Source organism: Mesorhizobium sp. M8A.F.Ca.ET.161.01.1.1 (assembly GCF_004792105.1).
In the GTDB taxonomy this organism is placed as follows: Bacteria; Pseudomonadota; Alphaproteobacteria; order Rhizobiales; family Rhizobiaceae; genus Mesorhizobium.
The window spans coordinates 238850-352064 of record NZ_SRTD01000003.1; the positions used below are offsets into that span (position 1 = coordinate 238850).

Sequence of the window (113215 nt, forward strand, 5' to 3'; positions counted from 1 at the left end):
CTTGGCGACAGGTGTTCCGGTGGAAATGGCAAGCCCCGCCGCAACCAGCGCGTTGGCGATCTGGAAATCGCCGGCGAGCGGCAGGTCGATTTCGTGGATCACACCGTCGGCTTCGACCTCGGCACGCTGGCGATGACGCTCATGCTCGACCCGCTTCAGCCTGAGGAAATCGCCATGACGGCCGACCGTCAGCACGTCGAGCCCGGCGGCCCGAGCTGCCTTTATCGTGGGTTCCGACCAAGGATCGTCGGCGAAGACGATAGCCGGTGCGCCCTTCGGCAGCAGCGTGTCGAACAGGCGCAATTTGGCACGGTGATAATCCTCGACCGTCGGATGGTAATCCATGTGGTCGCGGCCGAGATTGGTGAAGCCGCCAGCCGAGAGCCTCACCCCATCGAGGCGGCGCTGGTCGAGCCCGTGGCTGGAGGCCTCCATCGAGGCGTGGGTAACGCCGGCATCCGTCAATTCCCGCAGCAACTGATGCAGGGCGACCGGATCGGGTGTCGTCAGCGAACCATATTCGTTGCGGCCGGGTGCCACCACGCCGGTGGTGCCGATCGAGGCGGCGGCGTATCCCGCCTGCTCCCAGATCTGCCGGGTGAAGGCGGCGACCGACGTCTTGCCACTGGTACCGGTCACGGCGACCATGGTTTGCGGCTGTCTGCCGAAATAGCGGGCGGCGCTCAACGCCAGTGCCAGGCGCGGATCATCGACCGCCAGCACCGGAACCGGCAAATCGGCCAGGCCGCTGCCTTTGCCCGTGACGATCGCTGCAGCGCCACGTCGGGCCGCGTCGGCGGCGTAGCTCGCGCCATCGGCCTTGGTTCCGGCAAGCGCGAAAAAGACGACGCCGGGTTTCACCTGGCGGGAATCGGACGAGATGCCTGTAACCTCCAGATCGACGGAAGCTGTTCCTTCGACTGGCAGGATACCGGCTAGATCTTTGAGCTTCATCGAGTCCCGTTCACCGCAACAAAATAGCGCGCAGTTGCCGGCGCGCCCCAAGAATCACTGATAGGAAACCAGCGTTGCACCATTTTCATGGCTGAAATCTGGCTTCACGCCAAGCATGGCCGCTGCACGCCTGATGATATTGCCGGCCATGACCCCCGCATTGTTGGCCGCGACGTCGGTCATCCCAGGCTTTTCCGGATGCGGGGCGTCGGCGATCGTGAACACCAAATATTGCGGATCGTCCATCGGGAAGGCGGCGACAAAGGTGTTGAAATTCAATTCCTTCGAGTAACGGCCGTTGATGACCTTCTCGGCCGTTCCGGTCTTGCCGCCGACGCGGTAGCCGGGAACCCGGGCATTTCTGGCCGAACCCTTCTCGGCGTTGAGCGAATAGAGGTAGCGCATGCCCTCGACGGTCTTTTCGGTAACCACTTTCTTGGCCGCCGCCATCGCATCCTCCTGGCTGCGGACCAGAAATGTAGGCTGCATCAGAAAGCCGCCATTGACCAGCGCCGCGCAGCCGACAGCCGCTTGCAGCGGCGTCGTCGACACGCCATGGCCGAAGGCGATGGTGAACGAATTGACCTGCTTCCACACCTTCGGCTCGGTCGGGCGGGCGACTTCGGGCAGTTCGGTCTGCATCTTCTCCAGAATGCCGAGGCGATGCAGGAATTCGCGGTGCGCCTCGATGCCGACCAGCTCGGCCTCCCTGGCCGACCCGATGTTGGACGAATAGAGGAAGACCTCCGGCAGCGACAGCACACGGTTCTTGCCGTGGAAATCGTGAATGGCCTGGTGGCCGACCCGGATTGGATGCGAAGCGTCGAAGCGGCTCGACATCGTCGCCTTGCCGGAATCGAGCGCCATGGCCGAGGTGAAGCTCTTGAAGGTCGAGCCCATCTCATAGAGCCCCGCCGACATCCGATTAAGCCGGTCCTTGTCCTGCGCGTTGTAGGGATTGTTCGGATCGAAATCCGGCACCGAGGCCATGGCCACCACTTCGCCGGTCTTGACGTTGAGCACGACGGCGCCAGCGCCCATGGCGCGATAGCGCTCCAGGCCGGCCGCGATCTCGTCGCGCACCACATGCTGGACGCGCAGATCGATCGAAAGCTTCACCGGCCTGAGATCCTTCGCCACCGCCAGGCCCGACGCCTGCAGGTCGCTCAGGCCCTGCTCATCGATATATTTCTCCATGCCGGAGATGCCCTGGTTGTCGATGTTGGTCAGGCCGACGATGTAGGAGGAGGTCTCGCCGCTCGGATAAAAACGGCGCTTTTCGGTGCGGAAGCCAAAGCCGGGAATGCCGAGCTGCATGATGTCGGCCTGCTGCTTGGGCGTCAGTTGCCGCTGCAGCCAGACGAAGCCGGCGCCGCTCTTCAGCTTGTGATAGGTCTGCTCGTAGTCGATTTCGGGCAGCACCGTCGACAGCTTCTCGATAGCCTCATCGGCATCGACGATGCGGCGCGGCTCGGCGAACAGCGACGCCGTCTTGATGTCGGTGGCCAGAACTTCACCGTTGCGATCGACAATGTCGGGACGTGACGCCGTCACCCGGCTTTGCGGACCGCCCGACAGGTCGGGTGTCTGGAAACCGAGATAGACCAGCCGCCCCGATATGGTCGAGAAGATGCCGAAGAACACCGCCATCGTCATCACGATGCGGGCCTTGCCCTTGCCGCCGGTCGCCTTGCGGGCGCCTTCGACCACGATCGACCCGTCCTCGCTTGTCCTGGCGCGGCCTACCGTGGCGAAGCGCTTCAGCAGTTTGCCGATCATTGGGCGATGTCTCCGGTGACGACGGGATCCTTGTCGCCCGAGGGCGCCTTGTCGGAATTGTCGGCCACGGCGCCCTGGCGCCCGTTCAGGATGTCCTGGATGTCGAGCGCCTTGGCCGGCAGGTCGCCCAGGCCCACGATCTGCCGGCCACTGACCGGCTCCAATGCGAGCTGCGCCTTATAGAGTTCGGCCAGCTTCTGCAGCCGCGACGGCTGGGTGAGCAGGCTCCAGTCGGCCTTGAGCAGGTCGATCGTGTCCTCCTCAAAGCGTATCTCGGCATGGATCTTCTGCACGGCCGCCAACTGGTCCTCGGCCTCGCGCTTGGCCTTGTAGGTCAGGGCCGCTGCCGAAACCATGACGGCGATCAGGACAATGTCGCTGGTACGAAACACGTGCTTACCTCTCCCCCGGCCGATCGATGCCGGGAAGCTTTGGAAGGCCGAAAATCGAAAAATCGTCGCCGCGCGCCGGCGCCTCGGTGCGGACCGCCGCGCGCAGCCTGGCCGAGCGGGCGCGTGGGTTGGCCGCAACCTCGGCGTCGCCTGCCGTCACGCCGCCACCAGCCTTGCGGAAAGTCGCGGTGCGCGCCTGCGCCTCCGGCATGTGGCGCGAGCCGGTCATGGCGTCGGCGCGATCGGCGATGAAGCGCTTGACGATGCGGTCTTCAAGCGAATGGAACGTCACCACGACAAGTCGGCCGCCTGGCTTCAGCGCGCGTTCGGCCGCGAACAGCGCCTTGGCCAATTCACCGAGCTCGTCATTGACGAAGATGCGCAGCGCTTGAAAAACGCGGGTCGCCGGATGGATCTTGTCCTTCGGCGCGCGGCCGATATGCGTCTCGATGGCGTCGGCGAGTTCCAGCGTGCGCTCGAATGGCCGTTTTTCCCGGCGCGCCTCGATCATGCGGGCGATACGGCCGGCGTGACGCTCCTCTCCGAGGAAGCCGAAGATGCGGGCAAGGTCGCCCGGCTTGAAACTGTTGACGACATCGGCGGCGCTCAGGCCCGCCTGCGCCATGCGCATGTCGAGCGGGCCGTCGAAGCGGAAGGAAAAGCCGCGCTCGGCCTGGTCGATCTGCATCGAGGAGACGCCGATGTCGAGGACGACGCCATCGGCGCTGTCGATGTGTTCGTCGAGCGTCGAGAACGGCGCCTGCACCAGCCTCAGCCGACCGCCGGACTGCGCCTCGAGGTCGCGGCCGGCCGCGATGGCATCCGGATCGCGGTCGATCGCAACCACGGACGCGCCAGCCGCCAGGATGGCCTTCGTATAGCCACCGGCGCCGAACGTACCGTCGATGATGATGTCGCCCTCCGCCGGCGCCAGCGCTTCCAGCACTTCGCCAAGGAGGACCGGAATGTGGCGGACCGATCCGCCAACGGCGTTGTTATCATCGCCGTGGCCCACCATCATTCCGGTCGCTCCCCAGCCTTGGCCTCGTGAGCCTTCGTCCCCTGCCGAAGCTGCAAAAGCCTGGCCCGCGCCTGCGCCCCGTAGGTCGCGAGCCGTCCCGGCTCCCAGATCTGAAAGAAATTGCCGCGCCCGACAAAGGCCACTTCCGCCGAGATGCCGGTATGTTCGCGAATGAAATCGGTCATGGTTATGCGGCCGTCCTGGTCGAGTTTCAGGAACGCTCCGTCGCCATGGCAGAAGAACGACATGTCGTCCGCCGTCTGCAGGAAGGGGTCTTCCCGGGCGATGCGCTGCTCGTAGCGGTCGAGCAGGTCGAGCCCGCCGACATCCATCGCCGTCAGGTCCAGGCAACGCAGCGCGTAGAGTTCCGAATAGCCGCGCTTCTGCACCACGGCACGAAAATGCGCGGGAACGGACACCCGCCCCTTCGCATCGATCCTGCTCACCGTGTTCGACAGAAACCGGTCCATCACACGTTACAGCCGCTTGCGCCGCCGCACCCCTCTTCATCGTGTCGCACGCGCCACCGCCGCGCGTTGCCTGCCCCGCACCCACCTCGTCCACAGGGGCGAAAACCGGCAAACGCACAGCCGCCGCGGCTGCCCGATTGGCGAACGCTTTACCCTGACGCGGAACGAAGGCTTTGATGTCGAAATGGGATATCATGGGGCACTATGGGCGTCAACGGGAATAGGCTTCTCAGACACGCGCGCCACGCCGACGAGAAAGGCTTTGACAGCGCGCCTCGTCTTTATGATCCATTAAGCCTAACGAAGCGTTTAGAGCCTGCCTGGCCCAACTGGAGGCGCCTTGCCGTAAACCGCGGCCGGGCATAGCGTCTCGTCCATCTCACCGACCACCAAGGGATTTGAAATCGATGCCTGAAACTGCGAAGTCGCGCGCTGCGGCCCTTCCCCATTTGCGTCGCAGCGGGTTCGCCATGGGCGATTCCATTCCCCTGCCGCTGACCATGGCCGCCATCTTCCATGCACCGGGCGACGCCACCGGCTTCAACCAGTACGGCCGCTTCAGCAACCCGACCTGGGATGCCGTCGAACACATGTTGTCCCATCTGGAAGACGCGCCTTGCGTCGGCTTTCCCTCGGGGATGGCGGCGATCTCGGCGGCATTCTTTGCCGTGCTCAAGGCCGGCGACCATATCCTGCTGCCTTCGGACGGCTATCACACCACCAGGGCGCTGGCCGATCGCTTCCTGAAGCCGCTCGGCGTCACCTACGATGTCAGGCCGACATCGACCTTCCTCGACGGCGGCTTCGCGGGTTACCGCCTGGCCTTCGTCGAAACGCCCGCAAATCCGGGACTGGACATCTGCGATATCGCCGCTGTCGCCGAAGCCGTTCACAAGGCGGGCGCGCTGCTGGTGGTCGACAACACGACGATGACGCCCTTCGGCCAGCGCCCTCTCGATCATGGTGCCGATATCGTTGTCGCCGCCGACACCAAGGCGCCCAATGGCCATTCCGACGTGCTGTTCGGTCATGTCGCCAGCCGCAATGCGGACATCATCGCCGCCGTGACCGGCTGGCGCGAGGTCTCGGGCAGCATCCCCGGCCCGTTCGAAGCCTGGCTGGTGCATCGCGGCCTGGAAACATTGGACGTGCGCTTCGACCGCATGTGTTCATCGGCGGAAGTGATCGCGCGGCGGCTGCAGGGCCATCGGGCGATCAGCGGCCTGCGTTATCCCGGCCTGGAAGGCGATCCCTCGCACAATCTTGCCCGCGCCCAGATGGAGCGCTTCGGCTTCCTCATCTCCTTCGAACTCGCTTCCGAGCAGAAAGCCGAGGATTTCATCAACGGCTGCGAATTGATGCAGGCCGCGACCTCCTTCGGCGGCGTCCACACCTCGGCCGAGCGGCGTTTGAAGCGAGGCGACGCGGTGCCGGCTGGCTTCGTACGCCTGTCGGTCGGCTGCGAGCCGGTGGAAGAACTCTGGAAGGCGATCGAGGCCTCGCTGGACAGGGTCAGCGGCTGAGCGAACCGTCAGGGATTGAGATCATCGACCTCGATCTTTCGCCGACCATGCGGCACACGGACGATTTCGACGGCATCGGCACCGACTCGGTACAAGGTGAGGTAGTCGCCGACGACCAGGTGACGAATACCGGTGCTATGTCGTCGCGTGGCGCACCTGAAAAGGGGTAAGCTGCGAGCTGTAGCCATCTCGCCTCGAAACGATCAAGCAACCGATCGGCTGCAACCTCGTTGTCGCGCGCAATATGAAGCCAGATCGCAACCAAATCTTCTTCCGCACGCGCGCTTCGCTGGATGGTCAGCAAATTCATGCCGCATCGTGGGATCGCAAACGCCTGCGGGCCTCGGCCTTGATTTCATCCATTGACGCGAAGCGGCCCGGCCCGCTGTCGATCCCCTCCTGCACCAGCTTGCGCAGTTCTTCGACCGTGTAGCCCATCAGGTCGCGGCGGTCCTTCCATTGCCGCAACGCATCGCGGATCACCTCGCTCGCCGAGGCGTATTCTCCAGCCGCGACCACATCGTCGACCGCCCGCGCCAGTTCCGGCGAAAGCGTGATGCTGCGTTTGTCCACCTGACCCATGATAGGCTCCCGATGATGAGCCGAGATGGTACGATTTAATCGCACCAGTTTCAAGGAAGTCGGCGGAGATCTCTGGGCGTGGCGACGCAAAGTAGCGCCGCGCCCTTGAATCAGAAGCTGCGCCCAAGGGCGCAACCTTCTGATATCGAAAGACTTAATCCATATATGATGGAGAAAAATTGCCAGCCGGCCTGTAAGCCGGGTTTTGTATGGCCCTCGCCCCTTGCGAGGCGAGAACGTGGCGGCCATTCATCTTGGGCGCATGTTGCCATGCGCCTCACGCAACCTACCCGGACGGTGAGCCGGAAACAGCCCTCGAGGGTTTCCCCTCGCACCGCCCCTATTCGGTCTTGCTCCCGGTGGGGTTTACCGTGCCGCTCCTGTTGCCAGTCGCGCGGTGGGCTCTTACCCCACCCTTTCACCCTTACCCCGACAAAGTCGTGGCGGTTTGCTTTCTGTGGCACTTTCCCTGGGGTCGCCCCCGCCGGCCATTAACCGGCACCGTGTCTCCATGGAGCCCGGACTTTCCTCACCCGCGGCCTTTCGGCGTTTGCGGGTGCGGCCGCCCGGCCAGCTGGCAGGGCGTATAAAGGGGTTCACACCACAAAACGCAACCGAAAAAGCCGATTGTGACCGGTTCTCGTCAAGCCGGCGCGCCGACAGCCGCCAGCTGAACCTTGACCTTGCTGCAGTAAGCCGCGGAAACCGGGTTCATGCGAGTGGCGCCATGGCCGGCATTGTATTTGAGGATCGTGCCGCAGGTCGTGCCGCCACCCAGGTCGCGCGCCATGGCGAGGTATTTCATGCCGTATTTGATGTTGGTGTCTGGATCGAACAGGCCCTTGGCCGACCCATTGTAACCCATCATCCGCGCGGTTGCCGGCTTGATCTGCATCAGGCCGATCTCACCGGCGCCGCCGACCATGTTCGGCCGATAGTTGCTCTCGATCTTGATCACGGCGTGGGCCAGCGACACCGGAACCCCGTAGCTCGCCGCGTAGCGGGCGACAATCGCGGAATATTGGCCGCTGCTCGCCACTGCCGCGGTCGCCGCGGCGACGTTGCTGAGACCGATCGATGCCGTCGTCGTCATGTCAACGGTCTTGCGGCCGCGTTTCGTCTGCCTTTTGGCGGGGGTTTTCCTTGCCTTGGTCCAGCTTGCCTTTTCCACTTTCGCGGAAGCCTGCTTCGTCGTCGCCTTCGCACTCTTGGTGCTTTTGGCCGAAATGGCCTTGCCTTTGGCGGATGTCGCGACCAGACCCTGGTCGGCCCGCTGGCTTAACGGTGCGGCGTCGGCCGCGCTGAAGGCAAAACTCATTACCCCGGCAGCAAGAGCTGCCGTTAAAACGGTCAATTTCTGCATGTGATCCTGTTCTGTTGGGACCACGCGAAGACTTTCGCGCGGCATCGCTTGATCAATATCGGATCACCCGGGGGCTGGACGTCCGACAAACTGTACGAAAGGCCCTTTGAAGCCCGATTTGGCGCCAATGAAGGCGGGGCAAGTCACTTTAAGTGACAGGTTGTAACTTTACGGCTGAGGAGGATTACTTGGACCGGCTCTTGACGTGAGGTCAACTCGTGACGGAGGCAAGCAGCCTCTGGAGCGTGCGCATCGTCGAGCCGTCGGCAACTCCGTCGACCCGGCGCGGTCGGAAATGCCGTTGGAAGGCCTCGACGACGATCCGTGTCCGATCGTCGAAAACGCCCGTTATCTCGACACCATAGCCATAGAGCGACAGCATCGACTGCAGCGCCTCGACATCGGCACCGTAGTCGCCTGGCTTCAGCGCGGCTCCGCGCCTGACGGGCGCCGCTGGCACGAGATGACCGACACCGGCCTTAAACAGCACGGCCCATGGAAACTTCTCGCCAGGATCGATCTTGCGACCAGGCGCCACGTCGGAATGCGCCAGCACCCGCTCGGCGGCGATCGCATGCCGTGCTGCAATCCCCTTGCACAGCCTGATCACCGCATTGATCTGGCGTCGCGGAAAGCCGGGATAGCCCAGCGAATGGCCCGGATTGACGATTTCGATGCCGACCGAGCAGGAATTGATGTCGGTGTGTCCGAACCAGGAACTCTGGCCGGCATGCCAGGCTCGGTCGCTTTCCCGGACCATCTGCACGATGTGGCCATTCTCATGGACGAGATAGTGCGACGAGACTTCACTCGCCGGATCGCACAGCCAGGCTTCGGCCCCGATACCGGTCGCCATGCCCGTATAGTGCAGCACGATCATGTCGGGCTTCTGCCTGTCGCGCCTTGGCCCGAAATTCGGCGATACCCTGACCTCGGCACTCGGCTCGTCGGGCAGGAAGCCGCTCATGCGTGCCGCAGGCCCCGCTCGATCATCTCGTAGGCGGCGTTGATCGCCGCGACCCTGGTCGTCGCGATCTTGATGAATTCCTGCGGCAGTCCGCGCGCGATCAGCCGGTCCGGGTGGTTGTCGGACACCAGCTTGCGGTAACGCTTCCTGACCTCCTCGAACGGCTTGCCGCGCTCGATACCGAGCACGACATAGGGGTCGCCGGCGCCAAGATTGACATGCCGCGCCATGATCGATTCGTAGTGCGCCTCGTCGATGCGGAAGATCTCGGCGATACGATGCAGGAAAATGCCTTCGCGCTCATGCACCAGCCCGTCGGCCTTGGCGATGTGGAACAGGCCGTCGAGTATGTCTTCCAGCATCACGCAATTGGAGTGCCCGGAGCCGCACATCTGCGCCATGCGCTCGGCATAGGTTTCGAAACCGGCCACATCCCGCTGGGCGAGATCGAACAGCCGCGCAACATTGCGCGTCTCTTTCGCCGGCACTTCGAAGATTTCCTGGAAGGCGCGCACCTCATCCTGGGTGACGATGCCGTCGGCCTTGGCCATCTTGGCCGAAAGCGCGATCATCGCTACCGAGAATGCGACGCGGCGGCGCAGGTCGGCGTCGCCGGAGAAAACCGTGCGCACAGCCTCGACCACGTCGGCGACGCCAGACGTGGTTGAAGACGAAACCCGGGTGATGAAGTCGCCGAGGCGGTCCCAAATCGACATGGTCAGCTTCATAGAGCCAACCGGTCCCCGCTATCAAGCCAATAACGGCCAACTCGTGGGGCCTGCGAACGAAGGGCGCTTTGCTGGTTCCAACAGTCACCCCTACGAGAAAAAGGCCGACATCAAGCCGGCCTTCCTCCCAAGACACTTACTGCTTACAAACTACTGCGCGGGCGCAGGAGCAGGCGTTGCCGGAGCCGGCTCGGCAGGCTTGGTCGAATTGTCAGCCGGGGCCGCAGGCTTCATCGGCTGCTCGGCGGCCGGCGGATTGGTGCTCTGGGTCGTGGTCTTGTCGGTACCGCTGTCGCTGCATGCCGCGACGCCAAGCAGAACAAGCGCCGAAACCGACGCAAGAATGAGCTTTTTCATGACATCTCTCCTTCAACACACGCTCACGTTGCAGTGAACGGTCGAAGGGAAAATGCATGACCGGGCCAAGGGTTTCGTAACGTTGCGTTTCCACCTGTAACATCAATGGCATGCAGGCGACATTGCTGCCGCCGCTTCGGCGCTTTAACAACGATACCGGACAACGGAATACCGGAGACAACCGCATGACCGCCAAATGGGATTTCTGGATCGATCGCGGCGGCACCTTTACCGATATTATCGGCCGTGACCCGCAAGGCGGGCTGCATCCGCGCAAGCTGCTGTCGGAGAATCCCGAAGCCTATGCCGATGCCGCCATTCAGGGCATCCGCGACCTGCTCGGCCTTGGACCGGCCGCCGCGATCCCGTCCGGCCTGATCGGCGACATCAAGATGGGAACCACGGTGGCCACCAACGCCCTTCTGGAGCGCAAGGGCGACCGTGTGTTATTGCTCATCACCAAGGGGTTTCGCGATGCGTTAGGGATAGCCTACCAGGCGCGACCCGACATTTTCGCCAAGGAAATCATTCTTCCCGAGCAACTCTACGAGCGCGTCATCGAGGTCAACGAGCGCGTGCTCGCCGACGGCCGCGTCGAACGGCTGCTCGATATCGCGGCTTGCCGGCCGGCCATAGAACAAGCGAAAGCCGATGGCATCGATGCAGTTGCCATCGTCTTCATGCATGCCTGGAAATATCCCGATCACGAGAAGGCGGTGGCCAGGGTCTGCCGCAAGCTTGGTTTCGGCCAGGTCTCGGTCAGCCACGAGGTCTCGCCGCTGATCAAGCTGGTCGGCCGCGGCGACACCGCGGTGGTGGATGCTTATCTGTCGCCCATCCTGTCGCGCTATGTGCAAAGGGTGGCGGGAGAACTGGGCGCGGCGCCAATCCCCCCCCTCGTGGGGGAGATGTCGGCGAAGCCGACAGAGGGGGGCGCTGCCCCGCCAACGTCTCGTTCTGTCGCGCCTGCCCTGCCGGGCATCTCCCCCACAAGGGGGGAGATCAGCCAATCCCCGCCTCGTCTGATGTTCATGATGTCTTCCGGCGGTCTCACCGCCGCCGACATGTTCCAGGGCAAGGACGCGCTGCTGTCGGGTCCGGCCGGCGGCGTCGTCGGCATGGTCGAGACGGCCAAGCTCGCCGGCTTCGAAAAAGTCATCGGCTTCGACATGGGCGGCACCTCCACCGACGTTGCCCACTACGATGGCGAGTACGAGCGCGCCTTCGACACCGAGGTCGCCGGTGTGCGCGTCCGCGCGCCGATGATGCGCATCCACACCGTCGCCGCCGGCGGCGGCTCGATCCTGCATTACGAGGCCGGCCGTTTCCGCGTCGGACCGGATTCCGCTGGCGCCAATCCCGGCCCGGCCGCCTACCGGCGCGGCGGCCCGCTGGCCGTCACCGATGCCAACGTCATGCTCGGCAAGCTGCAGCCCGATTTCTTCCCCTCGATCTTCGGCCCCGGCCAGGACGCGCCGCTCGACGCGCAAGCCGTGCGCGCGAAATTCGCGGCTCTTGCCGCCGGGATCGGCGACGGCCGCCCGCCGGAAGCGGTTGCCGAAGGCTTCGTCACGATCGCTGTCGAGAACATGGCCAACGCGATCAAGAAGATTTCCGTGCAGCGGGGCTACGACGTCACCGAATATCTGCTGAACTGCTTTGGCGGCGCCGGCGGCCAGCACGCCTGCCTGGTCGCGGATGCACTCGGCATGGAGGCAGTGCTGATCCATCCGTTCTCCGGCCTGCTTTCGGCCTATGGCATCGGGCTGGCCTCGGTTTTTGCCTCACGCCAGCAGGCGCTGCTCAAGCCGCTCGCCGAGGAATCCAGAGCGGAGATCGGCAGCCTCATCGCCACCTTGAAAAAGGCCGTGGTCGCGGAGCTGGCGGCGCAAGGCATCGCCGAGAACTCGGTCGCCACCAGGCCGGTCCTGCACATCCGCTATGACGGCACAGACACGGCACTGCCGGTAAACTTCGAGGCAGACTCGATCTTCCAGGCCAGGCGCGATTTCGAAATCGCCCACAAGGCGCAATTCGGCTTCGTTTATGACGACAAGCCGATGATCGTCGAGACCGTCGGCGTCGAAGGCACCGAAACCGGCCAGACGACCGCCGAAGCCTATGCGCCGGGCGGACCTGCAAGGGTCTACTCAGCCGCTTCCGAGACCCGCCGCATCTACACGGAAGGCCAGTGGCATGAAGCTGGCGTCTACCGTCGCGAGAACCTCAGGCCGTCCAGTCTGGTCGCAGGCCCCGCCTTGATCATCGAGCCGAACCAGACGATCGTCGTCGAGCCGGGTTGGCAAGCCGAAATCACCAACCTCAATCACGTCGTCATCCGCCGCGCGGAAAGGAAAGCGCGCGCCGCCGCCCTTGGCACGCAAGCCGATCCGGTGATGCTCGAAGTCTTCAACAATCTGTTCATGTCGATCGCCGAGCAGATGGGCGTGACGCTGCAGAACACCGCCTATTCCGTCAACATCAAGGAAAGGCTGGATTTCTCCTGCGCCGTCTTCGACCACACCGGGGCGCTGGTCGCCAATGCGCCGCACATGCCGGTGCATCTCGGCTCGATGGACCGTTCGGTCGAGACCATCATCCGGCTAAACTCCGGCGACATCCATGCCGGCGACGTCTTTGCCTTGAACGCCCCCTATAATGGCGGCACGCATCTGCCCGACATCACCGTGGTAACGCCGGTCTTCGATGACGCCCAGAAGAATATCCTCTTCTGGACGGCCTCGCGCGGCCATCATGCCGACATTGGCGGCACCGCCCCCGGCTCGATGACGCCGCTCGCCACCACGGTCGACGAGGAAGGCGTGCTGTTCGACAATTTCCGCGTCGTCGACCGCGGAAAATTCCGCGAGACGGAGCTGCATACGCTGCTCACCGAGCATCGCTATCCGGCCCGCAATCCGCACCAGAACATCGCTGACCTGAAAGCGCAGATCGCAGCCAACGAGAAGGGCGTGGCGGAGCTGCGCAAGATGGTCGCGCATTTCGGTCTCGACGTCGTCGAGGCCTATATGGGCCATGTCCAGGACAATGCCGCCGAAAGCGTGCGCCGCGTGCTGGAACGGCTGCCGGACACGTCGGATTATGAATATCCGACCGATACCGGTCAGGTCATCAAGGTGAAGATCACGGTCGACCGGCAAAAGCGTGAGGCGACTGTCGACTTCACCGGCACGTCGCCTGTCATGAAGAACAATTTCAACGCGCCCGAGCCGGTCGCCCGTGCCGCCGTGCTCTATGCCTTCCGTGTCATGGTCGAGGACATGATCCCGATGAATGCCGGGTGCCTCAGGCCGATCAACATCGTCATTCCCGACGGCTGCATGCTCAAGCCCACCTACCCCGCCGCCGTCGTCGCCGGCAATGTCGAGACTTCGCAGCACGTGACCAACGCTCTGTTCGGCGCCATGGGCGCGATGGCCAATGCGCAGGGCACGATGAACAACCTGACTTTCGGCAACAAGCAGTACCAGTATTACGAGACGATCTGCTCCGGCTCGCCGGCCGGCCAGATGAACTCCGGTCGCGGCTTTGCCGGCACCTCCGGCGTCCACACCCACATGACCAATTCGCGCCTCACCGACCCGGAGGTGCTGGAGTTGCGTTTCCCCGTGGTGCTGGAGGATTTTCACATTCGCCAGGGTTCCGGCGGCAAGGGCAAATGGAATGCCGGCGACGGCACCAAACGCACCATCCGCTTCCTCGAGAAGATGGAATGCGCGATCCTGTCCTCGCACCGCAACCGCCCGCCGGAAGGACTGGACGGCGGCGGCGACGGCGAGACCGGCTCGACCAAGGTGCGCCGCAACGACGGCACTGTTGAGACGCTGAAGGCTTGCGACCAGACCGTGCTCGACGCTGGCGAAGCCGTCATTGTGACGACGCCGACGCCCGGCGGGTTCGGTAAGTTGTAAGAAAGGCGTCAACAGGCTGTCACCGGCCTGTCATGACCCTGCGTTACCCGCTTGCGCCAAAGCAAATGGGGAATCACTTTGCCATGACGGACGTCTCCTCGGATCTGGTTTTTCGCCGCGGCAAGGAAGTTGGAAAAGCCGTCTACCAGAACCGCGCGCTTTCGAAAGCCGGCATCTCGGAGCGACTGTTCGCCTTCCTGTTTTCCGGTCTCGTCTATCCGCAGATCTGGGAAGACCCCGATGTCGACATGGACGCGATGCAGCTCGGCCAGGGCCACCGCCTCGTCACCATCGCCTCGGGCGGCTGCAACATCCTGGCCTATCTCACCCGCTCGCCGGCACGGATCGACGCCGTCGACCTCAACGCCGCCCACATCGCGCTGAACCGCATGAAGCTGGAGGCGGTTCGCCATCTGCCATCGCAAGGCGATCTGTTCCGTTTCTTCGGTGCGGCGGACACAAGTCACAATTCCGAAGCCTACGACCGCTTCATCGCCCCGCATCTCGATCCGGTCAGCCGCCATTACTGGGAGCGCCGCAACTGGCGCGGCAACAGGCGCATCGGCGTTTTCGATCGTAATTTCTACCAGACCGGCTTGCTTGGCCTGTTCATCGCCATGGGCCACCGCACGGCGAAATTCTTCGGCGTCAACCCGGCCCGCATGATGGAAGCCAGGAACATCGGCGAACAGCGCCGCTTCTTCAACGAGGAACTGGCGCCGGTCTTCGACAAGAAGCTTCTGAAATGGGCGACCTCGCGAAAAGCCTCGCTGTTCGGTCTCGGCATCCCACCGGCGCAGTATGATTCGCTGATCACCTCCGGCGACGGCACCATGGCCAGCGTGCTGAAGGCCCGGCTGGAAAAGCTCGCCTGCGATTTCCCCCTGGAAAACAATTACTTCGCCTGGCAGGCTTTCGCCCGCCGCTACCCGGAACCAGGCGAGGCCGCCCTGCCCGCCTATCTCGAAAAGCAGAACTACCAGACCATCCGCGGCAATATAGACCGCGTCTCCATCCACCATGCCAACCTGATCGAATTCCTCGCCGGCAAGGATGCAGGCGCCGTCGACCGCTTCATCCTGCTCGATGCGCAGGACTGGATGACCGACGACCAGCTCAATGCGTTGTGGTCGGAAATCACCCGGACCGCCTCGGCCGGCGCCCGCGTCATCTTCCGTACCGCCGCCGAGCCCAGTCTGTTGCCGGGGCGCGTCTCGACTTCGCTGCTCGATCAGTGGGACTATCAGGACCAAGCATCGCGCGAATTCTCGGCTCGCGACCGCTCCGCCATCTATGGCGGCTTCCACCTCTATGTGAAGCGCCCGGCATGAGCACGACGGAACTGCCGGCCAGCCCCGAATTCAAGGCTAACCATGCCGAACTGATGGACGGCGTCTACCGCTGGCAACGCCACATCTACGACCTGACCCGCAAATATTACCTGCTTGGCCGCGACAAGCTGATATCGGGGCTGGATGTACCGGTCGGCGGCACCGTGCTGGAACTCGGCTGCGGAACCGGGCGCAACATCATCCTCGCTGCCCGCGCCTATCCCGATGCCCGCTTCTTCGGCCTGGATATTTCGGCCGAAATGCTGGAAACGGCAGGCAAGGCGATCGACCGCGAAGGCCTGTCGGACCGGGTCATGCTGGCAAGGGGCGACGCCACCGATTTCGACGCCAAGGCGCTATTCGGCAAGGGCAGCTTCGACCGGGTCTTCGTCTCCTATTCGCTGTCGATGATCCCGGGCTGGGAGAAGACGGTCTCTGCAGCACTTGCCGCGCTGGCCCCGACGGGCTCGCTGCACATAGTCGATTTCGGCCATCAGGAAGGTCTGCCGGGGTGGTTCCGCGCGTTGCTGCGCGGCTGGCTGAAGAAATTCCACGTCACGCCACGCGAATCCCTGCGTGATGTTCTGGAATCGCAGGCCGAGCGAACCGGCGCAACCTTCCGTTTTCGCACGCTTTATCGTGGCTATGCCTGGCTGGCGGTGATTGGGCCACACAGCTAGCTAGTGCAGCGCCTTCACCAGCGCCCCCACCATCGCCCGCGGGCGATAGTTGAGTTTGGCCGGCGTTAGCCCGAGCCTCACCACGACCAATTGCTCGGACGGGATGATGGCGACCGTCTGCCCGTCATGGCCTTCCATCCAGTAAGTGTCCCTGGGCAGGCCGGCGGCGACGCCGGCACCGGGGTTCTCTTCATCGCCCGGCGCTTCGATCCACAACTGGCCCTTGCCGTAGACTTTCGAGGCGGATGCCGGCTCGCGCATCCAGTCGACGAAGCCGGCCGGCAGGACCTGGTTGCCGTTCCAAACCCCGCCTTGCAGCAGGAACTGGCCGAAGCGCGCCCAGTCATGTGCCGTGGCGTAGAGATAGGACGAGCCGACGAAAGTGCCCTGCTCGTCGGTCTCCAACACCGCGCTGTGCATGCCGAGCGGCTCGAACAGCGCCGTGCGCGGCCACGTCAATGCCTTGGCCTTGTCGCCGATGGCGTCCTGCCAGAGGCGCGACAGCATCACCGCCGTGCCGCTCGAATAGGAGAACACCTTGCCGACCTCGCCCGCCAGCGGCTTTGATTGGGCAAAACCCGCCATGTCGGGTTCGAGATAGAGCATGCGCGTCACATCGGCGACGTCGCCATAGTCCTCGTTGAATTCCAGCCCGCTCGACATCGCCATCATGTCGGCAAGGCTGATCGCGGCGCGACCGTCCGCCTTCCAAGGCGTAAACAGGCCCTTGTTGTCGACCGCCATCTTGCCGTCCTTGATCAGCGTGCCGACGATGGCGGCGTTGACCGTCTTGGTCATCGACCAGCCGAGCAGAGGCGTCTTGGCCGAAAAGCCGTCGCCATAGCGCTCCGCGACCACCCGTCCGTTCTTGACCACGACGATCGCGCGCATGCCGGCGCCGGCCATGGCATCGTCGCCGACGACCTTCGAGACCTCTGGATTCTGCGATGCATCGACCCGTTCGCCCTCCGGCCACGGCGCATCCTGGTTTGTCGCCGCGGGTTCGGCATGGACCGTCGTGCGCCGCGCCTTGCCGACATCGCCGTCCGGAACCGAGGCGCAGCCCAGCCCGTCGCGGGCGACCGCCTCGCTCTTGCCGAGGAAGCCGAGCAGGCCGGCCGAAACCGTCCCCCGGTTCTTGTCGACGGAGACCCGCATCAGCCGTAGCAGCGGATGGCCGGGCGCCTGCACATCGACGGCCAGCACCTCATTGGCGTCGCGGCCGGCGATGAAGACGTTGGAGCAGACGATCTTGGCCGAATAGCCCGAGCCGACGCGGATGAGTTCCGGCGGCGCGATATAGAGCCAGGCAAACAGCGCGGCGACCGCCAGCACGATCAGGCCAAGCAGCCATTTGACGATCTTGACGACGAACCGCATCCATTGCCTCCCAGGCGCTCGCCTGACCTTATGTCATCGATTTGCCGCCATTGCTTCCGCAAAATCGGTGCTCTTGTCGAGCGCCATCAACGGATTATCAACCATGATCGGCGATCACAGGGATGCATGTCGCCCAGAAGTGCGCAGCGGTTTTGGGACGACGACATGCACGAAAAACGACTATGCTGGGCGATGCGTGGGGCGACCGCCTGGAGGGGGCCAGACCAACTTCGGCCATCGGTGCACAGACCCATCAGCGACCGGCTGATTCCGGCTTGGAAGTTGCGATGCGCCGTCTTGCGGTCCTTTTCATGCTGACGCTGCTCGGCGCCTGCTCGACCGCGGACGATCTCTCGCCGCTGTCGCCGTCCGCATCGAGCAGTCCGACGGTGGCCGTGCGCGCGCCGCGCTTTGCCGATTCCAAGCCGCATGAGTGGGACAGCGGCGCGCCGTGGAACTATGCCATCCACGGCACCGACGTCTCCAAATACCAGACCTCGGTCGACTGGCCGACGGCCAGGGCCAGCGGCATTTCCTTCGCCTTCATCAAGGCGACCGAGGGCGGCGACCGCTTCGATGAATATTTCAGCGAGCACTGGGCGCGCACCAGAGCCGCCGGCGTTCCGCGCGCTGCCTATCATTTCTTCTATTTCTGCACTCCGGCGGCCCAGCAGGCGCGCTGGTTCATCCAGAACGTGCCTGTCGACCGCTCCGCCATGCCGCCGGTTCTCGACATGGAATGGAACCCGAAATCGCCGACCTGCCGCCTGCGCCCCGACCCGGCCACGGTGCGCGCTGAGATGACCACCTTCCTCGAAATCGTCGAGCGGCATTACGGCAAGAAGCCGATCATCTACACCTCGGTCGATTTCTTTGATGACAACGAACTGTCGACCTTCCGTGGCTATCCCTACTGGCTGCGTTCCGTCGCCGGCCACCCGCGCGAGAAATATGGCAGCCACCCCTTCACCTTCTGGCAATACACCGGAACCGGCATCGTTCCCGGCATGACCGGCAAGTCCGACATCAACGTCTTCAACGGCTCGGAAGCCGCCTGGAACAAATGGCTGCGGCAGAACACACGCTGACCCCGTAGCAAAGGCTGCGAAGACACCAGGAATAGGGCCGCCGCAGAAGACCCGTTGACACCGTGGCAACGGTAGCGGGGCCGGCTGGAATGGTGACTGCCGCAGAAGACCCGTTGACACCGTGGCAACGGCAGCGAAGCCGTCTGGAAGAAGGGCCACCGCAGAAGACCCGTTGACACCATGGCAACGGTAGCGAGGCCGGCTGGATTGGTGGCTGCGGCAGAAGACCCGTTGACACCGGGCCTGCCGCCTGCTTTTCGACACTACCAGCGGTAAAGAGTGCAACCGCTGGTAATTCAGGGCGTTGGCCTCCAGGCACGACAAAGCCCTCTTCGTTTCGAAAGGAAGCTGATGCGACTGCGTTCTCAAGCCCTCGCGGCGCTGTTCTTGTGCGCCACGGCCTTGCCGGCGATGGCGCAGGAATGCGGCGGCGATTTCGAAACCTGGAAACAGGGTGTGGCGGCGGAAGCCAAGGCTGCCGGTGTCGGCGCCGTCGGCCTCGATGCGCTGGAGGACGCCAGGATCGACGAGAGGGCTCTGGCGCGCGACCGCGCGCAGGGCGTCTTCACGCAAACCTTCATCCAATTTTCCAACCGCATGATCTCGGCCTACCGGCTGAAGCAAGGTGCGGCGAACATGAAGAAATACGCCGATATCTTCGCCCGCGCCGACCAGCAGTTCGGCGTCCAGGCGCCTGTCATCACCGCCTTCTGGGCGCTTGAAACGGATTTCGGCGCCGTCCAGGGTGATTTCCATACGCTGAGCGCACTGGTGACGCTGTCGCATGACTGCCGTCGCCCGCAATTGTTCCGGCAGCAACTGGTGCCGCTCTTGGAACTGATCGATCGCGGCGTGCTGCCGGCCGACGTCACGGGCGCCTGGGCCGGCGAGATCGGCCAGACGCAGATCCTGCCGTCCGACTATCTTGCGCGCGGCGTCGACGGCGATGGAGACGGCAAGATCGACCTGCGAAACAGCGTGCCGGACGTGATCATGACCACCGGCAACAAGGTGCTGTCGCGCGGCTGGAAACGCGACGAGCCCTGGATCCAGGAAGTGCGCGTGCCCGACGAGATGCCATGGGACCAGACCGGCCGCACCAACAAATTGCCGCTGACACAGTGGGCGCAGTGGGGTGTTACCAACCCCGACGGCTCGCCGCTGGTCGACAAGGGCCTGAACGCCGGCCTGGCGCTGCCCATGGGCCGCAAGGGTCCGGCCTTCCTTACCTATGAGAATTTCGACGTCTATCTCGAATGGAACCAGTCCTTCACCTACGCGCTGACCGCGGCCAATCTTGCCGCGCGGCTGGCGGGCGCGCCGCCGCTCGATCCGCGCAATCCCGAGCCGGGTCTCAACAACGACCAGATGAAGGCGCTGCAGACCAAGCTCGAGGCCAGCGGTTACGATGTCGGCACGGTCGACGGCATTCTGGGCACCAACACCCGCGAAGCCATCCGCAAGGAGCAGATGCGGCTAGGCGTGCCGGTTGATGGCTGGCCGACGCCGGAGTTGCTGGGAAAGCTGTAGCTCCCTCTTCTTTCTCCCTTGGGAGGAGGAAGAAAGCTTAATCCGCCATCGTCTCCAGGCTTGCAAACCCCTGCGGCGCGTCGCCCTCGTCGAAGGGCGTCGTCACCTCGACGAACGTGTCGGGATAGAAGCCGTTGAAGCGTGTCCTGAGCGACAGCGAGTAGGCGCCGATATGGCCGATCTCGATCCAGTCGCCGGTATCGACGGTTTCCGGCAGCCAGAACGGCCGCGACAGGATATCGACGGAATCGCAGGTCGCGCCGCACACTTTGAACGGCACGATGTTGTTCTCGTCGCCATTGCGGGCCCTGATCGCCGGATCGGGGATGAAGCGCGCCGGCAGTGTGATCTTGCCGGTCCATGAATCCGACAGCGACGCCCAGATGCCGTCATTGATGTAGAGCCGCTTGCCCTTGCGCAGGAGCACGCGCACGATCAGCGACAGGCAGCGCGCCACGATCACCCGGCCCGGCTCCGCCACCAGCGGTATCTGGTCGAATTGATATTCCTTCAGGTCGCCGGAGAGCCGCGACATGATCTGGCCGAGCGACGGCATCTCGATCTGCTTGCGGTTGGGATCATGTCCGTATTCGGCCGGAAAACCGCCGCCGACATCGAGCCCGGCAATGTCGAAGGTCAGCCGGTTGCGCACCCAGTCGGCCGAGGCCAATGCCCGCTCATAGGTGTCGGGGTCCTCGATCTGGCTGCCGACGTGGAAGCACAGGCCGACCTTGTAGCCGGTGCGGTTCAGCCGCTCGGCGAGTTCGACCGCATAGGCCGGCCCGGCGCCGAATTTCTTCGACAGCTCGTAGGCGGCATGCCCCTTGGTCTGCACGCGCACGAAGACGGTGACCGCGCCCGGATCGATATCGAGCGCCCGCACCACCCGGGTCAGCTTAGTGATCTCGTCCTCATGGTCGAGCGAGATGACGCGGATGCCGTATTTTTCCAGCGCCAGCTTGATGTCGGACTGTGCCTTGACCGGGTGCATGTAGAGCATCTCGGCATCGGGCGAGACAGCGCGCACGGCGGCGAACTCGCCTGGGGAAGCGACGTCGAAGGCAGTGACGCCGGCCTCGACCAGCGTCTTCAGCACGATCTGCTCGCCATTGGTCTTGACCGCATAGGCGGTCTTGCCGGGGAACATGCCCATGAACTGCCTGGCATCGGCCTTCAGCACCTGCGGGCGGAAGCAATAGACCGGATCGTCCGGGCGAAGCGCCAGTGCCGCCTCGCGGGCATTCTCGAATCGCTGCATGGACGAATCCTCGACTTCGACTGCGCACAATTAATCCAAGCTAGCGGCTAGCGCATGACCCCGAAAGTCAATTTCGACTTTCATCTTGCAGCGTCCTTTGCGCGTCTCTGGAGACGCGCGGCGCTGCAATGAAAACAATTCTCTGTCTCGCGCCCCCTGACGGTGCCGCATTGGCTTGTCAGAAGGCCATCGGTCCGGTTTCGGGTGGCCCTTGCCGGCGAACCGGATATGGCTTCTGCCTTGTGGCTGGCATTCCGGCCGTGTGGGGAGGATTCATATGGCAGTGACCGCTACATCTGCGTCACGTGGACCGATGGCGCTCAAGGACTGGGGCCAGTTGCTGCTGCTCGGCGCGATCTGGGGCGGCTCGTTCTTCTTCGCCCGCATCGCGGTGGCGGAACTTCACCCGCTGGTGCTGGTGCTGTTTCGCGTCGCCATCGCCGCGATCGCGCTGCAGCTCTATCTCGGCTTGCGCGGCCCGTCTTTTCGCCTCGCTCTGCCGCATGCCGGCCTGTTCTTCCTGCTGGCCTTCACCAACAACGTCGTCCCCTTCTCGCTGATCTTTGCCGGCCAGACCCAGCTCGGTGCCGGCGTCGCCTCCGTCCTCAACGCGACGACACCGTTCTGGACGCTGATCCTCGCCAATGCCCTGACCTCGGACGAAAAGCTGTCCTGGAACAAGCTCGCCGGCATCGGGCTCGGTGTCGCCGGCACCGCCGTGATGATCGGTCCCGGCCTGCTCGCCGGGCTCGGCGGCCCGGTCTGGGCCAAATTCGCGCTGATCGGCGCATCGCTCTCCTATGGCGTTGCGCTGATGGTCGCCCGCCGCTTCAAGGGCGTGCCCTCGCCGGTCGTCGCCACCGGACAATTGACGGCCTCGACCATCATCATGATCCCGATCGTGCTCTTCGCCCATGGCCCCGCCGGCCTGTTCTCCGCCTCGCCGCCGGTGCTGGCGCTGGCGCTTCTATCGACGGCCTTCGCCTATATCCTCTACTTCAACCTCGTCGCCTCGGCTGGGGCCACCAACGCCTCGCTGGTCACGCTGATCGTGCCGGCCAGCGCCATGCTGCTCGGCTTCCTGTTCCTCGGCGAACGGCTCGAACTGTTCGAGATCGGCGGCGTGGTGCTGATCGGTCTCGGCCTTGTCACCATCGACGGGCGCCTGTTCGGAAGACGTTAGTGCGCGGCATGCCGGCATCGCGGCAGCGCTGTCATGACACGCCAACGACACCATCCCGCCATAATTTATTCACAGGCCTGAAGCCGGTTTTTGCCGAAGAGTTTCAACGGCTAACGGCAAAACCGAGGTCGCGAATTCCACATTTACGTCGCAATGCAGCACATTTTCCGCTTGCCTGTGGCACAAATGAACCTAGACTCCAGGGCATAGCTCTTTAAGAGGAGGCTATGTCATGGGACTTACGAGGCCAATCAACGCATTGATGATTTGTGCTGCGTTTGCCTTCATCGGCGCCCTCATTATGGGCGTCCTTCCCTGAACCCGCCAAGACGGGGAAGACCAGCACCTAATAGTCCAACCAATTCGAAAGGCCGGGTTTTTACCCGGCCTTTTGCTTTTCCAGCCGACCGTTACGCAGCAGCGGAACCCGCGACCTCCGCTTCGTGCGAGCGGATGCCGATCATGTGGCAAACGGCGAACACCAGATCGGCCCGGTTCATCGTGTAGAAGTGAAAATCACCAACGCCGCGCTCGACCAGGTCAAGCACCTGCTCGGCGGCCACCGCGGATGCCACGAGCGCATGCGTCTGTGGGTCGTTCTGCAGGCCGTCGAAGCGCTCGGCCAGCCAAGCCGGCACTAACGCGCCGCAGCGCGCCGAGAAATTGGCGACCTGGGTGAAATTGTGCACCGGCAGGATGCCGGGCACGATCGGGATGTAGATGCCGGCACGGCGCGCGCGCTCGACGTAACGCTCGTAGAGATCGTTGTCGAAGAAGAACTGGGTGATGGCCCGCGTCGCGCCATTGTCAACCTTGCGCTTCAGCATGTCGATGTCGGTGGCGAAATCAGGACTTTCCGGATGCTTTTCCGGATAGGCCGAAACCGAGATGTCGAAATCGCCGGCGCCCTTCAGCGCCCCGACCAGCTCGGCGCCATTGGCGTAGCCGTCCGGATGCGGCCGGTAGGCAGCGCCGACGCCTTCCGCCGGATCGCCGCGCAAGGCGACGAAGCGCTTCACGCCCATGTCGGTGAATTCCTGGATCACGGCGTCGACTTCGTGGCGGGCGGCATCGACGCAGGTCATGTGCGCAGCCGGCGTCAGGCTGGTCTCCTTCAGGATGCGGCCGATGGTGCGCGCCGTGCGCTCACGTGTCGAGCCGCCGGCGCCATAGGTCACCGAGACGAATTTCGGCTGCAGCGGCTCCAGCCTTGTGACCGTATCCCACAGCCTTGCCTCCATCTCGTCGTTCTTCGGCGGGAAGAACTCGAACGAAACCCTGACCTTGTCGCCAATATCGGGACGGCGGGAAAAACGAAACTGGTTCATCAGGCGATTTCCCCTATCGAGCTCACTCTGGTCTGCTGGCTGGCGTTGGCAGGATCGGCGATCAGCAGGCGCCGGTCGCGGCCAAGCCAAAGCTTGACGGTGAGCCTGGCCTCGTTGCCGCCGCGCGGTTCGAATTCCTGGGCATCCTCGAGATCGAGGCCGGCTTCCGAGAACCACTCCCCGATCTGCCGGTCGGAAAAGCCCAGCCGCATATGCGCATGCTCGTCGCGCAGGAACTCAAGCGCGTGCGGCGCGAAATCGACGATGACCAGACGGCCCGCCGGGCGCAAAAGCCGCGCTGCCTCGTGGATGGCGCGGGCCGGATCGTCGAGATAGTGCAGCACCTGGTGGATGGTGACGAGATCGAAGGCATCGCGCTCGACCGGCGGCGAGAAGATATCGCCCTGCCGCACCTGCGCATTCGAAACGCCGGCCTTGTCGAGATTGGCGCGCGCCACGGTCAGCATCTCGCGCGACATGTCGATGCCGATGCCGCGCCGGTAGAGCGGCGAGAAGATTTCGAGCAGCCGCCCGGTGCCGGTGCCAAGGTCGAGCATCGACTGGAACGGCCGCTTGCCGACCAGCTTCAGCATCGCGGCCTCTACGGCGCGGTCGGGCACATGCAGCGAGCGGATATGATCCCAGCTTGCGGCGTTCTGCGAAAAATACTCGGTGGCGCGGTCCTGGCGCTTGCGCTTGACCGAGGTCAGCCGCTCCAGGTCACGCTCGACCTGCGGGTCGGCGCCCCGAATGCCGGAAACCAGCCCCATCACGAAGTCTCGCGCGGAATCGGCGTCCGACAGGCGGAAGAAGGCCCACGACCCTTCCTGGTAGCGGCCGATCAGCCCGGCCTCGAGCAGCAGTTTCAGGTGCCGCGAGACACGCGGCTGCGACTGGCCGAGAATTTCGGTAAGGTCGGAAACGGTGAGGTCGCCGCGCGACAACAGTGCCAATATGCGCAGGCGGCTGGATTCGGCCGCCGCCTTCAGCGTATCCACCATGGTGTCGAGCGAGACATGCATCAGCGTATTCTCTTTGAAAAAGATATAAACATATGTTTATGTCGATTTTCGAAAGCACGCAAGCGCTATGTCGCTTCCGGACAAGAAAATGCCGCATGCGTGATTTTTCGGTGCATGTCGTCCAAAAACGTGTAGCGGTTTTGGAACAATGACATGCATCAGCAGGAAGATCGGCCGATGAGCGAACCGCGTGAGATGTTCGAGGCACGCGAAGGCGAGCGGAGACTGGACCAGGATCCGGCGACGATGCCGCCGGATGGCGGCATCGTCTTCATCGGCCGTATCGCCTCGCCTTGGACCACCCGGGAAAGCTGCCCGAAGAACATGCGCGCCGCACGCGAAACGGGACAGCCGGCGGTGCTGACCATCGACGCGCCCTACCGCAGCGGCCTGCAAGGCCTGGAGCGCGCCAGCCACGTCGTCATCCTGTCCTGGCTGCACCACGCACCGCGGAATCTGATCGTGCAAAAGCCCCGCCATGCGGCTGATGCCAAAGGCGTATTCGGGTTGCGCTCCCCTGCCCGGCCGAACCCGGTCGGCCTGCACGTGGCCAAGCTCGTTGCGCTCGACGTTTCCACTGGGCGCATCGACCTTGACGCCATCGACGTGCTCGACGGCACGCCGGTCATCGACATCAAGCCCTATTTCGCCTCGACCGATGCCATATCAGAGGCGACCGTTGGGGGGCGCGAGGAGCGATGACCGCTCCGACCGGCCGCCGCCGCGCCATCGCCAAGGCGCTGACAGCACTTCTGCCGCTGGCCCCCTATGCCGACATGGAGAAGATTCGCACCGACGCCGGCTCGGTGCATATGAAGACCTTGCCGCCCACGATCGCGGTCTGGCTGGCGACGATTGCCCATATCCGTCACATGCACACCGACTACGAAAAGCTGCTGGCCGAGGGCTATGATCGCGACTCGGCGCGTTTCTTCGTCATCGAGCAGACCAACATCGTGCTCACACGCTGGCGCGCCACCCGCCTGCTCGACGCCGATGACGAGGAGGAATGAGGCTGTGCCGGGCCGCATGGCGCTCACCGCGTCATGCTGGCCGGGTCTTCATCTCGAGGATGACTGAAGTCGGACCACTGGCTCTATGCGCTCGGGCTGCCGGCAATAGCTTGTGACGCCATGGCTAGGAGCTGCCGATGAGCCGAATCGCACAAGATATACCGTCCCTGCCCCAGGTCGGCGATCGCCATGTCGACCCGCATTCCTATCCCGACGGCATCGCTTTCCTCGACGGCCAGTACCTGCCGATGTCGCAAGCCAAGGTCTCGGTGCTGGATTGGGGTTTTCTGCACTCGGACGCCACTTACGATACGGTGCATGTCTGGAACGGCCGCTTCTTTCGCCTCGATCTGCATCTCGACCGTTTCTTCGGCGGGCTCGACAGGCTGCGCATGACGATCCCGTTCGATCGCGATGGCGTCGCCGAGATCCTGCACAATTGCACAGCACTTTCGGGTCATCGCGCCGCCTATGTCGAGATGCTGTGCACGCGCGGTGCTTCGCCGACCTTCAGCCGCGACCCGCGCCAGGCGATCAACCGCTTCATGGCGTTCGCCGTGCCGTTCGGCTCGGTCGCCAATGCCGAGCAGGTGCAGCGCGGCCTGCGTGTCGCAATCAGCGACAAGGTGCGCATTCCGCCGGCCTCGATCGATCCGGCGATCAAGAACTACCACTGGCTCGACCTCGTGCGCGGCCTCTACGATGCCTATGATAGCGGCGCCGAGACGGCCCTCATTCTCGACTTCAACGGCAATGTCGCCGAAGGCCCCGGCTTCAACGTCTTCCGCGTCAAGGACGGCAGACTGTCGACGCCGGCCATCGGCGTGCTGCCGGGCATCACCCGCCGCACTGTCTTCGATCTCTGCGCGGAGGCCGGACTCTCGGCAACGGCCATGGATGTCAGCGTGGCCATGTTGCGCGGCGCCGACGAAGTCTTCATCACCTCGACCGCCGGCGGCATCATGCCGGTGACGGAGATCGACGGTGCTGAGATCGCGGACGGCAAGGTCGGGCCGATCACCAGCCGGCTGATGGCGCTCTATTGGCAAAAGCACGACGACCCTGACTGGTCGACCCCGGTGAACTACCCCTGATTCACACGATTTCTTGTTCTGCGGGAAAGCCCCGAGTTCAAAAAGATTCCCCTCGCCTCTGGAAAATCACCGGACAGGCCGTATATGCCCGGAAGCGGAGAAGCCTCCGCTTCCATCCAGAAATTGCGCCCGCAGGGGCAAGGGATTCCACATCATGACATCAAAGGTTTGGTTCATCACCGGATCGTCGAAGGGCTTTGGCCGCGTCTGGGCCGAGGCCGCATTGGCGCGTGGCGATCGCGTTGCCGCGACCGCCCGTGACACAGGCACGCTCGCCGAGCTCGTCGAAAAATACGGCGACAACATCGCCGCGCTAAAGCTCGACGTCACCGACAAGAAAGCCGTCGATGCCGCTGTCGCCGAGGCACACAAGCGCTTTGGCCGGCTCGACGTCGTCATCAACAATGCCGGTTACGGCCATTTCGGCGCCATCGAGGAAGTCAGCGAGCAGGAAGCCCGCGACCAGATCGAGACCAATGTGTTCGGCGCGCTGTGGGTCACCCAGGCAGCCCTGCCGATCATGCGGGCGCAGCGGTCCGGCCACATCATCCAGATCTCGTCGATCGGCGGCGTCAATGCCTTTGCCTCGCTCGGCCTCTACCATGCCTCGAAATGGGCGCTGGAAGCCTTCAGCCAGTCGCTAGCCATCGAGGTCGCGGAATTCGGCATTCATGTCACGCTGGTCGAACCGGGCGGTTTCTCCACCGACTGGTCGGGAGCATCGGCCAAGGTCTCCAAGCCGATCGAGGCCTATGCGCCTGCCCGCGCCAAGATGGCCGAGCGCCGCGCCAACTCGGTTGCCGGCGACCCCGAGGCGACAGGGCCGGCGATGCTGGCCATCGTCGATGCGGCCGAGCCGCCGCTGCGGGTATTCTTCGGCGATGGCGGCCTGCCGATGATACGCCAGGAATACGCCAACCGCCTCGCCACCTGGGACAAGTGGGACAACGTTTCCGTCATGGCGCAAGGCGCCAACAAGAACCGCAAGGGCTGACATCTGGTATTTGCTGCGCCGCCTCCCGGGCGGCGTAGCTATGCCTGGTAGATCCACTGCTCCGGCACGCGCACCGAAATCTCTTCGCCGGCCCTGACGATGCCGGGCTTTTCAACCCAGGCGACTACGCCGCGCAACCGCTTTGCCGCCTTGGGAAACAATAGCGCACCGGCTTCGACATCGGGCATTCCGACGTTCTCGGCGATCGATCGTCCGGCGATACGGCATGGTCCGTTCTGTGCGTCCACCTTGAGGGTCACGCCGCCCTTGAAGAACAACAGCGTGCCGGCCGGCAGCATCGACAGATGCGGCACGTCTTTGATCACCAGATTGGCACCGATCCACTCGGGCTTGATTTCGGTGAGCCCCATCCGTTCGGCGACAATGGCCAGTTCGTCCGCCGCCACGATGGACAATTGTCTTTCATTGCGCATCTCGGTGCCGCGCGGGTACCACGGCTCGCGTCCGCCCGAGCGCCGCGTCGGCCCGGCATGGAAATCGCCCGATATGCCGTCGAAACCCAGCCGCAATTCGTCCACCGAACGCGTCTGGAAATGATCCGATGGCGCGACATAGAGCGCGGCCGCGCGGGCTGAAAGCTTCTTCGCCGGGATGATTTCGACCGGCTTCTCGGCCTCGGGGAAGAGATCCAGCATGGGCTTCAATCCTTGATGACGCGCTCTGGTTTTGCCCTTAGGCCGGCAAGGCCGCAAGAGCGGTTTGGGCCAAAACGCGCAACTCTTCGGCCGACGCACCGTCCCGCGCCTGGATCGACATGCCATTCATGACACCAGCAATATATCTGGCGAAGTCTTCGACAGAGAGGTTTTGGGGCAAATCGCCTTTTGCCTTGCCTTTGGCAAGCCGCGCCGCGATCGCCGCTTCGCTTTCCTTGCGGTAGGTCCTGAGTTCATCCGCAATGGCTTGTGCCTGCGGTGAAGCCGCCAGCGCGCCACTGACGAAAAGACACCCTCCCGGCTTGCCGGGCCTGGAATAGGCCTCCGCGGCGCCCAGCAACAAGCGCCGCATCGCCTCCCCCGTCGACACCGGCGCGCTCAGCGCTTCCAGGGCGAAGCCTATCTCGGTCTCGTGGTAGCGCATCAACGCCTTGCGGAACAAAGTCTCCTTGTCGGTGAAGGCGTTGTAGATCTGTGGCGGCGTCAGCCCCATCGCTTCGCGCAGCATGGCCAGCGACGTCGCCTCATAGCCATGCTCCCAGAAAAGATGCATCGCGGCATCGAGCGCCCGGTCGGGGTCGAATGCGCGCGGCCGGCCGCCGCGTTGCTTGTCCGAATTTTCCATAGTGATCGATACGAAACCTGTTGACTCGCCTTTCCCTTATAACATATCAATTGATACGAAACTTGGCAAGCCGGAAGATGACCTCCCGGTGAGGCCGTACACCCGAGGAGAAAATCAAATGCCGATCACCGTGACCGCGCCGGAAGGCGTCCTGACCCCAGCGGGAGAGCGCGAAATCCTGCCACGCCTGAGCGCCGCCCTCATCGAAGCCTCCGGCGCCGCCGGCAATTCATTCTTCACCGCGATCGTCGGCGGCACCGTCCACGTCCTGCCGGCGCGCAACATTTATGCCGGCGGTGTCAACCGGCCAGTCGTCATGGTCGAATTGAAATTGCCCAATATCGGCCTTGGCTCCGTCGAAGCCCGCGAGACCTTCATCACTGCCGCCGCCCGAATTGTCGGCGAACTCTGCGTACCGGGGCACAAGCCGGAAAACACCTGGATCAACATCGTCAACGCGCCCGACGGCGGCTGGGGCATCGGTGACCGGCAGTATACAGGCGACGCGCTGATCGCGGCCGCTGCCGCCGCGCATTGACGAACATGCGGCTCTCCCCTTCGCTGTTCTTCACCACCAACTGCGAGCCCGCGCTGGCCTTCTACGAACAATGCGGTCTTGGCCGGGGAACGATCCTGCTGCGCTGGGGCGACAACAATATGCCGGTGCGCACCGAGGCCATGCGCGGAAAGGTCCTGCATGCTCGCTTCGAAGGTCCGGGTGTGCTGTTCCACGCGTCGGACAATGACGACGCGGAGCCGATGAAGGGCTCCGCCATGATGCTCGAATTCGACGGGCCCGCCGCGGCGCCACAGGTTCTCGCCCGCCAGGAGCTTTTCGCCCGCATGGCCGAGGGCGGCCGGATTACCGTGCCGTTTGCCCGGCAATATTGGGGGACCAGCTTCGGCATGCTGGTCGACGCCTTCGGCGTGCAGTGGATGTTCAGCTGCTCCAATGAATAGACGCCGGTCGCCAACCGCCTCGATCACGACCTTCTTACCGAAGAACGGCGCCGCGCAGCATTGTCGCCGCGCTGCGTCGGCTTCATGGTGAAGTCGGGACCGTCGACGGAGGTTCTCATGCGTCCCGGAGCGGCGATCGCAGCGCTTTGGTTGATCTGGGTGGTCACATGGCTCGCGGCTGCCCTATGGGCCGATCCGGCCCAAAAGCGCATCACCATCGGGGCGGAGGCTCGCTATCGCATCTTCTGGCTGGCCGGCACCGTCCTGCTGTTCGTTCCAGCGCATGGCTATGAAGGCCGGCTGAGATTGTGGACGCCGACCCTTGCCGAAGCCTGGGCCTGCGTTGCCCTGATCGCGGTCGGCATCGGCTTTGCGTGGTGGGCGCGTATCCATCTCGGGCGGTTGTGGTCCGCCACGGTCACCGCCAAGGCGGAGCATCGCGTGGTCGACACGGGCCCCTATCGCCTGGTCCGGCATCCGATCTATACCGGGCTGCTGCTGGCAGTGCTCGCCACGATGGTGGCGAAGGGCACGGTCTGGGGCATTGCGGGCACGGCCCTGCTCATCATCGGCGTTGTCGTGAAAGCCAGGCTGGAGGAGCGTTTCCTGCGCGACGAACTCGGCCCAGCCTATGACGACTACGCCAGGCGGGTGCCGATGCTGGTTCCCTTCACGCCGGCCTGACGCGGCGCGGCGTCCTCCATTCAGAGCATGCGCAAAAGCGCGCCGCCAATCGAATATCCCGCGCCGAACGCACAGATCAGGCCGAAATCGCCTGGTTTCATGTCGGCATGGTTCTCCGACAGCGCGATGATGGCGCCGGCGCCCGCCGTGTTGCCGAGCCGCTCCAGCACCATGGGTGCGCGGTCATGGCCGACATCATGACCGAATGCCAGTTTCAGGATCATCGCATTCATGCGCGCATTGGCCTGGTGCAGCCAGAAGCGCCTGATCGCCTCCGGCGTCAGCCCGTGTTCGGCGAGGAATTCGACGATGAATTTGTGCCCGGCGACGGTGACTTCCTTGAACACCTTGTTGCCGACCTGCTTGATGAGATTGCCCTCCAGGTCGATCCTATAGGGATCATCCTGGGCAGTGCGGGTGTGATAGCCGAGATTGGTGCGGATGTTGTTCGACATCTGCGTCCAGAGGCGCGTGTCCAGCACCTCGAAGCGGCCCGGCCGCCTCTCGCCCTGGGCGAGCCCCTCCACCACCATCGATACCGAAGCGTCCCCGAAGATGAAGTGCGTCTGCCGGTCACGGAAATTGAGATGGCCGGTGATGATCTCGGGCGTGGTCACCAGGACGCGCTTGTGGGCGCCCGAGCGGACCAGATTGACCGCCATGTGCAGCGCCGCCGCCGCTGACGAACAGCCAAGCCCCATATCGAAGCCGGCACCCCGTGTACCCAGCGCCTCCTGCATTTCGATGGCGATCGCCGGATATGGCCTCTGCTGATGCGAGGACGAGCAGATCACCAGATCGATGTCCGACGCCTCGATGCCGGCGTGCTCGATCGCCTTCCCCGCCGAAGCGACGCCGAATTCCGCCTGCAGCGAGAGCGCGTCGTCCGGGCGCGCCGGAATGCGCGGCGCCATGCGGGTCGGGTCGAGAATGCCTTCCCGTTCGATCACGTGGCGGGCGCGCACGCCCGAGGCATGGACGATGAAGTCGGCATCCGATTTCTGCAGCAGCGTCTCGCCGGCAGCCTGGCGCCGCGCGTTCTCGGTGTCGACCCAGGCGTTGAAACTGGCGACCAGTTCCTCATTCGTGATGACAGGCTTGGGGATTTCGGCGCCGATGCCGCTGATGATGACGCGATGCATGTTTCAGTCCGTCCCATCCGCAGGCGATGCGGCTTCATGTGGGCGCCGAAACGCTTCGGCGCAACACTTTTCTCATCAGGCCGGTTTACGCCGGATTAAACCAAGATTTACGCGAGCCTATCCAGCCCGTTTGGCGACAATGAAAATGCGGGGGAACCGCAGCAGCACCTTGCCATCGGCGGTCTTCGGATAGGCCTTGGCGATCCTGGCCGTGTAGCTGTCGAGGAACAGCTTGCGTTCGTCCGCTTCCAGCGGATCGAGGAACGGCTTCAGCCCGGTGGCCTTGACCCACTCGACGATCGCCTCGGCGTCGGCCAGCGGATGGTTGTAGATGGTGTGCCAGATGTCGAGCCGAGCGGAGAGCAGCGACAACAGGTCATAGTAGAACGATACCGGCGGCAGCGGCGCACGCGCCGCTCCCTGTATCCTTGCCGCGAAAGGCGCTTCCGCGGCGGTTTCCCGCATCAGGCGGTGCGAATCCTCGCCCATATTGTCGGGCATCTGGATCGCCAGCGCGCCACCGGGCGCCAGAAAACCCATCAGGCGCTGGAACACCGCCGGATGTTCCGGCAGCCACTGGAAGACGGCGTTGGCGAAAATGACGTTGACCGGCGCGGCCGGCTGCCATGTCGCCGCATCGGCGAGGTCGAAGCTGACATTGGGCAGGCGCGCCCTCGCCTTTTCGATCATGTCGGGCGAGGTGTCGAAGCCGCTCACTTGCGCATCCGGCCAGCGCTCGACCAAAAGTTCGGTCGAATTGCCCGGCCCGCAGCCGATGTCGACGACCCGGCGCGGAAAGTCGACCGGCACCTGTGCTACGAGGTCACGCGCCGGCCGTGTGCGTTCGTCCTCGAATTTCAGATATTGGGCGGCGGACCAATCAGCCATTTGAGCTCTCCTCGTATCCCAGAGAAATTCGCCGCCCAATCAACCCCTTACCGCGTCAGCCGCTTGTGCGTCATGCGGTGCGGGGCCGCTGCTTCCGCGCCCAGGCGGCGCAGCTTGTCCTTCTCGTATTCCTCGAAATTGCCCTCGAACCATTCGACATGCGCGTCGCCCTCGAAGGCGAGCATGTGGGTGGCCATGCGGTCGAGGAACATGCGATCGTGGCTGATGATGACCGCGCAGCCTGCATAGGCTTCCAGCGCGTCTTCTAGCGCGCCCAGCGTTTCGGTGTCGAGGTCGTTGGTCGGTTCGTCGAGCAGCAGCACATTGCCGCCGCCCTTCAGCATCTTGGCGAGGTGCACGCGGTTGCGCTGACCGCCCGAGAGATTGCCGACCTTCTGCTGTTGGTCGCCGCCACGGAAGTTGAAGGACGAGCAGTAAGCGCGGCTGTTGATTTCGTGCTTGCCGAGCTTGATGACCTCGGCGCCGCCTGAGATCTCTTCCCACACCGTCTTGTTCGCATCGAGTGCGTCGCGGCTCTGGTCGACATAACCGAGCTTGACCGTCTCGCCGATGCGCACTGTGCCCGCGTCCGGCTTCTCCTGGCCGGTGAAGGTCTTGAACAGCGTCGTCTTGCCGGCGCCGTTCGGGCCGATGACGCCGACGATGCCGCCCGGTGGCAGCCTGAACGACAGGTTCTCGATCAGGAGCTCGTCGCCAAAGCCTTTGTTGAGGCCTTCGACCTCGATGACGACGTTGCCGAGGCGCTCGCTCGACGGGATGACGATCTGCGTGTCGGTCGGCTTGCGGTTCTGCGACTGCTCGACCAGTTCCTCATAGGCCTTGATACGCGCCTTGGACTTGGTCTGGCGTGCTTTGGGCGACGACTGGATCCACTCGCGCTCGCGCCAGATCGACTTCTGGCGGGCATCGTCCTCGCGGCCTTCCTGGATCAGGCGCTTGGCCTTGGCGTCGAGATATCTGGTGTAGTTGCCCTCGTAGGGAATGCCGCGGCCACGGTCGAGCTCGAGGATCCAGCCTGTGACGTTGTCGAGGAAGTAGCGGTCGTGGGTGATGATCAGCACCGAGCCCGGATAGTCGCGCAGGTGCTTTTCCAGCCAGGCGGTGGTCTCCGCGTCGAGATGGTTGGTCGGTTCGTCGAGCAACAGCAGATCCGGCTGTTGCAGCAGCAGCCTGCACAGCGCGACGCGGCGACGCTCACCGCCCGACAGGTTGGTCACTTCAGAATCGGCCGGCGGGCACTGCAGCGCGTCCATCGCCATCTCGACCTGCTGCTCGAGATCCCACAGGTTGAGCCGGTCCATCTCGTCCTGGAGCTTGGCGGACTCATCCGCCGTCTCGTCGGAATAGTTCATCATCAGCTCGTTGTAGCGCTCGATGATGGCGGTCTTCCTGGCAACGCCGTCCATGACGTTTTCCATCACGGTCTTGCTGTTGTCGAGCTGCGGCTCCTGTGCCAGGTAGCCCACGGTCGCGCCCTCGGCCAGCCAAGCCTCGCCCTGAAACTCCTTGTCGAGCCCGGCCATGATGCGCAGGATCGTCGACTTACCCGAACCGTTGGGGCCGAGGATGCCGATCTTGGCGTCCGGATAGAAGGACAGATGAACGTTGTCGAGCACCTTCTTGGTGCCATAGGCCTTCGACAGGCCGGACATGTGATAGATGAACTGGCGTGCCACGCGCGCTTTCCCTGAAAAACTGACTGGATTTTGCCGAATTGAATGGAGGTTGGCCGCTATGTAGGCGATGCGGCGGCGAACGGCAATCGCTTTTGCCACATCGGGCCAACCACACGGACAAGTCTGCACCGGCAGCCAAGTTCTCAACCGGTCGATGGCGCACGGAAATCTCCGGTTAACCCTTCCGCGTCAAAACAGGATCGGGTTGGAATCGCCGGCTTGCCCCGATTCCTGGCGCGAGAGAGAACGGATCGACGGCATTGCTGAACAGTTTCCTGCTCCTTGCCGAAGCGGTCGTCTACTTCAGCGTCATGGTGACGCTTTTCCGCTTCCGCAAGCGCATCGGCCTCGGCGTCTTCGTCTGCGCGCTCGGCGTCATGCATTTCCTGGAGACCTATCTCGCCAGCGTCTTTTACGTCGCCCTGCCGTTCGGCATGGTCTCGCCAGGCTCGGCGGTGCTCTTCTCCGGCAAGCTGGTGATGCTCCTCCTGCTCTACATGAAAGAAGACGCCGCCACCGTGCGGCAGCCGATCTACGGCCTGCTGCTCGGCAATGCGCTGATGATCGGGCTGGTGCTGCTGCTCCGCCTGCACGCCATCGCGCCGCTGCCGGACGGCCGGCTCCCCGACATCGGCTTCATCGACGAGATGGGCTGGCTGATGGTGTGGGGCACGACGCTGCTGGTCATCGACGCCATCCTGATCATTCTGCTCTATGAAAAGCTTGGGCGCACCCTGCGCAAGGCACAGTTCGCGCGCATCCTGATTTCGGTCGCCTGCGTGCTCACCTTCGACCAGGCCGGCTTCTTCACCGCGCTGCATTTTGTTGCCGGGGCGCCGATCGCGGTCTTCTTCGGCGGCTGGTTCGCCAAGATGGCGGCGGCACTGACTTTCAGCGCCATGCTGGTCGCCTACCTCAAATGGTTCGAGGTCCGGGACGTCCAGATGCCGCGTGGGCTGACCGACATTTTCGAGACGCTGACCTATCGCGAACGCTACGAAGCGCTGGTCGAGCATGTCGGCCGCGACGGCCTGACCGGCCTATTGCACCGCGGACGCTTCGACGCCGACGGTGAAGCCGCCGTCCAGGCCAGCCTGCGCACGGCGAGGCCACTCAGCCTGCTCATCGTCGACGTCGACCACTTCAAGTCGATCAACGACCGTTTCGGCCATGCCGAAGGTGACAAGGCGCTGAAGGCGGTCGCAACCGTACTTTGCGAGGCGGCGGGCGCCGAGGACCAGGTGTTCCGGATCGGCGGCGAGGAATTCGCCATCCTCAGTTCGCGTCCGCATTCCGTCGCCAGGCTGTTTGGCGAAAGCGTCCGCACCGCGCTCAAGGCATCGGCCGCCACCAGCCGGTTCGAACTGACCGTCAGCGCGGGCGTTTCCAGCGTCAGCGAAACGACGCAGTGCCTGGCCGACCTGTTCGCACTCGCCGACCAGCGCCTTTACAAGGCAAAATCGACCGGACGCGACCGAGTCGTCGGTGAACCCGGCGGGCATGAGGCCGACGCCGCCATCGCCTGGACCAGGTCAGCCCAGGTTTAGCCCTATCCGCGACGGCCGCGCCGGCTTGCCGGAAACGGCGATCCCGCACTTACTGGAACCCGATCGCGTCGACCGTGCCGGTCGGGCAACCGGCCTTGTTGGTCGGCACCGAGGCCAGCAGCAGGTCCTTGAGCGAGCTGTTCGGGCCGATCGGGCCGGCAAGGCCGAGCGTCAGTTCGCCGATCAGCCGCCGGCCGTTCGACGGATCGATGACGCAGGACACCCGCACCCTGTCGCCTGCTCCCGCGCCGAAGGCCTGGTCGAAGGCACCGCGAATCTGGTCCGCCGTCAGCTTGCCACCGATACTCCTGGCGAAGAGGTCGCGCACGGGCGAGCTGTTGACCTCACGCATCAAATGGAGGGCATCGGAAAAATACTCCTGCTGGCTTTTGCCGTAGCAGGTGCCGTGCTTGATCCATTCATGCCGTTCCAGCTTCGAGGCGGTGCCCGGCATCACCTTGTCGAGCTCCGCGCGGGTATCGGCATCGAGGTTGACCGGCGGCAGGTCCTGCCAGTGGGCCGGATTGTCATTGGCCTTGTCGCTGGCCGAAGCCTGGCAATAGAAATTGCCGTTCGGCTGCGGCCACAGACCGTGCAGCGTGAAATTGGTGGCATCGAATTCGCCAGGATTTTGCGCCTTGCATTCGGTCTTGTTCGACTTGGTCTCGCAGAAGGCCGGCTGCCAGCTCAAGGCGAAGACATATTCGGGTTTTCCCGAGGCGGCGGGCTTGCCTTGCCCACCCGGCGCCGCCGGCACGGTCGCCGCGCTGCTGCCTGAAAGGTGGCCGCAACTCACCTTCACCCAGCGGCGCTCGGGATCGGCGCCCGGCACCTGGATGAGGTAGTGGGTCGGCGTGTCCTTGTTGCCGGCAAGCAGCTGATAGCTCTGTCCGGCATCGGTCGAGACATTGCCGGGGTTCTTGCCGTTCTTGATCGCCTGAGTCGCGGGACACGCAGCGTCGGCCACGAAGGTGCCGCTCATCTTGACGTCGGCATGCGCCGCGCCTGCCAGCGAGCCCGCCAACAAGGCCAATCCGAAAATAACAGCAATGCGCATGGAGAATCCCCGGCTGGAAGAAAGTGGGCGACAGACTGAAGCTGTCTCCATGTCAGAATTGCGATATTTTGCAGGCCCGTGGCAAGAAAGATCGTCGCGGAAAAGCCGGCAGGCCAGATTGACGCAAATCTGGCACCGGCGCACACGTTTGGACATGACAAAGGCGGAACCAGGGGGGAGACCGGCCGGCATGCCATTCAGCCAGCAGCGCGTGGTTCGCTCGTCGACCGGCGCAGACCTCAATCTGTTCGTCCGGCAGGCCGACAGCCCTGCGCGTGCGGTGGTCCAGGTCAATCACGGCCTGGCCGAACATGCCGCCCGCTACGACCGCTTCGCCGATTTCCTCGCTGCCCGGGGCTTCCACGTCTACGTTCATGACCACCGTGGCCATGGCGCGACCAAGGCGCCCGACGCGCCGCTCGGCAGATTCGCCGACACGGACGGCCCGGCCAAGGTGATCGCCGACACCGACGCCATCCACGATCTCATCGCCGGCGAGCAGCCTGACCTGCCGGTAATCCTTTTCGGCCACTCGATGGGCGCGTCCGTGGCGCTGAACTACCTGTTGCGCCATTCCAGGCGCATTCATGCCGCCGCGATCTGGAACGGCAATTTCTCACAGGGCCTGCTCGGCCAAGTGGCGCTCGGTATCCTCGCCTGGGAACGGATGCGGCTCGGCTCCGATGTCCCGTCGCGCCTGCTGCCGAAACTCACCTTCCAGGCCTGGGGCAAGGCGGTGCCCAACCATCGCACTCTGTTCGACTGGCTGTCGCGCGACGAGGCGGAGGTGGCGAAATACATCGCCGATCCGCTCTGCGGCTGGGATGCCTCCATCTCGATGTGGCGCGATGTGGTCGCCATGGCGCTCAACGGCGGCAAGGATGCAGGCTTTGCCGCCGTTCGCCGCGACATCCCCGTCGCGATCGTTGGCGGCGAAAAAGACCCGGCCTCGGACTACGGCAAGGGGATCACCCATCTCGCCAATCGTATGCGCAAGATGGGCTTTTCGAATCTGGTTTCAAAGGTTTACGCCGACACCCGCCATGAAAGCCTGAACGAGGTGAACCGCGACATCATCATGGACGATTTCGCCAGCTGGGCGGACAATGTCTTGAAAGCGTGACGGGTTGGCCCATTGCAAGGACCGTGACAGCTGCTGCCGGGCTTGATAGAGGCACTGCTTTCGCGGCAATCACGGTGATTGCGGCAACCACGGTGATTTATGGCCGAACCCCCGCTGAAAGGCGTCCGCGTCGTCGAACTCGCCCGCATTCTTGCCGGCCCCTGGGCCGGGCAGTTGCTTGCCGATCTCGGCGCCGATGTCATCAAGGTCGAGAGCCCCGATGGCGGCGACGACACCCGCAAATGGGGTCCGCCCTTCGTCATGAGCCATGACGGCGAGAACCTGTCAGCCGCCTATTACCATTCCTGCAATCGCGGCAAGCGTTCCATCGCCATCGACTTTTCGACGCCGGAAGGCGCCGAGACGGTGCGCCGGCTGGTCGCGACGGCGGATGTGCTGATCGAGAACTTCAAGCTCGGCGGCCTGAAGAAATACGGGCTCGACTACGGCAGTCTGAAGAAAATCAACCCTCGCCTGGTCTACTGCTCCATCACCGGCTTCGGCCAGGACGGGCCTTATGCGCCACGCGCCGGTTACGACTTCATCATCCAGGCCATGGCCGGCATGATGTCGATCACCGGTGAGGCCGGCCGCGAGCCGCAAAAGGCAGGCGTCGCCATCTCGGACATCTTCACCGGTCTCTATTCGGTGATCGCCATCCAGGCCGCACTTCGCCATGCCGAACAGACCGGCGAGGGCCAGCACATAGACATGGCGCTGTTCGACACCCAGATCTCGGCGCTCGGCAACCAGAACCTCAACTATCTCGTCTCGGGCAAGTCGCCAGTGCAGATGGGCAATGCGCATATGAACATTGCCCCGTACGAAGTGCTTCCGGTCAGGGACGGCCACATCATCCTGGCTGTCGGCAATGACGGCCAGTTCGGCAAATTCTGCGCCGCCGTCGGGCTGGACGATTTGCCGGCGAATCCCGATTTCGCCACCAATCCCGCCCGCGTCGCCAACCGCGTGGACCTTCGCGCACGCATCATCGAGGCGCTGAAGACCTGGGATCGCGATCAGCTGCTGGCGAAGCTCGAAGCCGCCAGCGTGCCGGCAAGCCCGATCAACACGATCGGCCAGATGTTCGCCGATCCGCAGACCATTGCCCGCGGCATGCGGCTCGACCTTGACGACGGCCATGGCAACCGCCTGCCGTCGGTGCGCGCGCCGATGGTGATGTCGGGCACACCGCTCACCTATGAACGCCCCTCGCCGCGCCTTGGCGAGCACACTGACGAAATCCTTGCCGAACTGGAGAAGTCTGGGAAATGAAGACCGGTGGACAACTGATCGTCGACGCCCTCGAAGCCAACGGCACCGACCGTATCTTCTGCGTGCCGGGCGAATCCTACCTTGCGGTGCTCGATGCGCTGCATGACTCTTCGATCCGCACCATCGTCTGCCGCCAGGAAGGCGGCGCCGCCATGATGGCCGACTGCCAGGGCCGGTTGACCGGCAAGCCCGGCATCTGCTTCGTCACCCGCGGCCCCGGCGCCACCAACGCTTCGGCCGGCGTCCACATCGCCATGCAGGATTCGGTTCCGCTCATCCTGTTCATCGGCCAGGTCGCCAGCCATGCCAAGGAACGCGAGGCGTTCCAGGAGGTGGACTATGTCAGGTTTTTCGGCGACATCGCCAAGTGGGTGGTCGAGATCGACGACGCCTCGCGCATCCCCGAATTCGTCACCCGCGCCTTCGCCGTGGCAACGTCGGGCCGGCCTGGCCCGGTGGTCATCTCGCTGCCCGAGGACATGCTGACCAGCGAGGTCAAGGCGCCGCAAGCACTTCCCCATACGCCGGTCGAGACCTATCCAGGCGGGGCCGAGCTCGACGCGCTGGAAATGCTGCTGGGCAGCGCGAAGCGTCCCTTCGTCATCCTCGGCGGCACGCGCTGGAACGCGGACGCCGTGGCGCGGATGCACGAAATCGCCGAGACCTGGTCGCTTCCTGTCGGCTGTTCCTTCCGCCGCCAGATGCTGTTCGACCATCTGCACCCGAACTATGCCGGTGATGTCGGCATCGGCATCAATCCGAAGCTGGCGGCGGCGATCAAGCAGGCCGACGTCGTTCTCTTGATCGGCGGCCGCATGGGCGAGATGCCATCTTCGGACTATACGCTGCTGAAGAGCCCTTATCCCGACCAGGCACTGGTGCACGTCCATGCCGATGCCGGCGAACTCGGCCGGGTCTACCGCCCGACGCTGGCGATCAATGCATCGCCCGCGGCTTTCGTGGAGGCTTTCGCCAAGCGCAAGCCGGCCGGAATGCCGGCCTGGGCGGAAGAAACGCCAAAGTTGCACGCCGCCTATCTCGACTGGTCGACGCCGCCGGAAAGCGGCCCCGGCCCGGTGCAGATGGGGCCGATCATGAATTACCTGGAAAAGGTATTGCCCGACGACGCCATCCTCACCAATGGCGCCGGCAATTACGCCACCTGGGTGCATCGCTTCCATCGCTTCCGCCGCTTCGCCACGCAAGGAGCACCGACCTCCGGCTCGATGGGTTACGGCACGCCAGCGGCCGTCGCCGCCAAGGCGCTTTATCCGGAGCGCACCGTGGTCGCCTTCGCCGGCGACGGCTGCTTCCTGATGAACGGCCAGGAATTCGCCACCGCCGTACAATACGACCTGCCTATCATCGTCGTCGTCGTCAACAACGGCATCTACGGCACCATCCGCATGCATCAGGAGCGCGAATATCCGGGCCGTGTGGTCGGCACCGACCTGAAAAATCCCGACTTCGCGTCGCTTGCCCGCGCCTATGGCGGCCATGGCGAGACTGTCGAGAAGACCGAAGACTTTGCGCCTGCCTTCGAACGTGCCCGCGCCAGCGGCAAGCCGGCGATCGTCGAAATCCGGCTCGATCCCGAGGCGATCACGCCGACCCGCACGATGACGCAGATTCGCGACAAAAGCTGAAGGAACCGATCGGCTCCAAAGAAAAGGTGCTGCATTCCAAGCTGCCGATCTCCCCCCATGTAGGGGAGATGTCCGGCAGGACAGAGGGGGGCGCTGTCCCGCCGGCTTTCAAGCGCGAGCGGCGCTCCGGACCCTACATCGCCTTTTCGATTTGGCCACGAATCTCGCCGTCCTTGTGGGCGGCCGTGTGCACGTTGACGTAATACTTGCCGGCCTCCAGGTCAGCGGCCTGCGCATCGGTCAACGTGGCCGACCCCTTGATCGGGCTCTTCAGCTTGCCTTTGAACGGGATCACGGGATCAGCGTTTTCACCCATTGCCGCCGGGCCGTGGATATGCGCGGCCACTGCCGGGCCACTGAGGCCGGAATACTTCACGTTCCAGCTGAGCTTCTTCTTGGTCGTGTCGAAGGTGAGAGTGGCCGTCCCCTTGCCTTTGGTGGTGACGGCCGGGCTCTGCTGGCCGCCATCGAGGGTCGCCTTGTATTTCACCATCTCGGCCATGGCCGGTGATGCGAACAGGAAAGCGGTGGAAATAGCGAGCGCCGATAGCGCCGGAAGGAAGGAGTGAGCGCGCATGAAGAACCTCCGATTGAATATTGAATAAAGCATGCGTCGCGGTTCCCCCGACGCGCGCATGCTTCATTGCAACGGATGGGCGGCGCAATGTATCCCTGCACACGGTTTTGTGATTGGAGCGCATGGAAAAGGGGCGGTCGCCCGCCCCTTTTGGTATCAGCCGTCAAACCGGTCGCAGGCGCTGTTGATCGCGCCAGCCCGGCTTACTTGACCGCCTTGTCGGTAATGGCCGTGGTGTAGGCGCCGGTCGGCTCCTTGGTGATGATCTTCTGGTCGAGCAGCGCCTTGGCGGTGCGCTCATACGTCGCCGGGTCGAGCTTGCCGTCGGCATTGTCGATCAGCTTGGCGACTTCGCTCATCATGCGCTTCTGGTGGTTCTCGTCCTGGCCACCGCCGTCCATGACGATCCCGGCAGCTTCGTCATTGTTGTCGACGGCGTATTTCCATCCCTTCATCGAGGCGCGCACGAAGCGCACCATCTTGTCCTCGAAGGCCGGATCCTTGAGCTTGTCTTCCGAGGCGTAGAGCCCGTCCTCGAGCAGGTCGTTGCCCATCGCCGAGTAGTTGAACACGGTGAGCTGTTCGGGCTTGTAGCCGGCGTCGATCAGCTGCCAGTACTCATTGTAGGTCATGACCGAGATGCAGTCGGCCTGCTTCTGGATCAGCGGCTGCACGTCGAAGCTCTGCTTCAAGACGGTGACGCCGTCCGGGCCGCCCTCGGTCTTGAGCCCGAGCTTGTTCATCCATGCGTAGAAAGGATATTCATTGCCGAAGAACCAGACGCCCAGCGTATGACCCTTGAAGTCGGCCTCGGTCTTGATCGGCCCATCCTTCGGGCAGACCAGTTCCATGCCGGCCTTCTTGAAGGGCTGGGCGATGTTGACCAGCGGCACGCCCTTTTCGCGCGCGGCGAGCGCGCCACCCATCCAGTCGACGATGACGTCGGCGCCGCCGCCCGCGATCACCTGCTCGGGTGCGATGTCGGGGCCGCCCGGCTTGATGTCGACATCGAGGCCTTCGGCCTCATAGAAGCCTTTGGCCTTGGCGACATAGTAGCCGGCAAACTGCGCCTGCGTGACCCATTTCAGCTGCAAGGTCACCTTGTCGGCGGCCATTGCCTGGAACGCGGCCAGCGACATCGCGCCGGCCAGAACTGGAATAATAAGTCTTTTCATTTTTTTACCCTCTGAAGTTAGTGCCCTAACCCACCGCCCCTATCCACCACGGACAGAGGGATGCCAAAACGTGACGGCCCTTTCGACAAGGGCGACCACGCCATAAAAGACCGAACCCGCAAGTGCTGCAACTGCGATTTCGGCCCAGACCATGTCGATGTTCATCCGCCCGACCTCGGTCGAAATGCGGAATCCCATGCCGACAACCGGCGTGCCGAAGAACTCGGCGACGATGGCGCCGATCAGCGCCAGCGTCGAGTTGATCTTCAGCGCGTTGAAGATGAAGGGTGCTGCCGCCGGCAGCCGGAGCTTGATGAGCGTCGGCCAATAACCGGACGCATAGGTGCGCATTAGGTCGCGCTCCATATGGCCGGACGCGGCAAGCCCGGCGACCGTGTTCACCAGCATCGGGAAGAAGGTCATGATGATGACGACGGCCGCCTTGGACTGCCAGTCGAAGCCGAACCACATCACCATGATCGGCGCCACGCCGATGATCGGCAGCGCCGAGACCATGTTGCCGATCGGCAAGAGCCCGCGCCGCAGGAACGGCACGCGGTCGGCAAGGATGGCGGTGATGAAGCCGGCGCCGCTGCCCACGACATAGCCGAAGAGCACCGCCTTGAAGATGGTCTGCCGGACATCGGCGCCGAGTATCGGCAGCGAACCGGCGATGCGCGCGCCGATCGCGCTCGGCGGCGGCAGCAGGATGAAGGGGATGCCGGCGCCCCGCGTCACCGCCTCCCAGATGATCAGTATCCAGGCGCCGAAGATGGCGGGGATGATCAGACGCAAAGCGGTCCGCGCCCAACCCGCTATCGGGCGGAGCCCCGACAGCACCGCGACGCAACGCCAGCCTAGCAGCCAGACGGCCGTCAGCAGCAGGAAATACGGCGCCAGTGCCGCGCCTTCGAAACCTGCGATCCCCGATATCAGCAGCCAGGCGACGAGATGCGCGCCGATGAACAGCACGACGGCCTCTGCAACGGATGGAATCCTGACCATCGAGATCAGCGCCGCGACCACGGCAAGGCCGAGCATCAAGCCCTTCGTTCCCAGATAGGGATAGTTGATGCTCGCCGTCGGGTCCGCAAGCGCTGCCGCTTCCGGCCTCGACATGGCGCCAAGCGCGACCGCGATCAGGCACAGCGCAATCGCCAGCACCGCTTGCCAGGAAGGTTTCAGCCAGTTCATGCCGGCCTCCCGCCCATGGCGCGGTCGACGATGCGGCCGGCAATGCCGACCACCATGACCAGAAGTGCCGCCACGATCGAGCCCGCGACCAGCGCCGACCAAATGTCGATCGATTGGCTGTAATAGGCGCCGGCCAAAAGCTTGGCGCCGATGCCGGCGACCGCGCCTGTCGGCAGTTCGCCGACGATGGCGCCGACCAGGCTTGCCGCCACCGCCACCTTCATCGAGGTGAACAGGAACGGCACCGAGGCGGGCACGCGCAATTTCCAGAAGGTTTGCGTGCGGCTGGCATTGTAGGTGTGCATCAGGTCGAGATGCATGATCTCGGGCGAGCGCAGGCCCTTCACCATGCCGACCGTCACCGGGAAGAACGACAGATAGGTCGAGATCATCGCCTTCGGGATCAGCCCGGTGATGCCGATCGCCGCCAGCACGACGATGATCATCGGCGCCACCGCCAGGATCGGAATGGTCTGCGAGGCGATGATCCACGGCATCAGGCTGCGGTCGAGCGTCGCCACATGCACGATGCCGACGGCAATGACGATGCCGAGCGCGGTGCCGAAGGCAAAGCCGAGCAGCGTCGAGGACAGCGTCACCCAGGCATTGTAGACGAGGCTTCGGTTCGAGTTGATGGGCCGCAGAAACGTGTTCTCGTAGAAATTCACCGCCACCTGATGCGGCGCCGGCAACGTCGGCTTCGGCTGCAACAGCGTCTTGCCGATGAACTCGACAGTGCCGGGGGTTTCGTTGGCACGGGTGTCGAGATCGCGCTGGAACGGCGCGTTGAGGATGACGGCGAAAACGTACCAGAGCACGACCACGCCAGCGAGGATCGAGGTGACGGGGACGAGTTTGTCGCGGAAGGTGTCCATCAGGAGGCCTCGCCAGCGAGGCGCCCTCCTCTCCCCATCGGGGAGAGGGTGGCCGGAGCGAAGCGGAGGTCGACCACCTTCGCGCTCGTCATCCTAGGGCGGAGCGACGCGAAGCGTCGCGCAGACCCTAGGATCCATTCCGTGACGTCGATCAAGGAGTGTAAGCAGTAGAGAAAATTCCCCTTCGAAGGCACAGCGGAGGGTGCATCGTTTTGCACCGTTGCGGAGCTCAGAAGTAACGGCATGGATCCTAGGGTCTGCGCCGCGTCGCTTCGCTCCTTGCTTCGCCCTAGGATGACGAAATCGCGGCGGGCGGCTTCCATAGCGCAGGCCGCTGCGCGCCTGCTCCACCCCAGGATGACGAAGGCGAGGTTGATCGCTCGCTTGCCGGGGCGCTCAATCATCATAACTATGCCCCGCCCTCAACCCGTCGCGCACCCGCGCGGCGATCGCCAGGAATTCGGGTGTCTCGCGGATGTCGAGCGGCCGCTCCTTCGGCAGCGTCGATTCGATGATGTCGCTGACCCGGCCCGGACGCGGCGACATGACGACGATGCGGGTCGACAGATAGACGGCCTCCGGAATGGAGTGGGTGACGAAGCAGATGGTCTTGTTGGTCCGGCCCCACAGTTGCAGCAATTGCTCGTTGAGGTGGTCGCGCACGATCTCGTCCAGCGCGCCGAACGGCTCGTCCATCAACAGGAGGTCGGCGTCGAAGGCCAAGGCGCGCGCGATCGAGGCGCGCTGCTGCATGCCGCCGGAAAGCTGCCAGGGATATTTCTTCTCGAAGCCGGTGAGGTTGACGAGGTCGAGCGTGCGCTTGATCCGCTCCGCCTGCTCGGTCTTGGACAGGCCCATGATCTCCAGCGGCAGCGCCACATTGCGCTCGATGGTGCGCCAGGGAAACAGGGCGGCTGCCTGGAAGACATAGCCATAGGCGCGTTTCTCGCGCGCCTGTTCCGGCGTCATGCCGTTGACCGAAATCATCCCCGAAGTCGGCTTCTCCAGATCGGCGATGACGCGCAGCAGCGTGGTCTTGCCGCAGCCGGACGGCCCGATGAAGGAGACGAACTCACCCTTGCCGATGGTCAGGTCGACATTGGACAGCGCCTGGACCGGGCCGTCATTGGTCTGGAAGGTGAGGCCAAGCTTGCTTGCCGAGACGACGGCTGGCGAAGATCCCGTCATCGGTTGCGGCCTGCCTTGTCACCGCACCGGGGCGCCGGCTGAAATCCGGTTGCTTTTATCGCGATGTTGTTTTCCACTTGCCCTGTCCCATTGGCCCACCGACCTTGTTCCACTCAATCGACGCCCGGAGTTTCCCCGATGTCGCCCAAACCCACTTGTCGTCTTATTCGCCCTGACAGCACCTATGAAGGCAAGCAGGGGTTGACCTATCTGGCCGGCATCGCGACCGAAACGGTCGGTTCATCCGGCATCTGCATGCACGTGCTGACCATACCGCCCGGCGCCCGCGCCAAGGCGCATCTGCACGAGAACCACGAGACGGCGATCTACGTGCTCTCCGGCGAAGTCCATACCTGGTATGGCGACCGGCTCGAGCATCACATCGTCGTCAAGGCCGGCGACCTCTTCTACATCCCGGCTGGCGTGCCGCATCTGCCGGCCAATCTCAGCAACGCCCCTTCCTCGGCCGTCATTGCCCGCACCGATCCCAACGAACAGGAAAGCGTCGTCCTGCTGCCGGAACTGGATGCGCTCGTCGCCTGACACCGACGCGAGGGTGGTCGCCATCATTTGCACCGGGAGACTTCACCCATCACATTGCCGTCCTCGTCGACGACAGAAAGTTTCTTGGCATTCTTGGCGCTGCGCTTGATGGTGAAGGTGGCCGGCGACTTGCCGTCCTCACCTTCGGCTTCGCACTCGGCCTTGATCGTCAACGAGCCATCGGCCTGCGCCTTCGTCTCGGTGAAGGTGCAGGCGCTGGCCGCCGTGATCAGTTCCTTGTCGGTCAGAAGCAGCATCTGATCGGCGGCGACTTCCTGACCGTTCTTGTTGATGCAGCCATACTTGTCGCCATAAGGCTTGCTGAGATCGATGCCGGCTGCCGACGCATGGCCCGCTGACAACAGCGCCGCGGCGGCCATGGCAAGATGAATGGCGCGCATGGTCAAACCCCCGTCGCCGGGATGCCCGTCCGCTCGACCTTGCGCGGCGCGGTGATCTCTTTCCACGTCGACAGCGCCCGGTTGACCGCGGCGTTCGGCTCCCGCCCTACGAACTCGCCATGGCCGGGCTTCGCCTTGACCTCTGCCTCCTCGATCGACAGTTCGCCGCGCGAGAACACGAAGCGCGGCAGGCCGGTCACCTCGACGCCTTCGAACACATTGTAATCGATGACAGACTGCTGCTTCTTCGAAGATATGGTCTTCTTGCGCTGGGGATCCCAGACGATGATGTCGGCATCCGCGCCTTCGACGATGGCGCCCTTCTTCGGATACATGTTGAGGATCTTGGCGATGTTGGTCGAGGTCACCGCGACGAACTCGTTCATCGTCAGCCGCCCGGTGTTGACGCCTCTGGTCCACAGCACCGGCAACCGGTCCTCGAGGCCACCGGTGCCGTTGGGGATCTTGGTGAAATTGCCGAGGCCGAAACGCTTCTGGTCCGTGGTGAAGGCGCAATGGTCGGTCGCCACCACCTGCAGCGATCCGGCCTGCAGGCCCGCCCACAGCGAATCCTGGTGCAGTTTGTTGCGGAAGGGCGGGCTCATCACGCGGCGCGCCGCATGGTCCCAGTCCTTGTCGAAATACTCGCTCTCATCGAGGGTCAGGTGCTGGATCAGCGGCTCGCCGAACACCCGCATGCCTTTCTGGCGCGCCCGCCGGATCGCCTCATGGCTCTGCTCGCAGGAGACATGCACGACATAGAGCGGCACGCCGGCCATGTCGGCGATCATGATGGCGCGGTTGGTCGCCTCGCCCTCCACTTCCGGTGGACGCGAATAGGCGTGGCCCTCAGGCCCATTATTGCCGGCCGCGAGCAGCTTCTGCGACAACGCCGCGACCACATCGCCATTCTCGGCATGGACCAGCGGCAGCGCGCCAAGGTCGGCGCAGCGCTGGAACGACGCATACATCTCGTCGTCGTCGACCATCAGCGCGCCCTTGTAGGCCATGAAGTGCTTGAACGATGTGATGCCCCTGTCGACCACCGTGGCCATCTCGTCGAACACCTGCTTGCCCCACCAGGTGATCGCCATGTGGAAGGAATAGTCGCATGCAGCCTTGGAGGTCTTGTTGTCCCACATCTGCAGGGCTTCGAGCAGCGATTGCTGCGGCGCCGGTAGGCAGAAATCGACCACCATGGTCGTGCCGCCGGCAAGGGCCGCTCGCGTACCTGATTCGAAATCGTCGGCCGAATAGGTGCCCATGAACGGCATTTCGAGATGGGTGTGCGGGTCGATGCCGCCCGGCATGACATAGCAGCCGGTGGCGTCGTACTCATGGTCGCCGTGCAGGTCCGAGCCGATGGCGACGATCTTGCCGTGGCTGAACAGCACATCGGCCTTCCACGTGCGGTCGGCGGTGACGACAGTACCGTTCTTGATGACTTTGGTCATTCATCTGTTCCCTGTTCTCTTCGCGCTTGTTGGTGAGCGGCGTTTCGAATGTAGATCTCTTAGTTCACTCCACGATGACGGCCGTCTCCACCACCGCGTGGAACAGCACATCGGCGCCGGCCGATGCCCATTCCTTGGTGATCTCCTCGGCCTCGTTGTGCGACAACCCGTCGACGCAAGGGCACATCACCATGGCGGTCGGCGCCACGCGGTTGATCCAGCACGCATCGTGGCCGGCACCAGAGACGATGTTGCGGTGCGTGTAACCGAGCCGATCGGCGGCATCGCGGATTGCCTTGACGCAGTCCCTGTCGAAGGTGACCGGATCGAAATGGCCGACCTGCTCGATCTCGTATTTGATATCCAGCGCGTCGCAGATCGTGTCGATGCCTTCGCGGATGCGGCCATCCATGGCATCGAGCACTTCCTTTTCGGGCGAACGAATGTCGATGGTGAAGATGGTGCGACCGGCGATGATGTTGCGCGAGTTCGGATAGACTTCCATGTGCCCGACAGCGCCGACCGCGTCGGGCTGGTAGTCCATGGCGATCTCGTGCACCAGCTCGATCACGCGCGCCATGCCGAGCCCGGCGTTGCGGCGCTTGGGCATCGGGGTCGAGCCGGTATGCGCCTCCTTGCCGGTCAGCGTCACCTGCAGCCATTTCAGGCCTTGGCCGTGGGTGACGACGCCGATGTCGATGTCTTCGTCCTCGAGGATCGGGCCCTGTTCGATATGCAGTTCGAAGAAGGCGTGGATCTTGCGGTCGCCGACCTTTTCGGTGCCCTTCCAGCCGATGCGCTCCAGTTCCTCGCCGAATTTCTTGCCGTTCTTGTCCGTGTGCTCGTAGACGTCGGCCTGGTCGAGCACGCCGGCGAACACACCGGAGGCCATCATCGCCGGCGCGAAGCGCGCGCCTTCCTCGTTGGTCCAGTTGGTGACGACGATCGGATGTTTCGTCTTGATGCCGAGATCGTTGAGCGAGCGCACGATCTCCAGGCCGCCGAGAACGCCGAGCACGCCGTCATACTTGCCGCCGGTCGGCTGCGTATCGAGATGGCTGCCGACATAGACCGGCGGCAGGCTGGGGTCGGTGCCTTCACGACGGGCAAACATGGTGCCCATTTCGTCGACGCCCATTTCGAGCCCGGCCGCATCGCACCAGCGCTTGAACAGATGCCGGCCCTCGCCGTCCTCGTCGGTCACGGTCTGGCGATTGTTGCCGCCGGCAATGCCGGGGCCGATCTTCGCCATCTCCATCAGCGAATCCCACAAACGGTCTGAATTGATTCGCAGATTTTCGCCGGGTGCGGCCATTCAAAACCTCTCCAATTGCGCGGCGTCCCCCACCCCCTCGAGGGGAGGGTGGCCGCGAAGCGGTCGGGTGGGGTCGCCTGACATAAGCTCGACCTTCCCCTTGACCGCCTGCGCGACATGCCAGGCGCTGTTTATGACATCGGGCTCGTCAACGCGAAAGATATCGAACCCGAGCGAACGCAGATAAGCATCACGAACGGCGTCGTGCCGTTTGCCCTTTTCGTGTTCGTGCAGATCGCCATCCACTTCGACCACCAGTTTCACACCAAAACAGGCGAAGTCGACGATGTACGGTCCAATCGGGCACTGGCGGCGGAATTTGATGCCGGTCGATTTCAGCTCGCGCAGTTCATACCAGAGCAGGGATTCGCCCTTGGTCGCGTGAACTCGAAGCGCGCGCGCCTTCTGGCGCATTTCGAAACTCACGCGAGTCCGGGGCATCAACGGCGGCCTCGCGGCAAAAGATCAGGTCGGCGCCCGGTCGCACCGACCCCACCCGACCGCTTCGCGGCCACCCTCCCCTCGAGGGGGAGGGATATCCGCGCCCAGATCTTCAATCGATAGACCTCAAAACTTCACGCACATGGTCGATCAGTTCGTTGATCTGGCCCTTGGTGATGATCAGCGGCGGCGACAGTGCGATGATGTCGCCGGTGGTGCGGATCAGCGCGCCGCGCTCGAAGGCCTTGACGAAGGCGGAGAAGGCCCGCTTGGTCGGACTGCCGGCGATCGGTGCCAGCTCGATCGCGCCGATCAGGCCGATGTTCCTGATGTCGATGACATGCGGCTCGCCCTTCAGCGAATGCAGCGCATCTTCCCAATAGGGCGACAGTTCCTCGCCGCGGGTGAGCAGTCCTTCTTCCTTGTAGGTGTCGAGCGTGCCGAGTGCCGCCGCACAGGCGATCGGATTGCCCGAATAGGTATAGCCGTGGAAGAACTCGATCATGTGCTCGGGGCCGGTCATGAAGGCGTCGTGGATTTCCTTCTTCACGAACACCGCGCCCATCGGGATGACGCCGTTGGAGACACCCTTGGCGGTGGTCATGATGTCGGGCGTGACGCCGAAATAATCGGCGGCGAACGGCGCGCCGAGGCGGCCGAAACCGGTGATGACCTCATCGAAGATCAACAGGATGCCGTGCTTGGTGCAGATCTCGCGCAGCTTCTCGAGATAGCCCTTCGGCGGCAGGATGACGCCCGTTGACCCGGCGACCGGCTCGACGATGACGGCGGCAATGGTCGAGGCGTCATGCAGGGCGACGATGCGCTCCAGCTCGTTGGCGAGCTCCGCGCCATGCTCCGGCACGCCCTTGGAGAAGGCGTTCTTCTCCGGAAGGTGGGTGTGGGGCATATGGTCGACGCCGCCCAGCAGCGTGCCGAACATCTTGCGGTTGGTGACGATGCCGCCGACCGAGATGCCGCCGAAATTGACGCCGTGATAGCCGCGCTCGCGGCCGATGAGCCGGGTGCGCGAGCCCTCGCCCTTCACGCGGTGATAGGCGATCGCCATCTTCAACGCCGTCTCGACCGATTCCGAACCGGAATTGGTGAAGAACACATGGTCCATGCCCTTGGGCGCGATGTCGACCAGGCGGTTCGCCAGTTCGAACACGATCGGATGGCCCATCTGGAAGGCCGGGGCGTAGTCGAGTTCGGCGGCCTGGTGCTGGATCGCCTCGGTGATCTTCGGGCGGCAGTGGCCGGCGTTGACGCACCAGAGGCCGGCGGTGCCGTCCAGCACTTTGCGACCGTCGCTGGTGGTGTAGTGCATGTCCTTGGCGGACACGAACATGCGCGGCGCCTGCTTGAACTGCCGGTTTGCCGTGAACGGCATCCAGAATGCGCTGAGATCGTTCGGCGTGACTTTCAGCCGGTTGGACATGACCAAGACTTCCCCTTGTAACCTGTTTCGGTGCGTCCAACGCTTGGTCTTTGCCGCGCTTTCATGCTACGCAAATTTTGACCGATTGGACAAACGTTAGCACCGCCCTGTCGGCGGTCAAGGATTACTAGCGGAAATGCGGCTCCTGAAGTGCGTTCCACAGGCTAGGGAAAAACTGGTCCAGAGAATTGGTCCAGATGACCGTCAATGCGAGGGTCCGCAACGGTGACCATCAGCACGCAAGCCCCTCGCCGCACCCGCATCCAGCAGGAAAAGCGCGAACTGATCCTGGAGGCCGCGCTCGAAGTGTTCTCCACCAACGGCTTCCGCGGCTCGACCATCGACCAGATCGCCGAAGCCGCCGGCATGTCGAAGCCGAACCTGCTCTACTATTTCCGCCGCAAGGAAGACATTCACGAGACCTTGATGGAACGGCTGCTCGAAACCTGGCTGGCGCCGCTGAGGGAACTCGACGATATCGGCGATCCGATGACCGAGCTCAGGAGCTACATCAGGCGAAAGCTGGAAATGGCGCGCGATTTTCCGCGCGAGAGCCGGCTGTTCGCCAACGAGATCCTGCAGGGGGCACCGCGCATCATGCCGCTGCTGGCGGGCGAACTGAAGACGCTGGTCGACGAGAAAGCAGCGGTCATCAAGGGCTGGATGCGCGCCGGCAAGATCGCCAGGACCGATCCCTGGCACCTGATCTTCTCGATCTGGGCGACCACCCAGCACTATGCCGATTTCGACGTCCAGGTCCGCGCCGTGCTCGGCCCGAACCGCGGCGGCGACGGCCGATTCGAGGATGCCGCCCGCTTCCTTGAGCAATTGTTCCTCGATGGGCTGAAGCCGAAGGGCTGACCAATTCCACAAGGCCTCACGCGCTGCGCCGTTCGGCCGGCATCGCGTCGAGCAATTGTTGCAGCTTGGCGACCGAGTTCTGCTCGGCAAGCGGTGTATAGACGATCAGCCGCATGTCCGAGCCGTCGTCGATCGACAGGCTCATATGCTCGAAAGCCATCAAGCCGGCCTTGGGATGCCGAACGTGCTTCACGCCGGTCAGCCTGCGCGCCACGTCGCGCCGCGGCCACCAGTCACGGAACTCGGGACTTGAACTCATCATCAGGGCGATCAGCCTGTCGAAATCGGGATCGCCGACATATTTGGCGCTTTCGGCACGAAACGAGGCGAGCACCACACGGGCGAGTTCTTCCCAGTCGACCAGCAGGCGGCGATGGTGCGGATTGGTGAACACCATGTGGACGATGTTTCTGCTGTCGCCCTCCAGCAGGCCATAGTCGCCGAACACAGCCGCCGCGGCCGGGTTCCAGGCAAGCACATCCCAGCGCCGGCCGACCACTTGGGCCGGCTGCAGGACGAGGCTTTGCAGCATATGCAACAGCGTAGCGTCCACCTTCTCGGGCGCCGCCACACGACGTTCCGGCTGCTGGCGGCCGGCGAGAATGAACAGATGCCGCTTCTCGACGGCGTCGAGGCGCAACGCCTCGCAGAGCGCCGAGAGCACTTCGACCGAGGGCCGCACGTCCCTGCCCTGTTCGAGCCAGGTGTACCAGGTAGTGCCGACACCGGCGATCATCGCAACTTCCTCGCGCCGCAGACCCGGCGTGCGCCGTCGCGGACCTGTTGCGATGCCGGTGGCCAACGGCGTCAGCCTTTCCCGGCGCGAACGCAGGAAGGCGCCGAGTTCGCGCCGGCGGCTCTCGTCGGCTGATTGGGTGGGGGCAGCAGAGATGGAAGCGTTCATACCGGCTATTATAGCAGTATTGATACCAGGATAAAGTTTGAACTGTTTGCCGTGGGCGAAGCGTCCCATCTTGCGTTCGGAGCAGCAACAGGAGGCTCTGAACATGGAATTGAAAGACAAGACCATTCTCATCACCGGATCGACCGACGGCGTCGGCCGGGTCGTGGCGCAATGGCTGGGCGCCTCCGGCGCACGGGTACTGGTGCATGGCCGCGATGCCACACGCGGCAAAGCCGTTATCGCCGAGATCGAAGCCGCCGGCGGCAAGGCCGAGTTTCTCGCGGCCGATCTCGCGTCGCTGGCGGAGGTAAGGCGCCTCGCCGAGGCCGTGCGCGCCAGGACGAGCCGCCTCGACGTCCTCATCAACAATGCCGGCGTCGGCACGGCTGGCGACAAGCGACAGACGAGCGCCGACGGCCACGAACTTCGCTTTGCCGTCAACTATCTCGCCGGCTTCCTGCTGACCTCGGAGCTGCTGCCGCTGCTCAGGGCAAGTGCCCCGGCGCGCATCGTCAATGTGGCGTCCGCCGGCCAGCAGGCGATCGACTTCAACGACGTCATGCTGACCCACGGCTATAGCGGCGTGCGCGCCTACTGCCAGAGCAAGCTGGCGCAGATCCTGTTCACCATGGATCTGGCCGAGCAGTTGAAAGGCAGCGGCGTCACCGTCAACGCGCTGCATCCGGCGAGCTACATGAACACCACCATGGTCCGTCAGGCGGGGGTGAAGCCATGGAGTTCGGTCGAAACCGGCGCCGACGCCATCTTGAACCTCGCCACCGCGCAAAAGCTCGAAGGCCGCAGCGGCCTCTATTTCGACGGACTGCGCGAATCCCGCGCCGACGCCCAGGCTTACGATGCCAGGGCAAGACAGCAATTGCGAAGCCTGAGCCTCGACCTCGTCGGGCTGGCTTCGCCAAAATCGAAGGAAGAACCGTCATGACCGTCACAACCGAACACACAGTCATCATCGGCGGCTCGTCCGGCATCGGCCTGGCGACAGCGCGCAAACTGCTCGGCCCGGGCATGAAGGTCACCATCACCGGGCGCAACCAGGACAAGCTCGTCAGCGCCTGGAAAAGCCTTGGTGGCGCAGCCGACAAGGCCGCCTTCGACGCGTCGAAGCCCGATGAGGTGCGCCAGTTCTTCGATCGGCTCGGTCCGTTCGACCACCTCGTTCTGGCGGCGAGCGGCGGCAAGGGCCTCGGACCGTTCGAGACGCTCGATCTCGCCGACATCGCCGGCGGCGTCGACGAAAAGGTGCGGCCGCAACTGTCCTGCCTGCAGGCCGCCTTGCCGACGCTGAACAAATCGGGATCGGTCACCTTCATTTCGGCGGTGTCGGCTCAGGTCGCGATGCCCGGCGTCGCCGGCATCGGCGCCATCAATGGCATGCTGCTGACCGTGGCGCCGATCCTGGCGGTGGAGTTGAAGCCGCTGCGCGTCAACGTCGTGGCGCCCGGCGTCATCGACACGCCGTGGTGGGACTTTCTGCCGGAGGAGCAGCGGCAAGCAGTCTTTGCCGAATATGCGGGGAAAACGCCGGTCGGCCGCATCGGTCGCGCCGAGGACGTCGCATCGGCGATCGCCTTCCTCGTTTCCAACAGCTTCATGACCGGCCAGGTGCTGACCTGCGACGGCGGCCTACGGTTCGCGGCATAGGAAGTGCATGCGGCTGGGAGAAACGTGACAAAGGTATTGCGACTTGGATGAGCCGGGGGTGCTACCGCCCGGCGACTATCCCAGCACCGATTGCCGCGATGACGAACAGCAGCACTATCCAAAAGCCAAACAGATTTGCCCTTTGATAGATAGGTTTCCCGGAATCGGCCTTTGCTCGAAGAAAAAGGAGGACGTCAGGGAACCCCATTACCAGGAGAAGTATGAAAAAGCCGATCTCGCCTATGAATTCAGAACGAAAGCGCTTTTCCACAAAAGGGTACAGCGCGATTGAGCCATAAACCAAATAGACAAATAGGGTGAAGCGAGTTGCTGATTTCCCCAGGAATAAAGGGGACGCCAGAAAGCTTTTCTCGTCCGATTTTCGCAATAGGACAACAATTGCCAGCAAGCTCGATATAAAATAGGCATCTAATAAAACGAAGGAATCCCTAGCCGTAATTGACTGAAAATGTTCCAGAAGGACGACAATGACAACTGCCAGCCCTCCTCCCATAAGCAGCCATCTCAGGGTGTCTCGGCTTCTCCCTCTGAGAATATACATCTAACGCTCAACGAAGTTACGATTAGAGATTAGATATCGGCACTGTCCTAACAATAAGTATCGGCGCTGCCATGACGGCGCGCGCCGAGCAGCAGGCAGCCGAGAGAACCACAAGGTGGGGCAAATCGGCGGGCATTAAACTCCCCTTGAAACAGTTGGAGCGCCGCGCCCCTCGACGGCGCTCCAAACACAGTCGGATAATCAGGCCGCCTTGGCGGCGGGCATCGGATGGATGGCGTGGAACGGGACGCAGAGCCGGTTCCAGGTGTTGATCATGCCGACCGCGACGGATAGCTTGACCAGCTCCTCTTCCGAAAAATGCTCCAACGTGCGCGCATAGAGCTCGTCCGACACGCCGTTGTCGGCGACCAGCGTCACCGCCTCGGTCCAGGCCAGCGCGGCGCGTTCACGCTCGGAAAACAGCGGCGATTCCTTCCAGGCGGAAACCAGATAGAGCCTTTGCTCGGTTTCGCCGTCGCGCCTGGCTTCGCGGCTGTGCATCTCGACGCAGAAGGAACAGCCATTGATCTGCGAAGCCCTGAGCTTGATCAGGTGCAGCAGGCTCACCTCCAGCCCGCATTCGTCGACCGCCTTGTTGAGCGCCGAGACCGCCTTCATGATTTCGGGCGCCTTGGCGAAGAACTGCATTCTCTGTTTCATCGTCTTTCCTTTCGCATCGTCGGGAGGGTTAGGTTTGGTTGGTTGAACTGGATTTCTGCGGCCGCTGATGGCGCTCGACAAAGGCGCAGCTCGCGGCAAACGATCTGGGGTCGCCTTCCGCCGCGTAATCCGCCACGATGTCGGACAGTTTCACCTCGGCCAGCGCTGCCCGGTAGGCGCGCTCCGCCTTCAGCATCGCGGCATTGATGCCGCAAGGTTTGACATAGGCCGAGGCATCGATCTTGACCGGACCGTTGCGGCGGATCTCGCCGCAGCGAAACGCGGGTTCGCGGCCCTCGACGGCCAGCACGATGTCGAGCAGTGTGATGCGTTCCGCAGCCCGCGCCAGCCGATAGCCGCCCGCCGGACCCGGCACCGATTCCAGAATGCGCGCCGCGCTCAACATATTGAGATGCTTCAGGAGATAGCTCGGCGACAGGCCGAACGCTTCCGCCAGTGCCGCGCCCGGCATGGTGCTGTTGCCGTCCACACTGGCCAGCGTCGCCGCACAGTGGATGGCCGCCTCAACGCCCTCGCCCAGCTTCATCGTGATGATCTCCAATTCATGGATATCTTTTATCGTGGATAATTTTTATCGGCAATAGGAAAATGGAGATTGCCTGCTAATTCTGGTGGTTCCGGCACGCCGCTTAGCAAGACTTGGGTTCCTCGCACCCCGCGGAGCGGGGGAGAGGTGGCCCGGCGAAGCCGGGACGGAGAGGGGACGACCTTTGTGAAGATGCAACCGGTGAGGAGGAGGCGCGCGTAAAGAGGATCAGGAGCCTTGGGCAGTTCCCAGTCGTCCCGAAGTCCCCTCTCCGTCCCGGCTTCGCCGGGCCACCTCTCCCCACTTTCGTGGGGCGAGGAACCTAAGTTCTGCCAAGCAGCCCTTCTTATGCTGGAGCAAACCCTACTCCGCCGCCACCTTGGCCATCGGGTTGTTCGGGTGCGTCGTCCAGTTGGCGTAGACCGGCGACACGGGCTTGCCGGTGCGTTGGTCCATCACGCCCGCCGCCAGCGGCTCCATGGTGATGCAATTGTCAACCGGGCAGACATTGACGCACAGATTGCAGCCGACGCATTCGGCCTCGATCACCTCGAAATGCCTGATTCCGTTGACGACGTTGGTGATCGCCTGGTGCGAGGTATCCTCGCAGGCGATGTGGCAGCGGCCGCATTTGATGCAGGCGTCCTGGTCGATATGCGCCTTGGCGACATAGTTGAGGTTGAGATACTGCCAGTCGGTGACATTGGGCGTGGCGCGCCCGATGACGTCGTCGAGCGAGCGATGGCCCTTATCGTCCATCCAGTTTTCGAGACCGGCGATCATCTCTTGCACGATCTTGAAGCCATAGGTCATCGCCGCCGTGCAGACCTGCACATTGCCGGCGCCAAGCGCCATGAATTCGGCGGCGTCCCGCCATGTGGTGATACCGCCGATGCCGGAGATCGGCAGGCCGCGCGTTTCGGGGTCGCGGGCGATCTCCGCCACCATGTTCATGGCGATCGGCTTCACCGCCGGGCCGCAATAACCGCCATGCGAGCCCTTGCCGTCGATGGTCGGCATCGGCGCGAAACTGTCGAGGTCGACGCCGGTGATCGAATTGATGGTGTTGATCAGCGACACCGCGTCGGTGCCGCCGGCATGGGCAGCGCGCGCGGGCTTGCGGATGTCAGTGATGTTGGGCGTCAGCTTGGTGATGACCGGCATGCGCGTGTATTGCTTGCACCAGCGCACCACCATTTCGATATATTCCGGCACCTGGCCGACGGCCGCGCCCATGCCGCGCTCGGACATGCCGTGCGGGCAGCCGAAATTGAGCTCGATGCCGTCCGCCCCCGTCTCCTCGACCAGCGGCAGGATGGCCTTCCAGCTCTCTTCCTCGCAAGGCACCATGATCGAGGCGATCAGCGCACGGTCGGGCCAATCCATCTTGACCTGCTTCATCTCGCGCAGATTGGTCTGCAAGTCGCGGTCGGTGATCAGCTCGATGTTGTTGAGGCCGAGCAGACGCCGGTCGGCGCCCCAGATCGCGCCGTAGCGCGGACCGTTGACGTTGACCACCGGCGGCCCCTCTTCGCCCAGGGTCTTCCAGACCACACCGCCCCAACCCGCCTTGAAGGCGCGGATGACATTGTAGGCCTTGTCGGTCGGCGGCGCCGACGCCAGCCAGAACGGGTTGGGCGATTTGATACCGACGAAATTGTTTCTGATATCAGCCATGACAGGGGTCCCTTTCAACCGAGACGAAGAAGCAGTTCGACGGGCGCGAGAATGCCGCCCTCGAGGGCAGCGATGAGGTTGGCCATCTTGGTGCGGGCGTCCTCGCCCATGACGAGGCCGAGGCCGGGCGATGGCTTCCTGCCTTCGGCTTGCGCGGCGGCCAGCCGGGCACGCATCGCGGCGAAAAACTCGACGGCGAAGGCGCCGCGCGGCCGCTCCGCGGTCACCGAGAAGCCCGCCGCCGCCGCGGCCGAGCGGTAATCGTCGGGCGTGGCGACGAAGGATATGGTCTCGTTGGATGCCCACGGAAGCGGGTAGGTCAGAGCTCCATCCTTGAGCCGCATCACGTCGTAGACGGCAAAGACGCCGCCGGGCTTCAGCACACGGGCGGCCTCGCTCATCAGCTTCGCCTTGTCGGGAAGGTTCATGCCGACATGCAGGATCATTGCCGCATCGAAGCCGGCCTTGGCGAACGGCATGTCCAGCGCGCTGCCTTGCACGAAGTGGGTCTTGCCGGCCATTCCCGTCCGCCTCGACAGGCTGGTCGCGATATCGACATAGCTTTGCGTCAGGTCGATGCCGGTGACGTCGACGCCGGCATTGTTGGCGACAAAGCGGGCCGGTCCCCCTATCCCCGATCCGATATCCAGCAGCCTGGCTCCTGGCTTCAACCCAAGCTGGCTGATAAGGTCCCTGGTGGCGGCCACGCCGCCAATGTGGAATTCGTCGACCGCTTCGAGATCGCCGGCGCGCAAATGGGCAACATCGACGCCCGTATCGGCGAGCGCCGCAATGATCCGCTCCTCCAGGCCTGAAATCTCGTAGTGACGGGCAATGCCCGGTTCCACCGTGGCCATGATCCTTATCCCTGGGTCAGACTCCTGTGGATGCTCTCAGCCGCGTCGCGCCCTTGCGCCACGGCGGACACGGTCAGGTCGTCGCCACCGAAAATGCAGTCCCCGCCGGCCCAGACCTTGGCGAGCGACGTGCGCCCTTCCCCGTCGACCTTGATGCGGCCGGCTTCGAGATCGATCGATGCCCCGCTGCCATTGAGGGCAGCCGGGACAAAACTCTGGCCAATGGCCTTGAACACCTGGTCGGCAACCAGCGTCAGCGTCTCGCCGGTGCCGGCAAGCCTGTCGCCGTTGAGCGCGGTGTATTCGAGTTCAATGCCCGACACCTTACCACCTTCGGCAATCACCCGCTTCGGCTGCAGCCAATGACGGATGGTGACGCCGTTGGCGGCCGCCAGATCCTGCTCGAATTCGGAGGCGTTCATATGGTCCTGGCCGCGCCGGTAGCAGATCGTCACCTCCTCGGCGCCAAGCAGTTTCGACTGCACGGCGGCATCGATCGCCGTCATGCCGCCGCCAATGACGACGACGCGGCGGCCGACCGGCAGCCCGGAGAGGTCGCTGGCCTGGCGCAGTTCGGCAATGAATTCGACCGCGTTGGTGACGCCGGCCGCATCCTCGCCATCGGCGCGCAACGCGTTGACGCCGCCCAGCCCCATGCCGAGGAACACCGCGTCGTAATTGCGGATCAGGTCGGAGAGCTGGTAGTCGCGGCCGAGCGCCTTGCCGTTCTGGATGTCGATGCCGCCGATCGCGGTGACATAGTCGACCTCGGCCTGGGCAAAGTTGTCGACGCTCTTGTAGGCGGCGATGCCGTATTCATTGAGGCCGCCGGCCTTCGGACGCGCCTCCAGGATGGTCACGTCATGGCCATGGCGAGCGAGCCGGTGCGCGGCGGCAAGGCCGGCCGGGCCGGCGCCGACCACGGCGACCGTCTTGCCCGTCGCTGTCGCGCGCGGATAAAACTGCTTATTCTCGGCCATCGCGACATCGGTGGCGTAGCGCTGCAAACGGCCGATCTGCACCGGCTTGCCTTCCGCCACCTCGCGCACGCACACCTCCTCGCACAGCGTCTCGGTCGGGCAGACGCGGGCGCACATGCCGCCCAGGATGTTCTGGTCGAAGATGGTCTTGGCCGAACCGATCGGGTTGCCGGTCGAGATCTGGCGGATGAACAGCGGAATGTCGATCGAGGTCGGGCATGCATTCATGCACGGTGCGTCGTAGCAGAAATAACAGCGGTCGGATTCGACCAGCGCCTCGTGATGATCGAGCGGCGGATGCAGGTCGGAAAAATTGTCCGCGTATTGGTCAGCCGCAAGGCGGCCGCCGACAATACCCTCTTTGAACTGACCCTCTGGCATTTTCAGTTCCCCATGTTTTCGTTTTGGGGAAGGCTAGCACGTTTTATTTTTTTATCAATTGGTCAATTTTTGAGGCAAGTTGCTGAAAAGACTGGATAAAAACATGATAATTGCGGTCAAGTTATTGGTGGCGGTGACGCGAGGATATGGCCGCCGTCCATGCCAATGCCATGGATCGACCTGATCTCATCGGCGACCAATTTCTGCAACGTCCAGAGATTGCGGTCGCGGATGCCGAATTCCTCGAGATGGCTGACCGTGTTGTAAAGATATTCCGCGCCTGAGCCGACATGGCCGCAGGCGCGCGCCAGCACCCGTGCCACGGCTTCCAGCGGCTGCCCGAGCGAAGTGCCTCTGCCCGTCACCCCGACCCAGAAACCCAGCGCCCGCAACGGCCCTTGCGCGGTACGCACCGGAACCCACCGGACCGAAGCGACGCTCTCATGATCGTCGATCTCGCGCCGCAACAGTCTTTCGATCTGAGCAGTCTTCTCCCCTTCCGGTAACCGATAGATCACACCATCGCATCGGCCGCCGCGTTCGAGCGCCATCATCAGTCCAGGCTGCGCGGCGCTGCCGCGCCAGCGGACCATGTCGATGCAGAAGGAGCGGTGCCAGCCATGGGCGGTGGCGCGCTGGCGTTCGACGGACTCGAAAGCCGGCTTCCAGATCAGCGAGCCATAGGCGAACACCCATAGCGGCCCCGCATCGGCTTCATTGGACAGCCGCGCCGAAAGGTCCCGAAAATCCTCGTCGCTCAGTTGCGTCCAGCTGCCGCTAGGCCCGGGATCGGCCTCCTCGCGATGGCACAGTGCAACAAGCTCGGCTGTAAGTGACATCTGCCGCATGGATCGAGCCCCCCTTTTCGAAGCCAAGCAAAGGCGAAAATCGCAAGGCACGCAAGATTGCCAGAAGGCTGCGCCTTGCCGTTCCCGATTTCTAGCCCAGATGTCGGATTTCTGTCGTCGAGATCGTCCTAGGATGGATCGAACGACGATCGGCGCACAACGGTGAGGAGACCGACCATGCCAAAATCCCCGATGCCCTTCTTCTGGTACGAACTAATGACGTCGGACCTCGACGCCGCGGAGGCTTTCTACACAACCGTGGTCGGCTGGACGGCGCAGCCCTTCGACAAGGCGCCCGGCATGCCGCGCTATATCGTCATGAATGTCGGCGAGCGTGGCGTCGGCGGCCTGATGACGATGCCCGAGGATGCGGCCAAGATGGGCATGCCGCCCGCATGGCTGGGCTATATCCACGCCAGGGATGTCGACGCGGCAACAGCGTCACTGGAAAAGGCAGGCGGTGCCGTTCACCGCCGGCCCGACGATATTCCAGGCGTTGGCCGCTTCGCCGTCGTCGCCGATCCGCAAGGCGCCACCTTCATGTTCCTGCAGCCGAACGGTCCGGACCAGCCCGTCGTGCCGGCCAGCACGCCCGGCCATATCGGCTGGCACGAACTCTACACGAGCGATTGGAAGGCCGCGTTCGATTTCTATTCCGGCCAGTTCGGCTGGGCCAATGCCGGCGAATTCGACATGGGGCCGATGGGCATCTACCAGACCTTTACCGCCGGCCCTGAATCCGGTGGCGGCATCATGAACAAGCCCGAGCAGATTCCGGTCCCGGTCTGGCAGTTCTATTTCAATGTCACCGGCATCGACGCGGCGGCAAAACGCGTGACCGACAATGGCGGCAAGATCCTGATGGGACCCATGGAGGTTCCCGGAGGCAGCTGGGTCGTGCAATGCCAGGATCCGCAAGGCGCGCATTTCGCTTTGATGGCGCCGGTGCGGTAAGCGTCCGCGCCACCCGCTGAAATCACGCTTGCTGGCGTCGGCTCATTCCGGCGCCAATACCGCGACCTTCAGGTCAGCCTTCTTGGCACCGCTAAACTGGACAGTGGCTGTGCCGGCGGCCAGCTTGAAGCGCACGCTCTTGCGGACACTGGGGCATGTCTTGACGCCGCTATAGCCGGACGATTTCACGGCCTTGCCGTCCTGGATGACATCGATCCAGGCCTCGCCCGACAGGCTGATCTGGATGGAGCCGTCCGGCGGCACCGCCACGCTGGCAACGGCGCCGAACGTGCCCTCCGCAGGGGCGCGTTCGGGCGGCACCGCGAAGCCGGCCTTTTCGGCCGGCAGCAGCGCCAGGTCCGCGGCGGCCCCCACCGCCAGCGTCGCTCCGGACGGTCTCGAGGGTGCCTCTGCAAACAGCGCCTGTTCGCGCGTCACCGGCCATTTAAAAGCCTCGCAGCCCGCGTCCTCGGCCATGGCGAGGCTGGTGCCCATAAGGATTGCGAACAGGCTGATGACGACTTTTTTCATGGCAAGGGACCCACATGTCTGGAGTACTCACAATCAATACAACCATAGCGATATAATTGCAACCCTGGCGAGCACAACAGCAAAAGCCGGACCGGGGAACATTTCCAATCACCAATTGTTGATGGCAGGCCGGGGGAAGTGAATGGTCCGTTGCCCGGTGATAATCTATGGCCGGCCGGGAAGCTGAAATGGAGTTTTAGATGAAGCTTTTCGATGGCCTCTCCAAATACCAGCCGCAGGCGCTTGCCGCGCTGCGCATCATGACCGCGCTGCAGTTCGTCGAGCACGGCACGCAGAAACTGTTCAATTTCCCAGCCAGCGACCACGCCGCCGCCGCATTGAGCGGACTGCCGCTAGCTGCCGGTATCCTCGAATTCGCCGGCGGCGTTCTGCTCGCCTTGGGGCTACTTACCCGCCCGGTCGCGTTCCTTCTGGCCGGCGAAATGGCGATCGCGTATTTCATGGCCCACTATCCGCGCGACTTCTTCCCCATCAACAACAGCGGCGATTCGGCGATCTCGTTCTGTTTCATCTTCCTCTATCTGGTCTTCGCCGGCGCCGGCGCCTTCGCGCTGGACAACCGCCGCAACGCCTGATTCCCCATGCGGGGGTGAGCCCTCACCCCCGCATCCGTTCGAAATTCGCATCGAACAGCGCAGCCGCCTGGATGCGCGCCGCATGGCGCTTGCCCAGCAACTCGATCTCGAAGCCGTGGCTCTCGTCGGCGATCTCCTTCGGCACATAGCCGACGGCAACCGACTTCTTCGAATGATGGGCATAGCCGCCCGACGTCACCCAGCCGCGCACCGCGCCGCCGAACCAGATCGGCTCATCGCCGATGACGTCGGCATCGTCGGAGTCGACGATGAAGGCGCGCAGCCTGAGCTTGCCGCCCTGCTTGCGCTCGGCCAGCGCCGCCGCCTTGCCGATGAAATCCGCGTCCTTGCCGTAAGCGACGAAACGGTCGAGCCCGGCCTCCAGCGGCCCGTAGATCGGCCGGTATTCGCGCCCCCATGAGCCGTAGTTCTTCTCCAGACGCAGCGCGTTGAGCGCGCGCGAGCCGAACAGGCCGATGCCGAACTCTTCTCCCGCCGCCATCAGCGCCTGATATGCGGCGCGCTGATATTCCGGTGCCACCCAGATCTCGTAGCCGAGATCGCCGGTGTAGCTGACCCGGCCGACCAGGCACGGCGCCATGCCGACATCCATCTTGGCTATGGCCATGAACGGAAACGCCGCATTCGATATGTCGGAGCGCGTGGCTTTCGCCAGCACGTCCCTCGCCCTGGGACCGGCGATCGACAGGCCGGTGAGCTTCTGCCCCAGCGCCTCGATGTGGACGGACCCGTCATCGGGCAGATGCTGTTCGAACCAGCGCATGTGATATTGCTCGGCAATGCCGGAACCGGCCAGGAACCAGCCCGCTTCTTCCCGATCTTGGGCGCCCAGATTGGCCAGCGTGAAATCGCCGATCAGCCTGCCGTCTTCCTTGAGCATCGGCGCCAGGGTCATGCGACCGGGCTTCGGCAGCTTGCAGGCGAGCATCCGGTCGAGCCATGCCGCGGCCCCTTCGCCCGTCACCTTGTATTTGGCGAAGCTCGATATCTCCGACAGGCCGACGCCCGAGCGCACCGCCGCCACTTCGGCGGCGACATGGGTGAAGTCGCTCGAGCGCCGCCATGAGAACTCGTCCTTGACGCCTTCCGGCGCGTACCAGAGCGGCACCTCCAGCCCATAGGCGACGCCCCACTGCGCGCCCTTGGCCGACAACAGGTCGTAGACCGGCGTCGTCTTCAGCGGCCGCCCCGCAGGCAGTTCCTCGTTGGGGAAGCGGATCGAAAAGCGCCTGGAATAGTTTTCGCGCACCTTGGCGTTGGTGTAGACCATGGTCGCCCAGTCGCCGTAGCGGGCCACGTCCATCGCCCATATGTCGGCGCCGGGATCGCCCTCGATCATCCAGTTGGACAGCGCCAAGCCGACGCCACCGCCCTGGCTGAAGCCGGCCATCACGCCGCAGGCGACCCAGAAGCCCGGCAGGCCGCGCACCGGCCCGACCAGCGGATTGCCGTCGGGCGCGAAGGTGAAGGGCCCGTTGATGATCTGCTTGATGCCGGTGTTCTGGAAAGCCGGGAAATGCCGGAAACCGACCTCGAGCGACGGCGCGATACGGTCGATGTCGGGCGCCAGCAATTCATGGCCGAAATTCCATGGCGTGGAGAATTCGGACCAAGGCTTGTTGGCCTTCTCGTAGGTGCCCATCAGCATGCCGCCGCGCTCCTGGCGCAGATAGAGCTCGCCGTCGAAATCGACCGCATGGATGATCTCGGTGCCGGTTTTCTCGTTCCAGGCGGCGACCTCCGGCATGTCCTCGGTGATCAGGTACATGTGTTCCATCGCCAGAACCGGCAGTTCGAGCCCGACCATGCGGCCGACCTCGCGCGCCCACAGGCCGCCGGCATTGACGACATGCTCGGCCACCACCTCGCCCTTGTTGGTGATGACGCGCCACATCCCGTCTGCACGGCGCACAATGTCTTCCACCTTGGTGAACCGTTCGATCTCGGCGCCCAGCTTCCGCGCCGCCTTGGCATAGGCGTGCGTGACGCCCGAGGGATCGAGATGGCCGTCCTCCTTGTTGCGGACGGCGCCGACGAACTGGCTGGGGTCGAGCAGCGGCATCAGTTCGGCCGCCTCTTTCGGCGAGATTTCCTCCAGCTCGATGCCGAGATAACGGCCCTTGGCGACGACCCCGCGCAGCCAGTCGAGCCGCGCTTCGGTGGCAGCCAGAAGCACACCGCCGGTCAGGTGGACGCCGGTCGCCTGCCCCGACAGTTCCTCGATCTCCTTGTAGAGGTTGATGGTGTATTTCTGCAGCTTGGCGACGTTGGGATCGCCATTGATCGTATGCATGCCGCCGGCGGCGTGCCAGGTCGAGCCGGACGTCAGCTCGTCGCGCTCCAGCAGCACGATGTCCGTCCAGCCATGACGGGCGAGATGGAACAGCACGGAACATCCGACGACGCCGCCGCCAATGACCACGACCTTTGCATGCGATTTCATGGATTTTTCTCTGATATCAATGAGTTGGATGGGTGAGATGAATCGAGACGAGAAGAGCGGACGCTGAAATCACGGCTCGCCCTGCCCGATCGCTTCCTTGCGTCTGGCCACATAGGCCTCGAGCTCTTCGCGCACGGCGATGTCCATCGCCGGCTCGACATAGTCTTCAAGCGCCTTCTTCCACAGCCGCGTCGCGCGCGCCGTCGCGTCGAGGCCGCCGGCCTCCTGCCAGGCCTCGAAATTCTGCCAGTTGGACAGCATCGGCTGGTAGAAGGCGGTCGCATAGCGCTCCAGCGTGTGCGGCTCGCCGAAGAAATGGCCGCCTGTCGGCACCGCACCCAGTGCCTCGACGGCAAGCTCGGCCTCGTCGACCACGATCGGACGCAAAAACTCCATCATGTGCTGGATCATCTCGACGTCGATGATGAATTTCTCGATCGATGCCGTCAGCCCGCCCTCCTGCCAACCGGCGGCGTGGTAGACGAGATTGCCGTGGCCGAGCACCGCGCCCCAGAGCGCCATCAGCGTCTCATAGGCGCCTTGCGCGTCGGCGGCGTTGGAAGCCGAGCCGGGCGTCGTCCGGTATGGCAGGCCGTAACGCCGCGCCAATTGCCCCGAGGCGATGTTGGCCTTGGTGTTTTCAGGCGTGCCGAAGGCCGGCGCGCCCGACTTCATGTCGACATTGGAGGTGAAGGCGCCGTACATCACCGGCGCGCCCGGACGTACGAGCTGTGTTAGTACCACGCCGAACAGCGCCTCGGCATTCTGCTGCGCCAGGGCGCCGGCCAGCGTCACCGGGCTCATCGCCCCCATCAGCGTGAACGGCGTCACCGCCACCGACTGGCCGTATTCGGCCATCGTCATCAGCCCCTCGGCCATCATCTCGTCGAAACGGCGCGGCGAGTTGACCGAGATGATGGTGGCGATACCGGGATCGTCGCGCATCTGATCCAGCGTCAGCCCGCGCGAAATCGCCATCATCTCGATGCCATCCAGCGCCCTGCCCCGGCCGATCGCCGAGACATGAAAACTCTTGTCGGTCAGCGTCAGATTGGTGAAGTAGGTGTCGAGATGGCGTGAGTTGGCCGGCAGCTCGACCGGCGCGCAGACCTGATTGCCGAGCATGTGGATACAGTTGAAATGCTGCGCCAGCCGGGTGAGATCGGCATAGTCGCGCAGGTTGCCGGCACGACGGCCGCGCTCCATGTCGTGCACGTTCGGCGGCCCGGCGACCAAGGTGAAATTGATGGTATTGCCGCCGAGGTGGATCGACTTGGCCGGATTGCGCGGTGTCAGCGTGTAAGTGGTCCGCGTCGTCTTCAGCGCCTCTTCGACCATGCCGCGATCGACGCGCACATTCGCCGTCGCATGGTCGACCGTGGCTCCGGCCTTCTCGAACAGCGACAGCGCCCTCCGGCTCATCACCTCGATGCCGAAATTCTCCAATATGTGCATCGACGCCTGATGGATCGCCTCGATCTGGTCGGACGACAACAGCGCCATCGGCGGATAGGGATTCGTCACCCGTCTGGGCGGCAGCTGCGCGATGGGCGCTGGCCCCCTGTTGCTGGTGCGCTCGGCGCCGCGCTTGCGTCTTGGTTCGGTCATGCCGGCATCAAAGCTTCGGCGGTGCGGCCGGTCTGTCAGAAATACGCCGTTTGCCGGCGTGATTTTAGCCAAGGCGGCATTTTCTCGACACTAGTTTATAAAAAGCGACCGCGTGCGTCGGAATATTGATATGATGTTTTCTCATTTGCTCGTGCCGACGAAGCGTTAACGGCCGCAGCAAGATTCCCTTTATGATTTCGGCCTATTGCTCCTCCCATGCGTAGGTCGAGTTTTAGTAAAATTGTAGCGGTTTGCGCGCTGTTGGCGCTTTCGGCTTGCGCCACCGCGCCCAGCCACATCAACAATGTCTGCGCCGTCTTCGACCAGAATGACGGCTGGTTCGACAATTGGCAGTCGGCCGCCGAGCGCTCGTCGCGGAAATACGGCGTGCCGGTGCCGGTGCTGATGGCCACCGTACGCAAGGAATCCGGCTTCAAGAGCAACGCCCGGCCGCCGCGCACCAAGCTGCTTGGCTTCATCCCCTGGAAGCACGTCTCCTCGGCTACCGGCTTCTCGCAGGCACTGGACGGAACCTGGTCGCAATATCAGCGCGAAACCGGCAACTGGGCGGCACGGCGGACGAAATTCGCCGATGCCGTCGATTTCGTCGGCTGGTATCATTCCAAGACAGCCGACAGCTACGGCGTCGCGCGCAACGACACCTACAACCTCTACCTCGCCTACTATCTCGGCTGGAGCGCCTATGGCCGCGGCAACCGTGGCGACGCCGGCGTGCAGGGTTACGCCCGGGCCACCGACAAGATGGCCCGCGACTATGACGCGCAGCTACGGCAATGCGGCTCCTGATACCTGCTTCAGGTTAGTGCCGCCGCGTCGTGTCTTTCGGCTTCGAAACACCGGTCTCCGAAACCTCGTCGCGCACTTCGTGGCGACGGGCTCGCATGCCCGCCTCGCCCTGCTCCGCGGCGTCCCCGATCTGGTCGGCTTCCGCGCTGCCCGTTTTGCCACGCGGCCGGTTGGGCGCTGTCCCCGCCAAGCCCGGTCCGGTGCCGTGCGCATCGTCCGGCACGCCCTCACGGGCGGCGTGTTCCTTGTCGAACTTGATCACCGGCTCCATGGTCTTGAGCACGTCGTCGGAAAGCCAGCACAGGCTCATATGGCCGTCGCCGAGATTCTTCACCGGCGGCACCTTGGTTTCGCAGAGATTGTCGGGAACCAGCTTCTTGTAGCCGCAGCGGGTCTGGAACGGACAGCCGGTGGGCGGGTTCATCGCCGAGGGGATGTCGCCTTCCAGCACGATGTGTTTCTTCACCACGCTGGTGTCGGCAATCGGGATCGCCGACAGCAGCGCCTCGGTATAGGGATGATAGGGCGGTGCGAAGATCTGGTCTGTAGTGCCCTGCTCGACGATATAGCCGAGATACATCACGACGACGCGGTCGGCGATGTAGCGCACGACGGACAGATCGTGGCTAATGAACAGCATCGTCGTCTTGTTCTTGCGCTGGATGTCCATCAGCAGTTCGGTCACCGCCGCCTGCACCGAAACGTCGAGGGCCGAAACCGGCTCGTCGGCCACGACAACCTTGGCGTCGCCGGCAAAGGCGCGCGCCACGCCGATACGCTGCTTCTGGCCGCCGGAAAGCTGGCGCGGCTTGCGGGTCTCGAAGGCGCGCGGCAACTTCACCAGGTCGAGCAGCTCCAGCATGCGCTTGCGCCGGTCGGCGACCGTCTTTCCGACATTGAATTTTTCCAGCGTGCGGATGATCTGCGACCCGACCGAATGGCTGGGGTTGAGCGTATCGAACGGATTCTGGAACACCATCTGGATCGACGACACGGTGTCGACGCTGCGGCTCTCGATGCCGGTCGACTGGATTTGCTTGTTGCCCAGCGTCACGGTGCCGGCACTTGCCGTCTCAAGTCCGAGCAGCACCTTGGCCAGCGTCGATTTTCCGCAGCCGGATTCGCCGACGATGGCGACCGTCTCGGATTCGCGCGCCATGAACGATATCGTCTCGTTGGCCTTGACGACGCGGCCCTCGCTCGAGCCGAACACCTCGCTGCCGCCGACCTTGTAGTATTTCCTGAGATCCTCGATCTTGAGCACCGGCGCGCCGGGCACGACCTTTTCGTTGACCTTCTTGGCGCCGGGCGGCAGCGCTTCCCAGTCGATCTCGTTGAAGCGTACGCAGCGCGAGAAATGGCCCTCGTGTCCGGCGACTTCGACCATCGGGATTTCGGCGGCGTTGCAGACGCCCTCGACGAAATGGTGACAGCGCGGACCGAAATTGCAGCCCTTCGGCCGCTCGTGCGGCAGTGGCAATTGGCCGGGGATGGAGATCAACGGCCGCGAGTTCTTGTCGGCGCCCGGCAGCGGGATCGAGCGGAACAGCCCTTGCGTATAGGGATGGCGCATCCGGTCGAACACGTCCTTGATCTTCCCGGTCTCCACCGCCTCGCCCGAATACATCACGGTGATGCGGTCGCAGGTCTCGAGGATAAGGCCGAGATTGTGCGACACGAAGATCATCGACGTGCCGAACTTCTCGCCCAGCCCCTTGACCAGTTCGACGATGCCCGCTTCCACCGTCACATCGAGCGCCGTCGTCGGCTCGTCGAGCAGAAGCAGCGCCGGCTTCGACAGCAGCGCCATCGCAATGACGATGCGCTGCTGCTGGCCGCCGGAGAGCTGGTGCGGATAGGAGCGCATCATGCGCTCGGGATCGGGCAGCTTGACCGCGCTCACCATTTCGAGGGAGCGTTTGTAGGCCTCTTCCTTCGACACCTTGTCGTGGATCAGCGGCACTTCCATCAACTGCTGGCCGACCTTCATCGCCGGATTGAGGCTGGCCATCGGCTCCTGGTAGATCATGGCGATCTTGTTGCCGCGGATGGCGCGCAGCTCCTCGTCGGAGAGCTCGCCCATGTCCTTGCCCTGGAACTTGATCCTGCCGCCGACGATCTTCCCGATGTTGGACAGGTCGCGCATGATGCCGAGCGACACGGTCGACTTGCCGCAGCCGGATTCCCCGACGATGCCCATCGCCTCGCCCGGCATGACCGTGCAGGAAAAATCCATCACCGCCGGTATCTCGCCCTTGCGGGTGAAAAAGGAGATCGACAGGTTCTCGATCTCGATGATCGGCCCACTGGTCGGCTTGGCGGGATTTCGAACTGCCTCGTTCATGGGTCGCTCCAATCCAAATTGTACCAGACGCGGGTCAAGGCCCGTCAATCAGTCTTTCATCGATTGTTCACGCAGCGAGTCGGCCAACAGGTTGAGCCCGAGCACGAACGACATCAGCGCGATCGTCGGCGGCAGCGCCGGATGGATGAAGGAGCGCAGCAGCCGGCTGGCATCCTTGATCGCCGTGCCCCAGTCGGGGCTTTCCGGTGCCAGGCCGAGGCCGAAATAGCCCAGCGTGCCGAGCAGGATGGTGGTGTAGCCGATGCGCAGGCAGGCATCGACGATCAGCGGTCCGCGTGCATTGGGCAGGATCTCCCACAGCATGATGTACCAGGGCGATTCACCGCGCGTCTGCGCCGCGGCCACATAGTCGCGCGTCTTGATATCCATCACCAGGCCGCGCACGATGCGGAACACGCCCGGGCTGGAGGCAAACACCACCGCCACGAAGATGTTGAGCTGGTTGGGATCGATGTGGACGATGTGCAGCGGGTCCTTGTCGAACACGAGGCCAAGATAGATCCAGCCGCCGACGATGAGGGTGATGCCGAGCAGGATGTACAGCCGGTCCGGCCGGTTCTTGTAGCGTGTCCAGAACAACACGCTGAAGAAGATGATCGGAAACAGGAAGAACACGCCGGCCATGGCATAGGGGATCGGCGTGTCCATGATGCCCGGCGTCACCAGCAGGTAGAACAGCAGGATCACCGGGAAGGCCAGCACGAGGTTGGCCAGGAACGACAATACCGTGTCGATCTTGCCGCCGTAATAGCCGGCAGGCAGGCCAAGCGTGATACCGACCATCAGCGCGAAGCCGGTCGCCGCCGGCGCAATGATCAGCACGATCTGGCTGCCATAGACCATACGCGAAAACACGTCGCGTGCCAGCTTGTCGCCGCCGAAGAGATAGACGAGCCCCGATTGCGGTTCGATGGCGCCGGGCAGCGTGTCCTTCATGATCGGGATCTGGCCAAGCGGATCGAAGGGCGAGATGGTCGAGGCGAAGATCGCCGTGAACAGCCAGAACAGGCAGATGCCGACGCCGACGATGCCGACGCCGCTGTCGAACAGCTGGCCGTAGAGCGCCAGCTTCTTCCTGTAGAGGAAGCTCGCTCCCATGACGATGAAAAGCGCGACCCAGACCGGCCAGAAGCGCCACAGCACTTCGAGGATGATGGTGGAGGCGCCGATATATTGAGCTTGCATGCGCCTTCTCCCTACTGAACCCGGATGCGCGGATTGAGGAATGCGTAGCCGACGTCGGAAATGAGCTGCGTGATCAAGACGATGAACACCGAGACCAGCGAACAGCCCAGCAGAAGATCGATGTCGTTGTTGCCGGCGGCCTCGACCAGCGTATAGCCGAAGCCCTGGTAGCGGAACATCACCTCGACGATGACGACGCCGGTGAGCAGCCAGGGAAATTGCAGCATGATGACGGTGAATGGTGCGATCAGCGCGTTGCGCAGCGCATGTTTCACCACCACGCCGCCGAAGGAAATACCCTTCAACCGGGCGGTGCGGATATATTGCTGCGTCATCACCTCGACCATTGAGGCACGAGTCATGCGGGCGATGTAGCCGATGCCGTAGATCGCCAGCGTCATCACCGGCAGGGTGAAATTGTAGAAGGTGATGCCCTGGCTGGCCGACGCGGCCGAGCCGTTCAACCAGCCGAGCCATGAGGCGAAGACGACGGTGAAGATGACCCCCGACACATATTCCGGCGTCGCCGTCGAGGCGATCGAGGCCACCGAAAGCACGCGGTCGGTTCGCGACCCCTCGCGCATGCCGGCCAGGATGCCGATCAAGAGCGATACCGGCACCATCACCGCCAACACACAGAACATCAGTATCCCGGTCGCGCCAAGTGCCGGGAACAGCTTGGAGGCGACGGTCGTCTTGAACTTGGTCGAGCAACCGAAATCCCCTTCGAGGACGCCGGAGAAAGTTGGTACGGCCGGATCGTTGCAGAAAGTGAAGCGCTGCGTCGGCTTGCCGGTCGCCGGGTCGGTCACCGGCTGCTTGGGCAGCAGGCCCAGCCACTGTCCGTAGCGGACGAAGAAATTCTGCCGGTAGCCATGGTTGATCAGCCAGTCCTCCAGCTGTTCGGCCGAAGTATGCATTTCCGTCTGGCTGATCGCCAGCTTCTTCAGGTTGGGTTCGAGGTTGATCAGGAAGAAGACGATCATCGTCAGGCACAGCATCGTCAATGCCATGGTGCCGAGACGCCTGAGAACGAAAGAAAGCATGGCGGCCCCCTGCCGATGGGGTTGGGTTTTGAGCCGGCTTCAAAGCCTCGCCTGCCGTCACCGGCGGACTGGCCGTCAAACAGGCCCTCGAATGCGATCAACCCTGTTTTTATTGCATGGCCTTCCCGGGTGAGTCCGTATTTTTTGCGGACGAACCTGCAATGGCGACGCAGAGAGGGAGGGAAAGGGGCAATGCCCCTTTCCCCGGCCCGATCGATCAGGCCTGATCGAGCCAGACCTTGCCGTAGTCGCGCTCGAAGGTCGGATGCATCTTGTAGTTTTGCACCGCCTTGACCGAGTGGCTGTAGAGCTTGCGCCAGTAGGGCTGGATGATGATGCCGGAAGCCTGCAGGATCTCCTCGATGTCCTTCATCATTTCCTTGCGCTTGGCAGCGTCGGCAACGGCGAGTGCCGCATTGAGCTTGGCATCCCAGTCGGGGTTCGACCAGCCAGCCTCGTTCCAGGCCTCGCCGGTGCGATAGGCGATGGCCAGAACCTGGACGCCGAGCGGACGCATGTTCCAGTTGGTCATTGACAGCGGATACTTCGTCCAGTCGTTCCAGAACGTCGAGCCCGGCAGCACCGTGCGCTTCACCTTGATCCCGGCCTCCCGCAGCTGGGCGGCGATCGCGTCGCCGGTGTTCTTGTGCCAGTCTTCGTCGACGGTGATCAGCTCGTGTTCGAAGTCGGCTTGGCCGGCTTCCGCCATCAGCGCCTTCGCCTTGGCCGGATCACGGGCAACCTTAGGCAGTTCGTAATATTCCGGATGGATCGAGCAGACATGGTGGTTTTCGGCGACCGAGCCGGCATTGCCATAGCCGAGCTGCAGGACGACATTGTTGTCGACCGCGAGCTGCAACGCATTGCGCACCTTCTGGTCGCCATAGGGCTTGTTGTTGACGTTGGTGCGGCAGACGATGGTCGAAGCCGTGACGATTTCCGACTTGACCAGGTCCATCTTGTCGAGGATCGACACATAGTCGGCCGACGTTTCGAAATTGGTGTGCACTTCTCCAGCCTCGAAAGCGCTGACCATGGCCGCCGGATCGGTGCCGTAGTCGATGAATTCGATGCCGTCGAGGAACACTTCGCCGTCCCACCACTTGTTGTCTTCGCGGCGCTTGTAGACGACTTTCTGGCCGACGTCGTAGGAGACGAGTTCAAATGGACCGGTGCCGATCGGGCAGTTTTTGAAGTCGCCGCCCTTCTCGTCGAAAGTCTTGTGGACGATCAGGCCGGGATAGTCGCACATGTTGGGGATGAGCGCGATGTCAGGCTTGCCGAGCTTGAGCACGACCGTGTGGTCGTCCGGCATGGTCACGGCGCTTTCGTCGAGCTTGTCATCCTTGACCAGCGAGCCGAGACGGCCGGGCATCGAATTGCCTTCGGCCTTCTTGTCGGCCCAGCGCTTCAGGTTGAAGACGACGTCAGAGGCTGTGAAGGGGTCGCCGTTGGACCAGGTCACACCCTTGCGCACATGCAGCGTATACTGGGTGGCGTCGTCGTTCACGTCCCAGCTTTCCAGCAGATAAGGGCGGAACGTATATTCGCTCGTATACTTGACCAGCGGCTCGAGCGCCTGGCGCTCGGCATTGGCAATTTCCGACCAGTCGGCCTTGCGAGGATCCTTGGGATCCTTGATCCACTGCGCGACCTTCAGCGTGCCGCCTTTCTTGCCTTTTACCTCTTCTGCCCTTGCCGGCGTCGGATCGGCGAGACCGAGAAGGCCATAAGCCATCGCCGTCGAGGCGCCGAAGACGCTTGCCATGGCCAGGAATTCGCGGCGATCAACCTTACCTGCCTTGGCTTCTTCGGCCATGGCCAGGATATGATCCGGAACGCTGTCGCCGTTGCTCTTATAAATTGTCATGACTAACTCCCATTGTTGGCTTTCCGCCGATTAACATTCCGCATCCGGGCCATGATGTCAAAGACGGCATGGATTGGGAACATGTGAGCGAATGTGCAACTTTGGACGGGGGGCAGTTCGCGTGATAGCGACAGTCTTGGCGCAAAATTGCTAGTGCGCCCAGATTTCGCCAAAATCTCTTCGGGCGATTAAATTGAGACATTTGCACCGGTTACGACAGCGCCAGTCCAGGCCAAGGCAGGGGCCAGGCCGTCAATATTCCTTCTCGTAGAAGATGCCGCCCTTGGCTTCACCGGCGTCCGTCGCCTCGCCGCGCAATTTGACGCCGCGCCCGACATTGAGGTCGATGGTCGCCTTGCCGGAACCCGGCTTGTCGCCCTTCTGGATGGTCACATAGGTACGGTCGTTGAGATATTTGCCGGCCGAAACCGCCGTGCCGCCCTTGTCGTCGGTGGTGACATCGAGGTCGTCGACGCCGATGGCGCTGCGCAGATTCTCCAGCAGCGACGTCGAGCCGCCGACCCCGGCCAGTTGCCCGGCCGCTTCTGCCAGCTGCGCGATCTGCAACGGCGAGAGGTTCGACATCGACCGCCCGAAGATCAGTTGCGCCAGCACTTCATCCTCCGGCAGCGCCGGCACCGAACTGAAGGTGAATTTCGGATTTGTCGCCTCGCCCGACACCACGATGGTGACGGTCGCGCCGGTCGTGGTCGTCGTCGCCGTCAGATTGAGGTAAGGCACCAGCGAGCCGGAGAACCCGACCGTGCCTTCGGTGAAGGTCAGCCGCTTGCCAAGGATCGACAGCCGGCCGCGCTGCAAGGTGAAGGTGCCGACGGCTTGCGGCGACGAGGCCGGGCCGGTCAGCCTGAGCGAGCCGCCGAGTTCGGCGTCGACACCCCTGCCCTGGATGAAGATCTGGTTCGGCGCATTGACCGTGACGTCGAGCGCAAGGCCGCTGCCGCCGCTCTTGCCGCTGGTCGTCGCCGGGCGCAGCGCCTTGTCCTGTGCCTTGACCGGACCCGGCGCATTCTTGTGCTTGACGTCAAGCGCCGAGAGCGAGCCCGGCAATTTGTCCGGAACCGTGATGACGGTCTTGGCCAGGTTGACGGTGCCGGCAATCGCCGGCGCCGAAGTCAGCGGCCCTTTGATCGTCAGGTCGCCGCCAAGGTTGGCGGTCACCACGCGTCCATCCGTGTAGCGGCCATCGGTGAGCTTGATCGACAGGTCGGCTGGGAAGCCTTGCGCCGGATTGATGCCGACGGTACCGCTGGCCGACAGGCTGCCGCGCGTCGACAGGGTTCCGGTCAACCGATTGATCGTGGCGACGCCGTTGCCTATCGAGACATCGGCCGCGATATCGTTGACTGCAAGGCCCGAGCGTGCGTCGACCAGCCGCGCGCCGGAGGTTTTGACGCTGCCGCCGATCACCGGAGATGTCGCTGGACCGCGCACCTGGACATTCACGTTGGCGTTGCCGGTCAGCGACAAGCCCTGCGCGGCAAGTTTCTCACTGAGAAGGCCGAACGGCACGGCGCCATTGAAGTCGAGCACCAGCGCCGGAGTACCCACCGTCGTCACCGTGCCGCCGCCCTTGAGGCCAAGCCCGGCGCCGTCGCTGACATTGGCGTCGAAGGTCAGCTTGTTGCCGGCAAAGGTACCCGACGAACCAACACTCACCGCACCGACGCCGGCGCTACGGGTCTGCGACGTCTGCACCCCGGCCGCGTCGATGTTGAAGGCAATGGCGGGGCTCGCCGGTGCGCCCGTCACCTTTACCGTGCCGGAGATGGAACCCGCTGCATCGAGCCCGGGTGAGAAACTGTTGGCGAGCGACATCGGCACGCGCGCCAGCACTGCATTGATGTCGAGCGCCTGCCCGACCTTGCCGGTTACCGTCGCGGTGCCGCCGCCAAGATTGAGCACCAGCCTGTCCAGCGTCGTCGTGCCATTGGCGATGCTGACGGTCGAGGCCTGGGCGATGGCTGCCTTGATGCCCTGGACGGTCGCCTGCCCTGACGCAAGCTCGATGGTGGTGGTGCCACCGGCTACCTTCACGCGTCCGGCTGCCCTGGCTGGAATGCCCTTCACCGTGCCGCCGCCGGAGAAGCCGGTCCAGTCGCCGTCGCGTTTCAAATCGACATCGATGCCGCGGATCACGGTGCCGCCCGATGTGACGGTATCGGCGCGGATCTTGCCCGAGATGACCGGAGCCGCGAGATAGTTGGCGATCAGCGCATCTATGGAAACGGCCTTCGCCTGGAGGTCGCCGCGCGTGATCGAGGCGGTAGCCGCCTTGATGGCGACCTGGGGTGCCGCCCCGGTCTTCGAGAAGGCGATCGTGCCGCGCACGTCGCCTTCCGCCTTTTCCAGCGCCAGCGCGGCGAGCGGCCCGATATCGGGCAGGTCGAGCGAGATGGTGCCTTCGGGCACGAACTTGTCGTCCAGTGCCAGATCGCCTGAAATCCTGTTCTTGCCCAGCGACAGGAGCAGGCCATTGATGGCGCTCTTGCCGTTCGCCGTTGCCAGCACGGCACTCCCCTGCAGCGCCTGGCCGGCGACATTGCCGGTAAGCTGGACATTGGCCGCCGGATTGGCGGCGTCCGCCTTGCCGGTGGCGGTGAGCTTCAATCCGGTTATCTCGCGAGATGCCACCGAGAGCTTGTCGCTGTTGATGGTAAGCGACAGGTCGGGCGCCATGGCCAACCCTTGCGCGCTCAGCGCGAAAGCGATGGCGCCCGTGGCATCCTTCGACAATCGCGAGATGTCGCTCAGCGCACCCTTGATGTCGGCGGTCACCTTGTTGTCGGCAAGGCTTGCCTGCCCGTCGGCGCTCAGCGGGCCCGAAGTGAGCTTCAATCCACCTATGTTGAGATTGCCGCTGGGCTCGCGCTTCAGAGTGGCGCTTATCTGGGCGCGGTCGCCAAGCATGCCGCGTGCCGCCGCCGGCAACGCAGACGATGGCGCATCCGCCTTCAGGTTGAGGTCGATGGCACCGTCACGCAGCGATACCTGGCCGGCGACCTGGCTGCTGAGCGCATCGCTTTTCAGCGTACCGCTGTCGATGGCGACGGCGTCGGCGCTCAGCCGGGCGGTGAGCGCCGCCGTGACCTTGCCCGCGATGAGCGGCGCGATCGTCGGATTGTCGAGCCCAACCTTGTCGACCGACACCGTTCCGGAAACCGGCCCGGCGCGATTCCTGAGATCGAACGCATCCGAGTGCAGGGTCAGGGTAAGTCCGTCCACCTTTGCCGGGCTGGTGACGACCGAGGGCAGGATCGCGGAAAGGTCCAGCCGGGCATGCGTGCTTTCGCCCGCGATTTTGGCCGACACTGACCGGACCTCGATCTTGACCGGGCTCTCGGTGCTTCCGACCGTCAGCGGCAGGCTGGGGCCGGACGAGGTCAGATCGATCGCGAAATCGCTGGCCCCGTTCGGGTTGATGGTTCCGGTGGCCTGGCCGGAGACCTTGGCGCCGGAGAGGGTGGCATGGTCGAGGACAACGCCTCCGGCAATCGTGTAGCTGCCGGCCGCATCGACGGCGAGTGGCCCGAGCCCCGCCTGTCGGGTCTGGCTCGTCTCGGCGCCGGCCAGCTTCGCGTTGAACCGGATGTCGGGAGCCGCGGGTGTCCCGCCGACTTCAGCGATACCGTCAAGCGTTCCCGCGGCGTCCAGGCGAGGCGGAAACGCATTGGCAAGGGCGGCAGGCAACGCCGAGACCTGCGCCGCCAGATCGAGCGTCTCGCCGGCGCTGCCCGACAGCGCCACCCGGCCGCCGCCAACGTCGAGCGCCAGCCTGTCGATATTGGCCGTGCCGTTGGCGATGGACAGGGCCGACGGCTCGGCAATCGCCGCCTTGATGCCGCGAACGGTGGCTTCGCCCGAAGCAATCTCGACGCTGGTGGTGCCCTCGGCGATCTTAACCCGGCCGGCAGCGGTCGCCGGAATGCCCGCGATCGTGGCGCCGCCAGTGAAATTGGTCCAGTCGCCGTCGCGCTTGAGGTCGACGCCGATGGCGCCGATTTCGGTGCTTCCCGAAGTGACCGCATCGGCCTTGACGGTGCCCGACATCGCCGGCGCCTTGAGATAATTGGCGATCAGCGCATTGATGGCGATCGCCTTGGCAGTCACCTCGCCACGCGCGACCGATGTGCTCTTGGCATCTATGGCAATGGAGGGTGCGTCGCCGTCCTTGGCAAAGAGGATGGTGCCGTTGATGTCGCCGGTCACCGCCTGGCCGGCGAGCGCGGCCAACTGGTCGATTGCCGGTGCGGCGAGCGTCAGCGTGCCCAGGGGCATGAACTTGTCGTCGAGCGCCAGGTCGCCCGAGACCTTGTTGTCGCCCAGCGAGACCAGGAAGCCGTTGATCGAGCGCTTGCCCTCGCTGGTCACCAGGGCCGCCTTGATGTCGAGCGGCTGGTCGTTGACGGCGCCGGTCAGCGAGACGTTGGCGGAAGGGTTCGTTATGTCGGCCTTGCCGCTCGCGGTCAGCTTGATGGCCTTCACCGTGCGGCCCGAAGCGGTCAGGCTGTCGCTGTCGGCGCTAACGGTGAAATCCGGAGCGGTGATCGCGCCGGTTGCCGACAGCGCGAAATCGACCCCGCCGGCAACCGGCACACCGACCGTCGGCGACAACACCGAAACGTCGCCCAATTTGCCCTTGATGTCGGCCTGGATGTCCGTGCCTTGCATGCTGGCCGTACCGCTGGCGCTGAGCGATCCGGAAGTGAGTTCGATCGAGTTCGCAGCGAAAGATCCCTGCGGATCGCGCGATGCAGCGGCCGAGAATTTCACCCGCCCGCCGAGCACCGAGGCGATCTGCTGCGGGAACGCGGTCGCCACGGCATCGGCATTCATTTTGAGCTGCATCGACATGTCGGCCAGCGCCACCGTCGCCGTCAGCGACGCATTGAGCGCATCGGAGCGCAGCGTACCCTGATCGATGGCAATAATGGCGTCCTTGCTGATTGAGCCGGCCAGATCGACGTCGACCTTGCCGGTGATCAGCGGCGCCAGTGTCGCGACGTCGGTTTTCAGGCCGCCCGCCTCCAGCTTGACGGCAACCGGGCCGGCGCGATTCTGGATATCGAAACCATCGGAATGGATTTGCGCCGCCAGATCGTCCAGCCGCGTGCCGCCGACGACGATCGAAACGAAGGAGGCGCCGATGTCGACGATCGGCGCCTTGCCGTCGCCGAAGGCGCGTGCGGTGGCGTTCTTGATCGCGAGCGTGATCGGCTGCGCCTTGCTGCCGACGCTGATCACCACGGGCGGGCCCTTGGCGGCGAGTTCGACCGAGAGATCGCTGGCACCGGCAGGATCGGCAATGCCGGCGGCGGTGCCATGTACCGCATCGCTCTCGATGCTGGCCCGGTCGATGCTGATGCCGCCCGCCGATGTGGCGGTGCCCGCGACATCGAAGCTGGTCTTGCCGGCAAACAGCGGCTTCAGGTTTTCCGGCAGGAAGCGCGCAAAATCGCCGTCGCCCTTGGCCTCGACATGATTGCCCTTGTCGGTGAGCTGGTGGCGGCCGGTAAGTTGGGTGACGATCCGATGGTCGACGAGGAAGGTGCCGACACCGCTCCAGTTGGCAAGCGGTCCGCTGCCCGAAACGACGATGTCGACCGGCGGCGCATCCGGCAGCTTGAGCAGGTTGGCAATGATGCCGCCGGCCGGCTCCGACGCCTTGAGGTCGAGGTCCAGCTTGTTGTCGGCGGGTGCGAACTGGATCTTGGCATCGACATTGCCCTGTTTGCCGTCGTGACGGGTGACGTTGAGCACCGTCTGGACCGCCAGTGGCGCGGCATCGGCCTTGAGCATTCCCTTGGCTGCGAGCTCGGCGATGCCGCTGCCGGCCAGCTGCTCGCCGAGCGCGATTTCCGGCAGGTCGATCTGCTTGATGTCGATGGAGACCGGCAGCGTCGTCGTGCCGCCCTGCGCCTGCGGCTGCGAACCGGCCACCGGCAGGCGCGCCAGTTCGATGCGCCCGGCGGCGATGCGGTCGGCGCTGAAGCTTTTCGACAGCAGCGCCGTCGGCGACCAGTCGACGGCCACCTTGCGCGCCACCAGCCAGGCGCCCTCGCGATCCTCAAGCACGACATGGTCGACGCTGAGATTACCCGACCAGATGCCGCCGATGCCGCTGACGGTGACCTTGCGATCCTCGCTCGAGGCGAGCCGCGAGATGATGCCGGCGAGATTGTCGCGCCCACGCTCGGTCTTGGTCAGCACGACGAGCGCGCCGATCGCGCCCGCGACCATGATCAGCAGCGTGTAGAGGACAATGCGAAGGATGCGCCACACCGTTTTCATCGTCAGAAGGCCTGGCCAATGCCGGCATAGATGCCGAAATGCGGGTCGCCGGGATCACGGTTGAGCGGCACAGCCGCGTCGATGCGCAGCGGCCCGAACGGCGTGACATAGCGCAGGCCGACACCGGCGCCGACCTTGACGTCGGAGAAGTTGGGAACCGACTTGGTCGATACCGTGCCGGCATCGACGAAGGGCACGATGCCGATCGTGTCGGTGACGGCGATGCGCATCTCCACAGAGGTCTCGAAGAAGGATAGGCCGCCGATCGGCTGGCCGGTGAAATCCTTGGGGCCGATGCCCTGATAGGCATAGCCGCGCACCGAGCCGCCGCCGCCCGAATAGAAGCGCCGGTCGGCCGGGACGTTCTGCAGCCCGGTACCGACGATCGAGCCGATGGCGACACGCTCAGCCAGCACGAATTTCGACGCGGTATCCAGCGACTGATAGGCCGATCCCTCGCCCTTCAGCTTGAGGAAGGCCGCACCACTCAGTATGTCGTAACTCGGCTCGGCATAGGCGAGCACCCTGAAGCCCCTGGTCGGGTTCAACCTGCTGTCCCTGTTGTCATAGACATATTGCAGCGGAATGCTGGCGATCAGGTAGGTGTGCTTGCCGAAGGCGTCATGGATGCGCGAATAATCGAGCGCCACCTCGGCCGACACGGTCTGCTTCTTGTCGAGTTCGTAGGACAGGCCGGTGCTGCCCTTGACCGAGAAATGGTCGTACGCATCCGGATGCTCGAGCACGGTCTTGACGCTGGCGAAGAACTTCGACGCCGGTCCGATCACGCCGGGTTTCTCGAACATGATGCCGGCATTGTAGTTCAGTTCGGACAGATTGTTGCTGCCGATGCCGCTGATGGCGCCGTCGATGCGCAGCTTTTCCGCGCGGCCAAACAGGTTGCGGTGCCCCCAGTAGCCCTCGAGGCCAAGCCCCTCGGTGTTCGAGAAGGTGCCGCCAAGGCCGAAAAAGCGCGGCTTGCGCTCGCTGACCTGGACGCCGATCGGAATGTTGCCGTCGGCGTCGAGCTTGTCGGCTTCCTTGAACGTCACGCTGTTGAAGACCTCGAGCGCCAGCAGCCTGTCGCGCGCGTCGCTGATCTCCTGTGGCGAGTATTGCCTGCCGCGCTTCAGCCCGGTCATGTATTCGGTGAAGTCCCTGTCGACCTTCTCGGTGCCTTCCACGGTGGTCGCGCCATAGCCGGCGACCGGCCCGGCTGCGACCGTCAGCGTCACATCGAGCGTCGATGTGGCGTGGTCGGCGACGATATGCCGGTCGGTCACCTTGGCCAGCGGCCTGCCCTGCTCCTTCAGCGTCCGCACGATCAGCGCCTCGGCCTTGAGCACCGCGCCCGATCCGGCGTCGCCGCCGGATATCAGCCCATAATCGGCGCTCATCAGCCCCGCCGCGTCGCCCTCCAGCCGGATGTCGCCAAGGGTGAATTTGGGGCCTGTGGCGATATTGATCGCCACAGGGATAGGCTGCGGCCCCTTGAACTCGGCGTCCGGAGGCAGTTCGTCGAGCGGCTTGCCGTCGATGGTGATGGTGACGACGCCTTCATAGCGGGCATCGGCATAAAGTGCGGCGACCAGCTGTTCGCGGTCGCCGCGCGCCTTGGCCATCAGCCCGAGCGAACCCGAAACGGGCCGGTCCTCGTCGCCTTTCAACGCCGAGGCGTTTTCGAGCTTCTTGACGAGGTCCTTGTCGGCGTCGGGCGCGGAGATGGTCACCGCGTAGCGCAGCGGATCGACAATGTCCGCGTCCTCGTCGCTGGACGATCCCCACAGCTTGATGCCGAAAAGCTCGAACGCGGCCACGGATCTTGATTCGGCGATCAGCGCGGTCCCGCACATCATGGCCAAAAGCAGGGCGCGCGGAAGCACGCGCCCTGGCGCGGTCCCTCCTGACATCTGCTCTTCATGCGCCGGCATTAAGACAACCTAGGTTACAAAACTAAAATTGGAATGAAGTTCTGAAGCGCTCGTAAAGGGGCCACAATCCAATTGTCTGAAATAGGGTGGGCTTGGAATTCACACCTTCTGCGTTTCCGCAAGAAAGCGTGATCCCCTTCCCGTGGAGGTTACTGTCCGCATACCGGTCCTTGGCCGGAAAATAAACCGTTGGCAGGCGGAGACCTGCCGCGTCCGCGCGTTGACAAGCCTGACTGAAGCTTGAACATGCCCGGACGTCTGCAATTGTCTGGAGGGTGTTATGGCAATGCGCGCGGCTCGTGGTCTGTCGATTCTCGTCCTTCTTTTCTTTGCCTGGGGTAGCGTCGCGCAAGCGGCGGAAGCGCGAAGAATCGCAACGACGGACAATTCCGATTATTTCGGCTTCGATCTCAGGTCCGACCAGAACGTCACGCTCGACCAGTGCAAGACGACATGCCTCGGCGATCCGACCTGCCGCGCCTTCACCTACAACACCAAGGCCAAATGGTGCTTTCTCAAATCCGACTATAACCAGTTGAAATCCTTCAACGGCGCGGTCGCCGGCAAGGTCGTCAACATCGACGGCGATCCAGATATCGGCGCGCCGCCGGAACTCGCCTTCTTCCCCAACTGGATGGCCGACCAGGCCCAGCAATACCGCAACAAGCTGCTTGGCCCTGCCTTTGACAAGCCGACGGAGGGCATGGCGGCGCTGATCAACTCGGCCGAACAAGCCGTACAGACCGGCGACCATCGCTCCGCCATGCAGAAATACGAGGCCGCTGTCTCGGTCATGCCGGATGACGGCCAGCTCTGGCTCAAGCTGGCGCGCGAAACGCTGGCCGTGCAGCCCGCCGCGAGCACCTCCGAAGCCTCAACTTTGCCGGCAAACGCCACGTCGGCCGCCTTCAACGCCTACAAGTTGCTGCGCACCACCAAGACGCGCGCCGAAGTGCTGGCGCTGCTCGGCAATGGTCTCGACAAGCGCGATCTCTACCGGCCGGCGCTGCAGGCCTATGAAGCCAGCCTTGCGCTGGAAAGCTCGCCCGCGGTCCAGGCCGACTATGCCGATCTGAAGGCCCGCAAGGGATTCCGCGTCATCGATCACTCTGTCGATGCCGACACCAGCGCGCCGCGCATCTGCGCGCAATTCTCCGAGGATCTGGTCAAGACCGGCGTCGACTACGCGCAGTTCGTCACCGTCGACAACGCCGCGCCCAAGGGCATCGAGGCCAAGGACAAGCAGATCTGCGTCGAAGGGCTCGAACACGGCCAGCACTATGACGTCACCTTCCGCGCCGGCCTGCCGGCCGCGATCGGCGAAGTGACCGCTGCCCCCGTGGTGCTGTCGATCTATGTGCAGGACCGCGCGCCATCCGCCCGCTTCACCGGCGACAGCTTCGTGCTGCCGGCCGGCGCGCGCCGCGGCATTCCGGTCGTCACCGTCAACATGAACGCCGCCGAGATGAAGCTCTACCGCATCGGCGACCGCTCGCTGGCGCAGTTGCTGTCGGGCTATCAGTTCCTGCACCAGCTCGACGGCTATGACATTTCCAACATTTCCGAGCAGATGGGCGCGCCGGTCTGGCAGGGCCAGCTCGACATCGTCAACGATCTCAACAAGGAGGTCACCACCTCGTTCCCGGTCGACGAAGCGCTGCCGCAGCGCAAGCCCGGCGTCTATGTGCTGACCGCCAAGGCCGTCAACGACAAGAGCGACGACTACGGCTCGCTGGCCACGCAGTGGTTCGTCGTCTCCGACATCGGCCTGTCGACCTACACCGGCCAGGACGGGCTCAACGTCTTTGCCCGTTCGCTGGGTAGCGCCAAGCCGATTGCCGGGGCCGAACTGACACTGGTTGCTCGTAACAACGAGGTTCTCGGAACCGCGACGTCGGATGCGAACGGCCATGCCGTCTTCAACCCCGGCCTGACGCGCGGTGACGGCGGCATGGTGCCGGCCGTGCTGATGGCCAAGCAGGGGGACAATGATTTCGTCTTCCTCGATATGTCAAAGGCCGGCTTCGACCTGTCCGACCGCGGCGTCACCGGACGCGCCGCACCGGGCGCGCTCGACGTCTATGCCTGGACCGAACGCGGCATCTATCGCGCCGGTGAGGACGTCCATGTCGCCGCGCTTGCCCGCGACGGCGCGGCCAAGGCGGTCGAGAACCTGCCGCTGACCTTTATCTTCTCGCGTCCCGATGGCGTCGAGGACCGCCGCATCGTCAGCGGCGGCGCATCGGCCGGCGGTCACGCCGTCGACCTGCCGCTTGAAGCCAACGCCATGCGCGGCACATGGTCGGTGTCGATCCACACCGACCCCAAGCAGCCGGCGGTTGCCAGCCAGATGTTCCTGGTCGAGGACTTCGTGCCGGATCGCATCGAGTTCGACATGAAGGCCGACAAGCAGGAGATTGCGCGGGGCGAAACCGCCAACATCAACATTGACGGCCGCTTCCTCTATGGCGCGCCGGCGGCGGGCCTGGCGCTGGAAGGCGAACTGACCCTGTCGACGTCCCGGGACTGGGACCGCTTCCCCGACTTTTCCTTCGGCCTCGCCGACGAGCAGTCGGCGGAGCCCACGGTCACGCCGCTCACCGATCTGCCGGTGGTCGGCGACGACGGCAAAGCGACCTTCCCGATCTCCGTCGACCAATTGCCCTCGACCACCAAGCTGGTCGACGGCAAGGTGACGGTGCGCATGCGCGAAACCGGTGGCCGCGCCATCGAGCGTTCGCTCAACATCGGCATCCGCCCGCAAGGCCATATGATCGGCATCCGCCCGGATTTCGCCGATGGTGAAGTGCCGCAGGGGGGCACGGCCAAGTTCAGCCTGATCGCCGTCGATCCCGATGGCAAGCGCGAGGCGCTGAAAGGCGCGCAGTGGTCGCTGGTCAAGGTCGAACGCAATTACCAGTGGTACCGCTCCAACAACTCCTGGAACTACGAGCCGGTGAGCTTCACCAAATCGATCGCCAACGGCCAGATCGATCTCAACGCCGATGGCGATGCCGCCGTCTCCGTACCTGTCGACTGGGGCCAGTACAGGCTCGAGGTCGAGACATCGGATCCCGAGGGGCCGGCGACCAGCTATGAATTCGACGCCGGCTGGTATGTCGCCTCGACCACCACCGAAACGCCTGACGGCCTGGAGATTGCCCTGGACAAGGACAATTATGCCGCGGGCGAAGTGGCAAAGCTGAAAATCTCGCCGCATTTTGCCGGCGAATTACTGATCAACATCGGCTCCGACAAGCTGCTGAAAACCATCACGGCGACCGTGCCGGCCGGCGGCAGCACCGTCGACATCCCGGTCGGCGACGACTGGGGCGCCGGCGCCTATGTCACGGCAACCCTTTTCCGGCCGGGCGACGCGCAGGAAACGCGCATGCCCGCCCGCGCCATCGGCGTGAAATGGCTGACCGTCGATCCGGGCGCCAAGAAGCTTGCCGTCACGCTCACGCCGCCGGACAAGACAATGCCGCGCCAGCAGCTGTCGATCCCGGTTTCCGTGGCCGGCGTGCAGCCGGGCACCAACGCCTATGTCACCGTTGCCGCCGTCGATGTCGGCATCCTCAACCTGACCAACTACAAGGCGCCGGATCCGGAGAACTGGTTCTTTGGCCAGCGCATGCTGGGCATGGAGATCCGCGACATCTACGGCCGCCTGATCGATGGCTCGCTGGGCACCACCGGCAAGCTCAGGACCGGCGGTGACGGCGCCAACATGCAGACGCAAGGCAGCCCGCCCACTGAAAAACTGGTCGCCTTCTTCTCCGGCATCGTCCAGCTCGACGCCGACGGCAAGGCGCGGATCGACTTCGACATCCCGCAGTTCAACGGCACCGTGCGCGTCATGGCTGTCGCCTGGACCAAGGAGGCGATCGGCCATGCCCAGTCGGACGTGATCGTGCGTGATCCCGTTGTGATCACCGCCGGCCTGCCGCGCTTCCTGGCGCCTGGCGACAACGCCGTCATGCGTCTCGACGTTGCCGACACCGACGGACCGGCCGGCGACTATGCGCTGTCGATCGATACGACGGGGGACCTGTCGACAGGTGACAAGCCCCTGCCCCAGAAGCTGACGCTCGCCCAGGGCAAGCGCCAGACCTTGACCGTGCCGCTGATCGCAAAGACGGCGGGCAATGCCTCGCTGACCATCAAGCTGGCGCATGCGGACGGCACCAAGGTCGAGCAGACGCTCTATGTCCCGGTGCGTCCGGCCCAATTGCCGGTCACCACGCGCCTCGTGGTCGACCTCAAGGGCAATGGCGGCGCGCTTCGCGTCGACAAGGAGCTGCTGGCTGCCAGCCTGCTCGAAGGCGCATCGGTCAGCGTCGGCGTTTCGCAGGCTGCGGCCTTCGACGTGCCGTCGCTCTTGATGACGCTCGATCGTTACCCCTATGGTTGCGCCGAGCAGACCACCAGCCGCGCCATGCCGCTTCTCTACGTCAACGAGATGGCATCAGGCGTCGGCATGGAAAGCGACCCTGAACTGCACGGGCGCATCCAGGATGCGATCTACAAGGTCCTGAGCTACCAGTCCTCGAGCGGCAGCTTCGGCCTGTGGGGTCCGGGCTCCGGCGATCTGTGGCTCGACGCCTATGTCAGCGAATTCCTGACCAGGGCGCGGGAGCAGAAATACGACGTGCCGGCTCTGGCGATGAACCAGGCCCTGAACAACCTGCAGAACTCGCTCGGCTACGACCAGAGCGTACAGGACCGCGGTAGCGAGATCGCCTACGCCCTCTACGTGCTGGCCCGCAACAAGAAGGCCTCGATCGGCGATCTACGCTACTACGCCGACACCCAGCTCGAAGCCTTCTCGAGCCCGATGGCCGTCGCCCAGTTGGCGGCGAGCCTTGCGCTCTATGGCGACACGCAGCGTTCGGAGGCGACGTTCAAGACCGCGCTGCAACTGGCCAAGTCGAGCACCGACTACGACTGGTACCGTTCCGACTACGGCTCGGCATTGCGTGACGGCGCGGCGATGCTGTCGCTGGCGGCGGAATCGAAGCCGGTATCGACGATCGTGCCCGAGCTCATCAAGCTGGTGACAAGGAAACGCGCCGAAGCCCGCTGGACCAGCACCCAGGACGATTCCTGGATGCTGCTGGCGGCGCGTGCGCTGAAGGAGGGCAATGACTCCATCGCGCTGACCGTCAACGGCGCGCCGCATTCCGGCGGCTATTCCAACCAGGTCAACGGCTCAGACCTGGTCGACAGCCCGCTCGAAATCACCAACACCGGCAAGACCCCGCTGCAGGCCGTCGTCACCACCGTGGCGTCGCCGATCCAGCCCTTGCCGGCCGGCGGCGACGGCTTCACCATCAGCCGCACCTACTACAAGCTCGATGGCACGGAAGCCAATGTGACTGAGGCCACCCAGAACGAACGCTATGTCGTCGTGCTCAAGGTCACCGAGCAGAACAGCTGGCCGTCGCGCCTGCTGGTCACCGACCTGTTGCCGGCCGGCTTCGAGATCGACAATCCGGGCCTGGTTTCCAGCGCCCAGTTGACGAACTTCTCCTGGCTGGCGCAGACCGACGCCGCGCATCTGGAATTCCGCGACGACCGCTTCGTCGCGGCATTCAACCCGGCCGACGGCGACCACGACCACAATCTGACGCTTGCCTATGTCGTGCGCGCCGTCACGCCGGGCACCTATGCCCATCCGGCGGCAACGGTGGAGGACATGTACCGGCCGCAATATTCGGCCCGCACCGCCACCGGCATGATGGAGATCAAGGCGCCGTAAGGTGCCTTGGCGGATATGAACGTGAGGCTTGCGCTGCCCCTCATTGCCCTGCCGGGCATTTCTCCCCGTATAGTGACGGGGAGAAAGGGGCTAGCGCCGACCGCCGCGACAGCTCCCTTCTCCCCGTCACTATACGGGGAGGTGAGCCGTGGCCCGCGCAGCGGACGAAAAGCCAATTGCTTGGCTTTTCGAACGGCGAACGCCCGAAGGGCCGTCGTGCCGGCAGGCGGATGAGGGGCAGCGCCATGCTCTCCAAGAAATTCATTTGGCGGGCCGCCATTGCGGGAGCATCGCTAGCCGTCGTTGCGGCAATCGCCACCGCCGCCCTCTGGGAACTCGACCGCGCTTTCCCCCCACCATTGCCCGCAACTCTGACCGTCTCCACCGAAGTCCAGGACCGCGACGGCCAGTTGTTGCGCGCCTTCGCGACGCCTGACGGCTACTGGCGGCTGGAGACCCGGCTGGACCAGGTCGACAAGCAGTTCGTCGACATGTTGGTCACCTATGAGGACAAGCGCTTCTGGGACCATGAGGGCGTCGATGTGCTGGCTCTCGCCCGCGCCGCCGGCCAATTCGCCACCAGCGGCCATATCGTTTCCGGCGGCTCGACCCTGTCGATGCAGCTTGCCCGGCTGATCGAGCCGCGCGAAAGCCGCAGCCTCGGCTCCAAGATCAAGCAGATGCTGCGCGCCATCCAGATCGAGCGGCGGCTGTCGAAGCGCGACATCCTCGAGCGCTATCTCACGCTGGCGCCCTATGGCGGCAACCTGGAAGGCGTGCGCGCCGCTTCGCTCGCCTATTTCGGCAAGGAACCGAAGCGGCTCACCGTTTCCGAGGCCGCCCTTCTCGTCGCCCTCCCCCAATTGCCGGAAAAGCGCCGGCCCGACCGCAACCTCCAGATCGCCCACGCCGCGCGCGATCGTGTGCTGAGCCGCATGGTCTCGTCAGGCCTGATCGGCGAACGCGAGGCGGCACGCGCCGCACTTGACGATGTCTCGGGCCTGCGCCGCACCTTGCCGGCGCTTGCCGCGCATGCCTCCTATGCGATGCTTCCCAAGGCCGTTCCGGGTCAGCCGCTCAAGCTGACGATCCGCAAAAGCGTCCAGCAAGGACTGGAACGGGTGGCGCGCGATGCCGCCGCCAAGCTCGGGCCGCGTCTGTCCGTCGCCATGGTGCTGGCCGATGCCCGCACCGGCGACATTCTGGGCGAAGTCGGCTCGGCCAATTTCTTCGATTCCAGCCGTTCCGGCTGGATCGACATGACCAAGGTCGTGCGCTCGCCCGGCTCGACGCTGAAGCCGTTCATCTACGGCCTCGCCTTCGAGCAGGGACTGGTGGCGCAGGAAACGCTGATCGAGGACAGCCCGGTCGATTTCAGCGGCTACAGGCCGAAGAATTTCGACATGGGCTATCAGGGCGATGTCTCGATCCGCCAGGCTTTGCAACTATCGCTCAACGTGCCGGCGATCCGCGTGCTCGACGCGGTCGGCCCGGCACGGCTGACGGCGCGCTTCCGCCAGGCGGGCGTCAACCCGATCCTGCCGGTCAATGAAGCGCCCGGCCTGGCCATCGGCCTCGGCGGCGTCGGCGTCACGCTGCGCGACCTGGTCCAGCTCTACACAGGGCTCGCCAATGGCGGCAAGACGCATTCGCTGCATGACGGCACCGAGCCGGCCAACGCCGCGAGTTCGACCACCACCATCCTCAACGACCAGGCCAACTGGCAGATCGTCGACATTTTGTCGGGTGTGAAGCCACCCGAAGGCGCCCTGCAGCGCGGCATTGCCTACAAGACCGGCACCTCTTACGGCTACCGTGACGCCTGGTCGGTCGGCTTCGACGGCCGCTATGTGCTGGGCGTCTGGGTCGGCCGGCCCGATGCCGGCGCGGTGCCGGGTCTTTCCGGCTATGTCTCGGCCGCCCCGATCCTGTTCGAAGGTTTTGTCCGCTCGGGGCTGGCGACCGTACCGCTGCCGGGCAAACCGCCCGGCGCCTTCACCCCCAAGCGCGAGGACCTGCCGGTGACGCTTGCCCGCTTCGGCGCCGGCGCGGATGGCCTGGTGCAGGCGACCCCGACCGAACCCGCGCCGACCATCATCTTCCCGCCGGATGGCGCCCGCGTCGATCTCGCCACCAACTCGGCCGATGCGTCGCCACTGGTGCTGAAGCTCCAAGGCGGCCGGGCGCCGTTCCGCTGGCTGGCCAACGGCAAGCCGCTCATCGGCCTCGATCGCCGTCGCACTGCGACATGGCAGCCCGACGGCGCGGGTTACTCGACGCTGACCGTCATCGACGCGGCGGGACGGGCGGCCAGTGTGAAAGTGTTCGTTGAATAGGCTGCGTCAAGGGATTCAGGAGACTGGCCTTTCGAGGTCCGGGAATAAGGGATAAATTGCCTGATGTCCGGTGCGAGGCGCCCCCCTCTGGCCTGCCGGCCATCTCCCCCTCAAGGGGGGAGATCGGATGGCCAGGCCGCTTTCGGCAACGACCAACGGCGGCGCGCGACGCAAAAGCTGCCAATCTCCCCCCTCGAGGGGGAGATGCCCGGCAGGGCAGAGGGGGGCGTGCCACGCCATACCTTACGCAGTATAGCCGCCATTTTAGCGGCTTTCTTCGCAGTCACTCTTCCCGCCTCGGCCGATCCCCTGCCCACCGGCTTCGTCCGATTGGCCGCCATCGATGCCTCGATCCGCCAGGACATCCGCTATTCCGGCGCCGACAATTTTCTGCATCGCAAGGTAAGCGGCTATGATGCGCCGGTCTGCATCCTCGCCCGGCAGGCGGCCTTAGCCGTTGCCGGGGTCCAGAAGGCAATGGTCGCCAGGGGCATGACGCTGATCGTGTTCGACTGCTATCGCCCTGCCCGCTCCGTGGCCGACATGGGCGATTGGACGACCGCGGGCGGGCCGCCTGACCCGCAATGGTATCCGCAGGTCAAGCGCGGCGACCTCATCGCCGAGGGCTATGTCGCCCGCCAGTCGGCACATTCGCGCGGCTCGACCGTCGATATCGCCATCGCACCGGCCGACAGTACGTCCATGCCGAAACCGGCCTGCGGCGCGGTCGATGCCAACACTCTCGATTTCGGCACCGGCTTCGACTGCTTCGACCGGACGAGTGAGACCGCGCATCGCCCGCTCGGCGCCGAAGCGGCGGCAAACCGCAAGCTCCTTGTCGATGCCATGCGTGCTGGAGGTTTCAGGAACTACGCGCGAGAATGGTGGCATTTTTACGCTCGACCAAGAGCCATTTCAAAAGCAGCGCTTCGATTTCCCGGTGACCGCCGAGTGACCCGCCCAAAGCAGACTTGCCCGGCAACCGCGCGTCCCTAGATAGGCCACAGGGCGGACCGACTCCGGCGAGGAGCAACCGCGAGGAAAATATTTCTCATAGCCGCGGCAGAACGCCGGAGATTTTCTCCAGGGAGGCAAAAAAGGCAACATTCAATGCATCTAATTTCTATAATTTCGGTAGATTTGGCGCGGGTTCAACGGAGGCAGAAATGACCAAACCTCATTTCAGGAAACTGCTCGGCGCACTGGTCGCCACATCTGTCCAGTTCGGCACGCTCGGTTTCGCGTTTGCCGACACCACCATTCTCAACGTGTCCTACGATCCGACGCGCGAGCTCTACAAGGCTTATGACGAGGCCTTCGCCGCGCATTGGAAGACAGAGACCGGCGAGACGGTGACGATCCAGCAGTCACATGGCGGATCGGGCGCCCAGGCCCGCGCCGTGATCGACGGCCTCGACGCCGATGTGGTGACGCTGGCTCTCGAAGGCGACATCAATGCCATCGTCTCCAAATCGAAAAAGATCAATCCCGATTGGCGCAAGAAATTCGAAAACAATTCAGCGCCTTACACCTCGACCATCATCTTCCTTGTCCGCAAGGGCAATCCCAAGGGCATCCACGACTGGAACGACCTCGTCAAGGACGGCGTCCAGGTGATCACGCCCAACCCCAAGACGTCGGGCGGCGCGCGTTGGAACTATCTCGCGGCCTGGGCCTATGCCAACGCCAATGATGGCGGCGACGAAGCCAAGACCAAGGAATTCGTCGGCAAGCTCTATGCCAATGCTCCCGTGCTCGACACCGGTGCGCGCGGCTCGACAGTGACCTTCGCGCAAAAAGGCCTTGGCGACGTGCTGATCGCCTGGGAAAACGATGCCTATCTGGCGCTCGACGAGTTTGGCGCCGACAATTTCGACATCGTCTATCCGCCGACCTCGATCCTGGCCGAGCCGCCGGTGGCCGTGGTCGATGCCAATGTCGACGCCAAGGGCACGCGCAAGGTGGCCGAGGCCTATCTGAGCTACCTCTATTCCAAGGAAGGCCAGACCATCATCGCCAAGAACCATTACCGGCCGTCCAAGCCCGAACTGGTTCCGCCCGAGGATCTCGCCAAGCTGCCGCCTATCAAGCTGATCACCATCGACGACCCGCTTTTCGGTGGTTGGAAGAAGGCACAGCCTTATCATTTCGGCGACGGTGGTATATTCGACCAGATCTACAAACCGGCCCAGTGAGCTAAAACCTAGATCAGGACGATATGACCACAGCACCCGCGCAGGCGGGGTGGCGGTTCAGACAGCCGAGCGTCATTCCGGGTTTCGGATTGACGCTCGGCTTCTCGCTTGCCTACCTCACCCTCATCATCCTCATACCGCTATCCGGGCTGATCTGGCGTTCGGCCGCTCTCGGCTGGATCGATTTCTGGGCCATCGCCACCGATCGCCGCACCCTCAACGCACTTGAAATCAGCTTCGGCACCGCCTTCATCGCGGCTGTCGTCAATGTCGTTTTCGGCACGCTCGTCGCCTGGGTGCTGGTGCGTTACCGCTTTCCCGGCCGCCGCATCGTCGATGCCATGGTCGACCTGCCATTCGCGCTGCCGACGGCGGTGGCCGGCATCGCGCTGACCACGCTCTACGCGCCGAACGGCTGGATCGGCAAATTGCTGATGCCGCTCGGCATCAAGGTCGCCTACACGCCGCTCGGCATCGTCATCGCGCTGGTCTTCATCGGCTTGCCCTTCGTCGTGCGCACCGTGCAGCCGATCATGGAGGAAATCGACAAGGAGGTGGAGGAAGCAGCCGCCACGCTTGGCGCCAGCCGCTTCCAGATCATCACCCGCGTGCTCTTTCCGGGCCTGGCGCCGGCCATCATCACCGGCTTCTCGCTCGCCTTCGCGCGCGGCGTCGGCGAATACGGCTCGGTCATCTTCATCGCCGGCAACCTGCCCTACAAATCCGAGATCGCACCGCTTCTGATCGTTATCCGGCTGGAGGAATACAATTACCCAGCGGCGACCGCGATCGCGGCAATCATGCTGGCGCTGTCGTTCGTCATGCTGCTGGTCGTCAATCTGGTGCAGACATGGAGCCGCAAGCGCTATGGCTGATCCCGAGATCAAATCCTACGAACCGTATCACGAGAGCCGCTCGGCGGCGGTGACCGAAAGCCGCCCGGCGCAGGCCGTGCTGATGGCCATCGCTTTCGCATTCCTCGGCATCTTCCTGCTTTTGCCGCTGATCATCGTCTTCCACGAGGCGCTGGCGAAAGGCGTCGGCGCCTATACGCAAGCACTGGGCGAACCGGACGCACGCTCGGCCATCCACCTGACACTGCTTGTCGCGGCGATCTCGGTGCCTCTCAATGTCGTCTTCGGCATCTCCGCCGCCTGGGCGATCGCCAAGTTCGAATTCAAGGGCAAGGCGTTTCTCACCACGCTGATCGACCTGCCCTTCTCGGTCTCGCCCGTCATTTCGGGTCTGGTCTATGTGCTTCTGTTCGGCGCCCAGGGGTTGCTTGGCGAGTGGCTGAAGGCACATGGCATCCAGATCTTGTTCGCCGTGCCGGGCATTGTGCTGGCCACCGTCTTCGTCACCTTCCCCTTCGTCGCCCGCGAACTGATCCCGCTGATGCAGGAACAGGGCAATGGCGACGAGGAGGCCGCCCTTTCGCTCGGCGCCAATGGCTGGCAGACCTTCTGGTTTGTGACCTTGCCCAACGTCAAATGGGGCCTGCTCTACGGCGTGCTTTTGTGCGATGCGCGCGCCATGGGCGAGTTCGGCGCGGTTTCGGTGGTGTCGGGCCACATACGCGGCCTGACCAACACCATGCCGCTGCATGTCGAAATCCTCTACAACGAGTACAACGCCGTCGGCGCTTTCGCCGTCGCCTCGCTGCTTGCCGGGCTGGCGCTCGTCACACTGGTCTTGAAAACACTGCTCGAGATGCGCTACGGCGCCGAACTCGCCGCGACGCGCGGACATTAGAAGGTTCATTGTATGGAAGTTCGCGTTGCCAACGTGCGCAAGGAATTCGAGCGGTTTCCGGCGCTTCACGACGTGTCGCTCGACATCAAGTCGGGCGAATTGATTGCGTTGCTGGGACCATCCGGCTCCGGCAAGACGACCTTGCTCAGACTGATCGCCGGGCTGGAGCGGCCGACACGCGGGAAAATCTTCTTTGGTGACGAGGACGCTTCGCAGAAATCGATCCAGGAGCGCAATGTCGGCTTCGTCTTCCAGCACTACGCGCTGTTCCGTCATATGACGGTGGCTGACAATATCGGCTTCGGCCTCAAGGTGCGGCACGGACCGTCGCGGCCGCCAGCAGCGGAGATCCGCCGCCGTGCTTCCGAGCTTCTCGATCTCGTCCAGCTTTCAGGGCTGGAGAAGCGCTATCCCGCGCAGCTTTCGGGCGGCCAGCGCCAGCGCGTGGCGCTCGCCCGCGCCATGGCCATCGAACCCAAGGTGCTGCTGCTCGACGAGCCGTTCGGCGCGCTCGACGCGCAGGTGCGCCGGGAACTGCGCCGCTGGCTGCGGGAAATCCATGACGCCACCGGCCACACCACCGTCTTCGTCACCCACGATCAGGAAGAGGCGCTGGAACTGGCCGACCGTGTCGTGGTGATGAGCCAGGGCCGTATCGAGCAGGTCGGCACCGCCGACGACATCTACGACACGCCGAATTCGCCCTTCGTCTACGGCTTCATCGGCGAATCGAGCTCCCTTCCGGTCAAGGTCGAGAATGGCGAGATCTGGCTGGCCGACCGTCCAATCGGATTGTCGGCGCCGCACGCGTCCGAGGGCGATGCGATGCTTTACTTCCGTCCGCATGATGTCGAACTGCTGGACGGCTGCAGCGGCTGCATCGCCGGCACCGTGGCGGCCAGCCGCCGCGTCGCCGGCACAAGGCGCGTCGAACTTGAAATCGGCGGCGAACGCCAGCGGGTCGAGATTGAGCTGCCGGTCGACCATCCGGCAGCGCAGAAGAGCCGCGTGGCGTTCCGCCCGGGGCGCTGGAAGCTGTTCCCGGCTGCATAGCGATCGGACCACGGTGAATCCGCCCCAGGGATGTCCCGGTCGGTGGCGGTCTTTCACCTGGCCTTCAACGACAACACCAGGGTCATCGGGTTTTTCGGGGAGGCCGCAAAGCCGTAGTGCTCGTAAAAGGCTTTCGCTTCATCCGATATGGCATGAACAAAAATTCCGCGAATACCGAGGATCGTCGCGGCTTGACTGGCGCGCAGGACGGCATCTTGCAGAAGCGCCGCGCCCAGCCCCTTCCGTTGCCAGCTTCCATCCACCGCGAGACGCCCGAGCACGACCATCGGAATGGGATCTGGCATGTTGCGGCGAACAATGCCGGGCGCTTCCGCCAGATCAAGCCCGCCCGAAGACAAGCAGTAGTAGCCGACAACGCGTGTGCCTTCCGCCACCACATAAGTACGCGATGCGCCACTGACCTGGTTGGCCCGTGCCCTGCGGCGAAGCCATTGGTCGAGACTTTCTGTTCCGCTTTGGAAAAGGCCGAGATCGTGGTTTTCTGCCAGGGGCGTGGGCGCCGATAGCATCAGTCCCGCCATGGCTTGGGCACGTTCATGAGGCGCCCAAAACCTTCCCCGCTCGGCGGTTTATCGAGGATGTCGAGATAATGCCGGTAACTCTCCGGATCCACCTTGATCAGGGTCTGGTCGAGTAGCGTGTCCTCGGCCGCACGATAGGCGGCGTCGATCATGAAGTCGGAGCGGGTTTTCCCACGTATTTTCGCGGCGCGGTCGATCAGTATGCGCATATCCTCTCGGATGCGCAGATTGACAGGCTTGGCGTGGGTTTCGGGCGCGGCTTTCGTCATGGAAGACTCCTTTCCGCCACCATAACATTGCGCATACACAATGTGTATCTATTTGTGGCTTTTATCAGAAACAGGCTGAAGAGGACCGACCTCAAAAGGTGAAAGAAAAAACTACGATATGTCTGTTTGGGAAACAGTTTTCTAGCAACACTGGTCTAGTCCTGAATCCATGCCTCGCCGCTCCTTCGCGCCCCGGCTATGGTCTGGCAATAGAGCATTACATCCGGAGCCTTTTCATGAAGCGATTTTTCCTCGGCGTTGCCGCCGCCGGTCTCCTCCTCGCATCCTCCCAAGCCTGGTCGGCCGACAAGCTGCTGAACGCCTCCTATGACGTCGGCCGCGAACTGTTCGTGCAGGTCAACAAGGCCTTCATATCAGAGCATCCGGGCGTCACCGTCGACCAGTCGCATGCCGGCACTTCGGCGCAGGCGCGCGCCATCGCCGAGGGCCTCGGCGCCGATGTCGTCACCTTCAACCAGGTCACCGACGTCGACTTCCTGGTCAAGAAGGGCCTTGTCTCCGCCGACTGGCAGAAGGACTTTCCCGACAATGCCTCGCCCTTCTATTCGCTGCCGTCGTTTCTCGTCCGTGCCGGCAACCCCAAGCACATCAAGGACTGGAACGATCTCGTGCGCGACGACGTGCAGGTGATCTTCCCCAACCCGAAAACGTCGGGCAATGCGCGCTACACCTATCTCGCGGCCACCGCCTACGCCAAGGAAGCCTTCAAGGGCGACGACGCCAAGGTGAAGGAGTTCATCACCAAGCTGTTCAACAACGTGCCGATCTTCGACACAGGCGGGCGGGCCGCCACCACCACCTTCGTGCAGCGCGAGATCGGCGACGTGCTGATCACCTTCGAATCCGAGACGCGCGGCATCCGCAAGGAATATGGCGACGACAAATTCGAGCAGGTCACGCCTTCGGTCAGCCTTCTGGCGGAGTTCCCGGTAGCGATCGTCGACAAGGTCGCCGACGAGCACGGCACGCGCGATCTGGCCAAGAGCTATCTCGACTTTCTCTATACGCCCGAGGGCCAGGGCATCGCCGCCGACAACGGCTTGCGCGCACGCGACGCGGCTGTCGCGGCCAAATACAAGGCCGATTTTCCGGATGTGCGCCTGCTGACGGTGGAAGACGTCTTCGGCGGTTGGGACAAGGTCCAAAAGGAGCATTTCGCCGCCGGCGGCCTGCTCGACCAGGCCTATGGCAGCCGCTAAAATCTCCGCGGACCGTTAGAACGATCAGAAAAGCCGGCCGTGGGCCGGCTTTTCTTGTTTATGCAGGCGATAAGGCAAATCCGGCGCCCTCCGTGCAAAACGTTACAAAGAATCAACGCGTTTGTGCCTAACATGCGTTCCAATGGCTTTGTTTTCGCGAAACGGCGGCGTGCGGAAGCAATGCCGTCATCATTTGCACACAAACAGCCGCCAGATGCGGGGTGGTTGGGGCTTCAACGGGTTATCAGGGCATGCTGACGAAAAAAGGCAAATACGGCCTCAAGGCCCTCGTGCATCTTTCCAATCTTCCGGTTGGCCAACTGGCCTTCGTCAACGACATCGCCGTCGCCAACAACATCCCGAAGAAATTCCTCGATGCCATACTGGGCGAATTGCGCAACGCCGGCTTCGTCCAGAGCCGCAAGGGCAAGGAAGGCGGCTATCGCCTCGCCCGCCCGGCTTCCGAGATCAAGATCGGCCATGTCGTGCGCGTGCTCGACGGGCCGCTGGCGCCGATACCTTGCGCCAGCCGCACGCAGTATCAGCGCTGCGAGGATTGCGACGAGGCGACCTGCCAGGTCCGGCACATGATGCTGGAAGTGCGCCAGGCGATCGCCGAGGTGCTGGACAACCGTAGCCTCGCCGCCATGCGCGATGCCGATAATGACGATTTCCCGGTCGAGTTGACTTCACAAATCTAGAGCCGGGTGGATGAGGCTGTCGAGGTTTACGAAATCCCGAAAAGCCGCCCGCAAGCAGCCATCGGCAGCCAGCTTTCGCACCGAAATCATCGCCGACGTCTTTGTTCCCGAATATGCCGAGGACGTGCGCTTCTTCAGCCGCAAGCTGGCCAATCCCGGCAGGCTCCGCCGCTTCTCCACCAGGGATCTTCGCGAAAGCCTGATTACCCTCTTCTACCTCGCGGTCGCGGCAGCGCTGCCGGTGCGCTGGTGGTCGCCGATCTGCGATTGGGCGTCGAGGTTTCGCTTGAAGCGCCATATGCGCAAGGACTTCCGCGCCTATGCCGCCGCAACGCGCGCGGTGCTCGGCGACGGCATCGATGCGCGCAAGCTGTTCGAGGCAATGCTCACGGCGCGCCATCGCCGCCGCATGCAACTTGCCGCGCATCTGGTCGCCGGCCGTTGGACGCCGACGATCCGGCTGGAGGGCCTCGAAGGCTTGCAGGCAGCCTTGCAACGCGGCCACGGCGCGATCCTCTGGTGCGATCAGTTCACCGCCCAGACGATGATCGGCAAGCGCGCCATACACGAGGCCGGCATCGAAGCGCATCAGGTCAGCGTCAACACGCATGGCGTGTCCGAGACGGTGTTCGGCCAGCGCTTCCTCAACCCGCCAATGATTCATGTCGAGAACCGGTTCCTGAAAAGCCGAATCGTCTTCGACCGTGACGACGCCTATCAGGTCACCATCCGCATTCAGAAGATGCTGAAGCAGAACGGCGTCGTGCTGATGACCAACACCATCCACGCCGGCTCGACCTTCACCGAAACCGCACTGGGCGAAAGCGGCTGGACCCACCTTGCCTCGGCACCGGCGAATTTCGCCGCCCGAGGCAAGACGGCCCTGTTTGCCATGTCGACTTTCGAGGACGTGCCCTTCCGGCAATACCGGGCCGTCTTGAGCCCCGAACTGGTGCCGCCAGCACCGGCGCTCACGGCAGTGAACACAACCAGGGACGGAGCCAAGAACATGGCCCTGCAAGCACACTACATCCTGCTGAAACGCGACCGCTTGCTGGAGGCGCTGAAGCAGTGCCCCGAGCAGATGATGTCCTGGTCGCGCCATGGGCGGTTGACCGAAGCTCAGGACGGCATCGGCATCAGCGGAGAAGAAGGCTCATGAGCGGCGCATCGAGCGCAATGCCTGGGTGACGAGTTCGTCGACCGGCTGCGTCGCGTCGAGCGTCAATGCCCGCTCGTCTTGGCCCGGCGGCTCCAGGATGGCGAACTGGCTGTCGACCAGGCTTGCCGGCATGAAATGGCCCTTGCGGTTGCCGACGCGCCGCCGCGCGGTGGCCGGATCGATCTCCAGATAGAGGAAGACGATATCGGGGCAAAAGCCGCGCAGCCGCTCGCGATAGCCGCGCTTCAGCGCCGAGCAGGCGGCGACCACACCTTGGCCGTTGCCGATCGACGCCGCGATCTGCTCGCCGATCGCGTCGAGCCAGCCCTCGCGCAGTTGATCGGTGAGCGGCTCGCCCCGCGCCATGCGGGCGACGTTTTCGGGCGGATGCAGCCTGTCGCCCTCGATAAAGACGGCACCCAGCGCGGCGGCCAGCGCGAGACCGAAGGCTGACTTGCCACAGCCGGCGACGCCCATCACCACGATAGCCGGAGGTGCCAAACCGGAAGCGCCCGTCGGCGCCTGCGCTGCCTTTTCGTCCACCGTCAGCGGCTCGCCGGCGCGCGGCCGTAGAGAAGGAGCATGGCGACGATGACGACGCCATAGATGATCTGCCGTCCCGCCTCGGGCATCTGCATGACCGACAGGATGGATTGCAGCAGCGTGATCAGGATCACGCCCGCGACCGTGCCGAGATAGGAGCCGCGCCCACCCAGGATCGAGGTGCCACCGAGCACGACGGCCGCGATCGACGGCAGCAGATAGGCATCCCCCATAGATTGCGCCGCCTTGGAGGCGTAACCCGCCAGCAGCACGCCGCCAAAGGCGGAGAGCCCGCCGGAGACGGCAAAGGCGATCATCACCACGCGTCTTGTGTCGATGCCGGAGAGATAGGCGGCGCGCTCGCGGTTGCCGATGCCATAGACCGCGCGGCCAAAACCGCTGCGGGTCAGCACGAACACCATCGCGGCCCCGATCAGCGCCCAGATGATGACCGCGTTGGGGACGCCCGGAATGGTGAAGCCGGTGGCCAGGTAGCGCATGGCGCCAGTGGCCGAATCCTGCGGCGAGAATCCCCCGGTGTAGACCACCATCAGCCCTTGCGCGACGGCGTTGGTGGCCAGCGTGATGATCATCGAGGGGATGCGCAGATAGGCGACGCCAATGCCGTTGACGACGCCGATCAGCACGCCACAGAAGATGCCGAACGGGATCGCCAGCGCCACGCCGGCCGGACCATAGGCCGCCGCCGCGCAGGCCATCATCGCGCCCGCCGCCACCGACCACGGCACCGACAGGTCGATCTGGCCGAGCAGGATGACCAGCATCATGCCGGTGGCAATGACGCCAAGGAACGAAGCCACCTTGAGCTGCTGCAAGAGATATTCAGGCGACAGGAAGCTGCGCGAATAGAGGCTGCCCACCAACAGCAGCACCACGATGCAGGCAAAGGCCGTCAGCACCGCCGGATCGGCGCGGCGGATGAATTTCGGCATGCGGCCGGCAATGCCGCCCAAGGTCGTCTCGCTCACAGGAACCACTCCAGCCGGTTGCGGACCCGAAACAGGGCGAAGGCGCCGAGGCTGACGGCGACCAGCAGGATAACGCCCTGGAACAGCGGCTGCCAGAGCGGATCGAAGTCGAAGACGAACAGAAGATCGCCGATCGTGCGGAAGGCCAGCGCGCCGAAGATGGCGCCGATGGCACTGCCCTTGCCACCGAACAAGGAGACGCCACCCAGCACCACGGCCGCGATCGAAAACAGCGTGTAGGCGTTGCCGCTGGCATAGGCTGCCTCCCCCGTATAGGTGAAGAAGGTGAGGAACAGCCCGCCGATCGCGGCCAGCAGGCCGGCCAGTGTGTAGGCGGCAAACTTGCCGCGACGGATCGGCACGCCAGACATGTAGGCAGCCGTTTCCGAAGAGCCGGCCGCGTAGGCGGCACGGCCGAGTACCGAACGGCTGAACGGCACCCAGATCAACAGCACGACCGCCAGCAGCACGACCAGGCTTGCCGGCACCAGATCGAAAAAACGTCCTGTCATGGCATCGGCCAGGTCCTCGTTGACCGAGCCGCCCGGGAATGGGCGCAGCAGGAGGCCCACTCCGTAATAGACCGCGCCGGTGGCGATGGTGGCGACGATCGGCTGCAGCCGCCCATAGATGACGATGGCGCCGTTGATGGCGCCGCACAGAAGGCCCGCCGCCAGCACGGCGATGACGCCGAGCGTGGTCTGCATCGGCGTGCCCACCACCAGCCAGGAGGCCAGGCAGTTGGTGAGCAGGAAGATCATGCCGACGGACAGGTCGATGCCGGAGGTGATGACGACCAGTGTCTGCGCCATGGCGACGAAGGCAAGCAGCACGCCCTTGTTCGCGGCCGTCTGCACGACATTGGCGGTGAAGCCCGCCGGATGGTTGGAGGTGTAGATGACGAACATGACGATGAAGATGCCGAGCGCCAGCAGCGTTCCGCGCTGCTCGGCCAGCCAGTAGCGCCAATCTTTCACGCTTCCGCTCCCAGGCCCACCGGGCTCTCCTCGCCATGGATGTTGAGCGCGCTCGATATCAGCGCCCGTTCGGTGATCTCGGCGCCGACCAGTTCGCGCTTGACCGCCCCGTCATAGAGCACCAGCACGCGGTCGCAGCAGCCGATCAACTCGTCATAATCGGTCGAATAGAACAGGATCGCCGCGCCCGCGTCCGCCAGCTTGCGCATCAGCTGATAGATTTCCTGCTTGGTGCCGACATCGATGCCGCGCGTCGGATCGTTGAGCAGGATGATGCGCGGCTGGCGCATCAGCCATTTGGCGATGACCACCTTCTGCTGGTTGCCGCCCGACAGCGCGCCGACCGGGATGTCGAGACCGGCCGTCTTGATCGCCAGCAGGCCGACCATGTCGTCGATCAGCCGCTGCTCGGTGGCGCGGTCGATGATGCCCCCTTTCGACAGCCGGTCAAGCGCGGCGAAGGACAGGTTTTCGCGCACCGTCATCGGCAGCATCAGGCCTTCGGTCTTGCGGTCTTCCGGGATGAGCGCCATGCCGATGCCATCCTCGCGGGCCGCCGCCGGGCTGGTAATCGTCACCGGCTTGCCGTCGATCAGCACCTCGCCCGAGAGGCCACGCAGCACACCGAAGAAAGCAAGCAGCAGTTCGCGCTGGCCCTGGCCGTCGAGCCCCCCGAGGCCGACGACCTCTCCTGCCCTGACGGTCAGCGAGATGTTGTCCAACCGGTCGGCCCAGGACAATTTGCGCGCCTCGAGCCTGGGGGCGGCGTTGGCCGCTGCCGCCGGCGGCTTGGGCGGAAAGATATGGCTGTACTCGCGGCCGATCATCAGTTCGACCACCTCGTTGTCGCTCTTCGAGCCGGCCTTGTAGCTGGCGACGTTGCGCCCATTGCGGAACACCGTGCAGTGGTCGGCGAGTTCGGCGATCTCGTTCATGCGGTGCGAGATGTAGAGCAGCGCCAGCCCTTCCGAACGCAGCCGCTTCAGCACGCCGAAAATCTTCGAGACATCGGCGGCAGTCAGCGCCGACGTCGCCTCGTCGAGGATGAGGATACGCGGCTTGCGCGCCAAGGCCTTGGCGATCTCCACCATCTGGCGCCGTGACAGCGGCAGGTCCTTAACCAGCGCCAGCGGATGGATGTCGGCGGCGCCCGCCCGCGCCAGCGCGTCCTCGGCGATGCGGCGCTGCGCCTTGCGATCGATCATGCCGAAGCGTTTGGGTGGATCCGAAATGACGATGTTGTCGGCAACGCTGAGTTCGGGGATCAGCGACAATTCCTGGAAGATGCAGACGATGCCGGCCTTGTTCGCCGCACCGGGCGAAGCGAAGGTCACTTCGCGCCCATCCAGCATCATGCGGCCTTCATCAGGCGCCACGACACCCGCCATGACCTTGATCAGCGTCGACTTGCCAGCCCCGTTTTCACCGAGGATGGCATGGATGCTGCCGGTCTCGACCGTCAGCTCGGCCTTTTCCAGCGCCCGCACGCCGCCATAGCGCTTGGAAATGCCTTCCATGCGAAAGAGTGGAGCCGCACCGTCCATCAACCCTCCCAGGGGCAATCATGGGATTTCAGGGCTGGCGCCGCGGGTTGACCCGCGGCGCCGGCGATAGCAGTGAGCCTACTGGTTTTCCTTGGTCTGCCCCATGATTTCCTGGGCGCTGAAATTGATGCCGCAGGTTGGGAAGGAGTTGCCGACGAAGAAATTGTCGGACTGGTCGGGGAAGAAATCCTGGCCAGCCTTGAAGTTCGGATCCTCCACAATAGCCAGCGGCAGCTTCACCGATTGCGGCACGACATTGCCTTCGAGGGCCGCGATTGCCGTCTTGATTGCCACCGCCACCTGGGCGGGGCCGGTGCCAGCCGAAGAGCACTTCAAGCCGTCGCCGGCATGCGCGGCACAGAACTTGCGAAAACCGTTCTCCGTCTCGCCGCCGAACGGAACGAATGGATGCTTGGCATCCATCATCGCCTGCACGATGCCGGTGTCGCCGCCTTGCCCGGTGATGCCGTCGAACGGTCCGTTTGTGGCAATCGCGTCCGCCGTGGCTTTCTGGGCAACGCCGTCGTCCCATTTGCCGACCACCTCGGTGACTTCCCATTTCTTGCCGGAGCCGTCGAGGACCTCGTGGATGCCGGCATGACGGTCCGTGTCGACGGAAGTGCCGGCGACGCCGCGCACTTCGAGTACCTTTCCGCCGTTCGGGACATGCGAGACCAACCACTTGCCCCACAACGCGCCAAGGCCCTTCTGGTCGACGTTGACGTTGATGGCATCCTTGGTGTCGAGGATGTTGTCGAAGGCGACCAGCACGACACCGGCCTCCTTCGCACGCTTGATGACTGGTCCGAATGCGGTCGGGTTCTGCGCGTTGACGACGATCGCGTCAAAGCCGGAATCGATGAAATTGTTGATCGCGGAGATCTGCGCCGGGACGTCCTCGCCGGTCGACACAACCTTGAATTCCTTCAGCTTTTTGGCGACATCCGGCTGTGCCGCATACGCCTTGGCGGTCTGCACCATCTGGATGCGCCAGGTGTTGGCGATGTAGCCGTTGGCCAACGCAATGCGGTATGGTCCGGCCTTCTTGGGAAACTTGAAGAATTGCGTATCGGCTGCCCATGGGGCAAAGCAGTCCGGCTCGGCTGCCGGTCCCTTGACGATTTCCGGGCCTCCGGCCATCGCCGCTGAGCTCAACATGACGAATGCAGTGGCGGCAACGATGCCACCAACGAGTGACTTGATCATCGATATTCCTCCCAGTTGCAGTTCTGACTTGTTTGTTTAGCTGCAGTAGAATGACGTGTTCGCCCCAGCACCTCCCGCCCTGGCCGGCCACGCACGTCAGGTGGCCAGCACCGACCTCTCCCTCCTCGTTGCTTCCTTAAGCTGCAACGAAAGTATCATATTATCAATAATAAACAAGGAAAATTCTGTCGCTTATGTATAATAAACAGCGCTTAGACTTGATGCCGGTTCGAATGGTAGCGCTACCAAGAATGCCTGTAAAGGCTGATTTCAGCAGGGTCTAAACTGCTTCAGCGTGCCGTGCTCTCGCGCCGCTTGAGCTCGAAGCCGAGGTCGACGACACGCTCCTGCGGCCGATCACCGGCGATGGCCGCCAGCGCCATGGCGACAGCGCGCCTGCCGATTTCGTAGCGATGGGTGCGGATGCTGGTGATCGACGGAAATGCCACCTGCATCATCTCGAGATCGTTGAAGCCGACGATGCCGATGGTCTTCGGCACATCGATCGAGGCGCGATGGCATTCAAACAGCACACCGAGCGCGATATCGTCATTGTTGCAGAAAACGCCGTCGAGCGTCGGCATCTTGGCAAGGGCGTCGCGGAACAATTCACGGCCAAGCGACACGCTGGAAAGCACCGGCGTGGTGGTGACCAGGCGCGGGTCGAACAGCCCGGCCCTCTCCATCGCCGCGTGGTAACCGGCGAGGCGCCGCTGCGAGCGCGGATCCATGCGTGCACCGATGAAACCGATCCGGCGATACCCCGCCTCGATCAGGTGCTCGGTCGCCGTCCTGCCGCCGTCGAGATGCGAGAAGCCGACCATCATGTCCACGGGATCGGGTCCGGTCTCCATCACCTGAACCACCGGGCAACCGGCATTCTCCAACAGTTTTCGCGAGGTGGGCGTCTGGTCGATGCCGGCAACGATCAGCGCTGCCGGCCGCTGGGAGCCGAACAGCTGGAGCAGCCGCTCTTCCTCCAGTCCGGAATAATGCGTGTTGCCGAGCTGGATGCGGAAGGGGCTGTCCGACAGGCTGTCATAGATGCCGCGCACCACCTCCGCGAAGACGTTGTTGGTCAGCGAAGGCACCAGCACACCGAACACTTCCGCTCGCGCCGAGGCCAACGCGCGTGCGTTCGGGTCCGGCACATAGCCAAGCTCTTCGACGGCGGCCAGGATCTGGCGGCGCAGTTCCTCGGAAACGCGCTCCGGTTCGCGCAACGCGCGCGAAACGGTGATGGCGCCGACGCCTGCCTTGCGTGCCACATCCGATATGGTCGGGCGGCCACCGCCCCGGCGCGAGCGCGGCTTGATCAAGGCCTTGGCCCATGCGCATGGCCATCGAAGCGCGCCCGCAATGCGATATTTCCAGCTGTCGCCATCTCACCGGCCTGTTGCCGCACCCATCGGCCCCTGGCGTCGCGCAGGGACTGGCTGTTGTCAAGCCGAGCCACTGAGTGGCTGTGCCTGGCCTTCCTCAGGCGGCTAAGGCGGCCCTGTGCCTCGCCTTCCACATGAACAGGCCGATCGCCAGTATGTTCAAGAGGTTCCAGGCGATGCCGTTCAGGAACGCGGCGGCGTACGAGCCGGTCAGGTCGTAGATCCAGCCCGACATCCAGCCGCCGATCGCCATGCCGAAAATCGTCGCCATCATGACGATACCGATACGCTGGCCGGCCTCCTTGGCCGGCAGGTACTCGCGCACGATGATCGCATAGCAAGGCACGATGCCGCCTTGTGACAGGCCGAAGACCAGCGACACGACATAGAGCGAGGCGAGCCCGTCGAACGGGATATAGAACAGCAATGACAGGCATTGCAGCACCGAGCCGATGAGCAGGGTTTTGACGCCGCCGATGCGGTCGGCGACGAAGCCCGAGGCAAGCCGGCTGACGACGCCCGCCGCCATCATGATCGACAGCATGTCGGCGCCATGCGCCATGCCGTAGCCAAGATCCATGCAATAGGCGACGATGTGAACCTGGGGCATCGACATCGCCACGCAGCAACCCAAGCCGGCGACGACCAGCAGCGCTTGCATTGCCCCCGGCGACATAGGAATCGGCTGCACCGACCGGCTTCCGGGCGAGCCGGCGGCAGCCGCTTCCGGCGCGCCGCGCCGCAGCAACAACACCAGCGGCACCATGGTGACCAGGCAGAAGACGCCGATTGCCGCATAGGTGAAGCGCCAGCCTTCCGCCTTGATCAGCGTCGGCATGATGGTGGGCCAGATCGCTCCGGCGAGGTAATTGCCGGCCGCCGCCGCCGTGACGGCGACGCCGCGGCGACGATTGAACCAGTGCGAGATATCGGCGATCAACGGTCCGAAGATCACCGATGTGCCGAGACCGATCAGCACCCCTTGGGCAAGGGTGAATTGCAGGATCGAGGTCGACAGCGCCGCGAGCAGGAGGCCGGCGGAGAGCGCGATCGAGGAGAACAGCGCCGGAATCCAGTAACCCATGCGGTCGATGGCGCGGCCGACCAGCACATTGCCGGCGGCAAAGCCGACCATGGTCGCGGTGTAGGGCATGGATGCCGCGGCGCGGTCGACGCCGAACTCGGCCTGTACCGCCGGCAGCACCACGACAACGGCCCACATGCCGACCGCGCCGATTGTCGCCAGCAGCATCGAGATGGCCAGCCGCATCCAGGCGTAGGAACTGTCGATACCGGGACTGGGCCGGCTCAAGTCGGTTCGGGTCAAAGGCGTTTCCTGTCGGCGGTCTCGAAAACCGGTCGCCGTTGTCGCCACTATCCGCGCATTCCCCGTCCATAGCAGCGCCACGACAGGCAAATCCGTGGCTCCAGAGCGGAAAGGCAGGTGGGAACCGACATCCATGTGTGGAGTTTCCGATCAGCAACCCCGCAAAGGAGTCCAGCCATGACCGCCACCAAGCAGAAATGGTCGGCCGAGGTAACCGAGCACAGCGATGCGATGGATCTCGAGGAGCATGTCTTCGAATCCGACGACGCCAAGAAGATTGCCGCCTCGCTCAAGCGGTCGGCCGAACACAGCCACCGCCGCAAGGCCGAACCCTTCCAGTCCGCCATGTCGATGCTGAATTTCTACATCAACAGGGCCGGCAAGAACCTGCCCGCGGCGCGCAAGAAGGTCCTCGAGGACGCCAAGGACGAACTGCGCGAAGCATTCGGGCGGCCAAAGGAGGACTAGCCGCCCTCGCCCGCCAATGGCTCCTGACTGGACAGGGCGTCCTATTGCTTGATGTCGGGTTCGACGAGCCTGGCCAGGTTCCGCAGCGATTCCTGCCAGCCGAGATAGCAAGCTTCCGCCGGAATGACATCCGGGATACCGGCCTGGGTGATGTTCACTTCGGTGCCCACGGACACTTTCTTCAACGTCACGGTCACCTCGATCTCGCCGGGCAAGTTGGGATCGTCGAACCTGTCGGTGTAGCGCAGGAGTTCGCCCGCGACGAGCTCGACATACTCACCGCCAAATGAGTGGCTGTCGCCAGTGGTGAAGTTGCGGAACGACATCTTGAACGTGCCGCCGACCTTGCCCTCGAAGTGATGGACCGTGCAGGTGAAACCGTTCGGCGGAAGCCATTTGGCAAGCGCATCGGCCTCGAGGAACGCACGGTAGACCTTCTCCGGGCTGGTGGTCAGAACGCGATGCAGACGAACGGTGCTGGGCATGTCGATACTCCTTCGTGGTCTCTGTTCGATACCCCAAGGACGGTTATCACACGGCCGATCCGACACAGGCTTTTGAGTTTTTTGACGGTGGCGGCCTCAATTGCTTCGAGCCGGCAAGGCGGAAACACCCGCGCAAATGGCTGTGTCGCTGAAGTTCTATCGCGAACGAATGACGTTGTCGGTATTGGCCAGCAGCTTGCGCACGGCATTGCGCGCCGCATCCGGCCGCTGCAGGCGAATATTCTTTTCGATTGCCTCGTGCATCTTCTGGGCGAGCTGCAAATCGTCGAGTTCGCGGGTCGTGTAGGCAAACAGGTGATCGAAGGCGGATTCGATCAGCACGCCGAGCGGGACCAGCAGGTCATTGCCGGAGGCACGCAGGATTGCGAGGTGGAAGCGGGTGTCGGCGCGGGTCCGTTCCTGCAGACTTTTCGCCTCGCCCATCTCCCGGCAAGCCTGGCTGATCTCGGCCATCTGCTCGTCGGTCCGCCGCATGGCGGCAAAGGCGGTCGCTTCCGGCTCGATGATGTGGCGGAATTCCTGCACCGTCCTCAGGAACACCTCGCGGTCGGGCGACGTCGCGTACCAGGCGAGCACATCGCGGTCGAGCAGGTTCCAGCGTTCTTTCGGTTCGACCCAACTGCCGATCTTGGGGCGCGATGCCAGCAGGCTCTTGGCCATCAGCATCTTGATCGCCTCGCGCACCGCCGACCGGCTGACGCTGAAGGTCTCCGACCACTTGGCTTCGTTGGGCAGGATGGTGCCGGGCGGATAGTCGCCGCGCACGATTCTGAGCCCGATCTCGCTGGCCAGCGACGTGTGTACGCTGGAGCCGGGAATGCGCGCCGCGTCGGGCCGGCGAACACCTGCCGGGCGTTCGCCGGCTTCAGCCTTTTTGGGCGATTTTTCCTTGTTCGGCCTCGCGTCCCGCATGAATTCCAGAAAGGCCGGTTTAGGGAAGCTGTCAAGCGCGGTGCGGCCATTGGGCGGCAAAGCCGGCTTCTATGCACAACCCAGCGCGATTCGACCTCGCTCAGGCGGTCTTGACGTATTTGCGCCAGCTATGCTCCGGCCGGAAGCCGAGCATGTTGCGCGCCTTGCGGTTCGACAGCAGCGTCTCGTATTCGCCGAGTTCGCCCTTGACCGGCACGCCGGGATAGAACCGCTTCAGGAGTTCGGCGGTCGGCAGATCGGACGAGGTGTCGTCATTGGCGGCGTTGAATACCTGGTAGCCCAGCCCATCCTTCTCGATGGCGCGCAGCGTGATCTGGCCAAGGTCGCGCGCGTCGATATAGCTCCAGGCGATACGTTTGCGAAAGCCCGGATCGGCGAACCATTTCGGAAACAGCGAATACTCATGCGGCTCGATGACGTTGCCGATGCGCAAGGCATAGATGTCCGTGCCATTGCGCTGCGCGAAGGCGCGCGCCGTCTTCTCGTTGACGATCTTGGACAGCGCATAGCTGTCCATCGGATCGACGTCATACTCCTCGTCGAGCGGGAAATGCGTGGGGTCGCGCGGCTCGTTGGCGAACACCAGGCCGTAGGTCGTCTCGCTGGAAGCGATGATCACCTTGCGGATGCCGAGCTTCACCGCGGCCTCGATGACGTTGTAGGTGCCCATCGCGTTGATGCGGAACACCTCGTTGTCGGGTGTGATCATGATGCGTGGGATGGCGGCGAAATGCACCACGGCGTCGACGGGCTGCGGCCGCAGCGACGGATCGAATTCGTGCAGCCCCATATAGCTCGACAGCGCGTTGAACACCTGGCCGCTGTCGGTGATGTCGGTGATCAGCGTGCGCACCTTGGGATTGTCGAGCGGTTTGGTGTCGATGTTGAGCACCTGGCAGCCCTGCTCCACCAGATATTGCACGACGTGGCGTCCAGCCTTGCCGCTGCCGCCGGTGAACATGATCCGCTTGGTCATTTCTGGTCTCCACGAAAGTCCTGGGATTTACGTCTATTGTCAGACAATATTGCTTTCTGCAACCGTCTATGGCTAAAACAGCGGCAACATTATCGATAATCACAGGACAGGACAGACAGCATGAACACCACCGCCACCAGCGAGACAATCGGCTTTGTCGGCCTTGGCCTGATGGGTCACGGCATCGCCAAGAACATCGTCGACAAGGGCTATTCCCTGACCTTTCTCGGCCGCAAGAACCGCAAGCCGGCGGAGGATCTTCTCGGCCGGGGCGCTCGTGAGGCATCGACCTCCCGAGACGTGGCGGCCGCATCCGATATCGTCTTCATCTGCGTCACCGGCTCGCGCGAGGTGGAGGCCATTATTCGCGGTCCCGGCGGCCTCAAGGAGGGTTTGAAGAAGGGGTCGGTCGTCGTCGACTGCTCGACCTCGGATCCGGTCTCGACGGTGGCGCTCGCGGCCGAACTCAAGGCGCTCGGCGTCGACTATGTCGACGCGCCGCTAAGCCGCACGCCGAAGGAAGCGTGGGAAGGCACGCTCGACGCCATGGTCGGCGCGCCCGACGCCGTCTTCTCCAGGGTCAAGCCGGTGATCGACACCTGGGCTGGCCGCATCGTCCATATCGGCGACACCGGCGACGGCCATCGCATGAAGCTGCTCAACAATTTCATCTCGCTCGGTTACGCCGCCATCTATTCCGAGGCATTGGCGCTGGCCGAGAAGGTCGGCATCTCGCCGCCGCGTTTCGACAGCGTCATCCGCAACGGCCGCATGGATTGCGGCTTCTACCAGACCTTCATGCGCTGGACGCTGGAAGGCGACCGCGACGCCCACAAATTCACCATCGCCAATGCCTTCAAGGACCTGACCTATCTGGAATCGATGGCGGGCGCGGCGGGCATCGCCAACCCGCTCGGCAACGCCACCAAGAATTCCTTCGCCGGCGCCCATGCCACCGGGCCGGCCGAGCAGTTCGTGCCGATGCTGGCGACCCATATCGCCAAGGTGAATGGTATCGACCTGATGCCGATGAAGGATGGCAAGAAGCAGACGATCTAAGGCCCCGGACGGCTGGCCTTACCGCCGGCCTCTTCCGATCCCCTCATCGGTGTCGGCGAGCAGCTTGTGCACGGCGTTGCGGGCGGCTGCCGGCCGCTGCAGGCGGATGCTCTTCTCGATCGCCTCGTGCAGATTCTGCGCCCGCCGCTGATCGCCGACCTGGCGCGTGGTGAAAGCGAAGAGATGGTCGAGCGCCGATTCGATCAGCACGCCGAGCGGCACCAGCAGGTCGTTGCCCGACGCCCGCAGGATGGCGAGGTGGAAGCGCGTATCGGCACGGATGCGCTCGGCCAGGTTGGCCGCCTCCCCCATCTCGCGGCACGCCAGGCTGATCTCGGCCATCTCCTCGTCGCTGCGCCGCATCGCGGCAAAGGCGGAGGCCTCCGGTTCGATGATGTGACGGAACTCCTGCACGGTGCGCAGGAACGCCTCGCGATCCGGTGCGGTCGCGTACCAGGCCAGCACGTCGCGGTCGAGCAGGTTCCAGCGCTCCTTCGGCTCGACCCAGCTGCCGATCTTGGGACGCGATGCCAGAAGGCTCTTGGCCATCAGCATCTTGATCGCCTCGCGCACCGCCGAACGGCTGACATTGAAGGTTTCGGCCCATTTGGCCTCATTGGGCAAGATGCTGCCGGGCGGATAGTCGCCGCGCACGATTCTGAGCCCGATCTCGCTGGCGAGCGATGCATGAACGCTGGACCCGGGAAAGTGCGCCGCATCCGCCCTGCGGACGACCGCCGTATCGCGGTTGGCTTGCGCCTTCGCCCGACCAGCCTGTTTCTTTGCCTTTTCGTCCGGCATCCACGTTCCAATAG

Annotated in this window: 99 protein-coding genes and 1 other RNA gene (1 of these 100 only partly in view); 38 read left to right on the forward strand and 62 right to left on the reverse strand. The window is 63.7% G+C overall.

From position 1 onward, the window contains the following. The 5 genes in view from EN804_RS09815 to mraZ are tightly spaced (at most 54 nt apart) and all read right to left on the reverse strand, a layout consistent with a single transcriptional unit that may run on beyond the window. Positions 1 to 954, reverse strand: partial view of a UDP-N-acetylmuramoyl-L-alanyl-D-glutamate--2,6-diaminopimelate ligase gene (locus EN804_RS09815; RefSeq protein WP_135919277.1) — the 5' portion only. It extends 501 nt beyond the left edge of the window; the window shows 954 of its 1455 coding nt (coding positions 1–954); it begins with the start codon at positions 952 to 954; its stop codon lies off the left edge, out of view. Positions 955 to 1008: 54 nt separating this feature from the next. Then, positions 1009 to 2733 carry a penicillin-binding protein 2 gene (locus EN804_RS09820; RefSeq protein WP_127275795.1) on the reverse strand — a complete coding sequence of 575 codons (1725 nt, stop codon included), beginning with the start codon at positions 2731 to 2733 and terminating at the stop codon, positions 1009 to 1011. Further along, complete coding sequence (locus EN804_RS09825; protein ID WP_127275796.1) at positions 2730 to 3125, reverse strand: hypothetical protein; 396 nt, start codon at positions 3123 to 3125, stop codon at positions 2730 to 2732. The genes EN804_RS09820 and EN804_RS09825 overlap by 4 nt, the downstream gene beginning before the upstream one ends. Before the next feature lie 4 nt (positions 3126 to 3129). Continuing rightward, a complete protein-coding gene (gene rsmH / locus EN804_RS09830) occupies positions 3130 to 4146 on the reverse strand; it encodes a 16S rRNA (cytosine(1402)-N(4))-methyltransferase RsmH (protein ID WP_135866365.1) in 1017 nt (338 codons plus the stop codon). After that, a complete protein-coding gene (gene mraZ / locus EN804_RS09835) occupies positions 4143 to 4616 on the reverse strand; it encodes a division/cell wall cluster transcriptional repressor MraZ (protein WP_127275798.1) in 474 nt (157 codons plus the stop codon). Before mraZ ends, rsmH begins: the two co-directional genes overlap by 4 nt. Before the next feature lie 407 nt (positions 4617 to 5023). On the opposite strand from mraZ, the gene EN804_RS09840 reads away from it, so the two are divergent. Beyond that, positions 5024 to 6139 (forward strand): cystathionine gamma-lyase, encoded by a 1116-nt coding sequence (locus EN804_RS09840; protein ID WP_135919278.1) that lies wholly within the window; start codon positions 5024 to 5026, stop codon positions 6137 to 6139. On the opposite strand, the gene EN804_RS09845 is transcribed toward EN804_RS09840, so the two are convergent. The 4 genes from EN804_RS09845 to EN804_RS09860 form a co-directional block, all read right to left on the reverse strand. Further along, entirely contained in the window at positions 6129 to 6449 is a 321-nt protein-coding gene (locus EN804_RS09845) for a type II toxin-antitoxin system RelE/ParE family toxin (protein ID WP_348642041.1), read from the reverse strand. The genes EN804_RS09840 and EN804_RS09845 overlap by 11 nt on opposite strands. Then, positions 6446 to 6721 carry a type II toxin-antitoxin system ParD family antitoxin gene (locus tag EN804_RS09850; protein ID WP_135919279.1) on the reverse strand — a complete coding sequence of 92 codons (276 nt, stop codon included), beginning with the start codon at positions 6719 to 6721 and terminating at the stop codon, positions 6446 to 6448. The genes EN804_RS09845 and EN804_RS09850 overlap by 4 nt, the downstream gene beginning before the upstream one ends. A 178-nt stretch (positions 6722 to 6899) precedes the next feature. After that, an RNA gene (gene rnpB / locus EN804_RS09855) (RNase P RNA component class A) lies at positions 6900 to 7299 on the reverse strand. A 65-nt stretch (positions 7300 to 7364) separates the two neighbouring features. Next, entirely contained in the window at positions 7365 to 7949 is a 585-nt protein-coding gene (locus EN804_RS09860; protein WP_245464245.1) for a transglycosylase SLT domain-containing protein, read from the reverse strand. Between EN804_RS09860 and EN804_RS37955 the strand changes: the two genes are divergently transcribed. Next, positions 7870 to 8088: a hypothetical protein gene (locus EN804_RS37955; RefSeq protein WP_245511759.1), complete on the forward strand. Its 219-nt coding sequence runs from the start codon at positions 7870 to 7872 to the stop codon at positions 8086 to 8088. The genes EN804_RS09860 and EN804_RS37955 overlap by 80 nt on opposite strands. A 207-nt stretch (positions 8089 to 8295) precedes the next feature. On the opposite strand, the gene EN804_RS09865 is transcribed toward EN804_RS37955, so the two are convergent. The 3 genes from EN804_RS09865 to EN804_RS09875 all read right to left on the reverse strand — a co-directional run bounded on the left by EN804_RS09865 (position 8296) and on the right by EN804_RS09875 (position 10136). Beyond that, positions 8296 to 9051 carry an N-acetylmuramoyl-L-alanine amidase gene (locus EN804_RS09865; RefSeq protein ID WP_127871694.1) on the reverse strand — a complete coding sequence of 252 codons (756 nt, stop codon included), beginning with the start codon at positions 9049 to 9051 and terminating at the stop codon, positions 8296 to 8298. Next, positions 9048 to 9767: a DnaJ family molecular chaperone gene (locus EN804_RS09870; RefSeq protein ID WP_127275803.1), complete on the reverse strand. Its 720-nt coding sequence runs from the start codon at positions 9765 to 9767 to the stop codon at positions 9048 to 9050. The genes EN804_RS09865 and EN804_RS09870 overlap by 4 nt, the downstream gene beginning before the upstream one ends. A gap of 162 nt (positions 9768 to 9929) precedes the next feature. Next, complete coding sequence (locus EN804_RS09875) at positions 9930 to 10136, reverse strand: hypothetical protein (protein ID WP_127275804.1); 207 nt, start codon at positions 10134 to 10136, stop codon at positions 9930 to 9932. Between the two features lie 185 nt (positions 10137 to 10321). Between EN804_RS09875 and EN804_RS09880 the strand changes: the two genes are divergently transcribed. From EN804_RS09880 to EN804_RS09890, 3 genes are read left to right on the forward strand one after another with little or no spacing between them, the layout of a single operon-like run. Continuing rightward, a complete protein-coding gene (locus EN804_RS09880) occupies positions 10322 to 14068 on the forward strand; it encodes a hydantoinase B/oxoprolinase family protein (RefSeq protein ID WP_135919280.1) in 3747 nt (1248 codons plus the stop codon). Between the two features lie 32 nt (positions 14069 to 14100). Next, on the forward strand, positions 14101 to 15399 hold the full coding sequence (locus tag EN804_RS09885) for a DUF3419 family protein (protein WP_135919281.1): 1299 nt from the start codon (positions 14101 to 14103) through the stop codon (positions 15397 to 15399). Next, the gene (locus EN804_RS09890; protein ID WP_127871697.1) at positions 15396 to 16079 is read left to right on the forward strand and encodes a class I SAM-dependent methyltransferase; all 684 of its coding nucleotides are present in this window, start codon (positions 15396 to 15398) and stop codon (positions 16077 to 16079) included. Before EN804_RS09885 ends, EN804_RS09890 begins: the two co-directional genes overlap by 4 nt. Here the strand turns inward: EN804_RS09890 and EN804_RS09895 are convergent, their stop codons facing one another. After that, positions 16080 to 17459, reverse strand: coding sequence for a serine hydrolase (locus EN804_RS09895; RefSeq protein WP_127871698.1), 1380 nt, complete (start codon positions 17457 to 17459; stop codon positions 16080 to 16082). Positions 17460 to 17746: 287 nt separating this feature from the next. Here EN804_RS09895 and EN804_RS09900 point away from each other — a divergent pair, with 287 nt between their 5' ends. Both EN804_RS09900 and EN804_RS09905 read left to right on the forward strand, forming a co-directional pair. Next, positions 17747 to 18547 carry a GH25 family lysozyme gene (locus tag EN804_RS09900; protein WP_127871699.1) on the forward strand — a complete coding sequence of 267 codons (801 nt, stop codon included), beginning with the start codon at positions 17747 to 17749 and terminating at the stop codon, positions 18545 to 18547. Between the two features lie 351 nt (positions 18548 to 18898). After that, positions 18899 to 20077 carry a lytic murein transglycosylase gene (locus tag EN804_RS09905; protein ID WP_135919282.1) on the forward strand — a complete coding sequence of 393 codons (1179 nt, stop codon included), beginning with the start codon at positions 18899 to 18901 and terminating at the stop codon, positions 20075 to 20077. A 37-nt stretch (positions 20078 to 20114) separates the two neighbouring features. Here the strand turns inward: EN804_RS09905 and EN804_RS09910 are convergent, their stop codons facing one another. Continuing rightward, a complete protein-coding gene (locus tag EN804_RS09910; RefSeq protein ID WP_135919283.1) occupies positions 20115 to 21335 on the reverse strand; it encodes an alanine racemase in 1221 nt (406 codons plus the stop codon). 277 nt (positions 21336 to 21612) lie between these two features. Between EN804_RS09910 and EN804_RS09915 the strand changes: the two genes are divergently transcribed. Continuing rightward, positions 21613 to 22518 (forward strand): DMT family transporter, encoded by a 906-nt coding sequence (locus tag EN804_RS09915; protein WP_135919284.1) that lies wholly within the window; start codon positions 21613 to 21615, stop codon positions 22516 to 22518. A gap of 410 nt (positions 22519 to 22928) precedes the next feature. Here the strand turns inward: EN804_RS09915 and metF are convergent, their stop codons facing one another. Next, positions 22929 to 23846 (reverse strand): methylenetetrahydrofolate reductase [NAD(P)H], encoded by a 918-nt coding sequence (gene metF, locus EN804_RS09920; RefSeq protein ID WP_127871703.1) that lies wholly within the window; start codon positions 23844 to 23846, stop codon positions 22929 to 22931. Continuing rightward, complete coding sequence (locus EN804_RS09925) at positions 23846 to 24868, reverse strand: metalloregulator ArsR/SmtB family transcription factor (RefSeq protein WP_127279245.1); 1023 nt, start codon at positions 24866 to 24868, stop codon at positions 23846 to 23848. Before EN804_RS09925 ends, metF begins: the two co-directional genes overlap by 1 nt. 177 nt (positions 24869 to 25045) lie before the next feature. On the opposite strand from EN804_RS09925, the gene tsaA reads away from it, so the two are divergent. From tsaA to EN804_RS09945, 4 genes are all read left to right on the forward strand, one after another. Beyond that, positions 25046 to 25570, forward strand: a complete 525-nt coding sequence (gene tsaA / locus EN804_RS09930) for a tRNA (N6-threonylcarbamoyladenosine(37)-N6)-methyltransferase TrmO (protein WP_135919285.1) — start codon at positions 25046 to 25048, stop codon at positions 25568 to 25570. Then, positions 25567 to 25881, forward strand: coding sequence for a DUF2293 domain-containing protein (locus EN804_RS09935; protein ID WP_135881930.1), 315 nt, complete (start codon positions 25567 to 25569; stop codon positions 25879 to 25881). Before tsaA ends, EN804_RS09935 begins: the two co-directional genes overlap by 4 nt. 137 nt (positions 25882 to 26018) lie before the next feature. After that, a complete protein-coding gene (locus EN804_RS09940; protein ID WP_135919286.1) occupies positions 26019 to 26975 on the forward strand; it encodes a D-amino acid aminotransferase in 957 nt (318 codons plus the stop codon). A gap of 154 nt (positions 26976 to 27129) precedes the next feature. Next, complete coding sequence (locus EN804_RS09945; protein WP_135916654.1) at positions 27130 to 27969, forward strand: SDR family oxidoreductase; 840 nt, start codon at positions 27130 to 27132, stop codon at positions 27967 to 27969. 38 nt (positions 27970 to 28007) lie between these two features. On the opposite strand, the gene EN804_RS09950 is transcribed toward EN804_RS09945, so the two are convergent. Together EN804_RS09950 and EN804_RS09955 are read right to left on the reverse strand one after the other, a co-directional pair. Next, positions 28008 to 28625: an MOSC domain-containing protein gene (locus EN804_RS09950; RefSeq protein WP_135916655.1), complete on the reverse strand. Its 618-nt coding sequence runs from the start codon at positions 28623 to 28625 to the stop codon at positions 28008 to 28010. Positions 28626 to 28662: 37 nt separating this feature from the next. Further along, a complete protein-coding gene (locus EN804_RS09955; protein WP_127281079.1) occupies positions 28663 to 29271 on the reverse strand; it encodes a TetR/AcrR family transcriptional regulator in 609 nt (202 codons plus the stop codon). Positions 29272 to 29389: 118 nt separating this feature from the next. On the opposite strand from EN804_RS09955, the gene EN804_RS09960 reads away from it, so the two are divergent. From EN804_RS09960 to EN804_RS09970, 3 genes are all read left to right on the forward strand, one after another. Further along, positions 29390 to 29809: a tautomerase family protein gene (locus EN804_RS09960; protein WP_135881935.1), complete on the forward strand. Its 420-nt coding sequence runs from the start codon at positions 29390 to 29392 to the stop codon at positions 29807 to 29809. Positions 29810 to 29814: 5 nt separating this feature from the next. Continuing rightward, on the forward strand, positions 29815 to 30231 hold the full coding sequence (locus EN804_RS09965; RefSeq protein WP_135919287.1) for a glyoxalase/bleomycin resistance/extradiol dioxygenase family protein: 417 nt from the start codon (positions 29815 to 29817) through the stop codon (positions 30229 to 30231). Between the two features lie 117 nt (positions 30232 to 30348). Then, the gene (locus EN804_RS09970; RefSeq protein WP_135919288.1) at positions 30349 to 30915 is read left to right on the forward strand and encodes an isoprenylcysteine carboxylmethyltransferase family protein; all 567 of its coding nucleotides are present in this window, start codon (positions 30349 to 30351) and stop codon (positions 30913 to 30915) included. Positions 30916 to 30935: 20 nt separating this feature from the next. On the opposite strand, the gene EN804_RS09975 is transcribed toward EN804_RS09970, so the two are convergent. From EN804_RS09975 to ettA, 3 genes are all read right to left on the reverse strand, one after another. After that, complete coding sequence (locus EN804_RS09975) at positions 30936 to 32057, reverse strand: beta-ketoacyl-ACP synthase III (protein ID WP_135919289.1); 1122 nt, start codon at positions 32055 to 32057, stop codon at positions 30936 to 30938. Between the two features lie 117 nt (positions 32058 to 32174). Further along, a complete protein-coding gene (gene tam, locus EN804_RS09980; protein ID WP_135919290.1) occupies positions 32175 to 32945 on the reverse strand; it encodes a trans-aconitate 2-methyltransferase in 771 nt (256 codons plus the stop codon). Positions 32946 to 32992: 47 nt separating this feature from the next. Further along, the gene (gene ettA / locus EN804_RS09985; protein WP_127278582.1) at positions 32993 to 34642 is read right to left on the reverse strand and encodes an energy-dependent translational throttle protein EttA; all 1650 of its coding nucleotides are present in this window, start codon (positions 34640 to 34642) and stop codon (positions 32993 to 32995) included. Between the two features lie 260 nt (positions 34643 to 34902). Here ettA and EN804_RS09990 point away from each other — a divergent pair, with 260 nt between their 5' ends. Beyond that, on the forward strand, positions 34903 to 36189 hold the full coding sequence (locus tag EN804_RS09990) for a GGDEF domain-containing protein (RefSeq protein WP_135919291.1): 1287 nt from the start codon (positions 34903 to 34905) through the stop codon (positions 36187 to 36189). Between the two features lie 49 nt (positions 36190 to 36238). Here EN804_RS09990 and EN804_RS09995 read toward each other — a convergent pair whose 3' ends face one another. Continuing rightward, a complete protein-coding gene (locus tag EN804_RS09995; RefSeq protein ID WP_135919292.1) occupies positions 36239 to 37246 on the reverse strand; it encodes a ribonuclease in 1008 nt (335 codons plus the stop codon). Between the two features lie 190 nt (positions 37247 to 37436). Between EN804_RS09995 and EN804_RS10000 the strand changes: the two genes are divergently transcribed. The 3 genes from EN804_RS10000 to EN804_RS10010 all read left to right on the forward strand — a co-directional run bounded on the left by EN804_RS10000 (position 37437) and on the right by EN804_RS10010 (position 41290). Further along, on the forward strand, positions 37437 to 38369 hold the full coding sequence (locus tag EN804_RS10000; protein ID WP_135919293.1) for an alpha/beta hydrolase: 933 nt from the start codon (positions 37437 to 37439) through the stop codon (positions 38367 to 38369). Positions 38370 to 38468: 99 nt separating this feature from the next. Beyond that, positions 38469 to 39644, forward strand: coding sequence for a CaiB/BaiF CoA-transferase family protein (locus tag EN804_RS10005; protein WP_135919294.1), 1176 nt, complete (start codon positions 38469 to 38471; stop codon positions 39642 to 39644). Further along, complete coding sequence (locus EN804_RS10010) at positions 39641 to 41290, forward strand: thiamine pyrophosphate-binding protein (RefSeq protein WP_135866322.1); 1650 nt, start codon at positions 39641 to 39643, stop codon at positions 41288 to 41290. The genes EN804_RS10005 and EN804_RS10010 overlap by 4 nt, the downstream gene beginning before the upstream one ends. Positions 41291 to 41423: 133 nt before the next feature. Here EN804_RS10010 and EN804_RS10015 read toward each other — a convergent pair whose 3' ends face one another. The 5 genes from EN804_RS10015 to EN804_RS10035 all read right to left on the reverse strand — a co-directional run bounded on the left by EN804_RS10015 (position 41424) and on the right by EN804_RS10035 (position 46299). After that, on the reverse strand, positions 41424 to 41867 hold the full coding sequence (locus tag EN804_RS10015; RefSeq protein WP_127279293.1) for a CHRD domain-containing protein: 444 nt from the start codon (positions 41865 to 41867) through the stop codon (positions 41424 to 41426). A 203-nt stretch (positions 41868 to 42070) separates the two neighbouring features. Then, positions 42071 to 43042, reverse strand: a complete 972-nt coding sequence (locus EN804_RS10020; RefSeq protein ID WP_027160663.1) for an ABC transporter substrate-binding protein — start codon at positions 43040 to 43042, stop codon at positions 42071 to 42073. 39 nt (positions 43043 to 43081) lie between these two features. After that, positions 43082 to 44236, reverse strand: a complete 1155-nt coding sequence (locus tag EN804_RS10025; RefSeq protein ID WP_135881944.1) for an ABC transporter permease — start codon at positions 44234 to 44236, stop codon at positions 43082 to 43084. Further along, positions 44233 to 45111: an ABC transporter permease gene (locus EN804_RS10030; RefSeq protein ID WP_135919295.1), complete on the reverse strand. Its 879-nt coding sequence runs from the start codon at positions 45109 to 45111 to the stop codon at positions 44233 to 44235. The genes EN804_RS10025 and EN804_RS10030 overlap by 4 nt, the downstream gene beginning before the upstream one ends. Before the next feature lie 396 nt (positions 45112 to 45507). Continuing rightward, entirely contained in the window at positions 45508 to 46299 is a 792-nt protein-coding gene (locus tag EN804_RS10035) for an ABC transporter ATP-binding protein (RefSeq protein ID WP_127871720.1), read from the reverse strand. Positions 46300 to 46437: 138 nt separating this feature from the next. On the opposite strand from EN804_RS10035, the gene EN804_RS10040 reads away from it, so the two are divergent. After that, positions 46438 to 46842: a cupin domain-containing protein gene (locus EN804_RS10040; RefSeq protein ID WP_135881947.1), complete on the forward strand. Its 405-nt coding sequence runs from the start codon at positions 46438 to 46440 to the stop codon at positions 46840 to 46842. Positions 46843 to 46865: 23 nt separating this feature from the next. Here the strand turns inward: EN804_RS10040 and EN804_RS10045 are convergent, their stop codons facing one another. From EN804_RS10045 to EN804_RS10065, 5 genes are all read right to left on the reverse strand, one after another. Beyond that, the gene (locus EN804_RS10045; RefSeq protein WP_135881948.1) at positions 46866 to 47243 is read right to left on the reverse strand and encodes a hypothetical protein; all 378 of its coding nucleotides are present in this window, start codon (positions 47241 to 47243) and stop codon (positions 46866 to 46868) included. Positions 47244 to 47245: 2 nt separating this feature from the next. Beyond that, on the reverse strand, positions 47246 to 48697 hold the full coding sequence (hydA, locus tag EN804_RS10050; protein WP_127871722.1) for a dihydropyrimidinase: 1452 nt from the start codon (positions 48695 to 48697) through the stop codon (positions 47246 to 47248). 64 nt (positions 48698 to 48761) lie between these two features. Then, positions 48762 to 50012, reverse strand: a complete 1251-nt coding sequence (locus tag EN804_RS10055) for a Zn-dependent hydrolase (protein WP_127871723.1) — start codon at positions 50010 to 50012, stop codon at positions 48762 to 48764. Then, complete coding sequence (locus tag EN804_RS10060; protein ID WP_246693404.1) at positions 50013 to 50426, reverse strand: endonuclease domain-containing protein; 414 nt, start codon at positions 50424 to 50426, stop codon at positions 50013 to 50015. A gap of 139 nt (positions 50427 to 50565) precedes the next feature. After that, complete coding sequence (locus EN804_RS10065; RefSeq protein WP_127871725.1) at positions 50566 to 51894, reverse strand: aspartate aminotransferase family protein; 1329 nt, start codon at positions 51892 to 51894, stop codon at positions 50566 to 50568. Positions 51895 to 52119: 225 nt separating this feature from the next. Between EN804_RS10065 and EN804_RS10070 the strand changes: the two genes are divergently transcribed. Continuing rightward, entirely contained in the window at positions 52120 to 52755 is a 636-nt protein-coding gene (locus EN804_RS10070; RefSeq protein ID WP_127279388.1) for a TetR family transcriptional regulator C-terminal domain-containing protein, read from the forward strand. A 16-nt stretch (positions 52756 to 52771) separates the two neighbouring features. Here the strand turns inward: EN804_RS10070 and EN804_RS10075 are convergent, their stop codons facing one another. Then, positions 52772 to 53659 carry a helix-turn-helix transcriptional regulator gene (locus tag EN804_RS10075; protein WP_127279389.1) on the reverse strand — a complete coding sequence of 296 codons (888 nt, stop codon included), beginning with the start codon at positions 53657 to 53659 and terminating at the stop codon, positions 52772 to 52774. A 103-nt stretch (positions 53660 to 53762) separates the two neighbouring features. Between EN804_RS10075 and EN804_RS10080 the strand changes: the two genes are divergently transcribed. Both EN804_RS10080 and EN804_RS10085 read left to right on the forward strand, forming a co-directional pair. Beyond that, positions 53763 to 54602, forward strand: coding sequence for an SDR family NAD(P)-dependent oxidoreductase (locus tag EN804_RS10080; RefSeq protein ID WP_135866309.1), 840 nt, complete (start codon positions 53763 to 53765; stop codon positions 54600 to 54602). Next, positions 54599 to 55321, forward strand: a complete 723-nt coding sequence (locus EN804_RS10085; protein WP_135919297.1) for an SDR family oxidoreductase — start codon at positions 54599 to 54601, stop codon at positions 55319 to 55321. The genes EN804_RS10080 and EN804_RS10085 overlap by 4 nt, the downstream gene beginning before the upstream one ends. A gap of 61 nt (positions 55322 to 55382) precedes the next feature. Here EN804_RS10085 and EN804_RS10090 read toward each other — a convergent pair whose 3' ends face one another. From EN804_RS10090 to EN804_RS10120, 7 genes are all read right to left on the reverse strand, one after another. Next, positions 55383 to 55883, reverse strand: coding sequence for a hypothetical protein (locus tag EN804_RS10090; protein ID WP_127279392.1), 501 nt, complete (start codon positions 55881 to 55883; stop codon positions 55383 to 55385). 201 nt (positions 55884 to 56084) lie between these two features. Beyond that, positions 56085 to 56543: a carboxymuconolactone decarboxylase family protein gene (locus tag EN804_RS10095; protein WP_135866304.1), complete on the reverse strand. Its 459-nt coding sequence runs from the start codon at positions 56541 to 56543 to the stop codon at positions 56085 to 56087. Between the two features lie 28 nt (positions 56544 to 56571). After that, positions 56572 to 57090 carry an Rrf2 family transcriptional regulator gene (locus EN804_RS10100; protein ID WP_135866435.1) on the reverse strand — a complete coding sequence of 173 codons (519 nt, stop codon included), beginning with the start codon at positions 57088 to 57090 and terminating at the stop codon, positions 56572 to 56574. A 363-nt stretch (positions 57091 to 57453) separates the two neighbouring features. Further along, positions 57454 to 58767: an NAD-dependent dihydropyrimidine dehydrogenase subunit PreA gene (preA, locus tag EN804_RS10105; protein WP_135866302.1), complete on the reverse strand. Its 1314-nt coding sequence runs from the start codon at positions 58765 to 58767 to the stop codon at positions 57454 to 57456. 14 nt (positions 58768 to 58781) lie between these two features. Further along, entirely contained in the window at positions 58782 to 59624 is an 843-nt protein-coding gene (locus EN804_RS10110) for a methyltransferase domain-containing protein (protein WP_135866300.1), read from the reverse strand. A 5-nt stretch (positions 59625 to 59629) separates the two neighbouring features. Beyond that, positions 59630 to 60985 carry an NAD(P)-dependent oxidoreductase gene (locus tag EN804_RS10115; protein WP_127873167.1) on the reverse strand — a complete coding sequence of 452 codons (1356 nt, stop codon included), beginning with the start codon at positions 60983 to 60985 and terminating at the stop codon, positions 59630 to 59632. Between the two features lie 116 nt (positions 60986 to 61101). Next, positions 61102 to 61833: a gamma-glutamylcyclotransferase gene (locus EN804_RS10120; protein ID WP_127279322.1), complete on the reverse strand. Its 732-nt coding sequence runs from the start codon at positions 61831 to 61833 to the stop codon at positions 61102 to 61104. A gap of 177 nt (positions 61834 to 62010) precedes the next feature. Between EN804_RS10120 and EN804_RS10125 the strand changes: the two genes are divergently transcribed. After that, positions 62011 to 62787, forward strand: a complete 777-nt coding sequence (locus EN804_RS10125) for a VOC family protein (protein WP_127279321.1) — start codon at positions 62011 to 62013, stop codon at positions 62785 to 62787. A gap of 42 nt (positions 62788 to 62829) precedes the next feature. Here the strand turns inward: EN804_RS10125 and EN804_RS10130 are convergent, their stop codons facing one another. Next, positions 62830 to 63318 carry a hypothetical protein gene (locus tag EN804_RS10130; RefSeq protein ID WP_135866298.1) on the reverse strand — a complete coding sequence of 163 codons (489 nt, stop codon included), beginning with the start codon at positions 63316 to 63318 and terminating at the stop codon, positions 62830 to 62832. A gap of 200 nt (positions 63319 to 63518) precedes the next feature. Here EN804_RS10130 and EN804_RS10135 point away from each other — a divergent pair, with 200 nt between their 5' ends. After that, on the forward strand, positions 63519 to 63914 hold the full coding sequence (locus tag EN804_RS10135) for a DoxX family protein (RefSeq protein ID WP_135919298.1): 396 nt from the start codon (positions 63519 to 63521) through the stop codon (positions 63912 to 63914). 22 nt (positions 63915 to 63936) lie between these two features. Here the strand turns inward: EN804_RS10135 and EN804_RS10140 are convergent, their stop codons facing one another. Together EN804_RS10140 and EN804_RS10145 are read right to left on the reverse strand one after the other, a co-directional pair. Beyond that, a complete protein-coding gene (locus EN804_RS10140; RefSeq protein WP_135919299.1) occupies positions 63937 to 66378 on the reverse strand; it encodes an FAD-dependent oxidoreductase in 2442 nt (813 codons plus the stop codon). 69 nt (positions 66379 to 66447) lie between these two features. Beyond that, complete coding sequence (locus tag EN804_RS10145) at positions 66448 to 67986, reverse strand: trimethylamine methyltransferase family protein (RefSeq protein ID WP_135919300.1); 1539 nt, start codon at positions 67984 to 67986, stop codon at positions 66448 to 66450. A 216-nt stretch (positions 67987 to 68202) separates the two neighbouring features. On the opposite strand from EN804_RS10145, the gene EN804_RS10150 reads away from it, so the two are divergent. After that, positions 68203 to 68793 (forward strand): transglycosylase SLT domain-containing protein, encoded by a 591-nt coding sequence (locus tag EN804_RS10150; protein ID WP_127277960.1) that lies wholly within the window; start codon positions 68203 to 68205, stop codon positions 68791 to 68793. Between the two features lie 13 nt (positions 68794 to 68806). On the opposite strand, the gene EN804_RS10155 is transcribed toward EN804_RS10150, so the two are convergent. The 6 genes from EN804_RS10155 to EN804_RS10180 form a co-directional block, all read right to left on the reverse strand. Further along, positions 68807 to 71137, reverse strand: a complete 2331-nt coding sequence (locus EN804_RS10155) for an ABC transporter ATP-binding protein (RefSeq protein ID WP_135919301.1) — start codon at positions 71135 to 71137, stop codon at positions 68807 to 68809. A gap of 48 nt (positions 71138 to 71185) precedes the next feature. Next, on the reverse strand, positions 71186 to 72343 hold the full coding sequence (locus EN804_RS10160; protein ID WP_127277962.1) for an ABC transporter permease: 1158 nt from the start codon (positions 72341 to 72343) through the stop codon (positions 71186 to 71188). 11 nt (positions 72344 to 72354) lie between these two features. Next, positions 72355 to 73389: an ABC transporter permease gene (locus EN804_RS10165; RefSeq protein ID WP_135919302.1), complete on the reverse strand. Its 1035-nt coding sequence runs from the start codon at positions 73387 to 73389 to the stop codon at positions 72355 to 72357. 217 nt (positions 73390 to 73606) lie between these two features. Next, positions 73607 to 75259: an ABC transporter substrate-binding protein gene (locus tag EN804_RS10170; RefSeq protein WP_127277964.1), complete on the reverse strand. Its 1653-nt coding sequence runs from the start codon at positions 75257 to 75259 to the stop codon at positions 73607 to 73609. A gap of 252 nt (positions 75260 to 75511) precedes the next feature. Continuing rightward, positions 75512 to 81568 (reverse strand): translocation/assembly module TamB domain-containing protein, encoded by a 6057-nt coding sequence (locus EN804_RS10175; RefSeq protein WP_135919303.1) that lies wholly within the window; start codon positions 81566 to 81568, stop codon positions 75512 to 75514. A 2-nt stretch (positions 81569 to 81570) separates the two neighbouring features. Continuing rightward, positions 81571 to 83499 (reverse strand): autotransporter assembly complex family protein, encoded by a 1929-nt coding sequence (locus EN804_RS10180; RefSeq protein WP_135916674.1) that lies wholly within the window; start codon positions 83497 to 83499, stop codon positions 81571 to 81573. 280 nt (positions 83500 to 83779) lie between these two features. Here EN804_RS10180 and EN804_RS10185 point away from each other — a divergent pair, with 280 nt between their 5' ends. From EN804_RS10185 to EN804_RS10225, 7 genes are all read left to right on the forward strand, one after another. Further along, positions 83780 to 89260, forward strand: a complete 5481-nt coding sequence (locus EN804_RS10185; RefSeq protein ID WP_135919304.1) for an alpha-2-macroglobulin family protein — start codon at positions 83780 to 83782, stop codon at positions 89258 to 89260. 245 nt (positions 89261 to 89505) lie between these two features. Beyond that, positions 89506 to 91596 carry a penicillin-binding protein 1C gene (pbpC, locus tag EN804_RS10195; RefSeq protein WP_246693405.1) on the forward strand — a complete coding sequence of 697 codons (2091 nt, stop codon included), beginning with the start codon at positions 89506 to 89508 and terminating at the stop codon, positions 91594 to 91596. Positions 91597 to 91926: 330 nt separating this feature from the next. Beyond that, a complete protein-coding gene (locus EN804_RS10205; RefSeq protein WP_246693406.1) occupies positions 91927 to 92592 on the forward strand; it encodes a M15 family metallopeptidase in 666 nt (221 codons plus the stop codon). Positions 92593 to 92762: 170 nt separating this feature from the next. Further along, entirely contained in the window at positions 92763 to 93791 is a 1029-nt protein-coding gene (locus EN804_RS10210) for a sulfate ABC transporter substrate-binding protein (RefSeq protein ID WP_127278932.1), read from the forward strand. Positions 93792 to 93814: 23 nt separating this feature from the next. Next, complete coding sequence (cysT, locus tag EN804_RS10215; protein WP_127278933.1) at positions 93815 to 94666, forward strand: sulfate ABC transporter permease subunit CysT; 852 nt, start codon at positions 93815 to 93817, stop codon at positions 94664 to 94666. Beyond that, positions 94659 to 95543, forward strand: coding sequence for a sulfate ABC transporter permease subunit CysW (gene cysW, locus EN804_RS10220; protein ID WP_135919306.1), 885 nt, complete (start codon positions 94659 to 94661; stop codon positions 95541 to 95543). The genes cysT and cysW overlap by 8 nt, the downstream gene beginning before the upstream one ends. A gap of 12 nt (positions 95544 to 95555) precedes the next feature. Next, complete coding sequence (locus EN804_RS10225) at positions 95556 to 96596, forward strand: sulfate/molybdate ABC transporter ATP-binding protein (RefSeq protein WP_127280599.1); 1041 nt, start codon at positions 95556 to 95558, stop codon at positions 96594 to 96596. Between the two features lie 53 nt (positions 96597 to 96649). On the opposite strand, the gene EN804_RS10230 is transcribed toward EN804_RS10225, so the two are convergent. Together EN804_RS10230 and EN804_RS10235 are read right to left on the reverse strand one after the other, a co-directional pair. Continuing rightward, positions 96650 to 97126, reverse strand: coding sequence for a GNAT family N-acetyltransferase (locus tag EN804_RS10230; protein ID WP_135919441.1), 477 nt, complete (start codon positions 97124 to 97126; stop codon positions 96650 to 96652). After that, a complete protein-coding gene (locus tag EN804_RS10235) occupies positions 97126 to 97407 on the reverse strand; it encodes a DUF1778 domain-containing protein (RefSeq protein ID WP_135916677.1) in 282 nt (93 codons plus the stop codon). The genes EN804_RS10230 and EN804_RS10235 overlap by 1 nt, the downstream gene beginning before the upstream one ends. A gap of 236 nt (positions 97408 to 97643) precedes the next feature. Between EN804_RS10235 and EN804_RS10240 the strand changes: the two genes are divergently transcribed. The 3 genes from EN804_RS10240 to EN804_RS10250 all read left to right on the forward strand — a co-directional run bounded on the left by EN804_RS10240 (position 97644) and on the right by EN804_RS10250 (position 100490). Further along, entirely contained in the window at positions 97644 to 98627 is a 984-nt protein-coding gene (locus EN804_RS10240; protein ID WP_127280601.1) for a sulfate ABC transporter substrate-binding protein, read from the forward strand. A 251-nt stretch (positions 98628 to 98878) separates the two neighbouring features. After that, complete coding sequence (locus tag EN804_RS10245; RefSeq protein WP_023769580.1) at positions 98879 to 99328, forward strand: Rrf2 family transcriptional regulator; 450 nt, start codon at positions 98879 to 98881, stop codon at positions 99326 to 99328. A 10-nt stretch (positions 99329 to 99338) separates the two neighbouring features. Continuing rightward, a complete protein-coding gene (locus tag EN804_RS10250) occupies positions 99339 to 100490 on the forward strand; it encodes a hypothetical protein (protein ID WP_135919307.1) in 1152 nt (383 codons plus the stop codon). On the opposite strand, the gene EN804_RS10255 is transcribed toward EN804_RS10250, so the two are convergent. From EN804_RS10255 to EN804_RS10285, 7 genes are all read right to left on the reverse strand, one after another. Next, positions 100485 to 101033 (reverse strand): gluconokinase, encoded by a 549-nt coding sequence (locus EN804_RS10255; RefSeq protein WP_127280762.1) that lies wholly within the window; start codon positions 101031 to 101033, stop codon positions 100485 to 100487. The genes EN804_RS10250 and EN804_RS10255 overlap by 6 nt on opposite strands. A 2-nt stretch (positions 101034 to 101035) precedes the next feature. Then, positions 101036 to 102022 carry an ABC transporter permease gene (locus EN804_RS10260; protein ID WP_127873182.1) on the reverse strand — a complete coding sequence of 329 codons (987 nt, stop codon included), beginning with the start codon at positions 102020 to 102022 and terminating at the stop codon, positions 101036 to 101038. After that, complete coding sequence (locus EN804_RS10265; protein WP_127280764.1) at positions 102019 to 102999, reverse strand: ABC transporter permease; 981 nt, start codon at positions 102997 to 102999, stop codon at positions 102019 to 102021. Before EN804_RS10265 ends, EN804_RS10260 begins: the two co-directional genes overlap by 4 nt. Next, a complete protein-coding gene (locus tag EN804_RS10270; RefSeq protein ID WP_135919308.1) occupies positions 102996 to 104543 on the reverse strand; it encodes a sugar ABC transporter ATP-binding protein in 1548 nt (515 codons plus the stop codon). The genes EN804_RS10265 and EN804_RS10270 overlap by 4 nt, the downstream gene beginning before the upstream one ends. Before the next feature lie 78 nt (positions 104544 to 104621). Then, complete coding sequence (locus EN804_RS10275; RefSeq protein ID WP_135866273.1) at positions 104622 to 105749, reverse strand: sugar ABC transporter substrate-binding protein; 1128 nt, start codon at positions 105747 to 105749, stop codon at positions 104622 to 104624. 290 nt (positions 105750 to 106039) lie between these two features. Then, positions 106040 to 107068: a LacI family DNA-binding transcriptional regulator gene (locus tag EN804_RS10280; RefSeq protein WP_135919309.1), complete on the reverse strand. Its 1029-nt coding sequence runs from the start codon at positions 107066 to 107068 to the stop codon at positions 106040 to 106042. Between the two features lie 160 nt (positions 107069 to 107228). After that, positions 107229 to 108458 (reverse strand): MFS transporter, encoded by a 1230-nt coding sequence (locus EN804_RS10285; RefSeq protein WP_127279255.1) that lies wholly within the window; start codon positions 108456 to 108458, stop codon positions 107229 to 107231. A 177-nt stretch (positions 108459 to 108635) separates the two neighbouring features. On the opposite strand from EN804_RS10285, the gene EN804_RS10290 reads away from it, so the two are divergent. Continuing rightward, entirely contained in the window at positions 108636 to 108926 is a 291-nt protein-coding gene (locus tag EN804_RS10290) for a DUF3175 domain-containing protein (protein ID WP_135919310.1), read from the forward strand. Between the two features lie 41 nt (positions 108927 to 108967). Here the strand turns inward: EN804_RS10290 and EN804_RS10295 are convergent, their stop codons facing one another. From EN804_RS10295 to EN804_RS10305, 3 genes are all read right to left on the reverse strand, one after another. After that, on the reverse strand, positions 108968 to 109411 hold the full coding sequence (locus EN804_RS10295; RefSeq protein WP_135919311.1) for an SRPBCC family protein: 444 nt from the start codon (positions 109409 to 109411) through the stop codon (positions 108968 to 108970). A gap of 156 nt (positions 109412 to 109567) precedes the next feature. Beyond that, the gene (locus tag EN804_RS10300) at positions 109568 to 110344 is read right to left on the reverse strand and encodes a FadR/GntR family transcriptional regulator (RefSeq protein WP_135919312.1); all 777 of its coding nucleotides are present in this window, start codon (positions 110342 to 110344) and stop codon (positions 109568 to 109570) included. Between the two features lie 100 nt (positions 110345 to 110444). Next, the gene (locus tag EN804_RS10305) at positions 110445 to 111341 is read right to left on the reverse strand and encodes an NAD(P)-dependent oxidoreductase (protein WP_127279251.1); all 897 of its coding nucleotides are present in this window, start codon (positions 111339 to 111341) and stop codon (positions 110445 to 110447) included. A 120-nt stretch (positions 111342 to 111461) separates the two neighbouring features. Between EN804_RS10305 and EN804_RS10310 the strand changes: the two genes are divergently transcribed. Further along, positions 111462 to 112400 carry an NAD(P)-dependent oxidoreductase gene (locus EN804_RS10310; protein ID WP_135866269.1) on the forward strand — a complete coding sequence of 313 codons (939 nt, stop codon included), beginning with the start codon at positions 111462 to 111464 and terminating at the stop codon, positions 112398 to 112400. Positions 112401 to 112418: 18 nt separating this feature from the next. Here the strand turns inward: EN804_RS10310 and EN804_RS10315 are convergent, their stop codons facing one another. After that, on the reverse strand, positions 112419 to 113201 hold the full coding sequence (locus tag EN804_RS10315; protein ID WP_127280593.1) for a FadR/GntR family transcriptional regulator: 783 nt from the start codon (positions 113199 to 113201) through the stop codon (positions 112419 to 112421). Positions 113202 to 113215: the final 14 nt, after the last annotated feature.

What these genes read in the sequence shown, in the direction of transcription:
- EN804_RS09820 (WP_127275795.1), bottom strand. Translation starts at nt 2,733, where the DNA reads ATGATCGGCAAACTGCTGAAGCGCTTCGCCACGGTAGGCCGCGCCAGG.
- rsmH (WP_135866365.1), bottom strand. Translation starts at nt 4,146, where the DNA reads ATGATGGTGGGCCACGGCGATGATAACAACGCCGTTGGCGGATCGGTC.
- mraZ (WP_127275798.1), bottom strand. Translation starts at nt 4,616, where the DNA reads ATGGACCGGTTTCTGTCGAACACGGTGAGCAGGATCGATGCGAAGGGG.
- EN804_RS09840 (WP_135919278.1), top strand. Translation starts at nt 5,024, where the DNA reads ATGCCTGAAACTGCGAAGTCGCGCGCTGCGGCCCTTCCCCATTTGCGT.
- EN804_RS09845 (WP_348642041.1), bottom strand. Translation starts at nt 6,449, where the DNA reads ATGAATTTGCTGACCATCCAGCGAAGCGCGCGTGCGGAAGAAGATTTG.
- EN804_RS09850 (WP_135919279.1), bottom strand. Translation starts at nt 6,721, where the DNA reads ATGGGTCAGGTGGACAAACGCAGCATCACGCTTTCGCCGGAACTGGCG.
- EN804_RS09865 (WP_127871694.1), bottom strand. Translation starts at nt 9,051, where the DNA reads ATGAGCGGCTTCCTGCCCGACGAGCCGAGTGCCGAGGTCAGGGTATCG.
- EN804_RS09870 (WP_127275803.1), bottom strand. Translation starts at nt 9,767, where the DNA reads ATGTCGATTTGGGACCGCCTCGGCGACTTCATCACCCGGGTTTCGTCT.
- EN804_RS09875 (WP_127275804.1), bottom strand. Translation starts at nt 10,136, where the DNA reads ATGAAAAAGCTCATTCTTGCGTCGGTTTCGGCGCTTGTTCTGCTTGGC.
- EN804_RS09880 (WP_135919280.1), top strand. Translation starts at nt 10,322, where the DNA reads ATGACCGCCAAATGGGATTTCTGGATCGATCGCGGCGGCACCTTTACC.
- EN804_RS09885 (WP_135919281.1), top strand. Translation starts at nt 14,101, where the DNA reads ATGACCCTGCGTTACCCGCTTGCGCCAAAGCAAATGGGGAATCACTTT.
- EN804_RS09890 (WP_127871697.1), top strand. Translation starts at nt 15,396, where the DNA reads ATGAGCACGACGGAACTGCCGGCCAGCCCCGAATTCAAGGCTAACCAT.
- EN804_RS09895 (WP_127871698.1), bottom strand. Translation starts at nt 17,459, where the DNA reads ATGCGGTTCGTCGTCAAGATCGTCAAATGGCTGCTTGGCCTGATCGTG.
- EN804_RS09900 (WP_127871699.1), top strand. Translation starts at nt 17,747, where the DNA reads ATGCGCCGTCTTGCGGTCCTTTTCATGCTGACGCTGCTCGGCGCCTGC.
- EN804_RS09905 (WP_135919282.1), top strand. Translation starts at nt 18,899, where the DNA reads ATGCGACTGCGTTCTCAAGCCCTCGCGGCGCTGTTCTTGTGCGCCACG.
- EN804_RS09910 (WP_135919283.1), bottom strand. Translation starts at nt 21,335, where the DNA reads ATGCAGCGATTCGAGAATGCCCGCGAGGCGGCACTGGCGCTTCGCCCG.
- EN804_RS09915 (WP_135919284.1), top strand. Translation starts at nt 21,613, where the DNA reads ATGGCAGTGACCGCTACATCTGCGTCACGTGGACCGATGGCGCTCAAG.
- metF (WP_127871703.1), bottom strand. Translation starts at nt 23,846, where the DNA reads ATGAACCAGTTTCGTTTTTCCCGCCGTCCCGATATTGGCGACAAGGTC.
- EN804_RS09925 (WP_127279245.1), bottom strand. Translation starts at nt 24,868, where the DNA reads ATGCATGTCTCGCTCGACACCATGGTGGATACGCTGAAGGCGGCGGCC.
- tsaA (WP_135919285.1), top strand. Translation starts at nt 25,046, where the DNA reads ATGAGCGAACCGCGTGAGATGTTCGAGGCACGCGAAGGCGAGCGGAGA.
- EN804_RS09935 (WP_135881930.1), top strand. Translation starts at nt 25,567, where the DNA reads ATGACCGCTCCGACCGGCCGCCGCCGCGCCATCGCCAAGGCGCTGACA.
- EN804_RS09940 (WP_135919286.1), top strand. Translation starts at nt 26,019, where the DNA reads ATGAGCCGAATCGCACAAGATATACCGTCCCTGCCCCAGGTCGGCGAT.
- EN804_RS09945 (WP_135916654.1), top strand. Translation starts at nt 27,130, where the DNA reads ATGACATCAAAGGTTTGGTTCATCACCGGATCGTCGAAGGGCTTTGGC.
- EN804_RS09950 (WP_135916655.1), bottom strand. Translation starts at nt 28,625, where the DNA reads ATGCTGGATCTCTTCCCCGAGGCCGAGAAGCCGGTCGAAATCATCCCG.
- EN804_RS09955 (WP_127281079.1), bottom strand. Translation starts at nt 29,271, where the DNA reads ATGGAAAATTCGGACAAGCAACGCGGCGGCCGGCCGCGCGCATTCGAC.
- EN804_RS09960 (WP_135881935.1), top strand. Translation starts at nt 29,390, where the DNA reads ATGCCGATCACCGTGACCGCGCCGGAAGGCGTCCTGACCCCAGCGGGA.
- EN804_RS09965 (WP_135919287.1), top strand. Translation starts at nt 29,815, where the DNA reads ATGCGGCTCTCCCCTTCGCTGTTCTTCACCACCAACTGCGAGCCCGCG.
- EN804_RS09970 (WP_135919288.1), top strand. Translation starts at nt 30,349, where the DNA reads ATGCGTCCCGGAGCGGCGATCGCAGCGCTTTGGTTGATCTGGGTGGTC.
- EN804_RS09975 (WP_135919289.1), bottom strand. Translation starts at nt 32,057, where the DNA reads ATGCATCGCGTCATCATCAGCGGCATCGGCGCCGAAATCCCCAAGCCT.
- tam (WP_135919290.1), bottom strand. Translation starts at nt 32,945, where the DNA reads ATGGCTGATTGGTCCGCCGCCCAATATCTGAAATTCGAGGACGAACGC.
- EN804_RS09995 (WP_135919292.1), bottom strand. Translation starts at nt 37,246, where the DNA reads ATGCGCATTGCTGTTATTTTCGGATTGGCCTTGTTGGCGGGCTCGCTG.
- EN804_RS10000 (WP_135919293.1), top strand. Translation starts at nt 37,437, where the DNA reads ATGCCATTCAGCCAGCAGCGCGTGGTTCGCTCGTCGACCGGCGCAGAC.
- EN804_RS10005 (WP_135919294.1), top strand. Translation starts at nt 38,469, where the DNA reads ATGGCCGAACCCCCGCTGAAAGGCGTCCGCGTCGTCGAACTCGCCCGC.
- EN804_RS10010 (WP_135866322.1), top strand. Translation starts at nt 39,641, where the DNA reads ATGAAGACCGGTGGACAACTGATCGTCGACGCCCTCGAAGCCAACGGC.
- EN804_RS10015 (WP_127279293.1), bottom strand. Translation starts at nt 41,867, where the DNA reads ATGCGCGCTCACTCCTTCCTTCCGGCGCTATCGGCGCTCGCTATTTCC.
- EN804_RS10020 (WP_027160663.1), bottom strand. Translation starts at nt 43,042, where the DNA reads ATGAAAAGACTTATTATTCCAGTTCTGGCCGGCGCGATGTCGCTGGCC.
- EN804_RS10025 (WP_135881944.1), bottom strand. Translation starts at nt 44,236, where the DNA reads ATGAACTGGCTGAAACCTTCCTGGCAAGCGGTGCTGGCGATTGCGCTG.
- EN804_RS10030 (WP_135919295.1), bottom strand. Translation starts at nt 45,111, where the DNA reads ATGGACACCTTCCGCGACAAACTCGTCCCCGTCACCTCGATCCTCGCT.
- EN804_RS10035 (WP_127871720.1), bottom strand. Translation starts at nt 46,299, where the DNA reads ATGACGGGATCTTCGCCAGCCGTCGTCTCGGCAAGCAAGCTTGGCCTC.
- EN804_RS10040 (WP_135881947.1), top strand. Translation starts at nt 46,438, where the DNA reads ATGTCGCCCAAACCCACTTGTCGTCTTATTCGCCCTGACAGCACCTAT.
- EN804_RS10045 (WP_135881948.1), bottom strand. Translation starts at nt 47,243, where the DNA reads ATGCGCGCCATTCATCTTGCCATGGCCGCCGCGGCGCTGTTGTCAGCG.
- hydA (WP_127871722.1), bottom strand. Translation starts at nt 48,697, where the DNA reads ATGACCAAAGTCATCAAGAACGGTACTGTCGTCACCGCCGACCGCACG.
- EN804_RS10055 (WP_127871723.1), bottom strand. Translation starts at nt 50,012, where the DNA reads ATGGCCGCACCCGGCGAAAATCTGCGAATCAATTCAGACCGTTTGTGG.
- EN804_RS10060 (WP_246693404.1), bottom strand. Translation starts at nt 50,426, where the DNA reads ATGCGCCAGAAGGCGCGCGCGCTTCGAGTTCACGCGACCAAGGGCGAA.
- EN804_RS10065 (WP_127871725.1), bottom strand. Translation starts at nt 51,894, where the DNA reads ATGTCCAACCGGCTGAAAGTCACGCCGAACGATCTCAGCGCATTCTGG.
- EN804_RS10075 (WP_127279389.1), bottom strand. Translation starts at nt 53,659, where the DNA reads ATGAACGCTTCCATCTCTGCTGCCCCCACCCAATCAGCCGACGAGAGC.
- EN804_RS10080 (WP_135866309.1), top strand. Translation starts at nt 53,763, where the DNA reads ATGGAATTGAAAGACAAGACCATTCTCATCACCGGATCGACCGACGGC.
- EN804_RS10085 (WP_135919297.1), top strand. Translation starts at nt 54,599, where the DNA reads ATGACCGTCACAACCGAACACACAGTCATCATCGGCGGCTCGTCCGGC.
- EN804_RS10090 (WP_127279392.1), bottom strand. Translation starts at nt 55,883, where the DNA reads ATGTATATTCTCAGAGGGAGAAGCCGAGACACCCTGAGATGGCTGCTT.
- EN804_RS10095 (WP_135866304.1), bottom strand. Translation starts at nt 56,543, where the DNA reads ATGAAACAGAGAATGCAGTTCTTCGCCAAGGCGCCCGAAATCATGAAG.
- EN804_RS10100 (WP_135866435.1), bottom strand. Translation starts at nt 57,090, where the DNA reads ATGAAGCTGGGCGAGGGCGTTGAGGCGGCCATCCACTGTGCGGCGACG.
- preA (WP_135866302.1), bottom strand. Translation starts at nt 58,767, where the DNA reads ATGGCTGATATCAGAAACAATTTCGTCGGTATCAAATCGCCCAACCCG.
- EN804_RS10110 (WP_135866300.1), bottom strand. Translation starts at nt 59,624, where the DNA reads ATGGCCACGGTGGAACCGGGCATTGCCCGTCACTACGAGATTTCAGGC.
- EN804_RS10115 (WP_127873167.1), bottom strand. Translation starts at nt 60,985, where the DNA reads ATGCCAGAGGGTCAGTTCAAAGAGGGTATTGTCGGCGGCCGCCTTGCG.
- EN804_RS10120 (WP_127279322.1), bottom strand. Translation starts at nt 61,833, where the DNA reads ATGCGGCAGATGTCACTTACAGCCGAGCTTGTTGCACTGTGCCATCGC.
- EN804_RS10125 (WP_127279321.1), top strand. Translation starts at nt 62,011, where the DNA reads ATGCCAAAATCCCCGATGCCCTTCTTCTGGTACGAACTAATGACGTCG.
- EN804_RS10130 (WP_135866298.1), bottom strand. Translation starts at nt 63,318, where the DNA reads ATGAAAAAAGTCGTCATCAGCCTGTTCGCAATCCTTATGGGCACCAGC.
- EN804_RS10135 (WP_135919298.1), top strand. Translation starts at nt 63,519, where the DNA reads ATGAAGCTTTTCGATGGCCTCTCCAAATACCAGCCGCAGGCGCTTGCC.
- EN804_RS10140 (WP_135919299.1), bottom strand. Translation starts at nt 66,378, where the DNA reads ATGAAATCGCATGCAAAGGTCGTGGTCATTGGCGGCGGCGTCGTCGGA.
- EN804_RS10145 (WP_135919300.1), bottom strand. Translation starts at nt 67,986, where the DNA reads ATGACCGAACCAAGACGCAAGCGCGGCGCCGAGCGCACCAGCAACAGG.
- EN804_RS10150 (WP_127277960.1), top strand. Translation starts at nt 68,203, where the DNA reads ATGCGTAGGTCGAGTTTTAGTAAAATTGTAGCGGTTTGCGCGCTGTTG.
- EN804_RS10155 (WP_135919301.1), bottom strand. Translation starts at nt 71,137, where the DNA reads ATGAACGAGGCAGTTCGAAATCCCGCCAAGCCGACCAGTGGGCCGATC.
- EN804_RS10160 (WP_127277962.1), bottom strand. Translation starts at nt 72,343, where the DNA reads ATGCAAGCTCAATATATCGGCGCCTCCACCATCATCCTCGAAGTGCTG.
- EN804_RS10165 (WP_135919302.1), bottom strand. Translation starts at nt 73,389, where the DNA reads ATGCTTTCTTTCGTTCTCAGGCGTCTCGGCACCATGGCATTGACGATG.
- EN804_RS10170 (WP_127277964.1), bottom strand. Translation starts at nt 75,259, where the DNA reads ATGACAATTTATAAGAGCAACGGCGACAGCGTTCCGGATCATATCCTG.
- EN804_RS10175 (WP_135919303.1), bottom strand. Translation starts at nt 81,568, where the DNA reads ATGAAAACGGTGTGGCGCATCCTTCGCATTGTCCTCTACACGCTGCTG.
- EN804_RS10180 (WP_135916674.1), bottom strand. Translation starts at nt 83,499, where the DNA reads ATGCCGGCGCATGAAGAGCAGATGTCAGGAGGGACCGCGCCAGGGCGC.
- EN804_RS10185 (WP_135919304.1), top strand. Translation starts at nt 83,780, where the DNA reads ATGGCAATGCGCGCGGCTCGTGGTCTGTCGATTCTCGTCCTTCTTTTC.
- pbpC (WP_246693405.1), top strand. Translation starts at nt 89,506, where the DNA reads ATGCTCTCCAAGAAATTCATTTGGCGGGCCGCCATTGCGGGAGCATCG.
- EN804_RS10210 (WP_127278932.1), top strand. Translation starts at nt 92,763, where the DNA reads ATGACCAAACCTCATTTCAGGAAACTGCTCGGCGCACTGGTCGCCACA.
- cysT (WP_127278933.1), top strand. Translation starts at nt 93,815, where the DNA reads ATGACCACAGCACCCGCGCAGGCGGGGTGGCGGTTCAGACAGCCGAGC.
- cysW (WP_135919306.1), top strand. Translation starts at nt 94,659, where the DNA reads ATGGCTGATCCCGAGATCAAATCCTACGAACCGTATCACGAGAGCCGC.
- EN804_RS10225 (WP_127280599.1), top strand. Translation starts at nt 95,556, where the DNA reads ATGGAAGTTCGCGTTGCCAACGTGCGCAAGGAATTCGAGCGGTTTCCG.
- EN804_RS10230 (WP_135919441.1), bottom strand. Translation starts at nt 97,126, where the DNA reads ATGCTATCGGCGCCCACGCCCCTGGCAGAAAACCACGATCTCGGCCTT.
- EN804_RS10235 (WP_135916677.1), bottom strand. Translation starts at nt 97,407, where the DNA reads ATGACGAAAGCCGCGCCCGAAACCCACGCCAAGCCTGTCAATCTGCGC.
- EN804_RS10240 (WP_127280601.1), top strand. Translation starts at nt 97,644, where the DNA reads ATGAAGCGATTTTTCCTCGGCGTTGCCGCCGCCGGTCTCCTCCTCGCA.
- EN804_RS10245 (WP_023769580.1), top strand. Translation starts at nt 98,879, where the DNA reads ATGCTGACGAAAAAAGGCAAATACGGCCTCAAGGCCCTCGTGCATCTT.
- EN804_RS10250 (WP_135919307.1), top strand. Translation starts at nt 99,339, where the DNA reads ATGAGGCTGTCGAGGTTTACGAAATCCCGAAAAGCCGCCCGCAAGCAG.
- EN804_RS10270 (WP_135919308.1), bottom strand. Translation starts at nt 104,543, where the DNA reads ATGGACGGTGCGGCTCCACTCTTTCGCATGGAAGGCATTTCCAAGCGC.
- EN804_RS10275 (WP_135866273.1), bottom strand. Translation starts at nt 105,749, where the DNA reads ATGATCAAGTCACTCGTTGGTGGCATCGTTGCCGCCACTGCATTCGTC.
- EN804_RS10290 (WP_135919310.1), top strand. Translation starts at nt 108,636, where the DNA reads ATGACCGCCACCAAGCAGAAATGGTCGGCCGAGGTAACCGAGCACAGC.
- EN804_RS10295 (WP_135919311.1), bottom strand. Translation starts at nt 109,411, where the DNA reads ATGCCCAGCACCGTTCGTCTGCATCGCGTTCTGACCACCAGCCCGGAG.
- EN804_RS10300 (WP_135919312.1), bottom strand. Translation starts at nt 110,344, where the DNA reads ATGCGGGACGCGAGGCCGAACAAGGAAAAATCGCCCAAAAAGGCTGAA.
- EN804_RS10305 (WP_127279251.1), bottom strand. Translation starts at nt 111,341, where the DNA reads ATGACCAAGCGGATCATGTTCACCGGCGGCAGCGGCAAGGCTGGACGC.
- EN804_RS10310 (WP_135866269.1), top strand. Translation starts at nt 111,462, where the DNA reads ATGAACACCACCGCCACCAGCGAGACAATCGGCTTTGTCGGCCTTGGC.
- EN804_RS10315 (WP_127280593.1), bottom strand. Translation starts at nt 113,201, where the DNA reads ATGCCGGACGAAAAGGCAAAGAAACAGGCTGGTCGGGCGAAGGCGCAA.